Consider the following 115,343-nt stretch of genomic DNA (forward strand, 5'->3'; position numbering starts at 1 on the left):
GAGATGGATCTGACCCTAAGCCCTGAAATCAACGCCCTGTATCGGCGCAAAAAACCGGACGAATTTGCGCTCTACGACAGCATCATCTGATCGCAGGACCGGGCCGGTTCTGCGGCCCGCTTGTCCTGGTCTCACTGGAATTGCGCATGCACCGTTTCGGTCAACTGGTTCAGCGAGAAGGGTTTTGGCAGGAATACCGAATTGGGGACTGCCTCGTCGGATTCGCCAAAGGCACCCTCGGCATAGCCCGAGACAAAGACAACACGGGTGTCGGGCCGGGTTTTGCGCGCCTCGCGGACCCAAGTCGGCCCATCCATCCCCGGCATCACAACATCGGTAACAAAGACATCCACCTCAAGGCTGGGGTCTTCCAGGGTGCGCAGCGCATCTTCTGCCGATTCCGCCTCTAGCACGGTATAACCACGCATCCGCAGCGCCCGCGAGGCAAAGGCCCGTACGGGGGCTTCGTCTTCCACCAGCAAGACCACGCCTTCACCGTGCTGCGGTGCCGCAACCGCCTTGGGCACCTCGACGGCGACCTCCTCTGCCTCGGCCCCGCCGTCAATCTCCTGCCCTTCCTGATAGACTGGAAAGAACAGGGTGAACTGCGTGCCCTTATCAAGAACGGAGTCCACAAAGATATAGCCGCCGGTCTGTTTGACGATGCCGTAGGCCGTAGACAGGCCCAGACCTGTGCCTTCGCCGGTGCGTTTGGTGGTGTAAAAAGGCTCAAAGACTTTTTGCAGCTTATCCGATGAAATACCGACACCTTCATCGCTGACCTTGACCGTGACCCAATTGCCTTCGGGCACAGTAACACGGTTTCTGGTCAGCGGCTTATCCAGGGTCACCGCCTCTGTGCGGACGCGAATTTCACCACCATTGGGCATTGCGTCACGGGCATTCACCACCAGGTTCATCAAGACCTGTTCCAATTGCCGCTTATCCGCCCGGATAGAGCGCATCACCGGATCATGGCTAAGCGTCAGCGTGACCTTTTCCCCCACCAGACGGTTCAACAAATGGGTCAGATCCGCCAGGGTATCGCGCACATCCAGAATCTCTGGCAGCAGCGTTTGCTTGCGCGAAAAGGCCAGTAGCTGGCTTACCAGTGACGCGGCGCGGTTGGCGTTTTCGTGGATCTGGATCAAATCGCCGTAGTCCTGATCACCCTGATCATGACGCAGCAGAAGTAGATCACAATGCCCTGAAATCGCAGTCAAAAGGTTGTTGAAATCATGCGCAACACCGCCAGCAAGCTGGCCAATCGCCTGCATTTTCTGGCTCTGTACAAACTGGGCTTCCAGGGTTTTCAGCTCTGTCGCGTCATTCAGCACAGCAATCAGAATGGTTTTGCCGTCTTCTACCGCCCGGGTCAGCGTCACCTGAACAAAGACCTCTTTGTCAGGCCGCGACAGGCGCAGGAATTCCGACTTGTTAGAGGCCAGACCCGCCGCCGTATCATGCAGCCAGTCGGTCATCGGCCGCCCCAGCCCTTCCATCAACTGGGCCAATTTCAGCGTCTCACGCCCATCGACGCCCAACATGGACATCGCCATCTTGTTCAGCGACAGCACATCGCCATTCGGCGCCACTTTGATAAAGGGCACTGGCATATGTTCAAAGCTGGACTGCTGGCTCTTCAGTTCAGCGCTGTCGACCTCCATCAGAAACAGCTCGCTGCGGCCCTGGGTGCGGTTCAACTCGGTGACCAGCACCTCTACGGGGCCACCTTTTGTCGTGATAGTGTTGATCTCACCACTGCTGACCGGCAGCGACAAGAACAGCCGGTCAGTGGATTTCACCCGCTCACCCACCAATTTGCGCGCTGCCTCGTTCATGAACAGGACAGCCCCGGTGCGCCCAACGGTAATCATTGGGATCGGAACCACCTCTGATCCGCGTCCGCTGGGGCGTTCAGCGACATCTTCGACACGCCACAAGAAGTTGCCGCCCTGCATCTGATGGACCGCAAGCCGCACATGGCCCCGGCGCGTTACGATGTCCTCGCGCGCCGCCCCTTCAAACCGCGCCCGGCTTTGCAGCCGGAACAAGACCGCCGACGGATTGGCCAGCACAGAGCGCAGCGCCCCGGCAAGGGTGTCGCCATGATTGTCCTTAAAACGGTTCTGGGCCGCGTGATTGCAGGCATGAATACTGCCGTCATCATCGGTGACAAAACTGGGGGTTGCATCTTTTTCGATAAACCCGGTCAGCAGTTCCACCGCCATGGCGCGGGCATTCATCCGCAACCGCGCCTGAACAAGCATCAGCAAAGCAACCGCCAGCAGCGTCAGGCCAACAGCAGTCAAGCCGCGCATGATCCAATCGGGCCAAGTAAAAAACATCGGCGCCACCAGCAGAACAGAGGACAGCGCCAGGGTCGCACCAAGGCGCAGATGTTCCGGATGAAATATTCTGAGGGCGGGCACGGATGAGTTTTGGCGACCGGGCATCTCGGCTCCATCTTCTGGACTGTTCAACGCAATAACGCCGCTAAAGCCTTAAGACCACGTTAAGAGTGATGTAGCTTTCGTGCCGATTTACCTAACAACCTGCAGGAAGCCGCGTCAACACAGAGACAAAAAACCCATCAGTGCCATCCTGCACCTGCCAGGCGGCTTGCACCTGCAGTGACCAGCCTTCGACCTCGGCCAGAAATGCTTGAACTTGTTCAGAATTTTCCTCGTCCAACATCGAGCAGGTCGCATAGGCAAGCGTGCCTTCCGCGCTGACAAGCCTGGCCGCGTCGCGCAAAATTTGACGCTGCGCATACCGAATTTCATCAAGCTGCGCACGGGTAAGGCGCCATTTACCTTCTGGGGCCCGCCGCCAGGATCCTGAACCAGAACAGGGCACATCACAAAGCACCAGATCAAAGGGGGCCTGCTTTGGCAGCTCTTCATCGGACAGGCAGGTCACATCCACCCCCCCCCGCTGCGCCCGCAACGGCAGGTCAGTCATCCGGCTGGGATTGGCATCATGGGCATAGAGGTCCAGCTTGGCCCGCGCCGCCATGGCCAGGCTCTTGCCGCCGCCACCTGCACAGTAGTCGAGCACCCGCATGCCATCCTTCAGCGGCAGTTGATCGACAACCGCCTGGCTGGCGGCATCCTGCAGTTCGACCAGACCATCGGCAAAACAGGTGCTGTTGCGGATTTTACGCGCCCCAGTGGTCACATCCAGCGCGGTTTCACTGGCGGGATGTGGCGCGCAGATGATCCCCTCTTCCGCCAGCGCTTCGATTGCATTGGCACGATTGCCGCGCAGCAGATTGACCCGCAGATGCACTGGGGCTCGCGTTTGCAACGCTGTTGCGGCAGCCTCGGCCTGATCCCCCAAGCTGCTGCTGAAGGATGGCCAGACCCAGTCCGGTATATCCAGCCGCTCTGCCGCAGAAGCAAAGTCACGCGGCGCAGTCAGTTCTGCATCTTCCAACGGGCTGGGGCCGTAGCCCTGTCCACTGAACACGGCTTCCGGCGCGCTGCCCTCGGCGCGCAGCGCCCCCAGAGTGAGGCCGCGGCCGGTTTCCGCACCGCCAAGCACCGCAAAGGAGCGGCGGCAACGCAGGGCTGAAAACACGTAATCCCGCACCGCCGCGCGGTCCTTGGACCCTGCATAGCGATTGCGCCGCCCCCAGGTCGTCAGCGCCTTTTCTGCCGCTTCACCTTCCAGGATCAGATCAAGGATTTCGATGGCCGCCTGATGACGGGCTGCCGGGGTCATGCCACGGCTCCAAAGCTACAAGAGGTCATCGTCATCCTTTCAACTGATTTACCCGATACGGTAATTCGGGCTTTCGCGCGTAATCTGAACGTCATGCACGTGGCTTTCTTTCAGGCCGGCACCGGTGATCCGCACAAAGGAGCAATCCTTGCGCATGGCTTCGACCGTGGCGCTGCCAGTATAGCCCATGGCGGCCCGCAGCCCGCCAACCAATTGGTGAACCACCGCATTGGCGCTGCCTTTATAGGGCACCTGCCCTTCGATACCTTCCGGCACCAATTTGTCGCTGGCGGCATCCTTTTGGAAATAGCGATCCGCAGAGCCCCGCGCCATTGCCCCCAAAGATCCCATGCCACGGTAGGATTTGAACGACCGCCCCTGATAGAGGATGACCTCACCGGGGGATTCATCCGTACCCGCAATCATCGACCCCACCATGGCGCAAGACGCACCAGCAGCAATCGCTTTGGCAAAATCGCCAGAGAACTTGATACCACCATCGGCAATTACCGGCGTATCTCCGGCGGCGGCAGCGCAGTCCATGACGGCGGTCAGCTGCGGTACGCCAACACCGGCGACCATGCGGGTGGTACAGATAGAGCCAGGCCCGATCCCGACCTTGATGGCATCGGCACCCGCGCCAATCAGGGCTTTGGTTGCCTCCCCAGTGGCGACATTGCCAGCAATGACCTGCACATTGGGGTATTGCGCCTTGATACGTTTCACCGCGTCAAGCACCCCGGCGGAATGGCCATGGGCGGTATCGACGACAACAATATCAACACCAGCATCAATCAGCGCTTCGGAGCGGGCAAAACCGCTATCCCCAACCGAGCTGGCAGCCGCAACCCGCAGGCGACCCAGTTCATCCTTGCAGGCGGTCGGGTTCAACACAGCCTGTTCGGTGTCTTTCAGCGTCAACAACCCGGTAAGCTTTCCCTCGCCATCGGTGACCAGCAGCTTTTCGATACGGCGCGCCCGCATCATCGACTTGGCTTCGTCCAGATCGGCCGGTTCCTGCAGCATCGCCAGATTGTCGGATGTCATCATCACCGACACCGGCGTCGCATCATCATTGGCAAAGCGCATATCGCGGTTGGTCACGATGCCGACCACTCGACCGTTCTCATCCACCACGGGGAAACCGGTCACCCGGTAGCGTTCTTGCAGCGCCTTGGCATCTGCCAGCGTCTGATTGGCCAAAAGGGTGATGGGGTTGTAAACGATTCCGCTCTCGAAACGCTTGACCCGGCGCACCTGCATCGCCTGTTCCTCGGTATCGAGGTTCTTATGAATAACCCCCATGCCGCCCGCCTGCGCCATGGCAATGGCCATGCGAGCTTCAGTCACCGTGTCCATCGCCGAGCTCATCAGCGGAATATTTAGATCAATTGTCCGCGTTACGCGCGTCCGCGTATCAGCAGTGCTGGGCAGGACGTCGGACGCGCCTGGAACCAGTAGAACATCATCAAAGGTGAGTGCCTCACGAATCTGCATTTGCAACCCCTATGCAAAACCCCGTTTGACGGTGACCCTATTGCACAGTCCCCCCGGATAGAAAAGACCCCACCGAAAATTCCTGCGCTGCAGCAATGAAATGCTCGCCTGCCACCGCCCCGGCTGACTGCGGCGCAGTGAGCAAAGCCATGGCATCCACCAAGGCACCGGGCTAGGGGCCGCGCCCGGCGAGGTTCTGGCGGCGGGCAGAGCAGAAAAAGACGCGGCTGAACCAAATTGTGGCGTTCCGCGACTTTTGATTGCAACAGCTTGCGCCTATGGTCTGATCAGAAATTTCGAATTCACAGGGTGCCCTACATGAGCAGCGATCCTCTCGTCATCTTTACCCCATCTGGCAAGCGCGGACATTTTCCTGTTGGCACACCGGTTCTAACCGCTGCCCGTCAGCTTGGCGTTGATCTGGATTCGGTCTGCGGCGGCCGGGGCATTTGCTCCAAATGCCAGATCACCCCGTCTTATGGTGAATTCTCCAAACACGGCGTGAGTGTTGCCGATGATGCCCTGACCGAATGGAACAAGGTTGAACAACGCTATAAGGACAAACGCGGACTGATCGACGGTCGGCGCCTTGGTTGCCAGGCGCAGGTGCAGGGCGATGTGGTGATCGACGTCCCCCCCGAAAGCCAGGTGCATCGTCAGGTGGTACGCAAACGGGCCGAAGCCCGCGACATCATCATGAGCCCCTCGACCCGGCTGTTTTATGTCGAGGTGGAAGAACCCGACATGCACAATCCCTCGGGCGATATGGAACGGCTGATCGCAGCGCTTGCCGAACAGTGGCAACTGCAAAACGTGCAAAGCGACCTGCATATTCTGCAGTGCCTGCAACCAACCCTGCGCAAGGGCAACTGGAAGGTCACCGTTGCAGTCCATCTGGGCGACGAGACCCAGCCGCCAAAGATCATGCATATCTGGCCCGGCTACTATGAGGGCACGCTCTATGGTCTTGCGGTTGATCTTGGCTCCACCACCATCGCGGCGCATCTGTGCGATCTGAAATCGGGCGAGGTCATTGCCTCGTCCGGCATCATGAACCCGCAGATCCGCTTTGGCGAAGATCTGATGAGCCGGGTGTCCTATGGGATGATGAACAAAGGCGGCGATCAGGAAATGACCCGCGCGGTGCGCGAAGGCATGAATGCCCTGTTCACCCAGATCGCCAGCGAAGCCGAGATCGACCAGAGCCTTATCGTTGATGCGGTCTTTGTCTGTAATCCCGTGATGCACCACCTGTTTCTGGGGATCGACCCGTTTGAACTGGGACAGGCGCCCTTTGCGCTTGCCAGCTCTGATGCGCTCTCGCTGCGCGCGGTAGATCTGGACCTCAACATTCACCCCGCCGCCCGCGTCTATCTGCTGCCCTGTATCGCGGGCCATGTTGGCGCCGATGCCGCAGCCGTGGCGCTGTCCGAGGCACCCGACAAATCAGAAGACCTGGTGCTGGTGGTTGATGTAGGCACAAATGCTGAAATCCTGCTGGGCGACAAGACCAGGGTGCTGGCCTGTTCTTCCCCCACCGGCCCCGCCTTTGAGGGCGCGCAGATTTCCAGCGGCCAACGGGCTGCCCCCGGTGCCATTGAACGGCTTGAAATAAACCCGGAAACAAAAGAGCCCCGCTTTCGGGTCATCGGCTCTGACATCTGGTCCGACGAAGACGGGTTCGAGGCAGCCATCGCCACTACCGGCATCACCGGCATCTGTGGCTCGGGCATTATCGAGGCCATCGCCGAGATGCGTCTGGCCGGGGTGCTGGATGCCTCCGGCCTGATCGGATCGGCCGAGCAAACCGGAACGCAGCGGTGCATCGTCGATGGGCGTACCAATGCCTATCTGGTCTGGGACGGATCCGCCGACGGTGGCCCCAAGATCACCATCACCAACCCCGATATTCGCGCCATCCAGATGGCCAAGGCGGCGCTCTATTCGGGGGCGCGCCTGTTGATGGATAAACTTGGTGTCGAAACTGTCGATCGCGTGGTGCTGGCCGGTGCCTTCGGCGCGCATATCTCGGCCAAGCACGCCATGGTCCTGGGCATGATCCCCGACTGCCCGCTAGACAAGGTCACCAGCGCGGGCAATGCTGCGGGCACTGGCGCGCGCATTGCCCTGCTCAACACCGATGCGCGGCGTGAAATCGAAGAAACCGTGCGCCGCATCGAAAAAATCGAAACCGCCGTCGAGCCGCGCTTCCAGGAGCATTTTGTCAATGCCTCGGCGATTCCCAATTCCGCCGAGCCTTTTCCGATTCTGTCGACGGTGGTCACCCTGCCGGAGGTGAATTTCAACACTGGCGGTGGCGATGGGGCAACTGGCGGCCGTCGACGTCGCCGCCGCGGTTAACCCGGAACAACCGCACACAAGACGGTGATGACATGCGGGGCCGAACCAATTCACGGCTTACAAACAAAGGCTTGCCAAGAGACTTCCCTTGGCAAGCCTTTTCGCACTTTCAGCGTATTGACCTCATCCCCGCCATTAGATACCAACGCCCCAGCGGCGGGTATGGTGAAAAGGTATCACGGCAGCTTCCCAAGCTTTAGTTACGAGTTCGATTCTCGTTACCCGCTCCAAACATCCCACAGCACCGCATGGCCGGTGAAAATCGGCCCATATCAGGCTGAATATTCTGCACAATAACCTGCCGTATTACGACCTCTGCCAGCTTGGGGTGAGCCGGGATTGTTCCGCTCCGTTACGGGGCTGTTCTCCCCCTTGCCTTTTGCGCCACCGCGCGGCAAACCGGCGGCATGGAATTACGCTATCTCACCCCGCTGACGGCGGAAGAACAACTGGCGCAGGGGCTGGACCAGCCAAAGCCCATGGCATTGGCGGATCGGGTTCGGTTCTCAGAGCTGGACATCCTGCGTCATGTCAACAACAAGGCCTATCTGGGCTGGTTTGAAACCGCGCGGGTGTCTTACTTTGACCAGCTTTGCGCCCGGCATTTTGCTGGTATGCCACTACCGCGCTCGGTGCTTCGCAATGCCAATGTGCATTATATTCGCGAAATGGTGCTGGATGAGCCCTATATCACCACAGCGCGGGTGATCTCTTTTCGCAACACCTCTTATGTGATGGAACAGCAGATCTGGTCTGGCGGGCTGCGAGCGACGCTAGAGGCGGTGATGGTGCTGCGCAGCCCCGATGGCAGCGCAGGTTATCCCCTGCCCGAGGCGCTGAAGCAGCAGTTCATCAGTAAAGACGGGGCACAGCCGACGCAGGGCTAATGCACCCTGCCCAGACCGGCGCAGCCTTATACTGGATGCGCCAAGCCCAGGTGAACCAGTTTGCCACTGCAAGTCCACTTACCAGTTCCAGCCGATGGTTCGCTACCGCGGCGACGACCCGCCCAAAGCCCTCGACGCGTCAATATGAAGCCTGGTCTGCAGTAGCAGCCAGTACGCTATGGAGCCCAGTGCACTGTCATTTCTGACAAGACCGCCTGAATTGGGGCCTCTTCTGGCGGCAAGGAAAGCGCCCGCTTCAAGGCGTCTTTCTTGGCCTCGCCAAAGATCACCAGATGTTTTGACAGCGCCCCATTCAACACCGGAGCCGACAGGCTGATGCGTGGCTCGGGCTGGCTGTCAGGGCGCAATATGGCCAAGGCCGGGGCCTGCGCTGAAAGCGCCTCTTTTACGCCAGCAACGCCAGGAAACAATGAGGCGGTATGCATGTCCTCGCCCATGCCCAGCAAGACCACCGAGAGTGGCAGATCCGGTTGAATCCGGGACATGATGGCCTCCAGCGCCTCTTCCGGGGCATGGTCCGTCATATGAAAGGGCAGGAATTGGGCTGCAGCGGCGCGATCGGTCAACAGCCGTTCTTGGATCAGTCGCGCATTGGAACGCGCATGCTGCACTGGCACCCAGCGTTCATCCGTTGCCATGACATGCACCCGGTCCCAATCGATGTTGGCGGCGCAGAGGTCGTCAAATATTGGCGCTGGCGTGGTGCCGCCTGCCACCGCGATTGAGGCCCATTCATTATGCGACAGATGCATCCTCAGATTGCCGGCAATCTCGCTTGCAACTTCTATCGTCAGGATTTCCCTGTCGGGGTATTCATTCATATTCATGGGTTTATACCTCTCCATTCTCGCTGATCCCTGCGCAGCAGCAGATCGGCATCACCGGGGCCAGTACTACCGCTTTCATAGGGTTTAGGCACATCGCCACGCGCCTGCCAGTCCGCGATGATCGGGTCGATCCAGCCCCAGGCGGCCTCTACCTCATCACCGCGCATGAACAGGGTCTGGTTGCCCCGCACCACATCCATGATCAGCCTCTCATAGGCATCAGCGGGATTGCCCCCCTTCGCCCCCAAGGCGTCAGCAAAGCTCATATCCAGAGGGACATCCATCAAGCGCATTCCGCCGGGGCCAGGTTCCTTGATGGTCACGCTAAGCGTGATACCCTCGTTGGGTTGCAGACGAATTTTCAGGTGGTTGGCATGGCGCCCGGCCTCTTCGCCAAAGATTGAATGCGGCGCGTCCTTGAACAACACATTGATGACCGACGAACGCGCCGCCAGCCGTTTGCCCGTACGCAGATAAAACGGCGTCCCCGCCCATCGCCAATTGCTGATATGCGCCTTGAGCGCGACATAGCTTTCTGTGCTCGTGCGCTGGTCTCCAACGGTTTGGCGATAGTCATCGTCGTCGCCCGCCGCAGGGTGCGTCGGGGCGTATTGACCGCGGACGATATGATAGGGTTCTACCGGGTCCAGTGCGCGGATCACCTTGAGCTTTTCATCGCGCACCGCATCCGGGTCAAACTTGGCCGGTGGTTCCATTGCGATCAGGCACAATAGCTGCATCAGGTGGTTCTGCATCATATCACGCATCGCGCCGGACCGCTCGTAATATGCCTCGCGGCCCCGCACCCCGACGGTTTCGGCCACGGTGATTTGAATGTGATCGACATACTGGCTGTTCCACAGTGGCTCAAACAGCATATTGCCAAAGCGCACCGCCATCAGGTTTTGCACCGTCTCCTTGCCGAGGTAGTGATCAATCCGGTAGATCTGCCCCTCGTCAAAATGGCTAGCGAGGGTGCGGTTCAACGCCCGCGCCGAGGCCAGATCGTGGCCAAAGGGTTTTTCAACCACGATGCGGGTGGCGGCATTGGTCAGCCCATAGCTGTGCAGCCGTTCTGCCAGCGGGCCAAACAACGCCGGACCAACCGAGAAATAATATACCTGCACCCGACCAGATTCTGCCACCGACAACTGGTCGTGCAGATCAGACCAGCCACTTTCGCTGCTGCCATCTAGCGGCACATAAGAGACAAGCTGCAAGAACTGCGCCAGGGCGTCGGGGTCCGCATTATTGAGCGATATATCCCGATCCAGCCTTTGTGCCAACTGACTGCGGTATGCTGCGGTGCTGAACCCCGAGCGGGCCGCCCCGATAATCCGGGTGCCATGCGGAATTTGCCCGGCGCAAAATCGACGAAACAGCGCAGGTAAGATCTTGCGCTGCGCCAGATCTCCGGTTGCGCCAAAGACCACCAGATCAAAAGGCTCCACTGGAATGACTTTTGATACCATATTGTTCACCCAACCTTTTGCGCGGCAAAGACCCAGTCTTGGCCCGTGCTATCACATCCCTGTCACATCTGCCTGTAGCGGCTTTTCATTTTCTACCTTTATACGCTAGCCTCCGGCGAAAGAAACTATCCGAGAGTGCTAAGCGTGAAAGATCTATCCGTTCCAAAGGCCAATATCGGAAAATTCAACGACAGCCATGTGACGGCAGATGGCGCAATGAGGGCCTCTGTTGCGCTGAGCCATCCCGAAACGCTTTGGTTCAACACGGGCACCCTGTGCAATATCGAATGTGAGAATTGCTATATTCTCAGCTCTCCAACCAATGATGCGCTTGTCTATATCACCGCGGCAGAGGTCTGCGCCTTTCTGGACCAAATCGAGGCGCGGCAGTGGCCGATCCACGAGATAGGCTTTACCGGCGGCGAGCCCTTTATGAACCCCGAAATGATCGCCCTGACAGAATCCGCCCTGGCGCGTGGCTTTGAGGTGTTGATCCTGACCAATGCCATGCGGCCGATGATGCGCACATCCATGCGCACCGGCCTGCAGCGGCTAGAGGCCGCCTACCCCGGCAAGATGACGCTGCGAGTATCGCTTGATCATTATACCCCAGCACAGCATGACCGCGAGCGCGGTATCGGCAGTTTTGACAAGACCCTTGAAGGCATGCGCTGGCTGCGTGATACGGGGCTGCGGATGGCGGTAGCAGGGCGAACGCTCTGGAACGAAACAGAGGCCGAGGCGCGCGCCGGGTTTGCCACGCTGTTTCAGAACAACGGTTTTGCGATTGACGCGCAGCATCCCGGCGAAACCGTGCTCTTTCCAGAGATGGATGAAACCGTCGAGGTGCCTGAAATCACGACCGAATGCTGGGGGATTTTGGATAAATCTCCGAAGGATGTAATGTGCGCATCCTCCCGGATGGTGGTCAAACGCCGAGGCGCGCAAACGCCTGCAGTACTGGCCTGCACTCTGCTGCCCTACGAAGAAGAGTTCGAGCTGGGCAAAACGCTGGCCGAAGCCGAGGCTCCGGTCCAGTTGAACCACCCTCACTGCGCCAAATTCTGCGTCTTGGGCGGCGCCAGCTGTTCGGGCTGACGGCCTGGCATCTGCTGCCTGAATCCGATGAATCTGCGATCAGTGCAGGGTAAAGATCCCTTTGACATTGCGCCACTGTCCCGGGCTGATCATCTTGCGGTGGGTAAAGCGCACTGAATGCAGCGGCCCGTCCAGCTCGCGCTGCCAGAATTCGATGAATTCAAACAGCTTGGCGTGATCCGGCGCCAAATCGTAGTCCTGCCAGACATATGTATTTAAAACATGGGTGTAGTCGGGCATGTGATAGGTGAACTCGGCAGTGGTCAGCCCGTAGCCCTTTAGCATGAGTTCCGTACTACTCTTCTCCATCTTGGCCTCCTTGGGAAAGCCCCCCTAGGCAAAAGCCTAGCCAGAAATGGTTAATGGCATCCAAACCGCATAAAATGACAGGAAAACCCGGCAAAACCGGCAGCTTACTTGCGCCCTATATATGCACTCTGATAGGGTGGCCCAACAACATATAGACCCATAGAAAAGAACGGGCAGTAAACGTGACAGATACGCCGGAAACTCCTGATAACGCAGAAGAAAACCTTCCTCAGCGTTCCGCTTATGATGGCCCTACCATCTCTATCGAAGCGGAAATGAAGACCTCCTATCTGGACTATGCAATGTCCGTCATCGTCAGCCGGGCCATTCCCGACCTGCGCGATGGGCTGAAACCGGTGCATCGCCGTATTCTTTATGCGATGCATGAGACCGGCAATACCCATGACAAAAGCTACCGCAAGTCTGCCCGTCCCGTGGGCGATGTCATGGGTAAATACCACCCGCACGGTGACAGCGCGATCTATGACGCCCTGGTGCGGATGGCGCAGGACTTTTCGATGTCGCTACCGTTGCTTGACGGTCAGGGCAACTTTGGGTCGATGGACGGCGATAACGCGGCGGCAATGCGTTATACCGAAGTGCGGATGGACAAACCTGCCGCCTTCATGCTGAACGATATCGAAAAAGAGACCGTCGACTTTCAGGACAACTACGATGGCAAGGACCGTGAACCAACAGTTCTGCCAGCACGTTTCCCCAATATGCTGGTCAATGGCGCCGGCGGTATTGCCGTTGGCATGGCCACCAATATCCCGCCACATAACCTGGGCGAAGTGATCGACGCCACCCTGGCGCTGATTGATGATCCCGATCTCACCAGCGAACAGCTGATTGACTATGTGCCCGGCCCCGACTTCCCAACTGGTGCCATCATGCTGGGCCGCTCGGGCGCGCGCAAAGCCTACCTTGAGGGGCGCGGCAGCGTCATCATCCGCTCCAAGACCCGCGTCGAGGAAATCCGCAAGGACCGCTATGCCATTGTGGTTGATGAGGTGCCTTATCAGGTCAACAAGGCGGCAATGATCGAAAAGATTGCCGAACAGGTGCGCGAGAAGAAGATCGAGGGCGTCGCCCACGTTCAGGATGAATCCGACCGTAACGGCGTGCGGGTGGTGATTGAACTGAAACGCGATGCCACCCCCGAGGTGGTACTGAATCAGTTGTTCCGCTTCACCCCGATGCAGACCTATTTTGGCTGCAACATGCTGGCGCTGAACGGCGGCCGCCCCGAGCAGCTGACCCTGCGCCGCTTCCTCACGTCTTTCATTGATTTCCGCGAAGATGTGGTGGCGCGCCGCACCGCCTATCTGCTGCGCAAGGCCCGCGAGCGCAGCCATGTGCTGTGTGGTCTGGCCGTGGCCGTTACCAATATCGACGAAATCGTTGCCACCATTCGCCAATCCGCCGATGCCGCCGAGGCCCGCGAAAAACTGATGACCCGGCGCTGGCCTGCGCAGCCCATTCTGCAGTATATCGCGCTGATTGATGATCCGACCCATACTGCCAATGAAGATGGCACCTATAACCTGTCGGAAACCCAGGCCCGCGCCATCCTGGAACTGCGCCTGCAGCGCCTGACACAGATCGGCGTCAAAGAAGTCACCGACGAGTTGGAAGAGCTGGCAAGCAAGATCAAGGAATATCTTGAAATCCTGTCCTCGCGCGAACGCATCATGGGCATCATCGGCGATGAGCTGCGCGAAGTCCGCGACCAGTTTGCCGTGCCGCGCCGCACCGAGATCGTCGACTGGTCCGGTGACATGGACGACGAAGACCTGATCGAGCGCGAAGACATGGTGGTGACTGTGACGTCGGGTGGCTATATCAAACGCACACCCTTGGGTGATTTTCGGGCGCAAAAACGCGGCGGCAAGGGCCTGTCAGGGATGCAGACCAAGGAAGAGGATGTTGTCACCAACCTCTTTGTCGCCAATACCCATACGCAGCTGTTGTTCTTCACCACCGATGGCATGGTCTACAAGCTCAAGACCTGGCGTCTGCCGCAGGGCGGGCGCACCTCCAAGGGTAAGGCCATCATCAATATCCTGCCAATCCCGACAGGTGTCTCTATTGCCGCCATCATGCCAGTGGATCGCCCCGATAATGAATGGGCCGACCTGCAGATCGTCTTTGCGACCTCTGCCGGTACCGTACGGCGTAACCGCCTGTCAGATTTCACAAATGTGAAATCCAACGGCAAGATCGCGATGAAGTTCGAAGACGAACATGCCGAGACCAAGCTCATCAATGCCCGCATCTGTTCCGAAGAGGACGATGTGATGCTGGTGACCAATACCGGTCGTGCCATCCGCTTCCCCACCACCGAGGTCCGCGTCTTTAACAGTCGCAACTCTGTCGGGGTACGTGGCATCAGGCTGGGTGACGGGGATGAAGTTGTCTCCATGTCGGTAATCCGTCATTTCGATGCGACCTCGGAAGAGCGTACCGCCTACCTGAAACGGCGCCGCGCGGTTGCCGGACTGGCCGATGATGGCGAGACCTCAGAGGAAGACGACGCGGTGGAAAACGCCAATATCACCCAGGAACGCTATGCCGAAATGTCGGCTGCGGAAAATCTGATCCTTACGATTACCTCCGGCGGTGCGGGCAAGCTCAGCTCTAGCCATGATTACCCGGTGCGGGGACGTGGCGGTATGGGCGTTGCGGCCATGGACAAGGCCATGCGCGGCGGTGCCCTGCTGGCCTCCTTCCCGGTCACACTGGAAGATCAGATCATGCTGGCGACTTCCAAGGGGCAATCCATCCGGGTGCCCGTCGAAGGCATTTCCTTCCGCTCGCGTTCTGCTGGCGGGGTGCGGGTCTTTAACACCGGCAAGGGCGAAGAGGTGGTTTCGGTCGCCTGGATCGCCGAAAACGGTGAAGAGGACGCGGCAGCCGAAGAATAATCTTGCTTTAGCAACAAGCACTTAAGATCGGACCTATGGCCAGCTTCAGCCGATAGCTGGCCATAGGTCTTTTGCTTTCAGGCTGGATCAGTCACTGTCGGGTGAACCGCCATCCTTACCCATAGGGATCAAGGAAGAGGTGCGTCGGGTTTTCCCCGCTATAGACCACGGCAATGGTCAGGCAGGAAATTTTAACGTAACCGAAGGTTTTTGCCGCTATCAAAGGGTCTCAAAACCCACAATTTTGGCAGGGCCTTTTCATGAATCTCTATCACTGCTCAATTGATCTTCATAATGAAGCCAAAGCGCTGGCCTTTGCCGGAGCCGTGGACCAATGGATGGCCTATCTGAAAGAGCGCGGTGTTGTGAGCGGGCATCGACTGCTGCGGCGCAAGCTGAACCTTGCAAGCGACAATTGCCGGGATTTCCTGTTGGAGATTGAGTTTGCGAACCTCAGCCAGCTGGATGATGCCTTTCGGGTTCTAGGCGAAAGTGACGAAGAGGTTGAGCGGCTGTATCGCAACGTGAACAACTTGATTGCCCATGCAGAATTCGGCCTCTTCCGCCCCTTCCCCGATCCTGAACGCGCCGAGCGCATGGCGCTGATCTGAACGCAGCCCGACAAGCCCCCGTCGACAATGAAAAAAGGCCAGGCATTTGCCCGGCCTTTCTTTTACGGTCTGCACGGCCCTATCAGAGCGCATAGAGCGTGGTGAATTTATCCGTCAGATACTGCATCAGCGGTTCTGGGCTTGGCGCCATGCCAGCGGCATGGACAATGGTGTCACGCGGGCTGCGCAGACCGCCGTATTGTTGCAGGTTTTCACGCAGCCAACCGGTGGCAGAGGCGGTATTGCCCGCCGCAAGCTCGGCGTCGAGATCCGGCAGGTCAGCGCGCAGTTTCTGGTTCAGACAGCCCGCATAGACATTGCCCAGTGCATAGGTCGGGAAATAACCAAACAGGCCAACCGACCAATGCACATCCTGCAGGCAGCCGTTCGACGGCTTATCCACGGAATAGCCGAAATCGGCAGCAAAACGATCATTCCAGGCAGCCTCCAGATCGGTGACCTCCAGATCCCCAGCCATCAAGGCGCGCTCTAGGTCAAAGCGCAGCATCACATGCAGGTTGTATTGCAACTCATCCGCCTCGGTACGGATAAAGCCGGGATGAACCCGGTTCACCGCGCGATAAAAAGCCTGTGCATCCGGGATGCCAAAGTCACCAAACTCTGCCCGCATTTCACCATAAAGCCAGCTGGTAAAGGCCGCGCCACGCCCGATCTGGTTTTCATATATCCGGCTTTGGCTTTCATGCACGCCCATAGAGACACCGCTTCCCAGTGGCGTCAGCAGGAAATCCTGGCTGATACCCTGTTCATAGGCCGCATGGCCGACCTCATGGATGGTCGAGTAGAAACAATTGAACGGGTCATCTTCGCTGGTGCGGGTGGTGATCCGCACATCCAGGCCGCTGCCGGAACTGAAAGGATGAACCGCCTTGTCGACACGCCCATGGCGCATGTCATAACCAAAGGTCTTGGCCAGTTTGCGCGTCAGCTGCATCTGCGCCTGCTCGGAAAAGCGCCCTTCAACTGCCTTGGGCGCGGGGCGTTCCAACACCTGGGCGCGCAGATCAACCAGGCCGGGGCGCATGGCGTCAAAGATCGCCGCGATTTCAGCGGCGGTTGTGCCCTGTTCATAGTCTGCGACCATGGCGTCATAGACATCGCCCCCTGCGGCCAGGGCCTGGCCTTCCTCGCGCTTCAGGGCGACAACCTCTTGCAGCACCGGCAAAAAGGCTGCCACGTCTTCTGCCGCGCGGGCTGCGGCCCATTTTCCCTGTGCTTCGGATGTCACGCGGGCAAGCCGTTTTGCCAGATCGCTTGGCACCTTGACGGCACGCTCATAGCTACGCTTGATCTCGCGCAGCTGCGCGCGGCCAGCCTCATCCGGTGCCACAGCCGTTTCCAGCCAGTCGCCCACTACAGCAGAGCACCGGCGGCCATGGATCACCGCCTCAATGGCGGCCATTTCTTCGCCGCGCTGTGGCGCAGCGCCACGCGGCATCACGGTTTCCTGATCCCAGCCAAGCCGCCCGGCAATCTGCGCCAGCGCCTGGGTGTCCCGTTCATAGGCCATCAGGCTGTCGAATGTATTTGTCATAGCTCAGTGGTCCTTGATCGAAGTTGCAACAGGATAGGCGGCCAGGAACCGCCCGCGCAGGATCGCCACCCAGAGGCCAACCGCCACAAGCTGGTGCAGAATGGCTGCATGCCAGGGGGCTGCGTAGAGGACGGTGATCACGCCCAGTAGGATTTGCAGCGACAAAACTGCAAAGATCAGATTAAAGGCGTTGCGGGTTGCCGGATGGGCAGAGCCACGCCCCCGCAGCCACACAACGACCGCGAAAGCAAACAGAAGATAGCCGCTCACCCGATGGATAAACTGCACCAATCCAGGGTTTTCAAAGAAGTTCTTCCATAGCGGCTCGATCATCAGCGGGTTTGGGGGCAGCAGCTGCCCGCCCATCAACGGCCAATCCGTATAAGAGCGGCCGGCATCAATGCCCGCAACCAGCGCGCCCAGCAGGATTTGCAAAAAGGCAAAATGCAAAAGCCCGGTGGACAAGCCGAAAATCTTCGCCTCTTTGGCGCGGCGCGCCTGCATCAGGTCACGTTCGGAGCGCCCCAACAAAAAGACATACCAGGCAATGACCCCCAGGATGACAAAGGCCAACCCTAGATGCGTTGCCAGCCGATAAGAGGCAACTGCGGTCATACCTTCTCCCTGTGTGACCCCCGAAGAGACCATCCACCAGCCAATGGCACCCTGTAGGCCACCAAGCAGCCCCGGCAGCGCCAGACGTCCCGCCCAGCCTGTTGGGATGCTGCGGGTCACGAAAAAGCCGATAAACCCGATGGCCCAGACCAGGCCCATGACCCGGCCCAGCTGGCGATGGCCCCATTCCCACCAATAAATGGATTTGAAATCCGCAAGCTGCATCCACTTGTTTTCAATCTGCCACTGATCAATCTGTTTGTACTTGGCAAATTCCGCCTGCCAGTCGGCCTCGCTTAGCGGTGGGATCGCGCCGGTGACCGGACGCCATTCGGTGATCGACAAGCCAGAATCGGTCAGCCGGGTCAGCCCGCCCACCACAATCATCGCCACCACCAGCGCAAAGAGCGCCATCAACCAACCCCGGATCGCCCCGCGGGCGCCGCGGCGTCCGCGATCGATCATCCCCGGTGCAGCCTGTGGTGCGGCGTCGGACTTGCTGCCCTCAACCTCTTCAAAAATATTGCGCTTGCTCATGCTTGCCTCTTTCAGATCCGCCGCCACGCTAGGCAGGCTTTTCAGGAAGGTCCAGTACCAGACGGCCTGGAAATCAGGGACGTGTTACAGACGCCATTTTTTGGTCGGCCCGCTGTCACCCTGCCCCTTGGTTTCACCATTCTCGGTCTCGCTCTGCTTCCAGCGCACCATCTGGCGCATGATGCCATGCAGCATCTGCACATCGGCCCGTGTCAGCCGCATACGGCTGAACATATTCCGGAATACCACTTTCATGCCCTCGGATTTTGTGGGCGGAAAGAAATAACCCGCCTCATCCAGACGATCCTCATAGTGGCTGACCAGGGCTTCGACGTCGCGCCCGGTCGCCCAGTCTGTTTTCCCCAGCTCGGTGACCTCATCAGCAACCTCTTGCGATTGGCGCTGCCATTCATAGGCGGTCAACAAAACACATTGCCCCAGGTTCAATGAGGCAAAGTCAGGATTCACCGGCACCGAAATAATGGCATTGGCGCGGGCGATATCGTCGTTTTCCAGCCCAGCGCGTTCGGGACCAAACAGCACCGCAACCTTTTCCCCTGCCCGAATTTTCTGCTGCGCCAGCTTCATAGCCGCCTCGGGGCTGTAGACAGGTTTGACCAATTCACGCGGGCGGGCGGTGGTGGCAAACACGAAAGAGCAATCCTGCAGCGCGGCGGGCAGATCCTCTGCCAGGCAGGCCTCGTCCAATAGCCGCCCAGCGCCAGAGGCCATGGCAACCGCCTTGGGGTTTGGCCAACCATCGCGCGGCGCGACAATGCGCATCCGGTCAAGTCCAAAGTTCCACATGGCACGGGCGGCGGCCCCGATGTTTTCGCCCATCTGCGGGCGGACCAGGACAAAGGCAGGTTGTGGCGTGTCGCTTGGCATCATTCTCTCCGCAAAATACCGCTCTGCTGTAGTATCCAGATCGCCGATGAGCAAGCCATTAGCCAGCCCAGTGGTGCGGCAATCAGCGCCAGAGCCCCCTGCCTGCTGCAACTTTACGGCCAGATGGCCGATTTGCCCAACCAAGACCAGCCAAGACCTTGCAGAAGCTTGCGTTCACCCATAGATCCGCTACAACCCATTGTTCAAAGCGAACAGGAGTAACCTGCATGGAAGACGCCGCACAAGCCCCCGAAGCCCCGCAGATTTACCTGATCTCCCCCCCCAGTTTTGAGCTTGGCCGCTTTCCCGATGTGCTGGCCCGCGTACTGGACAGCACCGAGATCGCCTGCCTGCGCCTGAATATGGCCAGCCGCGACGAAGACACCTTGAGCCGGGCCGGTGACGCCCTGCGCGAGGTCTGTCATGCCCGCGAGGTCGCCATTGTGATCAGCGATCACCAGATCCTGGCAGAGCGTCTGGGTCTGGACGGGGTGCATTTGAACGATGCCTCCAAATCGGTACGCACCGCGCGCAAGGCGCTGGGCCCCGACGCAGTGGTTGGCAGCTTTTGCGGCGCCTCGCGTCACGATGGCATCAGCGCCGCCGAAGCCGGCGCCGATTACGTCAGCTTTGGCCCCGTTGGCACCTCTGGCCTGGGGGATGGCGCCGTGGCCGAGCAGGATCTGTTTGACTGGTGGTCGCAGATGATAGAGGTGCCAGTCGTGGCCGAAGGCGGCCTGACCGAAGATCTGATCCGCAGCACCTCTCCGTTTACTGATTTCTTTGGCCTGGGCGAAGAAATCTGGAATACCGAAGATCCGGCTGCCACCTTGAACCGCTTTATGGTGGCGATGCGCTAAAGCGGACAGCCCGCGCATCCCCCAAACACCAAGAGGCGCCTGCAACATTTCAGGCGCCTTTTGCATATGCCGGTGCCCCAATCAGAGGGGCCTATAGAAAAACCCGCTCTGCAAACCAATAGCCGCCAATCAGGGCAATGGTCAGCGAGGCTGGAATGGCCACCCTGCCGCGGTATTTGGGATACCCGGCAAACCAGTAGCCCAGACAGCCGTAGGCCAGGGCGATCACCGTCAACTGGCCCAGTTCAACTCCCACATTGAACCCCAAGAGCGCCGGCACCATCTGATCCGGCGGCAGGCCAAAATCCCCCAGCACAGAGGCAAAGCCAAGCCCGTGCAACAGGCCAAAGCCGAATATCACCAGACTGCGCCAACTGTGCACCCGGCGGACAAAGATATTTTCCACCGCGACAAAGACAATCGAGGCGGCAATCAGCGGCTCTAGGATGGTGGGGTTGACATGACCCCCCCCCAAGGCGCCCAGCACCAGGGTGATACTATGGGCCAGGGTAAACAGGCTCACCTGCCAGAGCAGCGGTTTCAGGCGCAGCGTCAGAAAAAACAACCCCAGCACAAACAGGATATGATCCAGCCCATTTTGCGAGATATGGTCAAAACCAACCGGCAGATAGCTTTGGAACACCTGCCAGCCATTTTGCACCGCGCCCCCCTTCAGCGCGATCAAGGCAGAGCGGTCCCCCCCCGCGATATAGCCGGTATAGGGATCAGGCACACCGTTCTGCCGCAAGACAACCGCGCCGGATCGGTCAGGCCAGGCAAGGCTCAGGTAGGGGGCGGCGCCAGAAACCTCTCCTTTCAGAACCAGTTCAGAGCTGCGCGGCAGGCTGGTATCGCCTACCTTTGGAATATGCAGACTGTGCAGTTGCAGGGGCACGGGAACGCCAGCTGTGATCTCCAGTTCCGGCAGCCAATCTTCCAGGAACAGCCGCAGCATTGGGTCCAGCTCTGCCTCGGGCATAGAGCGCAGCAAGTCATAATCGCCCGACTTGTCACTGCTATTCGTATCGGCGCGCCCGTCCAGATCAATACCGGCCACAAAGGCCTCTATGTTCATGCGTAGCGTCAGCGTCAGCTGCCCCTCGCTGACCTCAAAATCCGCAATGGTGGGTGAAACTTCATGGGCACGCCCGGCGCTTGGGGGATACATCAGCAGGCTTGACAGGATCACGATGATTGCCACCCTGAGGCAACCCAATTGCAAAGTCTTGAAAATGTTCAAACCTGTGTTCCGCTCTGTTCCTAAATCAATCACTCAAAGCTATGGCCCGCCCCGCATCAACCTGCCCGCCCTTGGTCTCGCGCCGCTGGGCTGGTTGGCCGGAACAATGGCACCGGCACTCTCACATGAGTTTTGGATTGAGCCGGAGAAATATCAAGTGAATTCCGGTGCCACCCTGAACGCGGGGCTGCGCAATGGGCAAATGTTCAAGGGCGCCCGCCTGCCCTATTTTGACCATCGCATCCATCGGTTCGAGACGGTGCATCAGGGCCAGGTCATCCCCTATCGCGGCCGCATGGGGGGATATGCCCGCTCTGGTGCGAGAGGATCTGCCCGCCGGTTTGTTGATTGCGCTCCATGAGACCACTCCCGATCTGGTGACCTATGATAGCAGGCAGGACTTTGCAGAGTTCGCCGCCCATCAGGGTCTTGGCGACCCGGGCCCAAAGCAGCGCGAGCGTGGTCTGCCGCAGCCTGGCGCAGACAGATGGCGCGGGCGCGGTTAACCTACACCTGCACCTGCGCCGACAGCACAGCTATCTTGCCAATGCCGTGGTTATGCGCCCGTTTGAAGACGACCCAAAGGCGGTCTGGCAAACGCTTTGGGCCTCTATCACCTTTGCGCTGCCCGAATAAATCAGCCCCCCGGCCGCGCAGGCCCTGATTTTGCGTGCAAGCGACCGGGGCCGCTCGCTTGTCGCTTGCGAGGGGCGAAAAAAGACGCAATAGAGAGCACATGACACAGGACATGACGCCCCCCGCCCCCCTACAAGAGACTGCCGCGCCGGTGCTTTGCATCGGTTCTGTCCTTTGGGACGTGATCGGGCGCTGCCCGTCTGAAATGCGCCACGGCTCTGACATGCCCGGGCGGATCACCCGTCTGCCCGGTGGTGTGGCGATGAATATCGCCATGACGCTGGCCCATTTTGGCTTGGTGCCTACCCTGCTGAGCACTGTTGGCCGTGACGCCGAAGGTGATGAGTTGATAGCCGCCTGTCGCCAGTTGGGCTGCCGGACAGAGCATCTCTATCGCTCTGACGATCTGCCAACTGATCGATACATGGCGGTGGAAGGCGGCAATGGGCTGATCGCCGCCATTGCTGATGCCCATTCGCTAGAGGCGGCGGGAGATAAAATTCTGCGTCCGCTGATCGATGGCACGCTGGGCTCGCCTGCCCAGCCCTATACCGGGGCAATTGCGCTGGATGGCAATCTGACGCTCTCGCTGCTGGGGGATATTGCCATCCACCCGGCCTTTGCCCGTGCAGATTTGCGGGTGGCGCCGGCCTCTCCGGGCAAGGCCGAAAGGCTTCGCCCCTTTCTGGCTGCCACCCGTGGCACGCTCTATGTGAACCTGGAAGAGGCCGGGATCCTGTGTCAGGACAGGTTCAGCAATAGCGAAGCCGCCGCCCTGGCGCTGATTGACCGGGGCGCTGCCCGGGTGCTGGTCACAGATGGGGGATCCTCTGCCAGCGAGGCCTGCGCGCCCAGCCACCGGGGCGCCGGGGAAAGCCCGGTGATCACCCAAACACCGCCGCCTGTCACCGTTGCCCGTGTAACAGGGGCCGGCGACACATTCATGGCCGCCCATATCGCCGCCGAAGCGCGCGGCGACACGCGACATTTCGCACTGGCCGCCGCTCTAGAGGCTGCCGCCAACTACGTTTCAGGAGACCCACCGCTGTGATCGACATCCAGTATTCATCCGAAGTCCGCGCCGCCAAAGCCGCCGGAACCGCAATTGTGGCGCTGGAAAGCACCATCATTACCCATGGCATGCCTTTTCCACAAAATGTGGAAGTCGCCGCCCAGGTGGAGCAAGATATACGCGACGCAGGTGCCACGCCTGCCACCATTGCCGTGATCAAGGGCGTCCTGCATGTCGGCCTGGAAGCCGATGAACTGCAGGCCCTGGGCCAGGCGAAAAACGTTGCCAAGGTCTCGCGCGCGGATATGCCCGTCTGTATCGCCATGGGCCAAACCGGTGCGACCACGGTTGCCGCCACGATGATTGCCGCAAATCTGGCAGGGATTTCGGTTTTTGCCACCGGCGGCATCGGCGGGGTGCACAAGGGGGCGGAAACCAGCTTTGATATCTCGGCTGATCTGCTGGAACTGGCCCAGACCCCCGTCACCGTTGTAGCAGCCGGTGCAAAGGCGATATTGGACATCCCCAAAACCCTGGAAATTCTGGAAACACAAGGGGTTCCGGTGATTTCCTACGGTCAGGACAGCTTCCCCGCCTTTTGGTCGGCCCAATCCGATCTGATGGCACCGCTGCGTCTGAACAGCGCTGCGGAAATCGCGCGCGCCCAAGACACGCGCCGCGCCATGGGCCTGCCCGGCGGGCAGCTCATCGCCAATCCAATCCCGCTGGATGCAGAAATCCCAGCAGCCGATCTGGCGCCAGTGATTACCCAGGCCCAAAGCGAAGCGGATGCCCAAGGCGTCAGCGGCAAGGCTGTGACGCCGTTTTTGCTGCAACGGATCTTTGAACTGACCGAGGGGCGTTCTCTCACTGCCAATATCGCCTTGGTGCGCAATAATGCACGGCTCGCGGCAGAAATCGCCAAAGAACTGGTCGCTCTCAATAGCTAAATGACTTTCCTTTGACTATAGCATTGCCCATGGGCGGATCAGTACCTAGGTTCGCCCTACACAATACGAGATTTTCCTGATGTTTGATCACCAGATATGACTTCTCCCTTCGACGAAGAGCCAATCCGCCACCGCCCCGGTCTGTTTGCCCGGCTGCGGTCGTCGTTTTTCACTGGCATCGTGGTTATTGCCCCGGTCGGTCTGACCGTCTGGCTATTGTGGACAGTGGTTGGCTGGGTGGATTCTGTGGTGTTGCCGCTGGTGCCGCACACCATTTCGCCGGAACAATACATCGGCATCAATCTGCGCGGTATTGGGCTGATTTTCTTCTTGATCTTTACCATTGTCATTGGCTGGATCGCCAAGGGCATCATCGGCCGTTCTCTGATTGGTTTTGCGGAAAACCTGGTTAATCGCATGCCAGTTGTGCGCACGATCTATTCCGGCATCAAGCAAATCTCCGAAACCGTTTTTGCCCAGTCTGAACGCAGCTTTGAAAAGGCCTGCCTGATCCAATACCCCCGTCGCGGCATCTGGGCGATTGGCTTTATCTCGACCACAGCCAAGGGCGAGGTCTCTGACAGCACCAAGACGGGCGATGCCCTGATGAGCATCTTCCTGCCCACCACCCCCAACCCGACCTCTGGTTTTTTGCTCTTTGTCCCCAAGGATGACGTGATTGAGCTGGAAATGAGCGTTGAGGATGCCGCAAAATTGGTGATCTCTGCCGGGTTGGTCTATCCCAACCCAAAGGATCCGGTCACACCGCCACCAGGCAACCCAGCGCAATAGCGCCGCAGGGCCACTGAAACAGGGGCCGCGGTATCGGTGGACACCTTGCCTGCAAAATGCGTCGAAGCCACTTCAATATAGAAAAAGAGCGGCCCAAGAGCCGCTCCTGATCTTTGCATCATTCATCGGATGCAGTTCTAGTCGTTTGATTTCGCACGTCTTAGATGCGCAAGAGCAATAGCCACTTTTGCGCAACATGCCCGAACAGGCCACTGGCACAACACTTAAAGCGCGGTCCAGCCGCCATCTACGCTTAGGGTGGTGCCGGTGATCTGCGCCGCTGCATCGGAACAGAAAAACACGGCTGTACCGCCGAGTTGTTCCACCGTTGCAAACTCCTTTGAGGGCTGACGTTCCAGCATGACCTGCTTGATCACCTCTTCGCGCGACATGTTGTATTTTGCCATAGTATCCGGGATCTGGGCCTCAACCAGCGGCGTCAGCACATAGCCTGGGCAAATGGCATTGCAGGTGATCGGCTCTTCTGCGGTTTCCAGCGCCACCGTTTTGGTCAGCCCCACAACCCCATGTTTTGCCGCGACATAAGCCGATTTGAACGGCGAGGCCGTTAGCCCATGCGCCGAAGCGATATTGATAACCCGACCCCAGCCAGCGGCGCGCATCTTGGGCAGCGCAACGGCGGTGGTATGAAAGGCAGAGCTGAGATTGATTGCCAGAATGGCATCCCAGGTTTCTGTCGGGAAGTCATCCACCGGTGCCACATGCTGGATACCGGCGTTGTTGACCAGGATATCGCAGGCGCCCGCTTCCTCGATCAGCCCGCGACAGGCCTCCCCCTTGGACATATCCGCCTGAATATAGCGAGCCTTACCACCGAACTCTGCTGCGATCTGGGCCGCAATCTCGTGATCCTCAGGCCGGTCGGTGAAAGAGTTCAACACCACATCCGCCCCCGCGCGCGCCAGTTCCCGCGCAATCCCTAGGCCAATGCCCGAATTTGATCCGGTAATCACCGCGGTTTTTCCTGTGAGAGTCATCTGCTGTCCCTTTCCTGGTCTCTGTCATAAGGCGTTTTATCTTCTTGCCATGCTGCAGACGCAAATGAAACGCGTAGGACTACGTAGCAGCCGCTGCATCTGACGCAGACCAACCTGGGCGCAAAGGCCGTTCAGAGAATAATGGGGGCAGACGGCTCGAAAATCCTTAACAAAAAAAACGCCCGCGCGAAGCGGGCGTAAAGTTATTGAGGCAGGTTTCATACAGGCAAGAAACCTATCGAGCAGTGACTTCTTTATATGCAATTTCTGCCTTCCATCCAAGCTAAAAGTTTGAAATGACAAGAAAGCGCAGATGCGGTGTAGACCCAAGAAAATATGGGCCCGATGGGATTGTTGCCAAAATGACCTCAGTTTTTTTCCAAAAACTTAAACTCGCAACCACAGGAATCCTGCTGCTTGGCGGTGCTGCACCCCTGTTCGCAGAATCATCTCATGGCATAGCTATGTACGGTGACCCTAGCCTACCACAGGATTTTGTGTCCTTACCATATGCTAACCCTTCGGCGCCCAAAGGGGGCAAAGTCGTCTTTGGCAACACCGGCGGTTTTGATACGCTTAATCCCTTTGCCCAGAAAGGCACGCCCCCCTGGCAACTTCGGTTCTGGGGATATGAAAGCCTGATGGGCCGCTCCTGGGACGAAGCCTTCTCTCTTTACGGTCTGTTGGCCGAATCGGTCGACGTTCCAGAGGACAGATCCTGGGTCGAATTCACTCTCAGACCGGAAGCAAAATTCTCCGATGGTAGCCCGGTCACGGTAGAGGATGTGATCTGGTCCTACGAAACACTCGGCACCCAAGGACACCTGCGCTATCGCGGGTTCTGGGGCAAAGTGGCTGATATCCGCCAAACCGGGCCGCTGAGCCTGCGCATCACCTTCAACACCCAAGACCGAGAACTTGCCCTGATTGCCGGCATGCGACCTATCTTGAAACGGTCACAGTGGGCGGGCAAAGATTTTGCGTCATCGGGGCTGACCGAGGCCCCAATTGGCACTGGCGCCTACGTGGTCGACAGCTTCGAGGCGGGACGTCAAGTCACCCTGCGGCGCAATCCCGACTACTGGGGCAAGGATCTGCCCTTCCGGGTTGGCACCCAGAACTTTGATCAACTGCGAATTGATTTTTTCGGTGATCAGACGGTCTTGTTCGAATCTTTCAAAGCAGGCGAGCTGACCGCCTACCGTGAATTCAATGCGGATAAATGGCAGCGTGCCTATGATTTTGAAGCCGTCACAAGCGGGCGCATCGTCAAAAGTGAGATCCCGCATCAGCGCCCCAGCGGAATGACCGGGCTTGCCTTTAACACCCGCCGCGCGCCACTGGATGATTGGCGGGTGCGCGAGGCGCTGATCCTGGCCTTCAACTTTGAATACATCAATGAAACCATTACCGGCGGGACACAGCAGCGCATCAGCTCTTATTTTTCCAATTCCCACCTCGGGATGCAGCCCGGCGCAGCCAGCGGTCGAGTGGCGCAGTATCTGGCACCCTTTGCCGAAGATCTGCCCCCCGGCACTCTCTCCGGGTATCGCCTGCCACAAAGCGACGGCACCAAGCGCAACCGCAAGAACCTGCGTCGCGCCATGGCGCTGCTGCAAGAGGCGGGCCTTCGCGTTCAGGATGGGGCGCTCCGCGATGCAAATGGCACCGAGCTGCGCCTGAATGTGTTGCTACGCCAAGGCGATAGCGAGATGAAGACGGTGATCGAAATCTATGCCCGCGCGCTGGAACGTCTGGGCATCACCCTGATACCGGAAGTGGTTGACAACGCGCAATATGTCGGCCGCCAGAGCAGCTTTGACTTTGATCTTACCCGGTTGCGCCGTGAGCTGTCATTAAGTCCGGGCAACGAACAGCGCCTCTATTGGGGCAGCGCCGGGGCGGATCAGCCCGGCAGCCGCAATCTGATGGGAATTGCCTCGCCTGCGGCAGATGCAATGATCGATCACATGCTCACAGTAGACGCCCCAGAAGATTTTACCGCCGCCACCCGCGCGTTGGACCGGGTGCTAACCGCCGGGCGCTATGTCATTCCCATCTGGTCCTTTGACAAGGGACGTATCGCCCATGTGAAAGAGCTGCATTTTCCGGATGTCTTGCCGATTTACGGCGACCGAACCGGGTTCATGCCAGAGGTCTGGTGGTATCAAGCCACAGAGTGACGCTGGCTATCTCGTTAAAAGGCAACAAAACTCCCGTGTTCCTTTGTTTCATCGATTTTGGTATAGTCGGTGCAATGCAAGGCTATTGTTTCGATGGGGGTACCAATCATGACGACCCTTCCTTCACCGTGGCGTTGGGAAAGTATGTATCCTCGCGCCAAACAACGTTTCCCGCATCTCTGCGCCGAAACGGTCCCCAGCCTTGCAAAGGACCGAGACGGCTTTGTCGCCTATCTGGCTGATACCCATCACCTGACCCTGCGCGAAGCCGAGGAAGAGGTTGACGACTTCCTCTTCACCGAGAGCCTGCATGCAGAGCTGAAAACAGATCGGGCCTGATCAGGGAAGGCCGCGACGGGTCCGCGAAAGCAACTTCGCGAAACACGCCAGCAGTTTCGCGCACTTGCAAGGTCGCATGAACGCGGCAAGCCTAATCCCTTGGCTTCAGGAAGGTTTCACCGCCGGAATAGCCAGCCCCAGGTCGTTAGCAGATCGCTAGCTGAGGGAGGTGACCCAAAGTATGGTGGCATCATCCTGACTGACCGAGACCACATTGTGACCCATCGCCGCGTCATAATAGGCACTGTCGCCGCGCCGCATCTCTACCGGTTCGTAAAACTCGGTATAGAGCTTCACCACCCCGGTCAGAACATACATGAATTCTTCGCCGTCGTGCCGCACCCAGCCGTCAAATTCATCCATGGACCGCGCCCGCACCCGCGCGCGGTAAGGCAACATCTGTTTGCGCCGCAGCCCCTCTGCGAGCAGTTCGTGCTCGTAGGTGGCAGTGGCCTGGGCCGATCCTTCGTTATATTTGGTCACCGTCATGCGCCCGTTGACCTGATCACGCTGCGGCGGGGTAAACAGCTGCGGAACCGAAATTTCCAATCCGACCGCCAGCTTCTTCAGGGCCTCGTAGGTCGGCGACATCTGGCCGTTCTCGATCTTTGACAGGGTTGATCGCGCCAGCCCGGCCTGATTGGCCGCATGTTCCAGCGTCCAGTCCCGCGCCTTGCGGAGCTCGCGCACACGCGCGCCCAGGTCCAACGGTTCTGCGTCACGCTCCTCGCCATTGGCGCGGGCGATGGTGATCAAAGATTTGGGGTCTCGTCCTATCATGCGGTCTCTATAAGATGCCCGCTGCATGCTTGCAACGCGCCACTTGTCAGGCTAGCCAAAGGATATGGTATCTCTCTTTGATCAAGGCGCCTTTGCGCCCTGCCCCGCGCCCTTTAATCTGGCCGCCCATGTGCTGCGCCAGGCCCGAATCCTGCCCGACAAACCGGCGCTAGAGGTCATTGGCAGCAAGGGGGCGCAGATCTGGACCTTTGCCCAGCTAGAGGCCGCAGTACGCGGCACCGGCACCGGATTGTTGCAGGCGGGGCTGAAACCGGGGCAAATCCTGTTGATGCGCCTTGGCAATACCGTGGATTTCCCCATTGCCTATCTGGGGGCGATTGCTGCGGGTCTTGTACCCGTTCCGACCTCTTCGCAGTTGACCGAGGACGAAACCGCCAAGATGATCGCCGATCTGGATGCAGCCGCGATTTTACGAGATCCGTCAGTTGCCTGCGCGGCGCACCCGATGCAGATTGAGCTGCCCGCCCTGCAGGCAATGCGCGCCTTGCCGCCCTGCGACTATGCCATGGGGCCAGCTGATCGGATGGCCTATGCGGTCTATACCTCTGGCACCAGTGGCATGGCCCGCGCCGTTGCCCATGCCCATCGTGCCATCTGGGCACGCCAGATGATGGTGCAGGGGTGGTATGATCTGAAACCCGATGATCGCTTGCTGCATGCGGGCGCTTTCAACTGGACCTTTACGCTGGGCACGGGCTTGATGGATCCTTGGACCATCGGTGCCACCGCGCTGATCCCTGAACCGGACACCGACCCCGCGCAGCTGCCCGCCCTGCTGCGCCAGCACAAGGCAAGCCTTTTTGCTGCAGCACCGGGGGTTTATCGAAAGATCCTAAAATCTGACGCGCCACTTGATCTGCCATATCTACGCCACGGGCTTTGTGCCGGGGAAAAGCTGTCCGAGCATCTGCATCAAGCCTGGCGTCACGCCTCGGGCACCGATCTGTTCGAGGCCTATGGCATGTCGGAATGTTCCACCTTTATTTCCTCCAGCCCGGCGCATCCGGCGCGCGGCCAGGCCCTGGGCCAGCCACAGCCGGGGCGTCGCGTGGCGATACTTGGCCCCGATGGGCCCGTGCCCAATGGCGAGGTCGGCACCATCGCCATTGCCGCCAGCGATCCGGGGCTGATGCTGGGCTATCTGAATGCCCCACAAGAAACCGCCGCACGGATGCAGGGAGAGTGGTTCCTGACTGGCGACCAGGGCACCATGGCACCGGATGGTCAGATCAGCTATCTTGGGCGCGATGATGATATGATGAATGCCGGCGGCTTTCGGGTCTCGCCGATCGAGGTGGAAACCCAGCTACAAGCGCATCCCGGCATAACCCAGGTTGGCGTCGCCTCGGTCGAGGTCAAAACCGATAGCCATATCATCGTCGCCTTTTACACTGGCCCCGCGCCACTGGACCCGGCGGAGTTACAGCGCTTTGCCACCGCGCATCTGGCCCGCTATAAACAGCCCCGTGCCTATGTCCATCTCGACGCTCTGCCCAGTGGCGCCAATGGCAAACTGCTGCGCCGCGCCCTGCCCGCCTATTTCAAAGGATAGCCCATGACCGCTGACCTGCCGACTGTGAAGCTCGATATTATTTCCGATCCGATCTGCCCTTGGTGCTATATCGGCAAGACCCATCTGGACAAGGCGCTGGCAGAAATTCCGGATCATCCCTTTGTGATTGAATGGCACCCTTTCCAGCTGAATCCCGACATGCCCGCCGAGGGCATGGATCGGCGCGCCTATCTGGAGGCCAAGTTCGGCGGCAAAGAAGGCGCGGTGCGGGCCTATGCCCCCGTGGTGGAAAATGCCGAAAAGGCCGGGTTGAAGATCGATTTTGAAGGTATGCAGCGCACGCCAAACACCATCAACGCGCACCGGCTGATCCACTGGGCCGGGATAGAAGCCAAGCAGGGCGCAATGGTGGATGCCTTGTTTGACGCCTATTTTTCCCAGGCGCGTGACATCGGCGACACCGAGGTCCTGGTAGAAATTGCCGCCAATGTCGGGCTAGAGGCCGATGTGGTGCGCAAGCTGCTGTCTGGCGACAGTGACCGGGAAGATATCCGCAACCGCGATGCACATTCGCGCAAAATGGGGGTGACATCGGTTCCGACCTTTATCATCGCCAACCAGCATGCGGTCCCCGGTGCCCAGCAGCCCGACATGTGGAAGCAGATCATTTCTGATATTATGGAACAACTTCAAAATCCTACGGAAAGCTCATGACCCAACTGCGGCGTTTAACCATCTTTGTTGCCCTGCTTGTGGTGCTGGCTTCGGGCACCGTGTTTTTTCACTTTGCCGAAGGCTGGAGCTGGTTGGATTCCTATTTCTTTACCGTGATCACCGTATCGACGGTTGGCTATGGCAATCTGGTCCCGGTGACTGCGGCAGGCAAGTTGGCGACCACCGCTCTGATTTTTGGTGGACTTGGGGTCTTTGCTCTGGCGATGAATGAATTTGCCCAGATGCAGCTGGCAAAACGGCAAAAGCATAATGAATGGCTGTTTGCCCGGCTGGGAGATGACACGAAGGATGACGAAGCGCCTGTCGCCAATGAGGATGATCCCCCCGCCACTGCGCGCACAAGCCCCCCACAGGAATAACCCGTCACGGCTGCGCCGTACTCCGTGGCTGTCTCGCTGCTGCAGGGCGTGGTTTCGCGGGGACGGCACAGGGGACCACAGCAGGCACAGAAACTACACAAAACAACAATGCACATAGCATTGTGCACTCTCAGGCATGGTGCTCGTTTCACTGCCGTGATAGCGCAAAGCCAAAAGGCCCGGTCAGGATCCAATTTCAGGACCACCGAAGTCTTGCGAAGGATTTCAATGACTCCGACACCCCCAAATGCCATGTCAAAGGCAGAATTCATTTCACTGGTTGCGATGATGATGGCAACCATCGCCTTTTCCATTGATGCCATGCTGCCGGCCCTGCCGGAAATTGGTGCGCAACTCAGCCCCGGAGATATCAACCGGGCGCAGTTGATCCTCACCTCCTTTGTCCTGGGGATGGGGTTTGGTACCTTTTTCACCGGACCGCTGTCGGATGCCTTTGGCCGCAAACCCGTTATCGTTGCGGGGGCTGTGATCTATATCGTCTCGGCTGCGGTGGCCTGGGCCTCGTCTTCGCTTGAACTGGTGCTGATTGCGCGGGTGACCATGGGGCTTGGCGCCGCTGGGCCACGGGTTGTGGCGCTGGCCATTGTGCGCGATCTCTATTCGGGCCGTGAGATGGCACGGATGATGTCAATTGCCATGATGATCTTTACTCTGGTGCCGGCCTTTGCACCAATGCTGGGCCAGGGGATCATCATCTTTGCCGGCTGGCGCGGAATTTTTGCCGCCTTTGCGCTATTTGCTCTGGTCATCTCTCTTTGGACCATGATCCGTCTGCCCGAACCCCTGGCGGTAGAAAACAGGCGTCCCTTCCGCTTGCCACTGATGCTGGCGGCGGTGCGCGAGATGATCCAGCACCCGACGGTGCGACTGTCCATTCTGGTTCAGACCTTCTGTCTCGCCACCCTGTTCACAATGCTGACCATGGTACAGCAGATCTATGACGTGATTTTTGCCCGCGCCGACAGCTTTCCGTTCTGGTTTGGTTTTGTCGCGCTGATGGCAGGCAGCGCCAGCGTGTTAAACGCAGCGATTGTTGTGCGCGTTGGCATGCGCCGCATGGTAACCTGGTCCTTGGCAGCGCAGATCTTCTGCTCGGGGCTGATACTGCTCCTTCAAGGGACGGGGCTGCCTGACACTCTTGCTTTTGGCCTGTTCGTAGCCTGGCAGACCAGCGTGTTTTTCATGGCTGGGACCACCCTCGGCAATCTCAATGCCATGGCGATGGAACCGATGGGGCATATTGCCGGCATGGCGGCCTCGGTAATCGGCGCAATTTCCACCGTTTGCGCCGCAGCGATTGCCGCGCCGATTGGTCTGCTGTTTGATGGCTCTTTGCTGCCTGTTGCCCTGCCAATCCTGTGCATGTCGCTTATAAGCTTCTGCACAATGCTGCATATGGCGCGTGTTGAAAAGCGGCTGATCTATCCATAGTACGCTTGCTGCTTTCCTGAAAAACTTCTAACCTCTCCAGATATTTGGAGGGGGTTTCATGGATTATCCATATGATCTTGGCAGCTATTCCTGCCCCATCACCACCACATCGCCACAGGCGCAGCTGTGGTTCGATCGCGGCTTGAACTGGATCTATGGCTTCAACCACCAAGAAGCGATCGCCTGTTTCAAACAGGCCCTGTCCTATGATCCGCGCTGTGCCATGGCCCATTGGGGGCTGTCCTATGCGGCCGGGCCAAACTACAATATGCCTTGGGAATTGCACGACGAAACCGGGCGGGCCGATGCCCTTGGCCTGGCCCATGATGCCAGCCGCGCGGCGCTGGCCCATGTGGACGGGTGCACCGAGGCCGAAACCTTGCTTATCTCCGCCCTGCAAGCCCGCTACCCACAGCGCGAGCTGAGCGATAACATGCAGACCTGGGACCAGGCCTTTGCCGATACTATGCGGGCGGCCTTTGCCCGCTGTCCAAATCATCTGGATCTGCGCACCGTTTTTGCCGAAAGCCTGCTGAACCTTACGCCCTGGAACATGTGGGACCTAAAGACAGGCACACCGGCCCCCGGGGCCGCCACCACAGAAGCGCAGCAGATCCTGGAACAGGCGATGCAAGGCCAGCCCGGTGCCATGCAGCACCCAGGCCTGCTGCATCTCTATGTCCATCTGATGGAAATGTCCCCAACCCCAGAGAAAGCGCTGAAAGCCGGTGATGTGCTGCGCCGTCTGGTACCAGATGCAGGCCATCTGGTGCATATGCCAACGCATATTGACGTGCTCTGTGGCAACTATCTCGATGTGGTGTTGTGGAACGAGGAAGCAATCAAGGCCGACCTGAAATATTACAACCGCGAAGGTGCCTATAATATCTACACGGGGTACCGGCAGCACAACTATCACTTTGTCATCTATGGCGCGCTGTTTCTGGGGCAAATGGAACCAGCCCTGCGCGCAAATCAGGGGCTGTGGGACACCACCCCCGAAGAGATGCTGCGCATTGAGAGCCCGCCAATGGCGGATTATTTTGAATCCTACATGGCGATGCACCCGCATATCCTGATCCGCTTTGGTCGATGGGAAGACTGCATTGCGCTGGACCTGCCGCAGGATCAAACCCTCTACTGCACCCTGACTGCGACGGTGCACTATGCCCGCGCAATCGGCTATGCTGCCACGGGGCGTGTGGCAGAGGCCGAAGCAGAGGAGCAGCGCTTTCTTGCCGCCCGCGCGCGCGTGCCTGACAGCCGCCTGATGCACAACAATCGTGTTGTAGACCTACTTGAAATTGCGCGCGAAATGCTGCGCGGCGAGATTGAATACCGCAAGGGGCACTACGCCGAAGCCTATGCGCATCTTCGCCGATCAGTCGCGCTGGATGACAACCTCCCCTATGATGAACCCTGGGGCTGGATGCAGCCCACCCGGCACGCGCTGGGGGCGCTGCTGCTGGAACAGGGCCATACCGCCGAGGCCGAAGCAGTCTACCGCGCCGATCTTGGCCTGGACGACACCCTGTCGCGGGCCTCGGTTCATCCCGATAATGTCTGGAGCCTAAAAGGGTTGCACGACTGTCTTCAGGCACGAGGTGAGTTGGTTGAGATCCGCCACATCAAACAAAAACTGGATCAGGCACAGGCGCGTTCAGATGGTGTATTTGCCTCCTGCGGCTGTGCGCAGGTGGCTATGCAGCCGCAGGGGTGCTGCACCGCATGAGCCCCCCATTCATTGGGACGACCAGCAACCAGGGCCTTATTGGGCCTTGGCTTTTTTCCGCTCGGCGATCAGCCGTTCGGCCAGATCGCGGGCAATGGCAAAGGCCCCTTTGATCTTGTCGCTGTCCTTTTTCCAATCGCGGCGCACAACGATCTTGTTGTCCTTGACCTTGGCCAGACCATTCTGCCCCTGGATGAAATCAACCAGCCCCTGCGGCGAGGCAAATTTATCATTGTGAAACTGCAGCGTCGCGCCCTTGGGGCCAGCATCCAGTTTGGAAATGCCCGCCCGTTTGCACATAGCCTTGATGCGAACAACGAGCATCAAAGTATTGACTTCTTTAGGCAATTTCCCAAATCGGTCAATCAATTCAGCGGCAAAACCTTCCAGTTCCACCTTGGTTGTCAGCCCCGACAGGCGCCGGTACAGGCCAAGGCGCACGTCAAGGTCCGGCACATAGGCCTCTGGGATCAGCACCGGCACGCCGAGATTGATCTGCGGTGCCCATTGCTCATCGGTGTCGCTCAGGCCCTCCAGCTCTCCTGATCGGATCTTGGCAATCGCCTCTTCCAGCATCGACTGGTACAGTTCATACCCCACGTCGCGCATCTGGCCGGATTGTTCTTCGCCCAGCAGATTGCCGGCGCCGCGAATATCCAGATCCTGGCTGGCCAGGGTAAAACCGGCGCCCAACGTATCCAATGACCCCAGCACCCGCAGGCGCTTTTCTGCGGCAGGCGTCAGGCGCTGGCGCGGCTTGGTGGTCAGATAGGCATAGGCACGCGTCTTGGAACGCCCCACCCGGCCCCGGATCTGATAGAGCTGCGACAGGCCAAACATATCTGCCCGGTGCACTACCATGGTGTTTGCCGTGGGAATATCGAGACCGGATTCCACAATGGTCGTGGCCAGCAGGATGTCATACTTGCCGTCATAGAAGGCATTCATCCGGTCATCCAGCTCTCCTGCGGCCATCTGCCCATGCGCCACGATATAGCTCAGCTCTGGCAGTTGTTCTTTCAGGAAATCCTCGACCTCGGGCAGATCTGAAATACGCGGCACCACATAGAAGCTCTGCCCGCCGCGATAATGTTCACGCAGCAGGGCTTCGCGCAGGGTGACCGCATCAAATTCGCTGACATAGGTGCGGATCGCAAGGCGATCCACTGGCGGCGTGCCGATAATCGACAGATCGCGTACCCCGGTGAGGCTGAGCTGCAGGGTACGCGGGATGGGGGTTGCGGTCAGCGTCAGCACATGAATGTCAGAGCGCAGCTGTTTGAGCCGTTCCTTGTGCCCTACGCCAAAGTGCTGTTCTTCATCAATGATCAACAGGCCAAGATTGTTAAAGCGGATATTCTTGGCAAGCAAAGCATGGGTGCCAATGACGATATCAACCGTTCCCTTGGCCATACCTTCACGGGTTTTCGCAGCCTCCTTGGCGCTAACAAAGCGCGACAACTGCCTGACTTCTAAAGGGAAGCCCCGGAAACGTTCTGCAAAGGACGCCGCATGCTGACGGGCCAGCAAGGTGGTTGGCGCAATCACCGCTACCTGCACGCCAGACATCGCGGCCACAAAGGCTGCCCGCATCGCAACCTCGGTTTTGCCAAAACCGACATCGCCGCAGATCAGCCGGTCCATCGGCTGACCAGAGGTAAGATCCGCCATCACATCCTCAATGGCGCGCAGCTGATCATCGGTTTCCTGATAGGGGAAGCGGGCGGAAAACTCCTCCCAGGCGTGCGGTGGCGGATCCATCGCCGGGGCGCGGCGCAGGGCGCGTTCAGCGGCAATGCGGATCAGTTTGTCCGCCATTTCACGAATGCGCTCTTTCAGCTTGGCCTTTTTCGCCTGCCAGGCCCCACCGCCAAGACGATCCAGAAAGGCCTCGTCGTGACCGTATTTTGACAAGAGCTCGATGTTTTCGACTGGCAGATAGAGCTTGGACTCTTCGGCATATTCCAGCAGCAGGCATTCATGCGCAGCCCCGGCGGCACGCACCACCTCCATTCCCTGATAGCGGCCAATGCCGTGATCCACATGCACCACCAGATCGCCCGGGCTCAGCGATTGGGTTTCGGTCAGGAAATTTTCGGCCTTGCGGCGTTTCTTGGGTGCCCGGATCAGGCGATCGCCCAGAACATCCTGCTCTGAGATCACCGTCATTTTGTCGGATTGGAACCCATGTTCCAGTGCCCATACCGCCAGATGCAGACCGGATTTACCGATACGCGTACCATCCATCACCGGGATGACTTCCGCCAGCCCTTCATCTTCGATCAAGCCGGTCAGACGTTCGCGCGCCCCCTCTGAATAAGAGGCAACAATCACCGGCCCCTCGTGCAGGCGCGCCTTAATATGATCAGCCAAAGCCCCAAAAAGACTGACATTTTCCTGCTGCCGCTCGGGCGAAAAGTTGCGTCCGATGCGCCCACCCGCATCCAACACCCCAGGCCCAGAGGCCTGCGCCAATGGGTGCAGCTGGATCCGGCGATGGTCCGATACGGCCGCTTCCCAGGCCGCATCATCCAGATAGAGCAGACCAGGGGGCGCGGGTTTGTAGACCGTATCCAGCCGCCCCTTTTGCGCCATGGCGATCTTGCGGGTTTCATATTGATCTTCAATGCTTTCCCAGCGCGCCAGCCGCGCCGGAGTCACCTGATCATCAAGCGTCAGCGTCGCCCCTGGCAGATAGTCAAACAGGGTTTCCAGATGGTCGTGGAAAAACGGCAGCCAATGCTCGATCCCCTGGTGCTTACGCCCGGCACTGACCGCTTCATACAGCGGATCATCCGTTCCGGCAGCGCCAAATTCGATGCGATAGTTCTGGCGGAACCTGGTGATCGCCGCCTCATCCAGGATTACCTCTGACACCGGGGCCAGTTCAATCAGATCCAGGGTTTCGGTGGTGCGCTGGCTGGCGGGATCAAAGCGGCGTACCCCGTCCAGCACATCGCCAAAGAAATCCAGCCGCACCGGGCCGCTATCGCCGGGGGGATAAATATCGATAATGCCACCGCGAATGGCATAGTCGCCCGGTTCCATCACTGTTGGGCTTTGGACAAACCCCATACGCACCAGGAAATTACGCAGGGCTTTTTCATCTACCCGCTGGTCAACCCTGGCGGAAAAGGCTGCCGCGCGTAGCACCTCACGCGCCGGCACCCGCTGACTGGCAGCATTGAGCGTGGTCAGCAGGATAAACTGCTTTGGCATCTGGTGCACCAACGCCGCCAGACAGGCCATACGCGAGGCCGCAACATCCGGGTTGGGCGAGACTCGATCATAGGGTAGACAATCCCAGCCGGGAAAGATGATCACCGGCATATCCGGCGCAAAGAAGGCAAGGGCCGCGCGCATTGCCTCCATGCGTTTGTCATCACGGGCGATATGCAGAACGGGTTGGCCGGATTTGACCAATTCATCCAGGATCAGCCGGGCATCAAACCCTTCGGGCGCGCCGCCCATGGTGATTGCTCGTTGCGCCATTGTGCGCCTCTCCTCTTAACTGCTGACCACTTGCCCAGCCTGAGTATTTCCCTGACGCGGGAAAAGCTGTGATGCCAGATAGATGCGCCAGGGACCGAATGCCAGCCCGGGCGCGGCCTTTCTTAGCCCCCCAGAGGGCCGATATGCAGGTTTTGATACATGCCCCACAAGGCGGTAACAAAAATGCAAAGCATGCCAAGAAACTGCACACAGACGCGACAGATCGAAAGCGCTCGATACAATGCCTCTTCGCGGTAGTCGTTCTGCATAATTTTCTGGGCGGTTGCCAGGTTGATCAGCACAACCAGCGACATGGGAAACACCAGCAGGAAAACCGCCTGGGCCGTCTCTACCTTCAGCAGGAACCCAAGGGTCGCCAGCCCGGACAACACAAAACAGGCCAGACCCAGCAGCCAGACACCGGTAGAGCGCACCACGAAAAACAAACGGTTCACATTGATGCGCACCATATCGTCCAGATCCTGCGCCGATTGCCCGCCATATTTGCGCGCCCGCTGCACCATATCAAAGGGCACCCCCAGCACCCGATGGCTCAGCGTGGACCACATGATTGCAAGGGCGATCCAGTACCAAAGATTGGAAAAGGACCGCAAATCAATCATCTCGGACAGGGTTTCAAACAGACTCAACGCTCAGATGCCTCTCTTGATGCCGGGGCAGCGGGCCAATTGCCCGCAAGGTATCGTGAAACGCAACACTCAGCCCTTCACGCTTGCGCCTATATCCCCTGATGTCCGGGACGAAACAAGCCCCACTGCGGCAGGGCCCCCAAGCATCCCGACAAAGCGCGGCGATTGTGCCACTTGCCAGCGCCCTGGGTTCCATGCGACCCACAACAGGCATAGAAGAAAAACAAAGAGTTCCCGATGAAGCCGACAGTCGCCCCCTTCCCCGCTGCCCGTTTGCGCCGCACCCGGGTCAGCCCCGCACTCCGTGGCCTGGTCCGCGAAAACACCCTGACAACAGAAGATCTGATCTGGCCAGTATTTGTGCGGTCAGGCCAAGGCATCGAAGAGCCGGTGGCCTCTATGCCCGGTGTGATGCGCCGCTCTGTCGACAAGGTGGCCGAAGCTGCCCGCGAGGCGCAGGCGTTGGGTATTCCGGCGATCTGCCTGTTTCCCTATACCGATCCCGATCTGAAAACCGCCGACTGCGCCGAGGCTTGGAACCCCGACAATCTGTGCAACCAGGCCATTCGCGCCATCAAGGCGGCAGCGCCCGAAATCGCGGTAATGACCGATGTTGCGCTAGACCCTTACAATATCAATGGCCATGACGGCTATGTTGTCGATGGTGAAATCCTCAATGACGAAACGGTCGAGGCCCTGGTAAAGATGACAATGGCCCAGGCCGAGGCCGGCGCGGATATCATTGGCCCATCCGATATGATGGATGGCCGGATCGGTGCGATGCGCCACGCACTAGAGACCGCTGGTCATCGCAACATCTCGATCCTGTCTTACTCCGCCAAATACGCCTCTGGCTATTACGGGCCTTTCCGCGATGCCGTTGGGGCCTCTGGTGCGCTACAGGGGGATAAGAAGACCTATCAAATGGATCCCGGCAATTCGGATGAGGCGCTGCGCCTGGTCGAACGCGACCTGCAAGAGGGGGCTGATATGGTCATGGTCAAACCTGGCATCGCCTATCTGGATATCTGCCACCGGGTCAAATCCACCTTTGGCACCCCGACATTTGCCTATCAGGTCTCAGGCGAATACGCGATGATACAGGCGGCAGCGCAGAATGGCTGGATTGATGGTGAAAAGGTCATGCTGGAAAGCCTGATGGCCTTTAAACGCGCAGGCTGTGACGGGGTGCTGAGCTATTTTGCACCACAAGCAGCCCGAATCCTGAACGGCTAATCGCCACAAGCAGGGAAATGTCCACCGCAAGGGCAAGAAAACGCCCGCATCATCAGGCGCTGACGTCAAAGTGATGACAGATTGGCGAAATGGGCGTATAACCCTCGCAGAGCCGGAAAACCGGCCTTTTATTGAACCCCGCTTGGGGTGCCATGCGTGATGGGCACTCACATGATAATGAGCCCAGCTGCATGACCGCCCCTAGCGCCCCAGGACAGGCAACTGGAATTATGAGCAGCAGATCTTTTGACCGCATGTCGCGTCGCGGTTTCACCCTGAGTCTTTTGGCCGGAGCAGGCGTAACCGCAGCCTGTGGCAATGGCGTTGGTACCAATAACAGCGCCACCATCGACGCCCGTGTCGATGCAACACTCAGCCAAATGTATAGTCTTTACCCCAACACCGTGACCCTGGCCGAAAAATCCACCGGTATGCTGGTGATGCCACTGGTGACAGAGGCCGGATTTTTGGTCGGCGGCGCTTATGGGCGCGGTGCCCTCCGCATCAATGGGGCGACGGTTGATTACTATTCGACCATCAAGGGCAATGCCGGTTTGCAAATCGGCGCGCAACAATATGCCCATGTGCTGTTCTTCATGACCCAGGATGCCCTCAGCGGCTTCCGCCGGTCCTCTGGCTGGGCGGCAGGTGCTGATCTTGAATATGTGGTGCGCGATGATGGCAATTCGATTTCTACCGATACCAACACGCTGACATCGCCGATCCTTGCCGCAGTGTTTGGCCAAGCAGGTCTGCGCATTGGTGCCACACTGGAAGGCACAAAATACACCCGCATCATCCCCTAGGCGACGCCAGGTGGGGGCTGCGCGACGCAACGGCGCCCACTTTTTTTACACTCCATCATAAAACAGGGCGGCGCAGATAGATCCTGCACCGCCCTGTTTTCATGCCGGTTTGTGCATTTATGCGCGCAACCGGCGGTTAGCCCATCGCCCGCAAGCGCTTGATCAACGACGATGTATCCCAGCGGCCGCCGCCCAGTTTCTGAACATCCTTGTAGAATTGATCCACCAGCGCCGTAACCGGCAGGCTTGCGCCAGTTTCATTGGCGGCATCCAGGCAGATGCCAAGATCCTTGCGCATCCAGTCCACCGCAAAGCCATGCTCGAAATGATCGTCCAGCATGGTTTCAGAGCGGTTTGCCATCTGCCAGCTGCCGGCGGCGCCCTGGCTAATCACCTCGACCACGGCACGGCCATCAAGGCCAGCTTTTTCAGCAAAATGAAGCGCCTCGCTAAGGCCCTGCACCAGGCCTGCGATGGCAATCTGGTTGCACATCTTGGTCATCTGGCCCGCGCCGCTGTCGCCTATGCGGCGACAGATACGCGCATAGGCGCCAATCACCGGCTCTGCGCGCGCATATGGGGCTTCATCGCCGCCACACATGACCGACAGCACACCGTTTTCCGCCCCGGCCTGACCACCGGAAATCGGGGCATCCACAAAGGCAATCCCAGCCTCGGCAGCCGCCGCGTAGAGTTCCCGCGTGACCTGGGCCGACACAGTAGTGTGATCCACAAAAACACTGCCCGACGCCATGCCGGCAAAGGCCCCGTCCGGCCCCAGGCAAACCGCCCGCAGATCATCATCATTGCCGACGCAGGACATAACAAATTCGGCCCCCTCGGCAGCGGCACGCGGGGTGGCGGCAAAGCTACCGCCATGTTCCTTGGCCCAGGCCTCGGCCTTGGCCGTGGTGCGGTTGTAAACGCTGACCTCGTGACCCGCGGCCTGCAGGTGCCCGGCCATCGGATGCCCCATAACCCCCAATCCCAAGAATGCGATTTTTGTCATGTGCTTTTCCCTTGTTCTGAACTGGCTTATGTTGGGGACACCCTAACATCGGTCCGGCGGGGTGCAATTGCATCCACGACGCCAAAGCCACAATAAACAGGAAAAAAAGCCCCAAATGGCACGTCTTTTTCGCTGGCTCTTTCGGCTTGCCGCCGCACTGATTCTACTGGCGCTTTTGGCCAGCGGCCTGGCCTATTACCTGGCGGCGCAATCCCTGCCGGACTATGATAAGGAAATTGCCCTGCCCGGCCTGTCTGCGCCGGTCGAAATTGTCCGCGACAACGCCAATGTGCCGCATATTTTCGGCAGCTACGGCGCCAGTGACGAAGACGTCTATTATGGCCTTGGCTATGCCCATGCGCAGGATCGCCTTTGGCAGATGGCGGTGATGCGACGAACCGCCCAGGGGCGCTTGTCAGAGATTTTTGGCACCCGCACGGTTGAGACCGATATCTTTTTGCGGCGCCTGGATCTCTATGGCCTGGCGCAGCAGTCGGTGTCGGCGCAGTCGCCCGAAACCCGTCAGGCGCTAAAGGCCTATTCTGCCGGGGTGAACGCACGTCTTCTGGAAATAAACGAAGAGGCGCTCGGGCGTGGCGCGCCCGAGATGTTCTTGTTTAATATGCCAATGTCGCCCTGGCAGCCCGCCGACAGCATCGCACTGATGAAACTGATGGCACTGAAATCTTCCAACCATCTACAGGAAGAGGTGCTGCGGGCCCGCACCTCTCTTGCCCTGACAGATCCCGACCGGCTGCGCGATATCCTGCCGGATGCGCCGGGCAAGGGCACCACCGCCCTGCCAGAATATGCCGCGATCTTTCCCGATGTGGCGCGCTATGCCAATTTGACAGCCTCGGCCAGTGCCGCATCGCCCGACAGCCAAGCCCCATTTGGCAACAGCCTGTTTCCGGTGCCGCCGCGCGGCCATGCAGGCGCATCCAATGCCTGGGCCGCCGCGCCAAGCCGCTCTGCCTCTGGCGGGACTTTGCTGGCCAATGATCCACATTTGACGCTCAGCGCGCCGGGCAGCTGGTATCTGGCCCGCATGGAGCTGGCCACTGGCGGCATCATCGGCGGCACCATTCCCGGCATCCCGGCCATCCTGTCCGGCCGCTCGGAAGATCTGGGATGGGGCATTACCGCATCATACCTGGATGATCAGGACCTGTTCATCGAAAAGCTCAACCCGGAAACCCCAGAGGAATATCTGAGCCCGCAGGGCTATCGCAAGTTCACCAGCCGCCCCTCAATCATCAAAATCAAGGATCGTGCCCCCGTCACCCTGACCCTGCGATGGAGCGAAAACGGCCCCGTTCTTCCCGGCTCCTTGTTTGATCTGTCGACCATCACCCCGCCGGGGCATGTGGTCAGCCTCGCCTGGACCGCGCTGGACCCGCAGGATACCTCTATGACGGCCGCAATCGGCTTGATGCGCGCGTCCAGCGTGACAGAGGCAATTTCCGCAGCAGACGGTTTCATCGCCCCCTCGCAGAACCTCGTACTGGCGGATCAGCAGACCATCGCCCAAAAAACCATCGGCGCCTTTCCGGCCCGCGACGCCCGCCATCAAAGCAGGGGTCGCCTGCCCAGCCAGGGCTGGCTGCAGGAAAACCGCTGGCTGGGGCGTGCCCCCTATGCCGCCAACCCCGAATTCATCAGTCCCCGTGGTGGTATTTTGGGCAATACCAACAACAAGATCCTGGAACGCCCCTTTCCCAATCATGTCTCTTACATTTGGGGCGATACCCAACGGATCAATCGTTGGCGCCGCCTGATGCAAAACCGTGAGGTTCATACCCGCGACAGTTTCATGGAGGCCCAGCTTGACACGGTTTCCTATACTGCGCGTTCTTTGCTGCCGGTGATCGGGGCGGATCTGTGGTTTACCGGCGAAACCGCCGAAGAGGGCAGCCGCACGCGGCAACGCCAGATCGCCCTGTCGCTCTTGTCGGAATGGAATGGCGAGATGAACGAACACTTGCCCGAACCGCTGCTTTACGCGGCCTGGCTGCGGGCCCTGCAGAAGCGGCTGATTACCGATGATCTGGGACCACTGGCCAGCGCCTACAGCCAGGTGGACCCCTTGTTTATCGAACGTGTCTACCGCGACATTGAGGGCGCCGGCATCTGGTGTGATGTGCGCCAAAGCGCGCCGCGTGAAACCTGCACCGACATGGCCCGACTAGCCTTGGATGATGCGCTGATCTGGATCGAAGCACGCTATGGCACCGCGCTGGAATCCCTGCGCTGGGGCGATGCGCATCAGGCGACCCATGACCATGAAACCCTGGGAGCAGTGCCGATACTGCGGTTTTTTGTCAATATTCGCCAGTCCACCAGTGGCGGCGACAATACTCTGCAGCGTGGCCTGACCTCGGGCCAGGATCCCACGCCGTTTCAGAACATTCACGCGGCCGGCTATCGCGGTGTCTATGACTTTGCTGACCCTGACAGTTCCTTGTTCATTCTGGCGACGGGGCAATCTGGGCATTTCCTGTCGCGCAACTATGATGACATGGCGCAGCTATGGCGTCGCGGCGAATATGTGCCGATGTCGCTGGACGAGGACCTGGCCCGCGCGGCCGCCGTCGGGGTGACCCTAATTCAGCCGCGAAACTGATCCATCAATTGCGGTCGTCAGGCAGAACCGGCTGAACAGCCCCACAGAAAGCAAAAAGAGCGCAGGTTTACCCCTGCGCTCTTTCTTTTCAAGATGTCTTACCACGCCTAGCGCTTGCCGCGTTCATGTGGTTTTACATGCTTGGGAAGCATTAGATGGCGTTGAACTGCGCCTTTTGCTTGTCGGTCCAGCGCACCGTCAGGACAAAGCCTTCGTCTGTTTGTTCTTCGCTGGTGACCACATCCTGACGGAACAGCCAGGCGCGCTGCTTGCCCTCGGAAAAGGGCAGCGTAAAGGTTTCGACATGACGCACCCCTTCCAGTTTCACGGCGACATCCGCAAGCAGGGCGTCGATCCCTTCACCGGTCAAGGCCGAGATCGCATGGATCCCATCTTCGCGCGCGGCACGCTGGCGGCGGGCTTCGGCCACATCTTCTGGCAGCTGATCCAGCTTGTTCCAGACTTCGATCTGGGCGCGGTTTTCATCCACCCCCAGGGTCGCCAGGATCGCAGCCACATCATTGGCCTGGTTCTGGCTGTCCTCATGGCTGATGTCGCGCACGTGCAAGATCACATCCGCGGCGAGCACCTCTTCCAATGTGGCGCGAAAGGCCGCAACCAGTTCGGTCGGCAGATCCGAGATAAAGCCAACGGTATCCGACAGGATCACCTCTGGCCCGTCGGGCATTTCCACCCGGCGCATGGTTGGGTCGAGGGTGGCAAACAACATGTCCTTTGCCATGACATCGGCACCGGTCAGCCGGTTGAACAGCGTTGATTTGCCGGCATTGGTATAGCCCACCAAAGCGACAATCGGGAACGGGATCTTCGCCCGTGCGGCCCGGTGCAGACTGCGGGTTTTCACCACCTTGGCCAGCTGCCTGCGCAGGTTGACCAACTGATCATCAATCGCCCGCCTGTCCGCTTCGATCTGGGTCTCGCCGGGGCCACCGACAAAGCCAAGCCCACCACGCTGGCGTTCCAGGTGGGTCCAGGCCCGCACCAGACGGGTGCGCTGATAGTTGAGCGCCGCCATTTCCACCTGCAACACACCCTCGCGGGTGCGGGCACGATCCGAAAAGATTTCCAGAATCAGACCGGTCCGATCAAGGATTTTGACGTTCCAGGCCTTTTCAAGGTTGCGCTGCTGAACCGGCGACACCGGCCCATCAATCAGCACCAGGTCCACCTCGTTGCTTTTCAGCAGCCCCTTCAACTCTTCGATTTTACCAGAGCCAAACAACATACCTGCATGTGCCTTGGGCAACCGCACAACACCGGACCCGACAACATCAAGATCAGGCAGCGCCTCAGCCAAGGCAACGCCTTCTGCCAGGGCAGGTTCAGCGGGGCGACGCCCCTGATCCGATTTGATATCCGGATGAAGCACCCAAGCGCGGGTACGAATCCTGTCATGCTCCATCAAGAGGCGTCTTCGCCTTCATATAGGCTGATGGGCTGGGCTGGCATGATGGTGGAAATCGCGTGTTTATAAACCAACTGAGATTGGCCATCCCGACGCAGCAGCACGCAGAAATTATCAAACCAGGTGATAACCCCCTGCAACTTTACGCCATTGATCAGGAAAATTGTCACCGGAACCTTGGTTTTGCGAACGTGATTGAGGAAGGCATCCTGTAAATTTTGTCTGTCCGAAGCCATAGTATTTTCTCTCGCCTTTGTTCTTGCACCAAACCGCGGACCAGCCTGGCTAATTACAAACAACTATGACTGCAGATTTTGCCAGTTTCCAGCCGAAAAACACCGTTTTTTGCCCAAGAATTAAGATGATGCCCTAGCTGCGCCAGAAATTCGGCGACAAAAGTGCAATAATAGCCAGTGTTTCAAGACGCCCCAGGATCATCGCAAAACACAAGATCAGCTTGGCCATGGGCGACAGAATGGTCAGAATAATGGGTTCATTGCCAGCAATTTCCACCAATGGCCCCGTGGTGGACAGGGATGCAATCGCCAAGATCAGCGAATGCTCAAAATCGCTGCCCACCGCCGAGAGCGTAATGCTGATCAACGCCAGAGACAGCGCAAACAGCATAAAGAACACCCAGGCCACAAAGGCTCCATTGCGCTGAATGCGCTTGTTGCCACTGCCTGCACCGCTGACGGAAGAGGGATGCACCAGACGTTCCATCTCGCGCATGCCATTGAGGTAGAGCGCATAGACTCGCAGCAGCTTGACCCCGCCGGCTGTGGTGGCAACCCCGCCCCCGATCACCGACAACCCCAGCAGGATCATGCCCGGTGTCTGCAGCCCCGACCATTGCCGAGAGGTCTGCCAATCAGCGCTTTCAAAGCCGGTTGTGGACAAAAACGACATGACGGTAAACACCCCACCCCAGAGTGAGCGTAGCGCCTGTAGCGGTTCGGTCTGCCCGCCAACCTCAAAGGTGGATAGCAGGTGCCAGAGAAACAACACCAGCGGCATGGCCAGTACAATCAAGACCCCGGTTCTGAATTCCGGGTCCTTGTCCAGTCGGCCAGAGCCAACAGTGACCGTATCATTGGAAAAGGTCAGCCGGGACAGGGCAAAGAACATGAACAGGAACATCACCATCTCGCCGGCAATGCCAGACCCGGCGTTTTCAGTGCCGCCCACCGCCGAAATCCCCGAGGTCGACAGCACCGACATCGCATGGGTCAGGCCAACCAAGGGGGCCTCTCCGGTGATGATCAGCAAGATCCACAGCGCCAGCGTCAGGCCGGCATAGACGGGGGCCAGGGTGATGGAGATCAGGATCAACCGCTGCCTGGGGTCACTGTTCTGGGCCTGCGGAGGGGCATCGCTGCCACCGCCCGGCTCTCCTCTTGCGGTGACCTCAAAGCCACCCAGCGACAATGGTGCCAACACCGCCGAGGCAGAGATCCACATCAGCAAGCCACCAAGCCAGGCCACCATAGCGCGCCACAGATGCACACTATCCGGCAGCCGCCCCGGATCGGCGAAAATATCGGCGCCGGTGGTGGTAACCGCACTCACCATATCAAAATAGGCGTTCAGGAAACTGGTGTTGCGCAGGGATTCCTGCACCGGAACCGCCAGGAACAGGGGCAAGACCACAAAGGTCGCCAAGAGCGACAGCAACTGCCCAGGCATGCCATAGCGCGGCACCCGATTGCCCAGCGACAGGCCCGCCAGCGCAACCATAAACAGCCCCAGAACACCCGTATAAAAGAACGCCCGAGAGGTCAGATGATCGTTCAGCGCCAGGGCATGTACTGCCGGCACCCACATGGCCAGCGACGCCACGCAGCAGATCAACAGGAACAGCGGCAAGCGCAAGATCCGGTATGGGGTTTTGTTGCGCTGTCTCATGCTAGAAATAGTCGATGGAAACCTGCATCAAACGCTCCACCTCGGGGACGTCATCCGCCATAGCAAAGAGAGCAATGACATCCCCCTCTTCGATCTTGAATCCACCTGACGGGCGCAGCACTTCCCCGTTCCTTAGGACCGCGCCAACCAGAACGCCTTCGGGGAAATCAATTTCGCGGATGACCCGCCCCGCCATCGGAGAGGTGCCCATGACCTCTGCCTCGATCACCTCTGCCTCGGCATCGCCAATGCTATAGACCTGCCGCACCCGGCCATAGCGGATATGGCGCAGGATCGAACTGACGGTGGTGGCGCGCGGGTTGATGAAAGCATCAATCCCCAAAGGCCCCAGCAGCGGCAACAGCGTGGGGTCATTGATCAATGCAATGACAAAGGGGCACCCCTCGGCCTTGGCGCGCACTGCGGCCAGCATATTGGTTTTGTCATCATCGGTCACGGCCAGCATCGCATCGGCGCGATCAATGCCGGCCTCAATCATCAGCCCGCGATCCAGACCATCGCCATTCAGTACGATGGTGCGCTCCAGGGCCTCGGCGGCGACTTCGGCGCATTTTCGGCTTTTTTCGATCATCTTGGCGCGAATGCGGCTGGTGCCACTTTCCAGCGCCTTGGCGACCTCCAGCCCGACGTTCCCGCCGCCAACGATCACCACACGATCCTGACGTTTCTCAACCTTGCCAAAGACTTCGATGGTGCGATTCACATCCTCTGCATGGGCAAAGACATAGCAGCTATCGCCGACGAACAGCTGGTCCCCTGGTTCTGGCGCAAACAGGGTTCCGTCACGCCGCACCCCAACAACAATAGCGCGCAGAGTAGAAAACAAATCCGTCAACTGGCGCAGCGGCGTATTCACCACCGGGCAGTTTTCGTCGATGTGAATCCCCAAGAGCTGCGCCTTGCCCCCCATAAAGATCTCGGTATCAAAGGCGGCTGGTGCCGACAGGCGTTGCATCGCCGCAGCGGCCACCTCGCGTTCAGGGCTGATCACCACATCAATGGGCAGATGTTCGCGCCGATACAGATCGGAATAGATTGCATCCAGATAGCTACGGGCCCGCAGGCGGGCAATCTTGCGCTGGATCGAAAAGACCGAATGGGCCACCTGACAGGTGACCATATTCACTTCATCCGAATGGGTTGCTGCGATGATCATATCAGCATCCCGCGCCCCGGCCCGATCCAGCACATCCGGATAAGAAGCAAAGCCCGCGACCCCCTGCACGTCCAGCGTATCGGTCGCCCGACGCACCAATTCAGGGTTACTATCCACAACCGTCACGTCGTTTTGTTCAGCAGAGAGGTGGCGCGCAATCTGCCAGCCGACCTGGCCTGCGCCACAAATAATCACTTTCATGCCACTGTCCCTTGGGCGCCATTTTGCCAGTTTTGCATGACAGAAGCCACCGGAGGGGTCAAATCAATTGTAACTTTGGCGAAGATGGCGCAAAGTTCTGGCATGACACAAGGAACTCGCGTCACCGCCTTTGCTCTGCTGCTTGGTCTTGCAGCCTGTGGTCCCCTTACCGTCTATTACAATGCCGGGCAAAATCAGGCACAGACTCAGGATGCGACGCTCTCCTGCCAGGTCCAATCCCTGAAACAGGCTCCCGTCGCCAATCAGCTTCGTCAGCGCCCGCCGGTTTATTATCCCGGAACCCAGCACTGTGCCAATGGCAACTGCTGGGTACGACCTGGGTATTGGGTGGATGGCGGCAGCTATACGGTGGATGTGAACCAAGGCCTGCGCCAACAGCTTGAACAGCGCTGCATGGCGGCAAAGGGCTATCAGCAGATAGAACTGCCACGCTGTAGCCAGCAGCAAATTGCCAGCCTTCAGGCACAGCCGAATGGGACAAGACCGGGTCACGGCTTGACGCCTGAATCATGTGCCCTACGCCAAAAGGATGGCCGCACCGTGATTTTCCCCGCCCTCTGACACTGCCCCATTCACCCTGTCGATTTGAAGCAGAAAAAGCGGCCGCTGATGGCAAAATGACCCCGAGACCGGGGCCATTATTCTTTACCTCTTCAGGTCGGCCTTCAGGCAAGGTCGGTAGGCCATTTTGCTGCCTATGTGCCTTCTGGTGCCCCAAATAGCGCCCGCCACATCCAATCCGCCCTGGGAGCATATCGCATGTTTTTGATCCGCAAAAAACGAGATCTACTGTTGCGCGGTATGCGCTAGACGAGGTCTTCTTCCTGTTCGACATGGGCCACACGGGCCCCCGTCTTGTTGGAGGTTACCACCCCAAGCGACTTCAATTTGCGGTGCAGCGCCGAGCGCTCCATCCCGACAAAAGACGCGGTCCGGCTGATATTGCCGCCAAAGCGGTTGATCTGCGTCAGCAGGTATTCGCGTTCAAAGGCTTCGCGCGCTTCACGCAGCGGCAATGTCGCCAGCGCCCCCGAGAGCACCACCCGGCCGTCATCAGTTGCTTTTTCTTCTTCACGCGGCAGATCCTTGGCCTCAATCGGGCCAGTGCCTTCGCCCAGGATCAGCACCCGTTCCACCATATTCTTTAGCTGGCGTACATTGCCTGGCCAGGTCATGGTCTGCATCAGGGCAACGGCTTCATCCGCCAGCGCCCGCAGCGGCAGGCCCTGGATTTCATTGAACTGAGCGATGAAATACTCTGCCAGCTGTGGAATATCTTCGCGCCGATCCGCCAGCGATGGCACCTCGATCGGCACAACATTCAGCCGGTGATACAGTTCCTGGCGAAAACGGTCAGCGTTAATTTCGGCCTCAAGATCCTTGTTGGTGGCCGAGATCACCCGCAGATCAACGCGCAGCTTATCGCTGCCCCCGACCCGTTGAAATTGCTGATCCACCAGCACCCGAAGGATCTTGGACTGGGTGCCTAGCGGCATATCCGCCACTTCGTCAAAGAAGATCACCCCACCATTGGCCTGTTCCAGCAGACCCGGCTCTATGCCCCGCTCGCTGGATTCGCGGCCAAACAGCACCTCTTCCATGCGCTCTGGCTCGATCGCGGCGCAGCTGGCGGTGATAAAGGGCGCGGCGGCACGGGCCGAATGTGTGTGAATGTAGCGTGCAGCGATTTCCTTGCCACTGCCGGCAGGACCGCTAAGCATGACGCGACCATTGGATTTGGTCACCTTGTCCAGCTGTGAAATCAACCCGCGGAAGGCAGCGGAAGAGCCCACCATTTCAGAGCTGCCAGTCTCTTTGCGGCGCAGATCGGTATTTTCACGCCGCAGCTGCGAAGCCTCCATTGCGCGCCGGATAACCACCATCAACTGATCAATATTAAAAGGCTTTTCAATGAAGTCATAAGCCCCCTGTTTGATCGCTGCGACAGCGATTTCGATATTCCCATGGCCAGAGATGATCACCACCGGCACCTCGGGGGTGTCGCGTTTCACCGTTTTCAGGATATCGATCCCATCCATCTCGCTGTCTTTGAGCCAGATATCCAGGATCAGCAGCGATGGCAGCTCTTGGCTGAGCTGCTCCATACACTCCTCCGAGGTACCCGCCTTTCGCGTCGCATAGCCTTCATCCTCCAGGATATCGGAAATCAACTCGCGAATGTCACGTTCATCATCAACAATCAGAATGTCACTCATGTCAGACCTGCTTTCACTGTATTCCGGTTCACCTGGCCCGTGCTGGCAGCTGCGGGCAGGCGAATAACTGCCATGGCACCAGCATGCTGGTGCCCTTCAAAAAGCGGCGCGTCTTCAAGAGAAAGCGTGCCGCCATGTTCTTCGATGATCTTTTTCACGATAGGAAGCCCCAAGCCAGTGCCTTCGTTGCGCGTGGTCACATAGGGTTCAAATAGCCGGGCGCGATCCTCTGGCAGACCAATGCCATTATCCGCAATCGTCACCTCATACCCGCCGGTCTCCTGCTGCTGCAGAGCAATGCGAATTTCAGGCGCGACCGCGATATCGGGTTTCTTTTGCCGCAGGGTTACAATGGCTTCGCCTGCGTTCTTGATCAGATTTGTCAGGGCCTGGCCAATCATGGTTGCATCCAGATCCGCACAAAGCGGCGTATCCGGCAGATCTGCGGTGATCCTGACGTCGGGCTGGCCGGTCTGTTGCAATGTCACCGCATCCCGTACCAGCGTCACCAGATCTTCCTCGCGTCGCTCTGGTTCTGGCATACGGGCGAATTTTGAAAACTCGTTGACGATACGCCGCAGATCATTGGTCTGACGCACGATGACATCGGTCATGGATTGAAGCTGATCGCTATTGTCTTCGCCCAGCATTGGCGCAAACTTGCGTTTGATCCGCTCGGCGCTCAGCTGGATGGGGGTCAGCGGGTTCTTGATTTCATGCGCGATACGGCGTGCCACATCGCCCCAGGCCGCCATGCGCTGGGCACTGACCAGATCGGTCACATCGTCAAAGGCCACAACATAGCCTTCCAGACTGCCATCATCCGCGCGCCGCCGCGACATGCGCACCAGCAGGTTTTCCAGCTGCCCCTGGCGGCTGACCTTGATCTCCCCCTGTTCTGCCTCGCCGCCGCTGGCCAGCAGGGCCGCAAACAGCGGGCCGAATTCGGGAATCGCAACCGACAGATCCAGCGATTGCTGGTCTTCGTGCCAGTCAAGCAGCCGCTCGGCCGACCGGTTCACAAAGGTGATCCTGCCCGCATCATCCAGTCCCACCACACCCGAGGTCACCGAGGAGAGTACCGAGTCAAACAACCGCCGCCGTCGCTCGATCTGGTTGGTATTTTCCAGCAGAGTTGCGCGCTGCACCCGCAATTCCCGCGTCATCTGGTTGAAGTAATGGCCCAATTGCGAAATTTCATCGCCACCGTTTTCCTCGGGGACCTGAACATTCAGATCACCACCGCCGACCCGCTGGGCTGCAACGGTCAAGCGCCCCACAGGCCGGGACAGGCGTTCAGCAAACCAGATCGCCAGCCACATGGCCGCCAAGATCAATATCAGCGCAAAGCCGATATAAAGCAGACCAAATTCAAACAGAACACGACCGCGCTCTTTCTCTAGCTGCTGATACAAGAGGGCCGTTTCCTGGGTTTCATCGAGCAAATTCAAAAGGGTGCCATCAACATCGCGGCTGATATAGAGGAACCGATCAACAAAGGCGCTCAGCCGTACCAGGGCGCGGAACTCGTTATTATCCCAGTCCTGAATGATGGCGACGCCTTCGGGATTGCTGCTGGCGCGGGCAAGATCTTCGGCACTGGGGCGTTCAAAATCAAATTCATAGGATCGTTCACCGCGGGCACGAATACGACCAGTCCCATCAATGACATAGGCCTCGCGCAGCCCGCGTTGGATCTGCAACTGCCCCTGGGTCAAGACTTGACGCAACTCGGCATCATTGATGTAAAAGCTCCGGCTGCGGCTTTGATCCAGAAACCGAGCCAAGGCCTGGGCATCGGTGGAGATATCGCGGCGCTGCTCTTCCTGATAGGCCTCGGCGGCGGACAGCGAGCTGCCAATCACCTGACGCACTCGCTGTGAAAACCAGCCCTCCAGCCCGACATTCACCGTCAGAACCGCAAAAACCGCAACAATCACAGTTGGCCCGAGCGCCAGAAAGCCAAAGGCACCAATCAACCGCAAGTGTAGGCGCGATCCCGCCGATTTAGAGCGCCGGGCCGCAAACAGCCGGACAATCTGCGTCAGCACCAGCACCGCAATGGCCATGATATAGACCATATCCGCCAACAGGATCAGCCGCAGCGGCCGCGACGAGGCCCCATGACCCAGCGGGCCAAAAATGAGAAAGGTCAGCAGTGCCAGCAATGGCCCCAGCAGGACCATTCCAAGGGTGCCAATATTGCGAGCCTGGCGCGTCTTACGCCACCGGTCCAAGGCCCAAAAAGGCCTATAGCCGCTCCATAGATGTGACCTTTGCGCCACGCGCCACCCTCATTCTGATGTGTGACCGCCGTGGTCAACCGCCATATGTCGTGGTTGGAAACAGGACGAATACCCGCGAACCACAGCTCTGTGGCGATATTACATCAGTTTGCGGCGCCGTGTCACCTCTATATCCAGATCTGTAATCTTCTTTCTCAAAGTATTGCGATTGATGCCCAGCAACTCGGCGCATTTCGCCTGATTTCCACCAGTTGCAGACAGCGCAATCTCGATCAAGGGTGCTTCAACCTCGCGCAGGATCCGGGCATAAAGTCCGGGTGGCGGCAGGATATCGCCGTGCAGATCAAAATAGCGCTGCAAATGACGCGCGATAGAATCGGTCAGTTTTTCATTCACCGCCCCGCCGATGACTGGCCCCGCATCGGTTTTGGGCCCCAGGGCCGCAGCAACCTCGGCGCGAGAAATTTCTTCACTTCGCGCAGTGAGCGCAAGGCGGCGAACTATATTTTCCAATTGCCGCACATTTCCGGGCCAGGCGCAGTGGCGCATCATCTCGCTTGCGTCGTCGCTGAAGTAACGATGCGGCGCGCCGTCATTTTCGGCCTTCACCAGGAAATGCGCCGCCAGCAGAGCAATGTCTTCGACCCTTTCACGCAGGCTGGGAACCCCCAGCTCGGTGCCGGACATGCGATAGTAAAGATCTTGGCGCAGTGTGCCGTTTTCCATCGCAACCGCGGGGTCCTTTTGGCTGGTGGCCATAATGCGTGGCGCATGGGTGCCGGGGGAATCCATCATCCGCACCAAGCGCGCCTGCGCCTCATCCGGCAAATCAACCAGTTCATCAATCAACAGGGTCCCCCCCTTGACCTCTGCCAGCAGCCGCGCCGGCCCTTCCAGCGCCATCAGATCGCTTTCGGAAGCGGAGACAAACGGCAGGGTCCGGCGATCAGAAAAATCATGCACAGCACGGGCAATCAGCGATTTTCCTGTGCCGCTCTCGCCGGTGATCATCAGCGGCATATCGGTGTTCATCACCCGCGCAATCAGACGGTAAAGCGCCTGCATGACCTCGGTGCGGCCAATCAGCGGCAGATCCTCCGGGCGCTCGGGATCTTCCACGGTGGAGCCGCTGGGAGATTTGCGCGATTCCGTCATGGCCTTGGCGGTGCGCTTCATCAGCTCCGGCAGGTCAAAGGGTTTTGGCAGATAGTCATAGGCCTCTGCTTCGGCGGCCTTGATCGCGGTCATGATTGTGTTTTGCGCTGAAATGACAATCACCGGCAGCCCCGGACGATCTTTGGCGATCTTGGGCAGCATTTCCAGGCCATTGCCATCGGGCATGACGACATCTGAAATCACCACATCGCCCTTTCCTTCGGCAACCCAGCGCATCAATGTGGTTAGCGACGAGGTCGCGTGCACCCGGCAGCCTGCACGGGTCAGGGCCTGCGTCAGCACGGTGCGGATAGTGCGATCATCATCAGCGACAAGAACGGTGCCGTCCATTGGGTATTTCTCCTAGGGTTCTGCGTCTTTTGGGGTGCGCGACAACGAGAGCCGGAACGCGGTGCGTCCCGGAACGGAGTCGACCGAAATCCAGCCGTTGTGATCGGCGATAATCTTGCTCACCAGCGCCAGGCCAAGCCCGGTGCCGTTTTCACGCCCGGAAACAAAGGGGTCAAAAACATCGTCTCTAATTGTGTCAGGCAGACCGGGACCGTCGTCGATCACTTCGATCTGCAGCGGCAAGAGCTTGCCGGTGCCATCGCTGCGCCGCATGCGAAATGAATGCTCATAATAGCTGTGGATGCGAATGTTGCCGCCTTCGGGGGCCGCAGCCTCTGAGGCGTTTTTCAACAGGTTCAGCACCACCTGCAACAGCTGGTCCGCATCGCCCCAGGCCAGCGGCAATGAGGGATCATAGTCTTCGGTGATGGTCATATGCGAGCCAAAGCCCAGCAAAGCAGAACGGCGCGCCCGGTCCAGCACATCATGCAGGTTGACCGGTTTGAAATCAGGTTCGCTCAGATTTCCGAACTGTTCTACCTGGTCCAGCAGTTTGACGATCCGGCGGCTCTCGCTCACGATAAGATCCGTTAATTCAATATCTTCACCCGACAGGTTCATGCTTAGAAGCTGCGCGGCACCGGTGATGCCGGCCAGTGGGTTCTTGATTTCATGCGCCAGCATTTCAGCCATGCCGATGGCCGATTGCGCGGCGGATTTAGCTGAATGGTTCTGCGTCATCCGCGCTGCCAGCTCGCGCGGGGACAGCATCAACAGCATCTGTCCCTGGCTGCCCTGCACGGGCGCGATCTGCACTCCGCATTGCAAGGGCGCGCGACTGCGTGACCCAACGTCGATATCATTCACAAACAGCGGTGTGCCCTGTTCCCGCGACCGCGCGAACGCGGCCTCGATCGGGGATTCAATAGCGATCTGTTGCCAGACCGGCCGCCCCAGCAAGGCCCGCCGTGACGTGTTCAAAAACCCTTCAGCGGCAGAGTTTGCATCCAGAATGCAATCATCGGCCCCGATCAAAAAGGCAGGAACAGGCAGCGAAGCCCAAAGCGCGGCGTCCGAAATCATAGAAGCGCATCCTCATGGTAAAAGGCCAGGGCCCGGGGCAGTAACCGCAGCACCTCGCCCGTCGACTTCTCGGTCAAAACATCGCGACGCAGCGCGGCTGGGGTCTTGGCCACATCCATGTACCAGCCCAGATGCTTGCGCGCGACGCGCAGCCCAAGGTCGGCCCCATAGAAGGAGAGGATCGCCTCGTAATGTGCTGATACCATATCAATAAATTCATCAACCCCAGGCACTTTTGGCGCCGCACTGCCCCAAAGATCGCAGGCCACCTGCGCCAGCAGCCAGGGCTTGCCCTGCACCCCACGCCCAATCATCACCCCATCCGCGCCGGAATGATCCAGCGCCGCACGCGCCGTTCCGCTGCCCAGGATATCGCCATTGGCCAGCACCGGCACTGATACCGCGTCTTTGATTTCGCGGATCGCAGCCCAGTTGGCGCGCCCCTTGTAAAACTGACAGCGGGTGCGACCATGGATCGTGACCATCTGCACCCCTGCCCCTTCAGCGCGCCGCGCCACCGCAGCGGCATTTAGGCAATCGTCATCCCAGCCCAACCGGGTTTTCAGGGTGACGGGAATATCAACCGCCGCGACCACCGCTTCTATCAGCGACAACGCATGGTCCGGTGTCTTCAACAAGGCGGAACCGGAATAGCCGTTTGTGACCTTCTTCGCCGGGCAGCCCATATTGATGTCTATCATCCGCGCGCCGCGATCTGCCACCTGACGCGCGGCCTCGGCCATCCATGTGGCTTCACGGCCGGCCAGCTGCACGGCGGTGTTTTCCACATCGGCGCTCAGCTCGGCCCGTTCGCGCACCCCCGGTTTTGCCTGCACCATCTCTTGGCTGGCAACCATTTCGCTGACCATCAGGCCAACGCCATAAGAGCGCACCAGATCACGAAAGGGGCGATCAGTGATGCCGGCCATCGGCGCCAGGGCAATGGGCGGGGTCATAGAGGTGGTTCCGAGGGTGAAGGACAACTGCCTAATCCTTGTGCGAGTGAGTGTTTTGTAACCGAAGCCCCGGCTTTTGAACAATGAAAGCGCCCCTCGCAAGCCTACAACTCGACGTCACTGCCTAAATTTTAATCACAACGACGCGGGTGATTGCCACCGGATGCGGCAGAACATAAACATTCCCCCAGCATAAAACTCTGAGTCACAGCCGCGATCCACCGGCGTACAGCCCCTGACTGGTGCGCCCAGCGAACACAGGTCGCAGCGGGCAGGCCCCGATCGGATCACAGGTGCCGCTGTCCAGATTATAGAAGAGAGCCCTATGACAACAGCAGCCCTGATCGTTGCAGCAGGTCGCGGCAGCCGCGCCGGAGGTGGCCTGCCAAAACAGTGGCGCGACCTCAAAAACCGGCGCGTCATCGACTGGACACTAAAAGCCTTTCGCGATGCCCATGTCGAAACCATTGCCCTGGTCCTGTCGCCTTTGGATCAGCCTGCCTGGGACAGCTTTGCAGATGCGCAGGACATCATCCTGGCAAAGGGCGGCGCCGAGCGGGCACAATCGGTACAAAATGGCCTGCGCGCCCTTCAGGGCCGGGGGATCACCAAGGTGCTGATCCATGATGCCGCCCGCCCCTGCACAAGCCCGGTCCTGATCAACACAGTGATAGAGACACTGGACAACGCGGCCGCCGCAGCGCCAGCCCTTGCCATCACCGATGCGCTATGGACCGGGGCCAAAGGCCGTGTAAGCGGCACCCAGGATCGCACAGGTCTGTTTGGCGCGCAGACGCCACAGGGGTTTCACTATGATGCGATCCTTGCCGCCCATGCGGCCCATCCCGGTGGCGCTGCCGATGATGTCGAGGTCGCCCGCGCGGCCGGGCTTGACGTTGTGATCGTGGCGGGGGATCCAGACAATATCAAGATCACCCGGCCCGAGGATTTTGCCCGCGCCGCCCGAATTTTGGAAACGGAAAATACCATGACGACCAGTGCCACCTCTCTCCCCGACATCCGACTGGGCAATGGCTATGACGTGCATCGCTTTGGCCCCGGCGACAGCGTGACCCTTTGCGGCGTGACCCTCCCGCATGAGCGCGGCTTGCAGGGCCATTCCGATGCCGACGTTGGCATGCACGCGGTGACAGATGCAATATATGGCGCGCTGGCGCAGGGCGACATTGGCCAGCATTTTCCACCGTCAGATCCGCAATGGAAAGGTGCACCCAGCGACATATTCCTGCGCCATGCAGCGAACCTGGCCAAAACCATGGGGTTTCATATCACCAATGTGGATTGCACCCTCGTTTGCGAATTCCCCAAGATTGGCCCCCATGCTGCAGAGATGCGCGCGGTGATGGCTGAAATCCTTGGGCTTGATCCAACACGGGTGTCGGTCAAGGCCACCACCTCTGAGCGGCTGGGCTTTACCGGTCGCGGCGAGGGTATTGCCTCACTCGCAACTGCTGCGCTGGTGAAGCCATGATGTTGGCCAGAATGATCGCCACGGTCGGTGGCACCGGGTATCTGCGCCCAGCCCCCGGCACCTGGGGCTCTTTGGTTGCCCTCCCCCTGGCCTATGGGCTGCATCAGCTGGGGGGCTTTCCCCTGCTTGCGCTGGCAACGATCTTGGCAACTGGGCTTGGCATTTGGGCCACGGGGGTCATGACCCGCGGCCAGGCCAATCACGACCCGTCTGAAATTGTCATCGACGAAGTCGCCGGGCAATGGCTGGCGCTCTGGACGCTGTCCTATCCGGCCTGGGCACATGGTATTGCAATCTCGGCGCTTTGGCCCGGCTGGATTGCCGCCTTTGCCCTGTTTCGCCTGTTCGACATCTGGAAACCCGGCCCGGTGGGCTGGGCCGACCGTCAAGCCGGGCCGGTGGGTGTCATGCTGGACGATGTGATTGCCGGCATGCTTGCTGGTCTTGGCGTCATGGCTCTTGCAGGGTTTAGCCACGGGGTACTGGGGCTATGACGCAGCCCGTCTCTTCCGGTACGGATCAGCCGCAGCGCCCGGACATGGCCCAGCTGATCGCCCAGGCCCGCAGGCTGGGGATCACCATGGCCACCGCCGAGAGCTGCACCGGCGGAATGGTCGCTGCGGCACTAACGGATCAGCCGGGGTCTTCTGCGGTATTTGACCGGGGCTTTGTCACCTACTCCAACAGTGCCAAACAGGCGATGCTGGGGGTCAGCCCCGAGACCCTGCGCCGCGACGGCGCCGTGAGCGAAGCCGTGGCGCGGGAAATGAGCCTGGGCGCCCTGCAGGCCGCGCAGGTCAGCCTTGCCGTTGCCATCACCGGTATCGCCGGCCCCGGTGGATCAGAACACAAACCCGAGGGGCGCGTTTGTTTCGGCCTAGCCCAGACCGGAGAGCCCCCCCTGGTAGAAACCATCGAATTTGGCCCGCTGGGGCGTGACAGAGTTCGCGCCGCCAGCTGTGCCCATGCGCTTTGGTTGCTGCAGCGCGCCATTTCCCAAACAGAGCGCAATTTAGGCAATAGGCCCGAAGACTAGCCCATTATTTAATCAGTTTTGCAAAAGCCCATGTTTTTAGCGCTTTTGCGCAGTGTGACGCTTTTTTCCTCATCTGCATTCATGTCTTTGAACCCCCAACCATGCAAGCGGGATGGAAGGACACCCCATGAATGGAGCTGATACAGCTTGGATCATTGTAGCAACGGCCCTTGTGCTGTTTATGACACTGCCAGGGCTTGCCCTGTTTTACGGCGGTCTGGTGCGGGCGCGAAATGTGCTCAGCGTCTTCATGCAGTGCTACGCCATTGCCTGTTTGATGAGCATCCTGTGGCTGGCCTTTGGCTATACAATCGCCTTTGGCCCCGGTGAAAGTGGCCTCTGGGGCGGGTTGGACAAGATGTTCCTGGCCGGCGTCACCGCCGAGAGCCTGAGCGGCACCCTGCCCGAGGTGCTGTTCTTTGCCTTTCAGATGACCTTTGCCATCATCACCCCGGCGCTGATTGTGGGCGCCTATGTGGAACGGGTTGGCTTTGCCTTTGTGCTGACTTTCTCGGGGCTGTGGATGCTGTTGTGCTATGCGCCTGTCGTGCATTGGATCTGGGGCGGCGGCATGATGTCGGATGGTGGCATCTTTGGCGAGATCGGAGTCAAGGATTTCGCTGGTGGCATCGTCGTGCATGAAACGGCAGGTCTGGCGGCACTTATTCTGGCGATCTTCCTTGGACCCCGCAAAAACCGCACCACCCCACCGCATAACCCCGGCTATGTGGTCATTGGTGCCGCGATGCTCTGGGTTGGCTGGTTTGGCTTTAACGGCGGCTCGCAGCTAGCGGCAGATGGTGGCGCGGCCATGGCGCTGACCGTGACACATATCTCTGCGGCGGCGGCCTCGCTCAGCTGGGCCTTCTGGGAAAAGATCAAATACGGCAAGGCCTCAGTTGTGGGGCTGGTCACCGGCACCATTGCAGGGCTTGCCTCCATCACCCCGGCCAGTGGCTTTGTTGGCCCCATTGAGGCGCTGATCATCGGTACTATCGCCGGGATCTTGTGCCAGGAGCTGGTGAACCTGGTCCGCAACAAGCTGAAGATCGACGACACGCTGGATGTCTTTGCGGTACATGGCGTTGGCGGCATCTTTGGTACCGTGATGATTGCGGTCTTCGGCCAGGGGGCCTGGATGGCGCAATTGGGCGCGCTGGCGCTGGTGGGTGTTTTCACCACCCTGGTGACCATCCTTCTGATCAAGATCGTCGGCGCCTTCACATCTTTGCGCGTGGATCTTGAAACCGAGACAAACGGCCTAGATATTACCGTCCATGGCGAACGTGCCTATGACATGACCAGTTAACGCTGTGCCCAGTCGCCGCCGGGCACAGAACCAGATGCCACCACTCTCAGGGCAGAGATGCGGACCATTGCATCGGGGGGCGGGCTTTCCAAATTACTGGAAAGCCCGTTTTCATATCGGCAGCTGGCACCTGGCCACTGCCATCTGGCCCTACGGCCCGGCTTTCAGAACTGATCGGTAATCTCTGCCAGCGGTACACCCGTCTGCAGCCCCTGCCAAAGCGTCGCTTGGCGGTCCGTGCCGATCAGCGCCGCAACCTTGCCCAAAAGGCGGGCCTCGCGCTGATCGGGGCTGATCGGCAGCTGCAAATCATGGCGGGCCTCAAAGCGCTTGCCATCGCGGCGCAGGGCCAGCACATGGGCCTCAGTTTCTGCCAAAGCCTCGTCTGGCTCAATCTCGATACGGTCGCGCAGCGCGATAAGCTCCGGCAGTGCGCAGGTGGCGGCGCTATAGCTATCAAGCGCCGCAGTATCGAGGCCAAGCGCCTGCATCGCCAGAACCGTGCGATAGGAAAATTTCGCCCCAAGCCCGCTAGTCGGGGCCAGTTGGTTGCAGACAGTCATCCAGCGCGGATGGGTGCGCACCACCAGCTGGGCAATCTCTGGCGCGGCCAGATCCAGCGTCGCGGTGGCCTCTAGCGCCGCATGCAGCCCATGGCAACAGGCGTGAAACTTGTGGCTTATGCCCTCAAACAGCCAGGTCTGCCCCAGACCCTGCAGCGCCAGATCCAGATTGGCCTCGCCGTGATGGGTTGCGCCGAACCCCAGCGCCGCATCAAGCGCCTGTGCATTTGCGGTAAGACCCATGGCAACCAGGCTGCTGACCTCAACCCCGGCGCTGGCCGCCAGACCAGCGTTATAGGGCTTGCCCATGGTGCCAAACTGCGCCTTCAACCCCGCCGCACGGGTGGCGCAGAGACCCAGCGCCATCGCCATCTGATGCGGGGTCAACTGCAGCAATCGCCCCGCCGCCGCCGTGGCACCAAAGGCCCCCGCCGTCGCAGTCTGGTGAAAGCCCTGTTGATAATGGCTGCGCCCCAGCCACAGCCCCACCCGGATCGACAGCTCCATCCCGACAAGCGCGGCCTCCAACAGCTGCGGCAGTGATGCGCCCAACTGCTGCCCCAGGGCAAAGGCCGCAGGGAATACTGCCACAGCCGGGTGGCCGATATGGGCAAAATGGGTATCATCATAATCCAGCGCATGCGAGGTGGCCCCATTGACCAGCGCCGCCATGCGCGCCGGAACCTGCCCACCGCCAAAGATTGTAGCCTGCGCCGCGCCGCCCTCGGATATCGCCTGGGCCCGCAAGACGCCAGAGACCGGTTCATCAACGCCAGCAATCCCGCAGGCGATCCAATCCAGGGTCGAAAGCCGCACCATCCTTTGCGCCAAGGGGCTGGCCGTGACCTCACCAGTCGCAAAGTCAACCAAAGCGGCGGTCAAATCCAGTGTGTCAGAGGTTGGGCTGGTCATTGCGGTTTGGCCTTCCTGGTTAAGGCAGCCTAGCCATATAGCTCGGCTGCGCGGCGTTCGAATGCCTTGACTATACGCTGCATCGCCTCATTGAAGACAACCCCGATGATCCCCTGCAGCACCGCATTTTTGAATTCGAAATCAACAAAAAAGGCGACATCGCAGCTGCCATCATCGCGGGCGGCAAAGGACCAGTTGGATTTCATGTAGCGAAACGGCCCATCCAGATATTCGGTGTCTATCTTCATATCATCCCGATAGAGCGTGACCCGACTGCCAAAACGTTCGCGAAACACCTTGAAAGAGATCACCAGATCCGCCTCCATCACCTCTGCCGGGCCCTGCTGGCTGCGGCTGCGAATGCGTGCGGCAGCACACCAGGGCAGAAATTTAGGATAGGAGGCCACATCTGCCACCAGCCCGTACATCTGCGCGGCGGTATAGGGCATTTGGCGGGTTTCAGAGTGAACAGGCATAGGTGTCTTCAATTTTCTTGCTATGATCGTGCCGCGTCATGTCCTATGAACGCGCGGAAAATTCAAGGGGTAGCCATGACACAGCGTCCATATGTCATCGATGTGATGATTTCAGCCAAGACCATCGCCGCACGGATCGAAGAGCTTTGCGACGAGATCACGCAAGAGTTCGGCGACACCGACAAGCTGGTTGTGGTGGGGCTGCTGCGCGGCAGCTTTGTCTTTATTGCCGACCTCGTGCGCGAATTGGATCTGCCGATCGAGGTCGATTTCCTGGAGGCATCTTCCTATGGTGATGGCATGGAAAGCAGCCGGGAAGTTCGCATTCTCAAAGACCTGCGTGGCGCAATTGAAGGACGCGACGTGCTGGTAGTCGAAGATATCGTCGATACTGGCCACACCCTGAACCATGTCACGCATCTGTTGGAAAGCCGCAAACCCGCCCGGCTGAAATCCATTGCCCTGCTCGATAAACCTTCACGGCGCGAGGTGGATTTCCGCTCTGACTGGATCGGCTTTGAAATCCCGGATGAATTTGTTGTCGGCTACGGTATCGATTATGCGCAGCGCAATCGCAACCTGCCCCATATCGGCAAAGTGCGCTTTACCGACAAAGACTGACCCTGCACGCATCACCACAAGAAAAAGCCCCGCAAGACCAAAATCTGCGGGGCTTTTCATGATGTGTCGGACCAGTCAGAAAGGCCCCTAACCGCTGGCGACTATTGCACGCCCAGCTTGGCGTTGCGGGCCGCGCGCAGGCGGGCAAAATCATCGCCCGCGTGGTAGGAAGACCGCGTCAGGGGCGTGGCAGAAACCATGTGGAAGCCTTTGCCATAGGCGGCTTGTTCATAGGCTTTGAATTCTTCCGGCGTGACAAAGCGATCGACGGCATGGTGTTTGGGTGTGGGTTGCAGATATTGGCCGATGGTCAGGAAATCGATATCCGCTGCGCGCATGTCATCCATCACCTGACGCACCGATTGTTCATCTTCGCCCAGGCCCACCATGATCCCCGATTTGGTGAACATCGACGGGTCCAGTTCTTTCACCCGCTGCAGCAGACGCAGCGAATGGAAATAGCGCGCTCCGGGGCGCACCTCTGGATAGAGCCCAGGCACGGTTTCCAGATTGTGATTGAACACATCCGGGCGGGCCTCGACCACGGTTTCCAACACCGACGGATCACATTTGATGAAATCCGGCGTCAGGATTTCAATGGTGGTCTTGGGGCTGCGATGGCGCACGGCACGGATGGTCTGGGCAAAGTGATCCGCCCCGCCATCGGTGATATCGTCGCGATCAACCGAGGTGATCACCACATGGTTCAACCCCAGTTTCTGCACCGCATGGGCAACGCGGCCCGGCTCGAATGCATCCAGATCCTCGGGGGGTTTACCGGTGGCGATGTTGCAGAAAGTACAAGCCCGGGTGCAGACCTCGCCCATGATCATCATGGTGGCGTGGCCCTGGCTCCAGCATTCACCGACATTGGGGCAGCCCGCCTCTTCGCAGACCGTGACCAGACCATTGTCACGCATGATCTTATGCGTTTCCGCATACCCCTTGCCGCCGGGGGCCTTCACCCGAATCCAGCTGGGTTTCTTTGGCTGGGCATTGTCCGGGCGATTTGCCTTTTCGGGGTGCCGTTGCTCGGGAATCTTGAGATCACGCATGGTGGGTCCGCTTCTGGCCTGTCTGTATTTAGGATGACTTAGCACGTTCATTCCTTGGCGTCACCGCGACATTGCGATATCGGCAATGCAATGAACGCATAGCAAGATCATACCGCGATAATCCGGTTCGCTGACACAGGCTTTCTGGCGCAAAAGCCGCGCAACACATCCCGCTGGATCAGCGCCCCGGCGCCCCCTGCAGACAGCCATGGGAAAATATGCACAAGTTATGAAAGTTCACTGCAATATCAGGCAATTCACCGCCTATTGCTGACCTGCGGCAATTGCGTCACCCGAAGCTGTTGCGCTCTATTTAGAACTCTTATAAATGGCTGTGAAATGGTTCCTTATTCATGGAGTTGAAGAAGATGAAAGCTGGCCTGAAACTGCCCAATGTGACCTTTAAGACCCGCGTGCGCGACGAAGCTGTCGGCGGTTCCAACCCGTTCCGCTGGGAAGACAAGACAACTGCGGACTATTTTGCAGGCAAGCGCGTTGTGCTGTTCTCGCTGCCTGGTGCCTTTACGCCGACCTGCTCAACCTATCAGCTGCCAGGTTTTGAAAAAGGCTTTGCCGATTTTCAGGCCGAAGGCATCGATGCGATCTACTGCATGTCGGTCAATGACAGCTTTGTGATGAACAAATGGGCCGAATCGCAAAACCTGGAAAACGTCGGCGTTATTCCTGATGGCTCTGGCGAATTCACCCGCAAGATGGGCATGCTGGTAGCCAAGGATAACCTGGGCTTTGGCGTCCGGTCCTGGCGCTATGCAGCCATCGTCAACGACGGCGTTGTCGAAGCCTGGTTCGAAGAGCCTGGCCTGTCGGACAACCACGGCGATGACCCCTATGGTGTCTCTTCCCCGGAAAACGTGATGAAACACCTGAAGGGTGAAGCGGCCGCTGCAGCCTAACCCGTTATTTCATCACGACTATTACAAGATCTCGGGCGCGCCAATGGCGGGCCCGAAGTCTTTTTGGGCCTTTCCCAGGATATCCAGGCCGGTTTGCCGCGCCACCGCTGCAAGATCCTGAAACCAGCCATCCCCAGCGGTGCTCGCGCGGCGCAACAGGCCAATTCTGCGATGCGGTTGTTCACCGATAAAGCGTTGAACACACAGGTCTTTCGTCGCGCTACATTCGGCCCCCACCGCCAGTTCCGGCATCAGGGTCAGGCCAAAGCCCGCCGCCACCAGCCGCGAGAGGGTCGGCAGAGATCCAGCCCCCATATTGATCCCCGAGGCCGATCTGGCAACGCCACAGACAGCCAGCGCCTGATCGGTCAGGCAGTGGCCATCCTCCAGCAACATCAACTGCTCTGCCTTGAGATCGGTTGGCCCCACAGCAGCCTGGCCTGCATTGAGCTGCTGCAGGCGCTTGGATGACCCCGCGAGCAAGAAATGATCCGCAAACAGCTCTTCCTCGATCACTCCCGAAACACCGCTGGGCAGGGCCATGATCGCCACATCCAGCGCGCCGGTCTGCAGCGCCTCCAGCAGCCGTTCGGTCCGGGCCTCGCGCACTTGAATTCGCAGATGCAGATCATGGGCGCGCAGCCCCGCCAATAGCCCTGGCAACAGATAGGGCGCGACAGTTGGAATCACCCCCAACGAAAGGCTGCGTTGGTTACTACCCTGATCCTGTGCCAGACGATCCAGCTCCGCAGCCGCCTGCAGGATCTGATCGCTCTGGGCCAGAACCGTGCGGCCAAGCGGCGTCAGGATCACATCCCGCGCCCGCCGCTCTACCAGAATGCCGCCCATCAGATCTTCGAGCGCTTTGATCTGCACGGATAACGCAGGCTGCGAAACATGGCAGGCCTGGGCAGCCCGACCAAAATTTCGGTGTTCACAGAGGGATTTGAAGTAGCTCAACTGGCGCAGGGTAAATTTCATAACCGCAGGTTATCACACCGGTGCCAAGCTACAATATCCAGCGCAGCAGTCCCCGGTATTGCCGCCTGCCCTAGCCAATCATCTGGTTGTTATGTTTTCCATCGTGGCTCTCGTCCATGGTCTCGTAAAAAACCTTCAACTGGGCCAGCGCAATGCGCAGGACGATCTTTCCCGACCGGGCCGACCAGCCAAGCTGGCGCTCTGCAGCCTCCAATCCTTCCAGATGGCAGCAACACCGCAGGGCAATGTCATTCAGCCCCGACCCCAGTGCTGTCAGCGCCGCACGGGCCCGTTTTTTGGCAGCGCTAGAGGCTGGGCAGGCAATGCCGCCACGGGGCTGGCCGCAGGCGTCGGCAGCGCCAAAATAGGCCTGGCTTTGGGCCAGATGATCGCCCACTTGGGCCAGTTCAAAGTCTTCGCGCAGGCGTTTGCCCGCATTCACCAAATCGCTATCGAGAAAGGGCTTGCCGCTTTTGTCCAGCAGGCGTGCCAGCATATCCAGCGGTGTCTCGCCCAGGCCATAGCGCGATCGGCGCTCCTTGGGCTTTGATCTTGATGCCGGACTAAACCGGCTCTGCGCTTCGCCAAAGCCGCGCTCCAGCCTGGCCCGTGCCTGATTTTCCCGGCTGGCCATCAGCCGGCTGTAGACCGCCCGCCCCGCAGGCGTGATGTGATAGCGCCGCAACCGGCCAGAACGGGTGCAACTGATCCAGCCCAATAGCGACAGGATCCCCGCCAGCCCCTGCTCAACCGAAAGCTTGCTCATGCTGGTTTCGCCTTCGCGTACCACCACGGCCTTTTCCATCCCTGCGCCCACCGCCAGAACCGCACCGCTTTGACAGAGGCGGGCCAACACCTCCAATGCGGCATTTTCCAGCATCTCTGTATCGCCCAGGGATCGGGTTCGCGGCGAGGATTGGCACCCGTATTGCCCTGCCGCCAAAGCACCAATAGCGCAATCGACAAGCGGATCATCGCGGCGGTTTTCCACCCGGCGCACCTGTCGCAAAACCGTAGAGGGATGACATTTCAATTCTCGGGCCAAGTGGCGGATCGAGCAGCCACCCTCGGTATGATCCAGATAGTGCTGCACCTCCTGTGGGACCCATTCGGGAAGATTTTGTGCGGGCTGTCTTTGCATCGTCGCTAACCTCCGGTGGTCAGACAGGCAAATCCGTCACGTACCGCCCCTGCGGTTACCCACAGGCACAGGGAGTTTACCCAACTGATTTTGAACAGAACTTTGATCTATTCATCATTGTTTCCACAGAGTGATCAATCAACCGAGAATAGACCGCACGGCAAACAAGCCCCTGCGGCAACACCCGCAAAAGTTGTGTTAGTGGCTGATCCACACGCCAGAAAATGGGGATCGATCAATGCAGGATGTACTAAGCCGACTAAAAGCCCTTCACCGTCCCAGGTTGTTAATCCGAACGGCCCGCATTGGTGCCGCGAACTACAGTCGCGACCGCGATCTGCGTCGCATACTGGGCGGAGATCGCAGCCCAAGACCCACCGCAGCAATCCTGCGCATAATGGAGCTTGAACAGGAAATGAACCAGCACCGCCTGCGCGGCGAGGCGGCCTATGCGATCACCCGTCATATTGACCTGCTGACCGCCCTGATAGCAGAAGCCGCCTGCCTCTCGGGCTTTGGCCCAACCGCAAACCGCCCCCGAGCCACAGATCGCTGAGCAGAAAAACCGCACGCAAAAAGGCGGCGGTAACACTATGTGTCACCGCCGCCAGACCCCCGCCTTAAACGAGTGCGTCAAATCTTTAGATCAACCCTAACTCACTACATGAACGAATCAGGGGCTGCGGCTTTCTTCTCTGCCACATAGGCCTCCAGGGCCTCTTTGATGGCAGGGTCCAACGCTGGGGGCTGATAGTTGGCAAGCAAGTAATCCACCCGGCTGCTGGCCAGGGCATAGGTGTCACGCGCGCCTTCTTCTTCCCAGGTTTCAAAAGGCTTGTAATCCAGCAGTTCAGATTTCCAGAAGGCGGTTTTGAAATTCTTCTGGGTATGGGCACAGCCAAGATAGTGACCGCCCGGCCCCACTTCACGGATGGCATCCATCGCCTGATCGTCTTCGGTAACTGGTACGCCTTTGGCCAGGCCATGCAAGGTGCCCAGCTGATCGGCGTCCATGACGAATTTTTCAAAATCCGCCACCAGACCACCTTCAAGCCAACCACAGGAATGCAGCATGAAGTTCACCCCGGACAACAGCCCCATGTTGAGCGAGTTTGCCGTCTCATAGGCGGCCTGCGCATCCGGCAGTTTGGACCCACAGAAGGACCCGGCAGAGCGGAACGGCAAGTTCAGGCGGCGCGCCAGCTGACCGGCGCCATAGGTAATAAGAGAAGCCTCTGGTGTGCCAAAGGTCGGCGCGCCGGAATTCATGTCGATCGAGGAAACAAAGGCACCAAAGATGGCAGGCGCGCCGGGGCGCACCAGCTGGCTATAGGCAACGCCGGCCATGACCTCGGCCAGCACCTGTGTCAGCGTCCCCGCAACCGAGACAGGGGCCATGGCACCGCCAACGATAAAGGGCGAAATGATGCAGGCCTGGTTGTTCGCGGCGTAGACCTCCAGCGAACCCATCATAACATCGTCAAATGTCATGGGAGAGTTGATATTCGTCAGCGACGTCATCACGGTATTGTTCTGGACGAACTCTTTACCAAACAGAATTTCGCACATTTCCACCGAATCCTGCGCCCGGCTGGGCTCGGTGACTGATCCCATGAACGGCTTGTCCGACAAGGTCATGTGGGCCAGCAACATATCCAGGTGACGCTTGTTCACCGGGATATCGGTGGGTTCGCAGACCGTGCCGCCAGAATGGTGCAGCCATTTGGACATATAGGCCAATTTCACGAACTTGTTGAAATCTTCCATGGTGGCATAGCGGCGTCCGCCCTTGGCATCACGCACAAAGGGCGGGCCATAGACCGGGGCCAACACCATGTTGTTGCCGCCAATAACCACCGATTTTTCAGGATTGCGGGCATGCTGGGTGAATTCCGCAGGCGCGGTGGCGCAGAGTTTACGCGCCAAGCCACGCGGAATGCGCACCCGCTCGCCCTGCACATCTGCCCCCGCATCGCGCCAGCGCTGCAACGCGGCCGGGTTATCAACAAAATTGACGCCAACCTCTTCGAGGATGATATCAGCATTGGTTTCGATAATTTCCAGCGCGTCTTGGGTCAGCACCTCAAAATTCGGGATATTGCGCTGAATATACTTTGCAGTTTCAATATTGATGCTGCTGCGTTCTGCGCGACGGGCGGCGCCACCGCCACCTCGGCTCCGACGACGTGGTGCTTCTTCAGCCATGATCTGCCCTCTTGAAGGAATTACGTTGCAAGATGTTTACCCTGCGCATTGCCCCCTGCGCCGAAGGATAACGGCCTATCCGGTTGGAAAGCGACATGAGCGCGCAATTTTTTGCCGCAGTTTTTGCCGAACTGGGCTGCCGGATGCATCTGTCCTCTTGCCAGAACCGAATGCAAGGCCTATGAGCCAAACATGAGCCAGACATCCCATGACCGCCTTCTTATCATAGACTTTGGCAGCCAGGTTACGCAGCTGATTGCGCGCCGCCTGCGTGAGCTGAATGTCTATTGTGAAATTCACCCCTACCAGAACGTCACAATGGATTTTGTGCGCCAGTTGGCGCCAAAGGCCGTGATCTTTTCTGGTGGCCCAGATAGCGTGACACGCGAGGGCAGCCCCCGTGTGCCGCAGGAAATCTTTGACTACGGTGTGCCGATCCTGGGCATTTGCTATGGTCAACAGGTGATGATGCAGCAACTTGGCGGCCAAGTCGAAAGCGGCCATGGCACCGCCGAATTTGGTCGTGCCTATGTCAAACCCACCGTGGCCACCCTGCCGCTGCTTGACGGCTGGTTTCTTGGCGATGAAGACCGCGAACAGGTCTGGATGTCCCACGGCGACCACGTAAGCAAAATCGCCCCCGGCTTTGAAATCTATGGCACCTCGCCCAATGCCCCCTGCGCCGTCATCGCCGATGTGGCGCGCAATTTCTATGCCGTGCAGTTTCATCCCGAAGTACACCACACACCCAATGGCGCCAAGCTTTATGAAAACTTTGTGCGCCTGGCCGGGTTTACTGGCGACTGGACCATGGGGCTGTACCGCGAGCAAGCCATTGCCGAGATCCGCGCGCAGGTCGGCGACAAAAAGGTCATCTGCGGGTTGTCCGGCGGTGTCGACAGTTCGGTCACGGCTGTGCTGCTGCACGAGGCCATTGGCGATCAGCTGACTTGTGTTTTCGTTGACCACGGCCTGCTGCGCAAAGGTGAGGCCGAGGAGGTCGTCACCATGTTCCGTGACAACTACAACATGCAATTCATCCACGCCGATGAACAAGAACTGTTCCTCGGAGAGCTGGAAGGACAGTCCGACCCCGAGACCAAGCGCAAGATCATCGGCAAGTTGTTCATCGATGTGTTCCAGAAGCATGCCAACTCCATCGAGGGGGCGGAATTCCTGGCCCAGGGCACGCTTTACCCTGATGTCATCGAATCGGTGAGCTTCTCTGGTGGACCTTCGGTAACGATCAAGAGCCACCACAATGTCGGCGGTCTGCCCGAAAAGATGGGGCTGAAACTGGTTGAACCCCTGCGCGAGTTGTTCAAGGACGAAGTCCGTGAACTGGGCCGCGAACTGGGCCTGCCTGCCAGCTTTATCGGTCGTCACCCCTTTCCTGGGCCAGGCTTGGCCATTCGCTGCCCCGGTGAAATCACCCGTGAAAAGCTGGAAATCCTGCGCGAAGCCGATGCGGTCTATATCGACCAGATCCGCAAGCATGGTCTGTATGATGACATCTGGCAGGCCTTTGTTGCCATCCTTCCGGTTCGTACCGTCGGGGTGATGGGCGATGGCCGCACATATGATTTTGCCTGTGCCCTGCGCGCGGTAACCTCGGTGGATGGCATGACGGCTGATTATTACCCCTTCAGCCATGATTTCCTTGGCGAAACCTCGACCCGTATCATCAATGAGGTCAAGGGCATCAACCGCTGCACCTATGACATCACCTCCAAGCCTCCGGGCACCATCGAGTGGGAATAGGCTGACCGCTGCTTGGTGACGATGAAAGCTGCTGTAACGAACTCGAAACCCCGGCCCGCAGGCTGGGGTTTGGTTTTTCCCGCCAAAGACCAGGCTTGGGTCATTCGCTCTGGCAAATGAACCGGGCCATTGACGCGAGAGAAGAAAAGCGCTTCCTGTGATAGGCAGGTGCCGCCCAAAGGATCCTCCGATGACCAGTGAAACAAGAATACTGCCAGCAGCGCTTTGGATGCTGGGCGCGATTGGCTCTTTTTCTGCCATGGCCATCGCCGGGCGTGAGGCGGGGCAGACGCTCGACACCTTTGAAATCATGACCTATCGCAGCCTTGTCGGGCTATTGATAGTCCTCCTGGTGATCACCTTCACAGGCAAATGGCATCAGGTAAAAACAGACCGGCTAAGCAGCCATCTGGTGCGAAACCTGGCGCATTTCACCGGCCAGAACCTGTGGTTTTTTGCGGTAACCCTGATCCCGCTCGCACAGGTTTTTGCGCTTGAATTCACGTCACCGCTCTGGGTGGTGGTGCTGTCCCCGCTTCTGCTGGGCGAAAGGCTGACACGGATTCGCGGGTTTTCCGCCGTGCTGGGCTTTGCTGGCATCTTGATTGTTGCGCGCCCCTCGCCCGAAACCCTGAACGCTGGCGTTATCACCGCCGCAAGCTGCGCCATCTTCTTTGCGCTGACGGTGATCTTTACCAAGCGGCTGACCCGGCATGAAGGCATCGCCTCGATCCTGTTCTGGCTGACCGGCATGCAGCTGGTGATGGGGCTGGTCATGGCGGGCTGGGATGGCGATGTGACATTGCCAAGCCTGGCACTGCTGCCCTGGATCTTACTGATCGGTTGCGCCGGGTTGGCGGCACATTTCTGCTTTACCAATGCCCTTTCGATTGCGCCGGCCACGGTGGTCGTGCCCTTTGATTTTGCCCGCCTGCCCGTGATCGCGATCTTGGCAATGCTGATCTACGGAGAAGCCGTGGTGATCTGGACCTTTGTCGGCGCCGGGCTGATCTTTTTCGCCAACTACCTCAATATCCTGGAGGCTGCCGGACGTATCGGGGCAGCCAGAACCGACCCGGCCTGACGGTGTGATTGAGGCCAAGAATTGACCCGATCGCGCTGGCGCAGTAGCAAGGCCAAAGCACAACAAGAAAGACCGGGCAATGCTCTATCAAACTGCACAAGACTGGCGGGATGCGCCGCAAAAACGCGTATTGTTCTTTGGCATGTCCGGGCTTGGAAAAACCTATGTCAGCAATATCTTGCGCGGTTCCGGCAGCTGGTTTCATTACTCAATCGATTACCGCATTGGCACCCGATATATGGGCGAATACATCGCCGATAACGCCAAATTTGAAGCGATGAAAAACCCCTTCCTGCGCGAGCTCCTGCTGTCGGACTCGATCTATATCGGTTCCAATATCACCTTTGAAAACCTGACGCCTGTCTCGTCCTATCTGGGCAAGCCTGGCGATCCGGCCAAAGGCGGGCTACGGATGCAGGAATACCGGCATCGGCAAGAACAGTTTCGCCGCGCCGAGATCAATGCGCTGCACGACACCGAATATTTCGCCGAGCGCGCCACCCGTCTTTATGGCTATCCCAATTTCATCTGCGATTCAGGTGGTTCTATCTGTGAATGGGTGGATGCTGACAACCCGCAAGACCCCGTCCTGACCGAGCTGTCCAAAACATGCCTGATGGTCTGGATCAAGGGCGACGAGGCCCATACCGAGGAATTGATTCGCCGCTTTGACCGCGCGCCCAAGCCGATGTCCTACCAGCCCGAATTCCTGCAACAGGCCTGGGAGGACTATCTCAATCAAATGTCGCTATCAGAGGCAGATGTCGATCCTGATGCCTTTATCCGCTGGACCTATGCCCAGGCGCTGGCCCACCGCCAGCCCCGCTATGCCGCCATGGCCCGCAATTGGGGCGTCACGGTCACCGCCGATCAAATCTCTGCCATCACAAGCGAGGATGATTTCAACACCTTGATCGCCCAAGCGCTTGAGACCTAGGCCAGAACTGCCTATCTCTGTGACTTCCTGAACCTTTTATCCCATCGAGGACCTGACATGCCTATCAAGATCCCTTCTGACCTGCCCGCCTATGACGTTCTGACGAACGAAGGCGTCATGGTCATGTCGCCGGATCAGGCGGCACGCCAGGATATTCGCCCGCTGCGCATCGGCTTGCTGAATCTGATGCCCAAGAAGATCCAGACAGAAAACCAGTTTGCCCGGCTGATTGGTGCCACGCCATTGCAGATTGAACTGTCGCTGATCCGCATGACTGAACATCAGACCCGCAACACTGCCGCGGAACATATGGAAGAATTCTACCGGTCCTTTCAAGATGTTAAGCACGAGAAATTTGATGGGCTGGTGATCACCGGTGCGCCGATCGAACACCTGCCCTTTGAAGATGTCACCTACTGGCAAGAGCTGTGCGAGGTGTTTGAATGGACCCAGACCAACGTCCAGTCGACCTTCGGTGTCTGCTGGGGCGGGATGGCCATGATCAACTACTTCAACGACGTCAAGAAACACCTGCTAGAGCACAAGCTCTTTGGCTGTTTCCGCCATCAGAACCTTGCGGACTCTTCCCCCTATTTGCGGGGGTTTTCCGATGACTGCGTCATCCCGGTGTCGCGCTGGACGGAAATCCGCCAGGATGAGATCGACGCCCGCCCAGGACTGACCACTCTCTTGGGTAGCCCCGAGGCAGGCCCCTGTCTGGTGGAAGACCCAGATCACCGCGCGCTCTATATCTTCAATCATTTTGAATATGACAGCGACACCCTGAAACAGGAATATGATCGCGATATCGCCAGTGGCACCGAAATCAATGTGCCGCAAAACTACTATCCCGGTGATGATCCAACCCAGGTTCCGCAAAACCGGTGGCGCAGCCACGCGCATCTGCTTTATGGTAACTGGATCAACGAGATATACCAATCCACGCCCTTTGATATGAATGACATCGGCGCGTAGACAGACTGCAGATATCAATGGGGACCGCAGGCCGGATCGATAAAGATCAGGGCCTGCGGAATGGCAAGCTGGCCTGTGACACCCCGGCGACGGATCGGTAAAAGCGAGTCACATCTCATGGCGCTTTGGCCTATAACAGTTTGAGCAGAGTGGAGGTTTACGCATGACATTGCCCTATGATGGCGCCATCAGTCGCTATTTCGAAACCGAAGCCCCTGAACACGTGGCCGAGCGCATCAAAGACAGCGACGAAGACGCTATCCTGAACCCGGATCATCCCTACAAGACGCGCATGTCCCGCAAGACCTATAAGCGCGAAGTCGAACACCTACAGATTGAACTGGTGAAAATGCAGTCCTGGGTCAAGCAGAGCGGCGCGCGCATTGCCATCCTGTTTGAAGGCCGGGATGCGGCTGGCAAGGGGGGAACGATCAAGCGGTTTCGTGAAAACCTGAATCCACGCGGCGCCCGTGTTGTTGCCCTGAATAAACCCAGCAAACCAGAGCAAAGCCAATGGTATTTCCAGCGCTATATCAACCACCTGCCCTCTGGTGGCGAGATCACCTTCTTTGATCGCAGCTGGTATAATCGTGGTGTGGTGGAAGATGTTTTTGGCTTCTGCACAGAAGAACAGCGCGAGCGGTTTTTTCACCAGGTCAGCCCCTTTGAAGAAGCCCTGGTTGATGATGGGATCCTCTTGTTCAAATTCTGGCTGGATGTCAGCAGAGCCGAACAATTGCGCCGGTTTCTGTCGCGGGAAAACGATCCGCTGAAACAATGGAAGCTGAGCCCTATTGACGTGCAGGGCCTGGCCCGTTGGGATGATTACTCCAAAGCCATCGCAGAAACCCTGCACAAGACCCACCGCCCGCATGCCCCCTGGCATGTGATCCACTCGGACGACAAGCGGCGGGCCCGTCTGGCCACCATCCGTACCGTTCTGCATGCGATTGATTACACAAACAAAGACAAAAAATCCATCGGTCCGGTCAATAGCAAGATCTGCACCGCGCCGGATAAACGTGATGTCTAAACGTGGCTATCATCATGGCAATCTGCGCCAGGCCTTGGTCGAGGCCGCATTGCGCCTGATTGAGGTCAAGGGCCCCACCGGATTCACCCTGTCAGAGGCGGCCAAGCAGGCGGGTGTCACCCCAGCAGCCGTTTACCGCCATTTTGAAGGGCGCGAAGATCTGATCGCGGAAGCCGCGCGTCAGGGTTTTTTGATGTTCGCCGACCTGATGCAGCACGCCTATGATAAATACCAGCCCTCGGCGCTGGCCGCATTCGAGGCAACGGGGCGGGCCTATCTGGCCTTTGCGCGCAAACACCCAGGCCACTACATCGCCATGTTTGAAAGCGGCATTTCCAGCAATCGCACGCCAGAATTGGCCAATGCAGCCCGTCGCGCCCACCAGATTCTGGAACGCGCCGCAGATGATCTGAGCCAGCATATCCCGGCAGAAAGACGGCCGCCTGCCTCAATGTTTTCCGCCCATATCCTGGCGATGAGCCACGGCGTTGTTGAGCTTTATGCCCGCAACACCCCGGGCACCAATTCCCCCTTTCCACCAGAAGACCTGCTGGAAACCGGGATTGGCATCTATCTGCGCGGCCTGGGCCTGATTGATCCTGACTAGCGACGCCCCCTTGCGTCTTCCGCCAAATCATCAACAACATTCGTTCACGGCCTGATCGCCGAAAGCGCGCGCCGCATATTATACCAGTGTCCATTCCGCAAGCACCGGCAACTGGCTACGGCGGGGCACCACACGGCACAAACAAAAAAGGGCCCGCCAATGGCGAGCCCCGTGATCCAAATTGAATCTGTATGATTTAGCGCTTGGAGAACTGGAAGGAACGACGCGCTTTGCGGCGGCCAAACTTCTTACGTTCAACAACACGACTGTCACGTGTCAGGAAGCCAGCAGCTTTCAATGCACCGCGCAGCGAGGGGTCATAAAGCTGAAGCGCCTTGGAAACACCGTGCTTTACCGCACCGGCCTGACCGGAAAGACCGCCACCTTTGACTGTCGCATAGACGTCAAACTGGTCTTCCACACCTGCAACCGTGAACGGCTGACGCAGGATCATCTGCAGCACCGGACGGGCAAAATAGGCTTTCATTTCTTTACCATTCACCACGACCTTACCGGAACCTGGCTTGATCCAGACACGGGCGACCGCATCTTTCCGCTTACCAGTGGCGTAAGAGCGACCCAGTTCGTCACGAACTGGCTCACGCGCGATGATGTCTTCGGCGACTGCTTCAACGCCTGCAACGGCGCTCAGCTCTTCGAGAGTGTTGATCTGATCAGTCATCGATATCAGCTCCGCGTGTTTTTCTTGTTCATGGACTTCACGTCCAGAACTTCGGGCGCCTGGGCTTCATGCCCGTGCTCGGTGCCAGCATAGATGCGCAGGTTGGTCATCTGCTGACGCGACAGACGGTTGCCTGGCAGCATGCGCTTGACGGCCTGATAGACAACACGCTCGGGGTGCTTGCCTTCCAGGATTTCCTGCTTGGTGCGGGACTTGATGCCACCTGGGTGGCCGGTGTGCCAGTAGAAGTGCTCGTCGCGCTTCTTGCCGGTCATCTGGATCTTTTCAGCATTGATCACGATGACGTTGTCACCCATGTCCATATGCGGAGTGAATGTGGCTTTGTGCTTACCACGCAGGCGCATGGCAATAATCGATGCGAGACGGCCCAGCACGACGCCTTCGGCGTCAATGATGATCCATTTCTTGTCGATATCTGCCGGTGTAGCAGAGAAGGTTTTCATGGCAGGTCAATCCTGTTTGTCGTGACGACGCAGAACAAAGGTCCAGCGCCCGATTTGATGGACAGGGTTTACGGAGTTCCCCGCCCCGCGTCAATGCTGTCAAACATGTTTAAATTGTTCAATTTCAACACCTTGCAAAATGGGTATAATGATACCCCACAAATAAGGCCCACCCTGCAGCCTTATCAATCGCACCCGTGACATTTTCACACCATCTCAGCCCCTTCCCCCCAAGTAGAGTTCTTCCGCTCTCAAAAAGTGATTACCCAAGAGAAAAACAACCCGAAGGTCACTGATGAAACTTTCTACACTCCTTATTTTCCCACTCGCCCTTGCTGTCACAGGTTGCATGCAGAACGCTCCGATCAAACAGCCCCCTGTCACGGTCTCGTTCAAAGACAACACTGCCGCCAATCGTGTTGTTGGCTACACCGAACCGGAAATCCGGACATTTGTTCCCGCGGAAATCACGGAAGAGCTTAAACAGCAGTATGACGCTCACCCGAACACCAGGCCAGCGGGCATCCAACGTAAAGAAATATCGGGCGCGACCTGCTCTATTGATACAGCGGAGTTTTCGGCACAATTCCAGACCCCGGCAATTGTTCGTCTGCCAAAATTTCACGGCAAACCTTCCAAGCTGCGCATGACCTGTAAAACGCCTGAGCTTTCGACGCAGTTCACACATAACCCAGCCCTTGACGGGGTGATTGTTGGCGGTGCCTCCGTTGCCGGACTTGTCGCTGCCGCAGTTACCGCCGGAGTTGCCGCTAGCAAAGACAATTGGTCCTACAGCGGCAACGACATTATCGTTTGGGTTAACCTCGCAGAGGAATGATACACATCAAGATTGCGCGCCTTCAGGCCAGCTGGTCATAGAGGGGCGCAACGCCCGCCAGATCAAACGCTAATCTGCTCTGGCGGGTTGTCCAGCAATGTACGCAGCCGCTGCATCGCCTCTTCGAACCGTTTCAAACTGACATGACCATTCACGCCAATGCGCACCGCATTGGGGGCGCGCCCGTCGCGCAGGGCAAATTCATCTGCAGACCGGATCTGCACCCCCTCGGCCTCGGCCGCGCGGGTAAAGGCGGCAGAACGCCAGCCGGCCGGCAGCTTCAACCAGAGAAACGGCACCTGATCATTCCAGACCAGTTCAAACCCGCCCAGGGCATTCACCGCGACCCGCACGTATTTGGCCATTTCCTCCCGCACCGCCTGGGTCAGCTCTTTGGTGCGCGGATCGCTAAGCAGGAGCCGGGTAATTTCCGCCAACGGCTGGGCCAGGCCGAAATAGCTATATTCCGCCGCCCGGCGCAGATCCTGTGAGCGCCCCGTGGGGGCCAGGGCAAAGCCCACCCGCAGCGCAGGCGTCAGGTTTTTCGAAATCGAGAACACATGCCAGGTGATATCCGGGGCCAGCGCCCGATAGCTTGGGGCCTGTGCGTCGCCCATACGGTAGCAATCATCCTCTAGGATCTGCACCCCGTGACGCCGCGCCACCGCAACGATTTCCTGGCGGCGCTGCAGCGGGGTAAACAGCCCGGTTGGATTGTGTACCTCGGGACTGGTACAAAGCACCTGCGCCCCGGTCTTACGAATGGCCAATTCCAGTGAATCGGGTACAATCCCATGTTCATCCATGGCCACACCAACCACCCTGGCCCGCAACAATTCTGCCGCGCGGCGAAAGCCTGCATAGGACAGATCCTCGACCAGGATCACTGGCTGCGGCTCTTGCAGCACGGTCTGCAGCACGGTGAGAATACCGTTCTGGCCCCCATGGGTCAAAACCACCTCTGCCTCGCCAAGCGGGCCCAGCGGCTGCCCGTCGAGCCAGTCAACAACCGCCTGCCGCACCGGCAGATAGGCGTCGCGCGTTGGGTAGTTGAGGAACAACATCGCATCGCTATTGGCGACTTTCTCCATCACCTGACGCAGCGCCGCCACCTGCCCTACATCCACCATACGTGGGCTAAACAGGCTGACATGATGCGGATCTTTGGCCTCTTGCAGGTGCAACTGGCGTGACCAGACATCATCCATCACCTGGCTTGGCCGGTCCGCCACAAAGGTGCCGCGGCCAACCTCGGCCTGCAGCAATCCTTCATCCGTCAGGATCGTATAGGCCCGCGCCACAGTGCCGGGGGTGATCTTGAGCTGATAGGCCAGCTCTCGCACTGGCGGCAGTTTTGCGCCGCATTGCAAGATCCCGTCATCCACAGCGGTTCGAATGGTATCGGCCACCCGCTGATATTTTGGACCTGATTTACCGGCAAGATCCGGCGCCCAAATTGTACCCATTACAATCCATCCTTAGACAAGGGTATTCGACCATTGTATCAATTATACATAGCAGACAATTAGGATTGTATCAACACAATAAAGGACCCTCCCCATGACGACGCCTGCAACACAAAGCCACACACATATGTCCTACCTGACGAACCGCGCCGCGCTGCCGGTTCTGGCCCAGGCGGCAGTTGCCTTTGCAGTCCTGGTCACCAAATGGTCCAACCGCCATCGCTCGCGCAAAGCTTTGCAAACGCTGAGCGTAGAACAGCTACGCGATATCGGGATCTCCCGCGCAGAGGCCCATTATCAAGGAACTCTTCCGTTCTGGCGCCCTTGATCCCCTGGGCACAGAGCAACCTTATGGCCGGGGCTTGCCCCGGTCTTTTTTTGCCTGATTGACAGGCATATCCCCCACATTTTGAAAACTAAGGGCCGGGCCAACCCGCCAGCGCCAAACAAGAATGGCACGGCGCAGTCGGCCAGGATTTCCCTTGATCAGCCGCATCAGCCTGCTTAGATGCGCTCAGGGCTGCCCCGGCCAGGCCGTCGCCCAGGACCGCCCACACCGCTGAAGGATACCCATATGCGCGACGCCCGTTCTGCCCCGCAAGGGATCGCCCCCCGCAAGGCAGCACAATCACAGCGCAGCGACCGTTTGACCCAGCGCGACGGCCGTGTCTTTGCCGGCACCCACCTTATTATCGAAGTTACGCAGGGACGCGGGCTGGACAGCGAGGCCAATATTCAGCAGGCATTTTGCGATGTGATTGCCGCCTGCGGTGCCACGCTGCTGCATATGCACACGCATCGCTTTTCCCCTCAGGGGATCTCGGGCGTGGCGGTGCTGGCCGAGAGCCACATATCCGTGCACACCTGGCCCGAAGTTGGCTATGGTGCCTTTGATGTCTTTATGTGTGGCGATGCCGATCCCTGGCGGGCAGTCGAGGTGTTGAAGCGCGCGTTTGACACCACCTGCGTCACCGTACGCGAAATCCTGCGCGGGCCGAATATGCCCGGCACGCCGCCCCCCACAGCCTAACATCCCACTGCCCCTGCCGCCAAAGCTCGCGCCCCGTCCCGACAAGGCGAGCGCCAGGCACAATCCGCTTGAGCCAAGGCCACTGGCTCTGCTAGGCGATGAGAACACAGCGGATGCGAGGCAGATCAGATGCAAAATACCCCCATTCAGGTGGTCAATCGTGAAACCGGCCTGGTGTTTGACGAGGTCATCCTGGGCGAAAAATGGATCCGTTGGGCCTATCAGGACAGCAGCACCAAGCTGCTGGAACGGCTGCTGTTTCGCGCCCCCCTGATCAGCCGGTTGTTTGGCCGCTGGTTTGACAGCCGCTGGTCGCGCGGCAAGATAAAGTCGGTGATCGAAGAGCTGTCGATCGACATGACAGAGGCGGTACGCCCGGCGCAGGACTATACCTCCTTCAATGACTTTTTTGCCCGCCACCTGAAACCCGAAGCACGCCCCTACAACCCGGCCCCGGATGAAATCATCGCACCCGCCGACGGCCGGGTCCTGGTCTTTCCCGCGCTAAAGAATGATATTTTTGTGCCGGTCAAAGGCCATCCGATGTCGATCAACACCATGCTGCAGGATATGGCCGAACCCTTTCTGGGCGGTGCCCTGGCCATCGTGCGGCTATGCCCGGCGGATTATCACCGCTATCACTTTCCGATGGCCGGCGTGATCGAGCGCTGCCAGAACATTGACGGCGCGCTGCATTCGGTCAACCCCATCGCCCTGGGGGCGGGGCCCGATGTCTTTGGCGAAAACAAGCGCTGCAATACCCTGATAAAAAATGACAGGATCGGTCACTATTGCTTTAGCGAAGTGGGGGCATTTGGGGTTGGCTCCATCCTCAACACCAAGACCACAGGCGCGGTGCAGAAGATGGATGAAAAGGGCTATTTCAAATTTGGCGGGTCAACCGTCGTGGTGGTGTTCCAGCCCGACACAGTGACCTTTAGCCCCGATTTGGTTGCCAATAGCGCCGCTGGACGCGAAACCCTGGTAAAGGTCGGCCAACCCCTTGCACAGGTTACAGCGCGCGCACCGGCGGAATAGAATAAGTCATAGTGGACCGCGCCACCATCTTGTCAGATCCCTGTGAAAACATATGCACATCCCCCACAGCCAGGCTGCGCCCCAGCTTCAGCAGCTGACCCTTGGCGATAATGTCACACCCCGCCTCTGGTTTGCGCATGAAATCCAGCGATGAATTGGTGGTCACCGCCAAGGCTTTGGCCCCCAGTCGCGACAGGACCAGCGCGTATACCGTGACATCCGCAAGGGCAAACATTGACGGCCCTGAAACGGTGCCACCGGGGCGCAGGTGACGCTCTGCCACCTTCAACCGCATGGTGATGCCGTCCACCGATAGCGCATCGATGGCAAAATCCTCTGCCACCTGCGGGAAGATCTCTGCCATATAGGCTTCCAGTTCTCTTACGTCGAATGCCAATCCCATGCTTTTCCTCTCTCTCGTTGCGCCCTAGTGTTCACCCGGAACCCAAGAGGAGAGCAAGATGGCAATTCTGGAACGTGACGACAAAAACGCAATTGCGCATTTGCAAATGAACGCGCCGGATCGGCTGAACGCGCTGTCGGACGAAATGCTGGCGGCCCTGCAACAGCAGATTGACGCGCTGAAAGAAGATCGCAGCATCAAGGCGGTCATCCTCTCTGGCGCGGGCAAGGCCTTTTGCGCGGGCCATGATATTCGCCAAATGACCGCCGGGCGCGCTGCCGATGATGGCGGCCGGGCCTATTTTGACAGTCTCTTTGCGCGCTGCACCAGTGTAATGCTGGGCCTGCAACGCCTGCCACAGCCGGTCATCGCCCAGGTGCATGGGATTGCCACTGCCGCGGGCTGCCAGTTGGTTGCCTCTTGCGATCTGGCCATCGCCACCGAGGACTGCCGCTTTGGCGTCAATGGCGTCAATATAGGCCTGTTCTGTTCGACACCGATGGTGGCCCTGTCGCGCAATATCGGCCAAAAGCAAGCCTTTGAGCTGCTCACCACCGGGGATTTTGTTAAGGGGCCGCGCGCCGCCGAATTGGGCCTGATCAACCGCGCCGTCCCGACAGACCAGCTAGAGGCAGAGACCCGCGCCATGGCCGAAAAGATTGCCGCCAAGCTTGGCGCGGCGGTCAAGATTGGCAAAGAAGCCTATTATCAACAGCTCAACCTGCCAATTGATGCAGCCTACGCCTATACCAGCCAGGTCATCGTCGAAAACCTGATGCAGCCCGATACCGCCGAAGGCATGGCGGCCTTTCTGGAAAAACGCAGCCCTGATTGGGAAAAATCCTGAATTTTGGGAAAATTTTAGTCTTTGTTTACCATTTCGGATTTATTGTTTCTCTATCGGGCCTTTCAATAGAGGCAAGATAATGGCAAAGATTGGGCACGGGTTACGACCCGGACACAATTTGGGCCGCTGCAGCGGAAGGTCCCTCCAACCGGGAATCTCTCTCCCCGGTGACATTCCCGCGCAGCGGCCCCAAATGCCCCTCTCTCATCCCTAAAAATCAGCCCGAAACCGGGCCATCTGCACTGAAATCTGCAATCTTGATGCCGTATGGAAACATTGCACGCCCCGTCTGCGCATTGTCTCCCCTCGGGGCTTGCTCTTGCAGTGCAACATGCCCAACCCAACTTTCCGGACAACCACGATGGCCCAGATCGCAGGCCAAGTCGCAGCCCCCGTATTTCGGCACTTTTTGGCCACATTTGACCTGCGTCGGCGCCATATTCGACCACGGGTAATATTGCTTAACCCCGCGCTCTGCCCTATCTGCCCCCTATGACAAAGACATTGCATATCGTGGGCGGCGGCATGGCCGGGTCCGAGGCAGCCTGGCAGGCTGCGAACATGGGCGTCAAAGTGGTGATCCACGAGATGCGACCCAAAGTGGAAACCTTTGCCCATCAGACGGGCAATCTGGGCGAGATGGTGTGCTCCAACTCCTTTCGCTCTGATGATGATGAGCAAAACGCCGTGGGGCTGCTGCATTGGGAAATGCGCGCCGCCAACGGGGTAATCATGGCCAGCGCCGAAGAGCATCGCCTGCCCGCAGGTGGCGCCCTGGCGGTCGACCGCGAGCCCTTTGCCGAAACGGTGACCGCCAAGTTGAAGGCCCATCCCAATATTGAGGTGTCTTACGAGGAAATCACCGCGCTGCCCGAGGACGGCCATTGGATCTTTGCCACCGGGCCCTTGACCTCTGGCTCCCTGGGTCAGGCGATCCAGGCTGAAACAGGCGCCGAGGCGCTCGCCTTTTTTGATGCCATCGCCCCGATTATCTATGCCGAGAGCATTGATATGTCGCAGGCCTGGATGCAGTCGCGTTATGACAAGGGCGAAACCCAGGAAGAGCGCACCGCCTATCTGAACTGCCCCATGTCCAAAGACCAGTATGAGGCCTTCATAGATGCCCTGCTGGCCGCGGATAAAACCGAATTCCACGAGGGCGAAACGGCCGGGTATTTCGACGGCTGTCTGCCGATCGAGGTCATGGCCGAACGCGGTCGCGAGACCCTGCGCTTTGGTCCGATGAAGCCGGTCGGCCTGACCAATCCGCATCAGCCGGATGTAAAGGCCTACGCCGTGGTGCAGCTGCGCCGTGACAATGCGCTTGGCACCCTTTTCAACATTGTCGGCTTCCAGACCAAGATGAAATACGGCGCCCAAGCCGAGGTGCTCAAGATGATTCCGGGGCTGGAGAATGCCCGCTTTGCCCGGCTTGGCGGCATTCATCGCAATACCTTTCTCAACTCTCCCACACTGCTGGACGCCCAGATGCGGCTGAAATCAAAACCACATCTGCGCTTTGCCGGCCAGATTACCGGGGTTGAGGGCTATGTGGAAAGCGCCGCAATGGGTCTGCTGGCCGGGCGCATGGCCGCCGCCGAGATCCTTGGGCTAGAGCTGCCCGAGGTGCCGCAGGACAGCGCCATGGGCGCGCTGATCCATCACATCACCGGCGGAGCCGAGGCCAAGACCTTCCAGCCGATGAATGTGAACTTTGGCCTGTTCCAGCCCGTTGATGGGCTGAAAGGCGGGCGGCGTGGCCGCAAGGACCGCTACAAGGCCTATACCGACCGTGCCAAAACCGCCTGGACCGCCTGGCTGGACAATTTCTCCTGATCTGACAAAGGGGGCAATACCCGTGACCTTCATCACCCGTTTTGCCCCCTCGCCCACCGGCCCACTGCATCTGGGGCACGCCTATTCAGCGCTGCTCGCCCATGACATGGCGCGCGCTGCTGGCGGCAGCTTGCTGCTGCGCATCGAAGACATCGACCAATCCCGCGCCCGCCAATCCTGGGAGGCGCAGATCTATGAGGATCTGCATTGGCTGGGCCTATGCTGGCCAGAGCCCGTGATGCGCCAATCCAACCGAATTGCGCGCTACCAACAGGCGCTGGCGCAGCTCACGGCGCTTGGTCTGACCTATCCCTGCAACTGCAACCGGGCCGATATAGAGGCGGCAGCCGGGGCACCGCAGGAAGGCGTGGCGCAGTTTGGCCCGGATGGGCGCATCTACCCCGGAAGCTGTCGCCACCGCGCCGAAGAAACACCCAAAGCAGAGGATGTCATACGTCTCGATATCGCCAAGGCACTGACGCTGGCCATGCAACAGACCGGGCTGCGTACGTTTGAGGAAACCGGTGCCAAATTTCGCGGTTCACACAGGCTGGACCCAACACAGCTGATTGAACGTGTGGGTGACATCATTCTGGTGCGAAAGGGAATGGGCAGCTCATACCATCTGTCGGTTGTGGTGGATGATGCCGATCAGGGCATCACACATGTCGTTCGCGGCGCCGATCTGTTTGACGCCACCCAGATCCATGTCTTGCTACAGGTTCTGCTGCGCCTGCTAACTCCCATCTACCATCACCATGATCTGATCCGCGACGAGGCGGGCAAACGCCTCGCGAAACGCGATGACGCCCGCGCCATCGCCAAATACCGGGCCGAAGGTGCCAGCCCAAGCGACATTCGCCGCATGGTCGGGCTCGCGCGCCCCTCTGCCTAGGTTCGGTCTGGTCTAGAGGCTGTCGTCCATCGGGGCCATCAGCTCTTGCTCTGCCCCGTCGCGAATGGCGGAATAAAAACAGCTGCGGCGATTGGTGTGACAGGCCGGCCCCACCTGGTCGACCAGGGCCAGCAGACAATCGCGATCGCAATCAAGCCGCAGCTCCACCAATGTCTGCAGGTGCCCCGAACTCTCTCCCTTCACCCAAAAGGCCTGACGCGAGCGCGACCAATAGGTCACCTTGCCGGTCTCTAGCGTCTTGGCAACGCTTGCGGAATTCATCCAGGCCATCATCAGCACCTCGCCGCTGCTGTGATCCTGGGCGATACAGGGGATCAAGCCGACCGCGTCGTATTTCAGGCTATCGGGAGAGAAAGTCATAGGAAAACCCTTTTGCATCTGCCATCTGCGTCCTATGTATGGGGAAGACACCCCAAGGGAAAGCCCGAGGCCGCCTTATGTCCAGCGAAACGTCCAGCGAGACCGATCTGATCAAGCTTTATTCTGCGCGTATTCTGGCGCTGGCGGCGGATATTCCGCTGCTTGATCGGCTGGACAACCCGGATGCCACCGCAAAGAAACGCGCGCCGCTGTGTGGGTCAACCGTCACCGTTGATCTGTCTCTGCACGACGGGCGGATTGTCGACTTTGGCCAGGACGTCAAGGCCTGCGCCCTAGGGCAGGCTTCGGCCTCGATTGTGGCCAGCAAGATCATTGGCCGCAGCCTGAGCGAAGTCGAAACCGCCCGCGCAGAGTTGAAGGCCATGCTGACCGCCAACCAACCGCCACCAGCGCCGCCCTTTTCAGAGTTGGAAGTGCTGATACCGGCACGCGATTTCAAAAACCGTCATGCCTCTATCCTGCTATGCCTCGACGCCACGCTCGAAGCATTTCATGAGGCGTCGCAGAAAGACTGCGCTTAACCTTAGCTCTATGTTACGCAAACAGGCCGCCCTCGATTCACCTTATCGGCGGCAGGTCATGCCCGCCCCCGGTCTTGCAGGGCTGCGACAAAAAAACCGCCACACATCCGGGCAGATGGTGGCGGCAGTATATGCGTCTTCATGCGGGGTCTGGGAACGCAGTCCGGTTGATAGGCGCAACCGGGTGAAACAAGGGCAAGCAAGGTTTCCATCGCAGGTCGGGATAAGACATGCACGTTCCCGTCAAGAAGACAGCAGGCGGTCGTCAGTAATCAAATTTGCTCAGAGAATACTCCTCTAGTCTTTGCGGTTGCAGGCGGGGATAAGGAAACTTCAGGCCCGGCGGTTACAAAAAACCAGGCAGATGCAGCGCAACCACAAGCATGACCACCAAGGATGCAGCGCCAAGCGCATCCTGCAACAGGGTCGACTGTGTGTTGTTCAGGGTTGTTTTCAATTGGGTCATCATTGGTCTGCGCTCCACTCTTGTCTGTCGGGTTGGCAACCGCTCTCTGGCGATCTTGTTGCCTATTTGTTCTCATTTTACGGCGCGCCTGTAAAGAACTTTATGAGAACATTCGCGAACATTTTGGAACACACAACAGTAAGGCAGGATTAACCCACTGAAATTAAACGGATAGCTTGATCCTGTTTCATCAGCCAAAGCAGAACACGCGCCGCGCGCCCACGCGCGGAAGAAAGCTGGGGATCGGTGGTCAACAGGGCGCGGGCGTCGCTTTGTGCCACCGCCATCAGGTCGGCCTGGCGTTCCAGATCGGCAATGCGGAATCGGGGCAACCCGGATTGGGCGGTGCCGATCACATCGCCAGCGCCGCGCATCTGCAGGTCGGTTTCGGAAATCACAAAACCGTCTTCGCTTTCGCGCAGCACTTCCAACCGGCGCCGCCCACCCTCGGACAATGGAGGCTGATACATCAACAGGCAGGTCGATTGCGCACTACCGCGTCCCACCCGCCCACGCAGCTGATGCAGCTGGGCGAGGCCAAAGATCTCGGCCCGCTCGATCACCATGATTGAAGCGTTGGGCACATTCACCCCCACCTCGATCACCGTAGTGGCCACCAGCACCTTGCACGCGCCGCTTTGAAACGCCTGCATGGCCGCGTCTTTTTCTGCCGGGGGCATCTGGCCATGCACCAGCCCAACGACACCCTCGCCCAGCGTTGCGCGCAGCTGTTTAAAGCGCTCTTCCGCAGCGATCAGGTCCATCACTTCGGATTCGCCCACCAATGGACAGACCCAATAGCACTGTCGCCCCTCGTCAATTGCCTGGCGCAGATGGTCCACCACCTCTGCCATCCGTTCGGTGCTGAGCACGGCGGTTTTCACCGGCTTACGCCCTGGCGGCTTTTCATCCAGAACCGAAACATCCATATCGCCATATTGCGCCAGGGCAAGCGAACGCGGGATCGGTGTTGCCGTCATCACCAACACATCAGCGCCTTTGCCCTTTTCCGCCAGTTCCATCCGCTGACGCACCCCAAAGCGGTGCTGTTCATCCACCACCGCAAGGCGCAGGGCCCGGAATGCCACATCCTGCTGGAACACCGCATGGGTGCCCACCAGAATATGGATATCACCCGCCGCCAACGCTGCCAGCTTGGCGCGCCGCTCGGCCCCCTTGTCGCGTCCCGTCAAAAGTTCCAGCACCACGCCGGCCTGCTCGGCCAGGGGGCGCAGCCCTTCATAGTGCTGCTGGGCCAGGATCCCGGTTGGCGCCATCATCACGCCCTGGCCACCCGCCTCGACGGCGACCAGAAGCGCCATGAAGGCAACCAGGGTTTTCCCTGACCCTACATCACCTTGCAGCAATCTGTTCATCCGCCGATCGGCGGCCATATCCTTGGTGATTTCATCAATCGCGCGCGCCTGCGCTCCGGTAGGCTTATAGGGCAGCGCCGCCAGAACTGGCGCCTGCAACCGCCCTGTTGCAATGCTAACGATACCGCAGCTTTTGCGTTCAACCTGGCGCGCCAGGGCCAGGGTAAGCTGATGGGCAAACAGCTCATCATAGGCGAGTCGCGTGCGGGCTGGTGCTGCGGGCGCCAGATCGTCCAGCCCTTCGGGGTGGTGCACTGCTGTCACCGCAGCATTCCAGCCCGGCCAGTCTTCACGTTTGGCCAGCCCCGGATCAATCCATTCGCCAAGCTCTGGAAGCCGCTGCAGCGCGCTCTGCACTGCCTTTCGCATGGTTTTCTGCGTCACCCCATGGGTCAGCGGATAGACTGGTTCAAACAGCGGGATATCTTCCGCCTCGACCAGTGGCAGGATGTGATCGGGATGCACCATCTGTGCCACCCCATCAAACAGCTCTACCTTGCCCGATACCAGGCGCCGGCTGCCTTCGGGGCATTGCGCCTCTAGGTAGCGGCTGCGGCCATGAAAGAATAGAAGTTGAAATTCAACCTCTTGATCACTGACGTTAATGCGATATGCCCCACCGCGATTGCGGGCTGGAACATGGCTGCCAATCTCCACTTCCACGGTGGCAATCGCGGGCAGTTCCAGCCCCTTGATGCTGGCGCGGCGACGACGGTCCAGCACCGAATGCGGCAGCGAAAAGACCAGATCGCGCGGTGTCTCCAATCCGATCTGGGCCAGATTCTGCGCCGTCTTCGGCCCCACCCCCTTGAGCGTTTCTGCCCCCGCAAACAGCGGAAACAGGATTTCCGGCCGCCCGGTCATGCGCCTGCAATCTCGGCGCGCCAGCCATCTTCATCCAGGATGCGGACGCCTAGCTCCTGCGCTTTTTTCTCCTTGGAGCCTGCTCCCGGTCCGGCAACCAGGATATCTGTCTTCTTTGAAACCGATCCTGAAACCTTGGCGCCAAGCTTTTCAGCCTGCGCCTTGGCTTCATCCCGGCTCATCTGGAGTTTACCGGTAAAGACCACGGTCAACCCGGCCACCGGGCTGTTTTGTGCAGGGGCTTCGGGGGCAGTGATTGTCAGGCACTCTACCAATTCGTCAATGGCCGCACGTTCCTCATCATTGGCAAGCGCATCAGACAGGGACAGACCCACGGTGGCACCGATCCCATCGATGCCGATCAGATCTTCCCAGGCCTCCGCCGCCTCGGTCGGGACCGTAGCGCGGGCGATCTCTGCATCGCGGGCCTCTTTGATCTTGGCGCGCCGCCCCTCGGCGGCCGCCGTCTGACGCTCGGCCTCTTCGGCCAGATCAGCGGCGCGATGCGCCAGCGCGGCAGGGCGCGCCCGGTCCAGCGCCTCTGCCAGTTCTGTCCATCCACCAAAATGCAGCGCCAGATCTTTGGCCGCCACCTCGCCCACGTGGCGAATGCCCAAGGCAAAGATCATCCGGCCAAGGCTGATCTGACGCTTTTCCGCGATCGCTGCAAAGAGTTTGGCCGCGCTTTGCGGCCCCCAACCATGGCGATTTTTCAGCTTGCCAAAATTCGCGGTGTCACGCTCTTCCAGCCGGTAGATATCCACCGGGGTGCGGATCGGCAGATCCTCGTCCTCATAAAAGGCTTCCAGCTGTTTGGCACCAAGCCCTTCGATATCAAAGGCCTTGCGAGAGACAAAATGTTTCAGCTTTTCAATAGCCTGCGCAGGGCAAATAATGCCACCGGTGCAGCGGCGCACCGCATCGCCTTCCTCGCGCACCGCCTCTGATTTGCATTGCGGACAGAAATGCGGGAAAGCGTAGGGTTCACTGCCTTCGGGCCGCTTGGACAGGTCTACATCGGCCACCTTGGGGATCACATCGCCAGCGCGGTAGATCTGCACCCAATCACCGATGCGAATATCCTTGCCATCGCGGATCACCGCGCCTTTGGAATCGCGACCGCGGATGTAGTCTTCATTGTGCAGGGTTGCGTTGGACACCACAACGCCGCCAACAGTCACTGGCTGCAGCCGAGCCACAGGGCTGAGCGCACCCGTGCGCCCGACCTGAATGTCGATGGCTTCCAGGCGGGTCCAAGCCAGCTCTGCCGGGAACTTATGCGCAATGGCCCAACGCGGTGTAGTGGCCCGAAAGCCAAGCCGCGCTTGCAAGTCCAGCGCGTTCACCTTGTAGACCACACCGTCAATATCATAGCCGAGCGTGGCGCGTTGCTCTTCGATCTTTCGGTACTGCGCAATCATGTCGTCGACACTGTTGCAGAGCTGGGTCAAAGGATTGATTTGAAACCCCAGGTCCTGCAGACGCGCAATGGCACTGCTTTGGGTATCCCCCAAGGGTTCAGCGATATCGCCCCAGCTATAGGCAAAGAACCGCAACGGACGGGCACGGGTGATTTCAGCATCCAACTGCCGCAAGGATCCTGCCGCTGCATTGCGCGGATTGGCAAAGATCTTGCCCCCGTGCGCTTCGTGGCGGGCATTCAAATCGGCAAAATCGGCATGGCTCATATAGACCTCACCGCGGACCTCCAGCACATCTGGCGCGCCAGTAATCTGCTGGGGAATATCCGCGATGGTCCGGGCATTGGCGGTGACGTTTTCGCCTGTTGTACCATCGCCGCGCGTCGCAGCCTGGATCAACTGGCCGTTTTCATAGCGCAATGACAGCGACAACCCGTCAATCTTGGGCTCTGCCGTGAAGGCAAGCGGCGCATCATCCGCCAATCCAAGATAATTGCGGATGCTACGGGTAAAATCAGTGACGTCCTGATCCTCAAAGGCATTACCCAGTGACAGCATTGGCACAACGTGCTGGATCTTGCCAAATCCCGAACTGACAGGTGCGCCAACCGTATCCAGCTGGGTTGCAAGCGCTTTCAGGGCCGGAAAGTGTTCGGCCAATGCGTGGTAACGGCGCTTGGCATCATCATAGGCGGCATCGCTCAGATCTGGCGCATCCGCTTGATGATAGGCACGATCAGCGGCGGCAAGCAGATCTTGCAGCTGCAAAAACTCTACCTCTGCCTGCGCTGGCGAGAGTGTGCTGGGATCTGATTTCTGAGAATTGTCCACGCCCGAGTCCCCGTCTCTATTTGCCTCTCGGTGATAAGACGCGCGCCGCCTCAGGTCCAGTGACAGGGCGGTAAGAAAATGCAGCAAACAAAACGGTCAAACATCCTTGGCGAACACCTTTGGCAAACAAAAAAAGACCCCGCCACGGCGGAGTCTTTCTGGCAGGCCACGACAGCCCGCGTTCACCAAAACTTCACAAAGCCGACATCGCCTGGTTCACCAGCGCGCTTTGTTCAGATCAAAACCGCTAAGATCTTGTAAGAGGTTCAGGATCAGATGCCGTCGCTTGGGGCCATCAGGCCCCAACAGCCATGCGGTGGCCGCCCGACATTTGATCATCCTGCGGGTCCCGCAGAACATAGCCCCGGCCCCAAACAGTTTCGATATAGTTGTCACCACCTGTTGCAGTGCTCAATTTCTTACGCAACTTACAGATGAATACGTCAATGATTTTCAGTTCGGGTTCATCCATACCACCATACAGATGGTTCAAGAACATCTCTTTGGTCAGGGTGGTGCCCTTGCGCAGGCTCAGCAGCTCCAGCATCTGGTATTCTTTCCCGGTAAGATGCACAGTCTTGCTGTCCACTTCCACGGTTTTGGCATCCAGATTGACCGCAATTTTGCCGGTCTTGATGATGGACTGCGAATGCCCCTTGGAGCGGCGGATAATTGCATGGATCCGGGCCACCAGCTCTTCGCGGTGGAATGGCTTGGTCAGATAGTCATCCGCACCAAACCCGAAACCTTTTATTTTGTTTTCAGTATCATCGGCACCGGACAAGATCAGGATTGGTGTCTCGATACGGGCCATGCGCAGCTGGCGCAGCACCTCATGACCGTTCATATCAGGAAGACCAAGATCAAGCAGGATCAGATCGTAATCATAAAGCTTGGCCAGATCGATCCCTTCCTCCCCCAGGTCCGTCGAATAGACGTTGAGGTTGGCATGGGTCAGCATCAGTTCAATACTTTTTGCCGTGGTAGGATCATCTTCAACGAGAAGAATACGCATGTTTAAAGTCTCCGCCTGTAACTGTTTCCCTTAGGTTGCGTTAACCCTGGTGGAAAAAGGTTAATGGCCCGTTACCATAATGGTTAATTTTCAACTTTGACTCAAGTGCTGCGCGTAATTATTATTCACTCTTAACGGTACTCTTTCAGCCTTGTCGCCTTCAAGGCCTCTTCGCCGTGGTCGGCAACTGCCGCAATCCAGCTTCGGAATTCCTCTTCGCTCAGCCCGTAACGGCGCAGCGCCTCGGTCTGGGGCAGCAAGCCATAAAGCACCCCACGCACCACGGCGGCCTTGCGAGAGGCAACCCAGCGGCTGGTGGCTGCAGGTGGCAAATCTGCCCGTGTCATCGTGGTACCATCCGGCAACGTCACGGCACGTGGCCCTTCGACTTTCTTAAGGAACATCCCTTGACCTCTAGTGGAACTATATTTCTGTTTCTCCGACAGCATTTACTCAGTCTAATTAAAGAGCCGTGAACCTGCCCCCTTGAGAGTCTGTAGGATTTTCATATATTCTGCAGCGCTTGCCCCCTTGATCTAAGGATTTGCCGTATGGCGCTGGATACCGACACCCCGCTCAACTCCCTTGGCTTTGCCAAACCTCCCTCAGACACCCGCGTGGTGGTCGCTATGTCTGGCGGCGTCGACAGCTCTGTTGTGGCCGCCTATCTGGCCGACCAGGGCTACGATGTGGTGGGGGTGACGCTGCAGCTCTATGATCATGGTGCGGCGCTGGCGAAAAAGGGGGCCTGCTGTGCCGGTGTCGACATCCACGATGCGCGCCGCGTGGCCGAAGAACGCGGCTTTCCACACTATGTTCTTGATTATGAGAACATTTTCAAAGACGCGGTGATCGATGAATTTGCCGACAGCTATCTTGCCGGGGCCACACCTGTGCCCTGCATTCGCTGTAACGAGCGGGTGAAATTCAAGGATCTTCTGGAAACCGCCCGCGACCTAGAGGCCGACTGCATGGCCACTGGCCATTATATCCAGCGCAAGATGGGCGAAAATGGCGCCGAGCTGCACAGCGCCGAAGATGCGAATCGCGACCAGAGCTACTTTTTGTTCTCCACCACGGCAGAGCAGCTCGACTATCTGCGATTCCCCCTGGGCCACCTGCCCTCCAAGGATGCAACCCGCGAGATGGCGGCGCAATATGGGCTGGCCGTTGCCGATAAACCGGACAGTCAGGACATTTGTTTTGTCCCAGATGGAAACTATACCTCGGTAATCGAGAAATTGCGTCCAGGTGCGGCGGAACCCGGAGAGATTGTTCATGCCGATGGGCGGGTGCTGGGCAGCCACACCGGGGTGATTCACTACACCATTGGTCAGCGGCGCGGCCTGGGGATCGGCGGTTTGACCGAACCGTTGTATGTGGTGCGGCTGGATGTTGACAAGAAGCAGGTGATCGTTGGCCCCAAAGAGCTGCTGGCGACCCGCACAATCCCCGTGCGTGAAATCAACTGGCTCGGCGACACCCCCTTTGACAGCCGCAAGGAATGGACTGTCATGGTTAAGGTGCGCTCAACCCGGCCACCGCGCGAGGCAATCATTCGCCCCCTGTCGCCTACCACCGCCGAGGTCGAGCTGCTGACCCCCGAAGAAGGCGTCTCGCCGGGGCAGGCCTGCGTGTTTTATGATACTGACAGCAGCCGCATCTTTGGTGGTGGCTGGATCTGGCGCGGCTATTAAACCCCGACGGGCGGGTAATTCAGGCCAGTTTTATCGGGCCAGTTTTAACAGATCTGATGTACAGGACTGCACGGGGCCGCCAGACGGCACCTGAAAAACACGCTGTGGCTACAGCCGGTCTAAAACCGCACGGGCCGCCCGCAGCCCGGGGGCCTCGCCGCCCTGCCCTAAACGCTGCATGGTCACGGCCATGGCCGCCTTTTGCAATTCAGGTGCCTCGGCCAGCTCGCGCAGACAGCGGGCAATGGTGCCGGGGCGACAGTCTGGCCCCAGGCACTCTGGCACCACGCGGGTGTCGCTGACCAGATTAACCAAGGTGACCGTATCAATCAGTGCCATCCGCTTCATGATCTGCCAGGTAAGCCACTGAAAACGGTAGGCAATAACCATCGGCGTCGCCGCGGCCGCCAGTTCAAGAGAGACCGTACCAGAGGCGGCAAGCGCCAGGTCAGAGGCCGCAAAGGCGGCGCGTTTCAGACCGGCAAACTCTGCCGGATCATGCGCGTTAGGGTCCAGAAACAAGGTGTCCGCAGGCCAATCCGCAGCTGCCTCCTGCACCAGGGCAGCAACGGGCGCAGCACAGGGCACCACCACCCGGTAGTTGGGGTAAAGATGCTGGAAGGCCTGCAGAGATTCGCCAAAAATCGGCGCTAGCCGCGTCACCTCGGATCGCCGGGATCCCGGTAAGGCCAGTACCAGTGGCGAATCACCTAGATTGAAACGACTGCGAAGCGCCGCGATTTCAGCCTGGCTTGCCTGTGGCTCTGCCACAACCGGATGGCCGACAAAATCACAATCCATGCCTGCCGCCTGCATCAGCGGCGGTTCAAAAGGCAGCAAGGCGAGAACCTGATCGATGCTCTTGGCCATCTTGACCGCCCGCTTGGGTCGCCAAGCCCAGACCGAGGGCGCTACATAGTGCACCGTACGGATATCACTGGCCGCCTTGACCAGGCTGGCGACGCGCAGGGAAAAATCAGGGCTGTCGATGGTGATCAGCACATCAGGGCGCCAGGCAAGGATAGCCTCGGCGGTCTCGCGAATGCGGCGTTTCAGGTGGCGGTACTTAGGTAGAACCTCGGCCAGGCCCATGACCGACAGTTCCTCCATTGCAAAGCGCGACTGCAGCCCCTGCGCCGCCATCTGGGTCCCACCAATGCCGTCGAACTGAACCTTCGGCTGCAGGGTTTTCAGCCCCTGCATCAAGGCCCCCCCCAGACGATCGCCCGAGGGTTCCCCAGCCAGGACAAAGACCTTGAGGCTCACGCGGGGCGCAGCCAGAGGAAGAGACCAAGCCGGTCGCAGGCGTCAATCACCGCGTCCTGCTCCAGCACGATCACCCCGCCAGCCTCTAGCACAATGCCCGACAACCCGGCCTGCGCCGCCAGTTCCACCGTCTGTGGCCCGATCGCCGGCAGATCAGCGCGGCGATCCTGGCCGGGTTTGGGCGCCTTAAACAGGATGCCTCCCTGGCCGTCGGGGCGGTTGCGCAGGCTTTGCAGCATCCAGTTGGTGCCAAAAACATTTTCCACCGCAACAGCCTGACCCGCACGAATGGCGCAGCACTGGCCAATGTCGGCCGCACTCATCGCTGCAACCACTTCGGCACCGCGCAGCGCATCTGCCGTATCCAGCGCGCCCGGTTGCACCTGGGTGACGACGCCTTCCGGCATCAACAGATCAGGGGCCACCTCATGCGCGGCGCGCAGGGTAAAACCGGCCTGTTCAATCAATCCCATAACGGCGCGCAAAGCACCGTCATCGCCCGCCCCAAGGGCGGACTGGATGACCGGGACCATTGGCAGAGTCGCCGCATCAATCGCGGCAGGATCAACAGAGGGTCGGCTGACAGCCCCAGCCAGGCAGACCTCCTGCACGCCAGCTGATTTCAACCGCGCCAGAAAGCTGCCCAGATGTTCGATGCGAAAGGATATTTCTGCATCCAGGCAGTCCGGCTCAGAGCCTTCCATGGCACATATCAGCGGTCGCTTGGTCAGACGTGAGGCCACTTCACGTGGCAGAAGCCCGGTTCCGGCAATCAGTGCAAGCATCGGTTCAGCCCCCTGGGGTCAGGAAAGACCGGTCGGTCTCTCCGGTGATAAAGGCAACGATTTCTTCCACATAGGCGCTCTCGGTTTCGTCGCCCAGACGGCGGGCGCGTTCCTGAAAGGTGCCTTCGCCCTGGGCCAGCATCTGAAAAGCCGCCCGCAGCGCCGTGATGTCAGACCGCTTCACCCCGCGTCGTTTCAACCCCACAAGATTGAGCCCATCCAGACCACCGCGAGGCGCCTGAACCAGCCCATAGGGAATGACATCATTTGTCACCATGGTCACGGCACCAATGATCGCACCACGGCCGATCCGCACCCATTGGTGAATACCGGACAGCCCGCCGATGATCACATCATCTTCCAGCACGCAATGGCCTGCAATCGCGGCAGAGTTCACCACGATCACCCGGTCACCAACAATGGCGTCATGGGCGATATGGCAGCCCGCCATGAACAGACCGTCATCGCCGATACGGGTAATACCGCCACCGCCTTCAGTCCCCGCATTCACCGTAACATGTTCGCGGATACGGTTGCGTTTGCCAATCACCGTGCGGCTTTTCTCGCCCTGAAATTTCAGATCTTGCGGGATTTCACCAATCACCGCAAAAGAAAAGACCACCGTATCATCACCAATCTCGCAGTCGCCAGTCACGACAACATGCGATTTCAGGGTGACACGATCGCCCAGAACCACCTCGGCGCCGATGTGGCAGAACGGGCCGATCTGGCAGCCTTCGCCAAGCTTGGCCCCTTCTTCGATCACCGCGCTGGGATGAATCTGGTTCATCTGGCTCAATCCTTTTGCACGTCAACCATGGCGGTGAACTCGGCTTCGGCGGCGACCTCGCCTTCAACCGTGGCCACGCCTTTGAATTTGAAGACCTTGCCGCCCGCCTTGCCGCGCAGAATTTCCACATTCATTTCCAGCACATCACCGGGAATGACCTTGCGGCGGAATTTGCATTTGTCGATGTTCATGAAATAGATCAGCAGGTCGCGGTCCACCATATCCAGCGCCACCCCAAGCATAACACCGGAGGTTTGCGCCATGGCCTCGACGATGGTAACGCCTGGCATGATTGGCGTACCAGGGAAATGACCCTGGAAATGCGGCTCATTCATGGTCACATTCTTGATCCCACGCGCCGATTTGATTCCGTCGATATCCACCACCTTGTCGACCAACAAGAACGGATAACGATGCGGCAGGATCCGCTGGATCAGGTGAATATCGGCGCTCTGCAATTCAGCGGTCATGGCATTTTCCTGTCATTATTGATTTGATAAGTCCCTATCAACTGGGCGCTTTTGGAGCAAGCTTTCGCCGCTCTATTGCCCGTCGGGGGAGTGGTCCTGATCCTGGCCATCCCCCAGAACCTTGTCGATCCGGCTGATCGCCAGATCTGTGATATCGACGGCATCCGCGCTTAAGAACACGGTAGAATGATCCAGAATCGCCCCTGCCCCCGTTTCACGCATGATCTGTTCCAGTATCGGCAAAGAGGCTGCAAAGAATTCACGCTGCGCAGTTTCGTTGAGCTGGCTGATTTCGCGCAGCTTGCGATCCTGCGTCGCGCGGGTTTCCTGCACCTTGCGATCGAACGCATCGGCCAACCGGCGAAAGGCCTCTGGCTCCATCGCGCTGCGGCGCTGCGTCAGGTCCTGTTCTTCGGCCCGCAATGCGGCCTCTATATTCCGGTTTTCTGCGGTCAGAACAGCACCTTCTGCCTCGATCTCCCGGGCAGTTCTCTCGCCAAAGAGACTCTCTGAAAACAGCCGGTCAGGCTGGATCGTCAGCAGCCCGCTTTGCGGAGTTCCGAGCTGAACCTGGCGGCCCAGTTCAAACCCGGCAGGCGGCAGCGTCTGCTGGGCCAAAACTGGTAACGCCCCGCCGAAAGGAACAAAAAGCGCCAGCCCAAGGGCCAGCGCTTGTTTGATTTGAAACGGCAATTTTAACGCCACTGAACCGATCACCCGTTTAGAACCGCGCCTGCAAGGTCAGGTCAAAGCTCTGCTCCTGATCGTAGTCTTCTTTGCTCAGCGCCTTGGTAAAATTGAACCGCAGCGGGCCAAGACCCGTTGTCCAGAGCAGGGAAACCCCAACCACATGCCGGAAGGACCCATTCCGGCCCACGATGCTGTTGCTGCCTGAGGTATCAACATCGTTCAACCCCCAGAGGTTGCCGACGTCATAGAACACGCCGCCGCGCAGCCCGTATTCTTCGGGCAGGCCAAGGGGGAATTCAGCATCGAACCGGGCCACCGCAAACAGGTTGCCACCAAGGAAGTCATCATAATTCCCACCGTCAGCGCGCGCCGAGCGATCCCGCGGACCAATCCCGCCAGGTTCAAACCCGCGCATGATGGAGGGAGACAGAACATAGCGGTCGATCGAGCGACTGCTGTCATCGCCAAGCCAGTGGAGAGCACCGGTTTCCACTGTCGCCCGCAGGGTGACCTCTTCATTGAAAATCAGCTTCTGCGCGACCAGCTTGGTTGAGGTTTTGAAATACTCGCTATCACCGCCAAGGCCGGCATAGTCAGCACCGATCTGGATCAAGAAACCTGCGTTCGGATCAAGCCCAATCAGCCGGGTATCATAGGAATAGGTCAAACCAACAACGCTGCTGCTGCGTTCGCCCTGGGCAATTTCATTCTGTACGGTAGGCGCCGCAAGCGGATAGCTGCCGCCAGGGTAGGTTCCGTCGCCCCGCGCGATCATCTCAGAGTTATTCCAGCTATAGCGCAGCTGCAGGGTAGAACTTTCGCCGGTCTTGAAGGTCAGGGCAGGATTCAGGAAAACCCGCTTGGTATCATATTCCGAGAAACTGGAATCGGATTCTGACAGGCCCAGATCAAGGCTGAAACGCAGGTCACGCCCCAGCAGGCGCGGTTCGACAAAGCCCAGCACATACTCATCAGACTCTGTCGCGGTTGCGATGGCAAAGGACAGACGTTGACCACGGCCCAAGAAGTTATTCTCGGTCAGGCCAACCGAAATGCCAAAGCCGTCATTGACCGAATAAGACCCGCCAAGGTTCAACGACCCTGTTGGCTGTTCTTCGACATCAACATCAACCACCACCGAGCTGGCAGAGCTGCCTTCGCGCACGTCCACATCCGAATTGGAGAAGAAACCAAGCGCGCGGATGCGTTCAGCGGTGCGGCGAATTTCGCGCGGATTAAACGGATCGCCCTCGACAGTGCGGAACTGCTGGCGAATAACCCGGTCCAGCGTGGTGGTATTGCCTTCGATGTCGATACGTTCCACGAAAACCCGTGGCCCACGGGTCAGCACATAGTCGATATCCAGGGTCAGGTTCCGGTCATTGCGGGTGACGCGCGGCTCGACACGCAGGAAATCAATGCCCTGCTTCAGCGCCAATGTTTCCAGCCGCTCGATCTCCCGCTCAACCACCATGGGCGAATAAACCACCCCTGGGCGCGACTTGAGAGCGGAGCGGAACACATCGGCATCTGCCTCGGTCACCTCGCTTGAGACCGAGATATTGCCAAAGTTAAATTGCTGCCCTTCACTGACATCAACAACCAGGAAGACAGCATCGCGTTCGCGGGTGACTTCGGCATTGGCGCTATTGACCTTGAAGTCGACATAGCCACGCGACAGGTAGAAATCGCGCAGGACTTGTTTGTCAAACTCGATACGGTCTTCGATCAAGGTGTCTTTGGTGATAAAGGCGCGCAGAAAACCCGCCTGCTTTGTTTCCAACACCCGGCGTAGCCTACGATCCGAATAGACCTGGTTGCCCAGGAAGGAAACGCGCTCTACCTCGGTTGTGTCGCCTTCGGAGATTTCAAAAACCAGATCAACCCGGTTGTCGCTCCGGCGAATAATGCGTGGCGTCACCTGAGAGGCCAAACGCCCCTGCGCCCCATAAGCCGCTGCAATCGCTGCGGCATCAGCTTCAACCTGTGCTGGATTGAACACGCGCCGCCCGGATGATTCGACGATTTCCGCCAGATTTTCATCTTTGATCCGGCGATTGCCTTCAAAGTTGATTTTGTTGATGGTCGGGTATTCTGTCACCTTGATGACCAGAGTATTGCCCTGCGGCACCAGCTCGACGCTTTCAAAGACGCCGCTATCGATGATGTTTTGATAAGCGTCATTCAGTCGCCCGGCAGAGACAGATTTGCCCCGCTCAATGCCTGTGTATGCGACAATAGTAGAGCTTTGAATGCGTTGGTTGCCTTCAACCTGCACCGCGTTGAACCGGTAATTTTGCGCTTCGGCAAACTTGGGCGCAAGCCCAAGTCCGAAGGTCACAGTCAGGGCGATAACAGATACGCCCCGATACAAAATATTGGTACGCGTTGCTCGCCCACCGCAGGATATGCCCACGTTCTTGCCCCAAACCATCTGTATGCACCTAAATTTTAATAGCCTCTTGCAGAACTGCGTACCGGGTTTGAGAGCGCTTGTCAAAACCAACAAAAAGGCACGAAGCCCTAAGCCACGTGCCTTTTGGAGAAAAACCAAAGCCTGTGTTTCCATTAATGAGACACAAGCCAGCTCCCAAGACACAGTGAAAGAAAAATAAAGCTGGACGAAAGCACCCGATCAGAGCCCAGTCGCAACAATAGTGCCAGCCCGTTTTCACTCTCTGCCTGTTTCAGCATGTAGCGATCCATAACTTGTCCCCAGTAGATATGCGGCGTTCAACTGGCATGCAGCGCCCAGCGAAGACCCGCGTTAGTACAGACTAACAAAACCTTACTGAAAGAATGTGGCATGAGTTGGGCGCGGCGCTGAAAAGGCGACGATTACTGGCCTCGCCTTGGTGCACACAGAGCGAGGCACAGAGAAAATGACCGTTGGGGGCGACGTGCCGGGGGCCGGGGGCCGGGCTGCAACACAGACGGCAGCCCGGCCCCTGGGCCACTATCGAATACTAGCAGAAAATATCGTTGCCTAGGGCAAAGACCATCAGGGACAAGATCATCGCGATGCCGATGCTCATCAAGATCTGTACCGCCCGATCATTGGGCGGACGCCCCACCACGGCCTCATAGGCGTAAAACACCAGATGCCCGCCATCCAGCGCTGGAATCGGAAACAGGTTCAGCAGGCCCACAGCCGTGGACAGCACAGCGATAAAGCGGATGAAGCTGACCGCCCCCTGACTGGCGGTATCGCCAGAAGCCTTGGCAATGCCAATCGGCCCCGACAAGTTACAGGTGCTGATCGCCCCGGTGATCATATGGCTAAGCCCCGAAACGGAGGAGCTCACCACTGCCCAGACCTGGCCAGTGCCGACCACAAGGGCCGCGCCAAATCCGGTGCGTTCGGTGGCATAGTCGATAAGGCTGCCGCCCGTGATGCCGATCAGCCAGCGGCTGGTGAAACCGCCATCAGCCTGCGGCATGTCCACATGGCGCGGAGACAGCGTCACCTCAACCGGCTGACCAGCGCGCATCAGCACCAGATCCAGCGGCTGGCCCTCGGTTTCGGCCACCATATCGACCAATTGGCGAAAGGCAAAAACCGGCTTTTCGTTCAAGGCGGTAATGAAATCGCCACTTTGGATACCCGCATCGGCAGCGGCGCTGCCGGGCATCACGCTGGAAACATAGGCTGGCGAAAAATAGGTGTCGGTGACCACCTGCTCGGCCCCATCACGCCGCACCAGATAGTCAAGCTCGGGACGCACTGGCAATTGGTCGGTAAACGCCTTCCACCCCGCCGAGTCGTCGCGATCCGGAATCGGCACACCGGCGACCGCCAGCAGTTCGTCACCGGGGCGCAGGGTGTTTTCAACGCCCGGAACCGGCACCAGGGATTCGACAGTCAGCGGATCACGCACGGTTCCAACAGCCAGCGCCAGCGCAGTGAAAATGATAATCGACATGACAAAGTTGAAAACCGGCCCGGCAACAACAGTGGCCGCACGAGCCCAAAGCGGCGCGCCATGCATTGTACGTCGCAATGCAACCGGATCGGCCGCCACTGCATCAATCGCGTCGCTATCCTTGCCAGAGGCCGCATCGGCATCGCCGAGAAACTTCACATAGCCGCCAAAAGGCAAGGCTGCGATCTGCCATTTGGTGCCGCGCTTGTCGCGGCCGCTCCATAACACAGGGCCAAAGCCCAAGGAAAACACCTCGGCGTGGATGCCTGACCAGCGTCCGACGATGTAGTGGCCATATTCATGCACCGCGACAATCACCGAAAGCGCAATAACAAAGGTGATGATCGTATAGAAAAAACCGCCAAGCTGCGGGATAAGTGAGAGGAGGTCCAAAACTTTAGCCTATGCTGTGAGCGGCAGCCGCATCTGCGGCCCTACGCGCCATGTGGTCAATCTGGGTGACGTTATCAAGGGTCATTGCGGAATCAATAAGGCCGCTTTGCGTCTCAATCTGATCCAGAACCCGGGCGGTGATCTCGGCCATGTCGGTGAACCGAATGCGGCCTGCGATGAAGTGATCGAGCGCGCGCTCCTTGGCCCCGTTGAAGACTGCGCCCATCAACCCGCGGCGCTGCATCACCTGCTGTGCCTGCTGCAACGCGGGATAGCGCTGCATATCGGGGGCCCGAAAGGTGAGCTGGCCGATAGCCGCAAGATCCAGCCGCGCCACCGGCAGATCGCGTCGCTCGGGCCAGTGTAGCGCATAGCCGATGGCATGGCGCATATCAGGCGCGCCAAGATGCGCCATCAGCGCCCCGTCCTTAAAGCCGACCAAGGCATGCACCAAGGATTCCGGGTGTACCAGCACTTCGATCTGCTCCGGCGCGACATCAAAATATTCACGTGTTTCAATAACTTCCAGTGCCTTGTTGAACATAGAGGCACTGTCAATGGTGATCCGCTGCCCCATGTCCCAGTTGGGATGCGATGAGGCCTGCGCCAGGCTTGCCCCCGGCAGGTCAGCAATTGGCCAGTCGCGAAATGCCCCCCCCGAAGCCGTGATGACAATGCGTTCGACCGCTGAGATATCTTCCCCGACAAGGCCCTGAAACACTGCGGAATGTTCACTATCCACCGGCAAGAGGCACCCGCCATGCTGTCGGGCCGTCTGCATCAGCAATTGCCCGGCACAGACCAGAGATTCCTTATTGGCCAGCGCCAGTGTCGCACCCTGCTCCAGTGCTTTCAGCCCCGGTGCCAGCCCGGCGACACCGACAATGGCCGACATCACCCAGTCAGCCGGGCGGGCGGCGGCCTCGATCAACGCATCCGGGCCTGCGGCGGCCTGCACCGCACTGCCCGCAAGGGCCTGACGCAGCGCCGGCAATTGATCCTCAAAGGCGGTAACCGCCACATCGGCCCGCAGCGCAATCGCATCGGCCGCCAGCTGGGCAATGTTGCGCCCGCCGCTAAGCGCAACAACGTCATAGGCATCGGGGGCACGCGCAATCAGATCTATCGTGCTTTGCCCGATAGATCCCGTTGCCCCAAAAATAGAGATTTTCCGCATGGTCTTTCCCCTTTCAGGTTATCCCAGAAAGATAAAGAGAAACAGGAACATTGCCGCGGCGCCAAGCATACCGTCAAAGCGATCCAGCAACCCGCCATGGCCCGGAATAAGGCCGCTTGAATCCTTAACCCCGGTCTGCCGCTTCAGCGCGCTTTCCGCAATATCCCCGGCCTGGCTTGCCATGGAAACCGCCACAGCCGCGATCACCAGACCAAAGCCCAAGCCAAAGAACGGCGCAGCACCAGCCCCAACCAGGGCGGCAGCCCCCCATCCCGCGCTGGTTCCAGACCAGGTCTTCTTCGGGCTGATACGTGGCCAGAATTTGGGACCGCCAAAGGTTTTGCCCGCGAAATACCCGGCCACATCGGTTGCGACAACAACCACCGCCAGCCAGATCAACCAGCCTGCCCCCAGCCCGGTGCGTAGCCAGATAAAGCTATAGCCCGCCAGCACGATCCAGATCGCAAACAGCGCAAAGCGCAGCTTGGCGTCAGGCAGCATCATGGCCCAACCCAGGGCCACGGGCAGCACCAGCACGGCAAGCCCTAAAACCATAGGCAAAAGCCCGGCAAAGAAAACCGTTACTGCGGTCACCGCGCCCAGCAGCACAGCGGTTCCAAAGCGCCGGGGGGCCAACATCTGGCTCAACTCCCAGACCATGCCGCCACAGCACAGCGCAATCACAAGGCTAAAGACCAGACCGCCGACCCAAATGGCCACAAGCGCAACAGCCACCATGATCAGTGCGGAAATCAGCCGTGGGAGCAAATCCCCCCAGCGCCCCGGTTGCGCCGGGTTCATGTTTTGACCGCCCCAAAGCGTCGATCCCTATTGCCAAATCTCTGACACAGGCAGGCCAGCTCTTCCGACGTGAAATCCGGCCAAAGCGTATCAATGAATTCATACTCGGAATAGGCCGACTGCCAGAGCAGAAAATTCGAAATCCGCGCTTCGCCACTGGTGCGGATTACCAGATCGGGATCTGGCAGCACATGGGTGTCGAGATAACGGGGCAGTGTTTCTTCGTCTACGTCTTTCGGCAACAGCCGCCCAGAGGCGACATCTGCGGCCAGTCGCTTGGTGGCGCGGGCCACCTCGTCGCGACCACCGTAATTGAGAGCGATGGTCAAATGAGTGCCCTCATTCTGAGCGGTTTCATGCTCCAGCTCATCCATAAGCTGCACCAGCTTGGCATCCAGCCGCACCCGATCGCCGATAAAGCGTACCCGCACATTGCGCGCAGCAAGCGCCTTCATCTCTTTCGAGATATAGCGGCGAAACAGGCTCATCAATCCAGAGATTTCGACCTGGGTGCGTTTCCAGTTCTCAGTCGAAAAGGCAAAGATCGTCAGGTATTTGATCCCCAGCGCAGGACAGCATTCCACCACCTCGCCAACGCGTCGGGCACCGGCATGGTGGCCAAAGAGGCGCGGTCGCCCCCGCGCCTGAGCCCAACGGCCATTGCCATCCATGATGATGGCAACATGCCGGGGGCCGACCGGGGGGGGGCCGGCAGATGTGCCCTGTTCGGCCCCAGCACTGGCCACACGGTTTTTTTTATCTCTGGCCATAAAGCGGATCAGACCTGCATGATTTCGGCCTGCTTGTGCTCAAGCGCCTCATCTACGGCCTTGATCATCGCATCGGTCAACTCTTGCACCTCTGTTTCCCAGAACTTCTGGTCATCTTCGGACATACCGTCGGCCTTGGCCTTTTTGATCTGATCCATGCCATCGCGCCGCACATTGCGGATAGAGACCCGCGCATGTTCGGCATATTGGCCGGCGACTTTGCCCAGCTCGCGGCGGCGCTCCTCGTTCAGCTCTGGGATCGGCAGCATGATGATGGTGCCGTTGAGCTGTGGGTTAATGCCAAGGCCGGAATTGCGGATCGCTTTTTCCACTGGCCCAACCAGACCTTTATCCCAGACATTGATGGTCACCATGCGTGGTTCGGGCACATTCACTGTACCAACCTGGTTGATCGGTGTCATAGATCCATAGGCCTCGACCATGACTGGCTCCAGCATAGAGCCAGAAGCACGTCCGGTGCGCAAAGAGGCAAATTCTGTTCGCAGATTTGCCATTGCGCCATCCATGCGGCGTTTCAGATCGTCGGTATCCAGTTCGAAATCGTCAGACATTCTATTGTCTCCCCTGACTTGAGGCAGTCTTTGTTCTGCACATAAGCCATTGGTCCACCGATGTATAGAGCGACCATGCCAGGGTTTTGCACTGCGCCAACCCCGCAAAGCTTCCATTCGCGGCGCCGCGCAAGACCAGCAACCCCAAACGAAATTGCGCGTGACAGCCAGGCCGTCACGCGCAGAAATTCACCGGGTCAGCACAGACCTTGGGTCTGCATCAGGATAGATCAATTCTCCCAGCCCATGCCCCCACGCTTGGTGCCAATGCAAGGGGGCCACCTGCACCATAGACGCAAAGCGTAACAGCCAGATGAAAGCGCCAGAGAATATTTGGTTAGCCTTCGACCTTGGTGTAGGTGCCTTCGCCGGCCAGAATACCCCGGAAACCACCGGGTTCATCCAGCGAGAACACGATGATGGGCAGGTTATTGTCGCGCGCCAGCGCGATGGCAGACGCATCCATAACGCCGAGCCGTTTTGCCAGAACGTCATCAAAGCTCACGCTGTCATAGCGGACTGCATCGGCGTATTTCTCAGGATCCTTGTCGTAGACACCATCGACCTTGGTGCCCTTGAATATGGCTTCGCAGCCCATTTCATTGGCCCGCAACGTGGCAGCAGTATCGGTGGTGAAATAGGGGTTGCCGGTGCCCGCCGCAAAGATGCAGACCCGCTTTTTTTCCAGGTGGCGCACGGCGCGACGGCGAATGTAGGGCTCGCAGACCTGATCCATCGGAATGGCCGAAATCACCCGGCAGAAAACGCCCAGATCCTCTAGCGCGCTTTGCATGGCGAGGGCGTTCATCACGGTTGCCAGCATGCCCATGTAATCGGCAGTTGTGCGTTCCATCCCCTGGGCGGCACCGGACAGGCCGCGAAAGATATTGCCGCCGCCAATCACCATGGAAATTTCTACGCCCATGTCATGCACGGTCTTCACTTCGCGGGCGATGCGCTGAACGGTGGGCGGATGCAGGCCAAAGCCCTGATCCCCCATCAAGGCCTCCCCCGAAATTTTCAGCATGACACGTTTATAGGTAGCGTCTGGAACAGTTTCCAGCGTTTCAAGATCAAGGGGCATGTTGCGCTCCGGCAGATGAGGGGGTTAGTTTGCGCGGCAAAATGAAGCAAAATGGCGCGGGTTTCAATGCAGTGCAGAGGCTTTCGCACCTGTTTCTGCAACGCTTGCTCTGCCGCCCTTGGCGCAACACCACCAACCCTGGAACGGACCGCTGATGTTACTGCCCGATATCGACCCGGACAAACCTGTGCTTTTGGCGGGACCAACCGCCTCGGGGAAATCTGCCCTGGCGATGGAAATCGCGGAAAAACAAGGCGGTGTAATCGTCAATGCCGATGCCAGTCAGATCTTTGATTGCTGGCGCGTGGTCACCGCCCGCCCTTCACAGGCAGAGGAAGACCGCCTGCCGCATCATCTGTATGGCCATGTCGGTTTTGATCAGCAATATTCCGCAGGTCATTGGTTGCGCGAGGTGGAAACCCTGCTGGCCGGCCCCGAAAGGCTGATCATCGTTGGCGGCACGGGACTGTATTTTTCAACCCTGACAGAGGGTCTGGCCGAAATTCCACCAACCCCGGCAGAGATTCGCGCAGATGGCGATTCCCTCTCGCTGGCAGAACTGCTGGGCCAGCTGGATGACCAGACGGCGAGGCGGATTGATATCTTGAACCGGGCCCGGGTGCAGCGCGCCTGGGAAGTGCTGCAGGCCACCGGGCGTTCGCTGGCCAATTGGCAAGACGATACCCCGGCCCCGCGCCTGCCTCTTGCGCGGTGCAACGCGCTGGTGATGCATAGCCCCAAGGACTGGCTGGAGCCGCGCATTCGCCGCCGCTTCGATCAGATGCTGCAACAGGGGGCCCTCGAAGAGGTTGAGGCGATGCAGGCGCGGTATGATCCAGCCCTGCCCGCCTGCAAGGCAATCGGTGTGCCAGAGTTGATGGGCTATATCACTGGCGATCTATCGCTGGATGAAGCGCGTGAACAGGCAGCGATTGCCACCCGGCGCTATGCAAAACGACAGCGCAGCTGGTTTCGTTCAAAAATGAAACACTGGACCCCGATCCAGTCAGGCGCGCTCTAAAAGCCAGGGCCGCGGGCGTGCTGCGCCCTGGCGCTGCAGGGCCGTGGCTTTTCCCGCTTGCTCTGTTAATCACTGGTGCCACAGTATTGAAACACTGGCATTTTTACTCTGACCCCATATTTTCATACGATCATTTAAATTTTGAAACATAATCTGGCAAAACTTGCCCCGAATCACTTTTTCGTGCCCTGTTTCGACAACAGATTAACTATTATAGAAGTTCTGACTACTGAATGCCTTTTGATCCAAATCCCATTGAAGAAATCCAGGTTACCCCCCTGTCCAGATTGGCCGCGGATGGGGCGTGGCAGACAGAGCTGGCACATGACCGCAACGAACATCTGTTGATCTGGATCACGCGCGGTCAGGGCCGTTTTCTGATGGAGGGATATCAACGTGGCTTTAGCCCTCATAGCGCGCTGTTTTTTCCGGCAAGGTCACTTTGGTCTGTTGAATTTGGTCGCCAATGTCTGGGGCAGGCGCTCAGAATTCCGGTCTCTGCCCCGGTGGCCACCCCGGACATGCCACTGCACCTGAAAATCTCTGATCCCCGCGAACAGGCCCGCCTGAACGCGCTTTTGGACTCCATCCTGCAGGAACAGACCGGCCATCCCGCGCTGTGGCGCCGGGCGTTGCAATGCTATAGCGAGCTGATCAGCATTCAACTGCGCCGCCTGCCGCCCTCTGGGCCGTTGCCGCCCGCGCGCCCATCAGCGGCGCGACGCCTTTCGCAATCCTATTGTCAGCGAGTCTGCGAATATTACGATGCCCGCACCACCATGGCAGATCACGCTGCGGCGCTGAATGTGACGCCCACCCATCTGACCCGGGTGTGCAAGGCAGAAACCGGCAAGACCGCGGCGGCCTTGCTCACCCAACGCCAGCTTTATGCCGCCCGCAGTCTTCTGGTGTTTTCAGAGCTGAGCATGCGCGACATTGCCGAGCGGATCGGATTTGGGAGCCCAGCCTATTTCACCCGCTTCATCACTCTGCACACCGGTCAGACCCCTAGCACCCTGCGAAAATCGGCGCGCATGCGACGCCCGTGACCCCGCCGAACCAAGCGGTCGGGTTTGCGCTGGTCGCTAGGTCGGCGCCCGCCAATGCAGTTGCGCCGCAACAGGCGCGGCACCTCGGGCCTGCGCTGCCCCCTCCCCCCGCAACCTGTTCATTATTTTAGGGAATACCCAGCGTATCTGTCGACGCAGGCCATCGCGCCCAAGACTGGGCAGATATGCCCAGTTCAGAGGCAGTCAACCGCCAATTTGCTAAACGCGACACAAAAAATGTCGCTTTTTAACCCGAGACAGCCGATTCTGTGCATTGACCTGTCTACAGAACTAGGGCCGAATGAGTGTACCAAAAGGCAGCAAGCCAAAACCGTACCGCTTCAGGCGCAAGACCAGGAAAATGGCAATGTCCAACTGGGGTCCGTTCCCCATGGAGCACCAAAGGGAGATCCGAATGACCAACGTTTCCACCACAGACCAACAGCCCCATTGGGCAGCAAGAATGCATGCCCAGGAAGTTCTAGACGGGAAGCTGGACCGACGCGAGTTTCTGGCCCGCGCCACTGGCCTCGGGGTAAGTGCTGCTGCGGCCTATGGGCTGCTTGGCCTGACCGCACCGGCGGCCCAGGCGGCCACCGAAATGAAAGAAGGCGGCACCCTGCGGGTACAAATGGAAGTCCGCCCGCTGAAAGACCCGCGCACCTACGACTGGTCGCAGATGGGCAACCAGACCCGCGGCACCCTCGAATACCTGGTTGAATATAACAACGATGGCTCTATCCGTGGCATGTTGCTGGACAGCTGGGAAGTCAATGACAACGCAACCGTCTATACCTTGAATGTCCGCCAAGGCGTCACCTGGAGCAATGGCGACGCTTTCACCGCAGAAGATGTGGCACGCAATATCGCCGGATGGTGTGACAAGGGGCTTGAAGGCAACTCAATGGCCGGGCGTTTCGCCACGCTGATCGATGCTGAAACCGGGGCGGCGATTGAGGGGAGCATTGAGGTTGTTGATAGCCACACCCTCCGGCTGAACCTTCCGACATCGGATATCTCGATGATTGCAGGCATGGCCGACTACCCTGCTGCCATTGTGCATTCCAGTTTTCAAACCGATGATTTCACAAAGAACATTGGGACTGGCCCCTATCTGTTGACCAATCTTGAAGTCGGCGTCAAAGCCACGCTAGAGCGCAATACCGAACACACGTGGTGGGGCGAAGCGGTCTTTGGCAGGCCCGCGCTGGACCGCATCGAATATACTGATTTTGGCACCGACCCCTCCTCTTGGCTGGCGGCGCTGGAATCTGATGAAGTTGATATGCTCTATGAATCAGTTGGCGAATTCATCGATGTGATGGATGCGCTTGGCTACGTTAAATCCGAAGTGGTGACGACCTCCACAATCGTTGTGCGCCCCAACCAGCTGGCCGAAGTCGACGGCAAACGCCCCTACGCGGACAAACGTGTACGTCAGGCCATTCATTTGGCAACCGATAACGCTGTCTGCCTGGAACTGGGCTATGGCAATCGCGGCGAGGTGGCGGAAAACCACCATGTTGGCCCGATCCATCCCGAATATGCCGAACTGCCGCCGCAGAAACACGACCCCGAAGCAGCCCGCGCGCTGATGCTCGAAGCGGGCATGATGGACTATGAGCATGAAATTGTCTCGATCGACGACGATTGGCGCAAGAACACCACCGATGCTGTGGCAGCACAGCTGCGCGATGCCGGGTTCAAGGTGAAACGGACAGTGCTGCCCGGCTCTACTTTCTGGAACGACTGGACCAAATATCCCTTTAGCTCCACCAACTGGAACGCACGACCGCTGGGTGTGCAGATCCACGCGCTGGCCTATCGCTCTGGCGAGGCGTGGAATGAATTTGGCTGGTCCAACGCAGAGTTCGACGCGCTGCTGACCGAGGCCCTGGCCATCGCCGACGCCGACAAACGCCGCAAAGTGATGAAGAAGATGGAGATGATCATCCAAGAGGAAGGGGTCACCATTCAGCCCTACTGGCGCTCTCTCTATCGTCACATGAAGGAAGGCGTCGCCAATGCCGATATGCATGTGTCCTTTGAACACCACCACTATAAATGGGGCTGGTCGGCCTAACCGCGCCACCAGTACCCGCCCCTGCGCCACGACCTAGCGCGCGGGGGCGCTCTCTCCCTCAGCCATCAACACTGCGCCGCCCCGACGGTGCCGGTTTTGACGCCAGACAGACAGGGACCCCAATGGGATTGTTTATTTTACGCCGATCAGGTGTGATGATCCTGACGGCACTATGCCTGACGTTCATCGTTTTCATATTGACCAACCTCGAACCAAACCTGGAAAAACTGGCCAAGACCCAGGGCAATTTCCGGATGAGCGACGAAGCGGTAAACAGCTGGCTCAACAACAACGGTTACGGGCAGCCGACTGTGGTGAAATACGGCCAATGGCTGGGCGCTTTGCCGGGCTGGACCCGCACCACTGAAGAGGGTGTCACAGGGCGATGCATCACCGGTACGCAGCCAGAGGCCGAGGCAGGTCAGGCTGCGCGCTTCTGCGGCATCCTGCAGGGCGAATGGGGCTATTCCACCCGGTTCAAAGACGATGTGGCGTCAATTATATCCGTCCGCCTGGGCAATACCGGATATCTGATGCTGTGGGTTCTGGTCATCATGGTCCCGTCAGCGCTGATCATCGGGGTGTTGGCGGGCATGCGTGAAGGGTCGGTGACCGACCGCAGCCTCTCCACTGTGTCGATCCTGACCACCGCAACGCCAGAATATGTTTCTGGCGTTATTTTGATTGCGATCTTCACCTCTTCGACCGTCGGGCTGAAGTGGTTCAAGGGCACGGCGACATCCGCAATGGAGAACCCGACCTTTGAGAATTTCTTTCTGCCGGTCCTGACCATTGCGCTTTATGGTATGGGCTATATCGCGCGGATGACGCGGGCCTCGATGACCGAGGTGATGACGGCGCAATATATCCGCACCGCCCGACTAAAGGGCGTGAGTTTCCACAATATCGTTTTGAAACATGCGCTGCGCAATGCTCTGATCGCCCCCTTTACCGTCATCATGCTGCAGTTCCCCTGGTTGCTGAACGGCGTGGTAATCGTGGAAACTCTTTTCAATTACAAAGGCTTTGGCTGGATCCTGGTTGAAGCCGCCGGCAACAACGACATCGAATTGCTCCTGGCGATTTCCGTCGTCTCTGTTGTTGTTGTGCTGGTGACGCAGCTGATTTCAGACATCGGCTATGTCTACCTCAACCCTCGTATTCGTATTTCATAAAGGAAGGAGAGAGAGATGGACCCTCTTAGCTGGACCGGCCAAATTGCCTTCCTGAACCCCGTTTTGGCGCTGGGCCTTGGGCTGTTGGGCCTGTCGGTGCTGGCCTGGATTGGGCTTAGCAGTCTGCTGCCGGAAAACCGCGCGATCACCCCCTCTGGCGCGGGCCTCAGCCTGCCGACCGGCCCGCGAGAGCTGAGCGGCCTTGTGGTGCGCCTGGCCTTTCTGCTTACGGCGGCCGTCATTGCGGCCTATCTGGTTCTGGGGCTGGCACTGGGCACTGGCGCGGGCATCATTGGTGCCATTGCCCAGCGGCTTTTGCCGGTCTGGATCGCCTTGGTGCTCCTCTTTGCCCTGTCCATCAGGTTCAAGCAGCGCCTGGGCCTGTATGGCAAGCTGTTTGACAGCCCCATCGGCATGATCGGCTTTGGCCTGGTGATGTTCTGGGTTTTTACCGGCATATTCGGGGCCTTTGACCTGATAATCACCCATGATCCATTGGCGCAGCTTTCCGGTCTGAAGAACAAAGTGCCCGGCACCCCACTGCCACGTCCCGAAGACGGCGATTTCCAATGGTATCTCCTAGGGGGCGACAACCTGGCCCGCGATGTTTTTAGCCGTATGGTCAAGGGCGCCTGGGAGGTGGTGAAAATTGCACCGCTGGCAACCCTGTTTGCCTTTATGGCCGGTATCACGCTGGGCCTGCCAGCCGGGTATTTTGGCGGCCGGATTGATACGATCCTATCCTTTCTTGCCAACCTGATCCTCGCCTTCCCGGTTATCTTGCTCTTCTATCTCTTGGTGACACCTGAGATCGTTCAAACCGGTCTGCCACAATATATGGCCGCGGTGCTTTTTGCCTTTCCACTGATCTTTTTCACGGTGTTGATCAATGCGCGGTTTCGCACCCAGCCGCAGCAGAACCGGCTATGGTTGTCTGTGGTGCTAATCCCGCTGGTCTGGGGGTATTTTTCACTGATCAATCAGACTGGATCAAAAATCAACTTCTTACCCCAAAGCCTTGATCTCTTTAATATTCCGGGCGGCATACTGGTGGTTTTTGTTTCTGTGGTCTTTGTCAACTCGCCCACCGTGTTTCGCATCGTGCGCGGCCTGACAATGGATATCAAAACCCGCGACTATGTTGCCGCCGCCCAGACCCGGGGTGAGCGCCCTTGGTATATCATGCTGTGGGAGGTTCTGCCCAATGCCCGCGGGCCGCTGATCGTCGATTTCTGCCTGCGCATTGGCTATACAACCATCCTGCTGGGGACGCTTGGCTTCTTTGGGCTTGGCCTGCCGCCCGAAAGCCCGGATTGGGGATCTACCATCAATGAGGGGCGCAAGCTGTTGGCGATCTACCTGCACCCCGCCCTGCCCCCGGCCTTTGCGCTGTTGAGCCTGGTCTTGGGCTTGAACCTACTGGCAGACGGACTGCGAGAAGAGAGCATGAAGGATTGATCCGCGTTGGTTTTTCCGGAGTCGGCATTGCCGGGGGCCAGCCCCCGGGCCCCCGGGATATTTGCAGCCAAATGAAGGGGCACTGTCCCCTCTTGCCCCGATAGGGAGATACAAGATGAGCAAAATGGCAGAATATGATGGGCCGATCCTTGAAATCGACAAGCTGTCGATTTCGTTTTTCACCCGGCGGCATGAAATCCCGGCGGTGATGGATTTTTCCGTCTCGGTACAACCTGGGGAAGCCGTTGGTCTGGTTGGTGAATCCGGCTGTGGAAAGTCAACCGTGGCGCTAGGGGTGATGCAGGACCTGGGCAAGAATGGCCGCATCGTTGGCGGCAATATCCGCTTTAAGGGCCGCGATCTGGCCGAGATGAGCGCCGATGAGCTGCGCGACATTCGCGGCAATGAAATTGCGATGATCTATCAAGAGCCCATGGCCAGCCTGAACCCGGCGATGAAGATCGGGCGTCAGTTGATGGAAGTGCCAATGATCCACGAGGGGCTTGGCGAGAAAGAGGCCTATGACCGTGCGTTGGAGGTGGTTACCGATGTGCGCTTGCCGGATCCTGAGCGGATGCTGCAGGCCTATCCGCATCAGTTGTCAGGTGGGCAACAGCAGCGGATCGTCATCGCCATGGCCCTGATGTCAAAGCCGGCGCTGCTGATCCTGGATGAGCCGACAACCGCGCTGGATGTCACGGTTGAGGCGGCGGTGGTTGAACTGGTGCGGGATCTGGGCAAGAAATACGGCACGTCGATGCTGTTTATCAGCCATAACCTGGGTTTGATCCTGGAAACCTGCGATCGTCTCTGTGTAATGTATTCCGGAGAAGCGGTGGAGCGAGGGTCGATTTCCGAGGTGTTTGATGATATGCAGCACCCTTATACTCAGGCGCTGTTTCGTTCCATTCCCCTGCCTGGGGCTGACAAGAATGCCCATCCCCTGGTGGCGATTCCGGGAAATTTTCCCCTGCCGCATGAACGGCCACAGGGCTGCAATTTTGGTCCTCGCTGTGATTACTTTGAGCCTGGGCGCTGCGATCAGGGCGAAATCGAAATGTCGCCCGTGGCGGGCAATGATCGCCATGCGACCCGCTGTCTGAAGCACCTTGAAATTGACTGGGCAGCGCCGATCACGCTGGCCGAGCAGAAGGAA

At 58.8% G+C, this 115,343-nt stretch carries 102 protein-coding genes, 1 tRNA gene and 1 pseudogene (2 of these 104 only partly in view); 52 read left to right on the forward strand and 52 right to left on the reverse strand.

Annotated elements, in window-relative coordinates:
- Positions 1-90: the 3' end of a gamma-glutamyl kinase gene (locus tag P2081_RS04580; RefSeq protein ID WP_278921700.1), read on the forward strand. The gene continues 504 nt to the left of window position 1, outside the view; the window shows 90 of its 594 coding nt (coding positions 505-594); its start codon lies beyond the left edge, outside the window; the stop codon is at positions 88-90.
- A 41-nt stretch (positions 91-131) separates the two neighbouring features.
- On the opposite strand, the gene P2081_RS04585 is transcribed toward P2081_RS04580, so the two are convergent.
- The 3 genes from P2081_RS04585 to guaB form a co-directional block, all read right to left on the reverse strand.
- A complete protein-coding gene (locus tag P2081_RS04585) occupies positions 132-2,456 on the reverse strand; it encodes a hybrid sensor histidine kinase/response regulator (RefSeq protein ID WP_278921701.1) in 2,325 nt (774 codons plus the stop codon).
- A 91-nt stretch (positions 2,457-2,547) separates the two neighbouring features.
- Positions 2,548-3,726: an RsmB/NOP family class I SAM-dependent RNA methyltransferase gene (locus tag P2081_RS04590; RefSeq protein WP_278921702.1), complete on the reverse strand. Its 1,179-nt coding sequence runs from the start codon at positions 3,724-3,726 to the stop codon at positions 2,548-2,550.
- A gap of 48 nt (positions 3,727-3,774) precedes the next feature.
- On the reverse strand, positions 3,775-5,223 hold the full coding sequence (gene guaB, locus P2081_RS04595) for an IMP dehydrogenase (RefSeq protein WP_278921703.1): 1,449 nt from the start codon (positions 5,221-5,223) through the stop codon (positions 3,775-3,777).
- Between the two features lie 318 nt (positions 5,224-5,541).
- On the opposite strand from guaB, the gene P2081_RS04600 reads away from it, so the two are divergent.
- The 3 genes from P2081_RS04600 (at position 5,542) to P2081_RS04610 (ending at position 8,471) form a co-directional block, all read left to right on the forward strand.
- The gene (locus P2081_RS04600) at positions 5,542-7,584 is read left to right on the forward strand and encodes an ASKHA domain-containing protein (protein WP_278921704.1); all 2,043 of its coding nucleotides are present in this window, start codon (positions 5,542-5,544) and stop codon (positions 7,582-7,584) included.
- 156 nt (positions 7,585-7,740) lie between these two features.
- Positions 7,741-7,814: transfer RNA gene (locus P2081_RS04605), tRNA-Gly, on the forward strand.
- Between the two features lie 177 nt (positions 7,815-7,991).
- Positions 7,992-8,471 (forward strand): acyl-CoA thioesterase, encoded by a 480-nt coding sequence (locus P2081_RS04610; protein ID WP_278921705.1) that lies wholly within the window; start codon positions 7,992-7,994, stop codon positions 8,469-8,471.
- 176 nt (positions 8,472-8,647) lie between these two features.
- Here the strand turns inward: P2081_RS04610 and pgl are convergent, their stop codons facing one another.
- Together pgl and zwf are read right to left on the reverse strand one after the other, a co-directional pair.
- Positions 8,648-9,319, reverse strand: a complete 672-nt coding sequence (gene pgl / locus P2081_RS04615) for a 6-phosphogluconolactonase (protein ID WP_278921706.1) — start codon at positions 9,317-9,319, stop codon at positions 8,648-8,650.
- Positions 9,316-10,791, reverse strand: a complete 1,476-nt coding sequence (gene zwf, locus P2081_RS04620; protein WP_278921707.1) for a glucose-6-phosphate dehydrogenase — start codon at positions 10,789-10,791, stop codon at positions 9,316-9,318. The genes pgl and zwf overlap by 4 nt, the downstream gene beginning before the upstream one ends.
- Positions 10,792-10,935: 144 nt before the next feature.
- On the opposite strand from zwf, the gene P2081_RS04625 reads away from it, so the two are divergent.
- A complete protein-coding gene (locus tag P2081_RS04625; RefSeq protein WP_278921708.1) occupies positions 10,936-11,889 on the forward strand; it encodes a radical SAM protein in 954 nt (317 codons plus the stop codon).
- A 39-nt stretch (positions 11,890-11,928) separates the two neighbouring features.
- On the opposite strand, the gene P2081_RS04630 is transcribed toward P2081_RS04625, so the two are convergent.
- Entirely contained in the window at positions 11,929-12,198 is a 270-nt protein-coding gene (locus P2081_RS04630; RefSeq protein WP_278921709.1) for an usg protein, read from the reverse strand.
- A gap of 182 nt (positions 12,199-12,380) precedes the next feature.
- Between P2081_RS04630 and gyrA the strand changes: the two genes are divergently transcribed.
- Together gyrA and P2081_RS04640 are read left to right on the forward strand one after the other, a co-directional pair.
- Positions 12,381-15,125, forward strand: a complete 2,745-nt coding sequence (gene gyrA, locus P2081_RS04635) for a DNA gyrase subunit A (protein WP_278921710.1) — start codon at positions 12,381-12,383, stop codon at positions 15,123-15,125.
- Between the two features lie 260 nt (positions 15,126-15,385).
- Positions 15,386-15,736: a DUF6614 family protein gene (locus P2081_RS04640; RefSeq protein WP_278921711.1), complete on the forward strand. Its 351-nt coding sequence runs from the start codon at positions 15,386-15,388 to the stop codon at positions 15,734-15,736.
- Between the two features lie 82 nt (positions 15,737-15,818).
- Here P2081_RS04640 and P2081_RS04645 read toward each other — a convergent pair whose 3' ends face one another.
- From P2081_RS04645 to P2081_RS04655, 3 genes are all read right to left on the reverse strand, one after another.
- Positions 15,819-17,291, reverse strand: coding sequence for a carboxypeptidase M32 (locus tag P2081_RS04645; protein ID WP_278921712.1), 1,473 nt, complete (start codon positions 17,289-17,291; stop codon positions 15,819-15,821).
- A gap of 3 nt (positions 17,292-17,294) precedes the next feature.
- Positions 17,295-18,443, reverse strand: coding sequence for a heme A synthase (gene ctaA, locus P2081_RS04650; protein WP_278921713.1), 1,149 nt, complete (start codon positions 18,441-18,443; stop codon positions 17,295-17,297).
- Between the two features lie 84 nt (positions 18,444-18,527).
- The gene (locus P2081_RS04655) at positions 18,528-19,331 is read right to left on the reverse strand and encodes an RNA methyltransferase (protein WP_278921951.1); all 804 of its coding nucleotides are present in this window, start codon (positions 19,329-19,331) and stop codon (positions 18,528-18,530) included.
- 227 nt (positions 19,332-19,558) lie between these two features.
- Between P2081_RS04655 and P2081_RS04660 the strand changes: the two genes are divergently transcribed.
- Positions 19,559-20,191 (forward strand): thiamine phosphate synthase, encoded by a 633-nt coding sequence (locus P2081_RS04660; protein ID WP_232405669.1) that lies wholly within the window; start codon positions 19,559-19,561, stop codon positions 20,189-20,191.
- 91 nt (positions 20,192-20,282) lie between these two features.
- On the opposite strand, the gene P2081_RS04665 is transcribed toward P2081_RS04660, so the two are convergent.
- Positions 20,283-21,386 (reverse strand): HupE/UreJ family protein, encoded by a 1,104-nt coding sequence (locus tag P2081_RS04665; RefSeq protein WP_278921952.1) that lies wholly within the window; start codon positions 21,384-21,386, stop codon positions 20,283-20,285.
- 37 nt (positions 21,387-21,423) lie between these two features.
- Between P2081_RS04665 and P2081_RS04670 the strand changes: the two genes are divergently transcribed.
- The 5 genes from P2081_RS04670 (at position 21,424) to P2081_RS04690 (ending at position 24,821) form a co-directional block, all read left to right on the forward strand.
- A complete protein-coding gene (locus P2081_RS04670; RefSeq protein WP_278921714.1) occupies positions 21,424-21,792 on the forward strand; it encodes a hypothetical protein in 369 nt (122 codons plus the stop codon).
- A gap of 98 nt (positions 21,793-21,890) precedes the next feature.
- Positions 21,891-22,067, forward strand: coding sequence for a hypothetical protein (locus P2081_RS04675; RefSeq protein ID WP_278921715.1), 177 nt, complete (start codon positions 21,891-21,893; stop codon positions 22,065-22,067).
- Positions 22,068-22,167: 100 nt separating this feature from the next.
- On the forward strand, positions 22,168-23,118 hold the full coding sequence (locus P2081_RS04680; RefSeq protein ID WP_278921716.1) for a PfkB family carbohydrate kinase: 951 nt from the start codon (positions 22,168-22,170) through the stop codon (positions 23,116-23,118).
- On the forward strand, positions 23,115-24,029 hold the full coding sequence (locus P2081_RS04685) for a pseudouridine-5'-phosphate glycosidase (RefSeq protein WP_278921717.1): 915 nt from the start codon (positions 23,115-23,117) through the stop codon (positions 24,027-24,029). Before P2081_RS04680 ends, P2081_RS04685 begins: the two co-directional genes overlap by 4 nt.
- Before the next feature lie 96 nt (positions 24,030-24,125).
- On the forward strand, positions 24,126-24,821 hold the full coding sequence (locus P2081_RS04690; protein ID WP_278921718.1) for a DUF502 domain-containing protein: 696 nt from the start codon (positions 24,126-24,128) through the stop codon (positions 24,819-24,821).
- A gap of 224 nt (positions 24,822-25,045) precedes the next feature.
- On the opposite strand, the gene P2081_RS04695 is transcribed toward P2081_RS04690, so the two are convergent.
- Positions 25,046-25,819, reverse strand: a complete 774-nt coding sequence (locus tag P2081_RS04695) for a 3-hydroxybutyrate dehydrogenase (protein WP_278921719.1) — start codon at positions 25,817-25,819, stop codon at positions 25,046-25,048.
- Between the two features lie 362 nt (positions 25,820-26,181).
- Between P2081_RS04695 and P2081_RS04700 the strand changes: the two genes are divergently transcribed.
- Together P2081_RS04700 and P2081_RS04705 are read left to right on the forward strand one after the other, a co-directional pair.
- Positions 26,182-28,002, forward strand: coding sequence for an extracellular solute-binding protein (locus P2081_RS04700; protein ID WP_278921720.1), 1,821 nt, complete (start codon positions 26,182-26,184; stop codon positions 28,000-28,002).
- A gap of 144 nt (positions 28,003-28,146) precedes the next feature.
- Positions 28,147-28,341: a hypothetical protein gene (locus P2081_RS04705; protein ID WP_278921721.1), complete on the forward strand. Its 195-nt coding sequence runs from the start codon at positions 28,147-28,149 to the stop codon at positions 28,339-28,341.
- A 156-nt stretch (positions 28,342-28,497) separates the two neighbouring features.
- Here P2081_RS04705 and P2081_RS04710 read toward each other — a convergent pair whose 3' ends face one another.
- Positions 28,498-29,121, reverse strand: a complete 624-nt coding sequence (locus tag P2081_RS04710; protein ID WP_278921722.1) for a helix-turn-helix domain-containing protein — start codon at positions 29,119-29,121, stop codon at positions 28,498-28,500.
- Positions 29,122-29,185: 64 nt separating this feature from the next.
- Here P2081_RS04710 and P2081_RS04715 point away from each other — a divergent pair, with 64 nt between their 5' ends.
- The 5 genes from P2081_RS04715 (at position 29,186) to P2081_RS04735 (ending at position 34,933) form a co-directional block, all read left to right on the forward strand.
- On the forward strand, positions 29,186-30,694 hold the full coding sequence (locus tag P2081_RS04715; RefSeq protein ID WP_278921723.1) for a class I adenylate-forming enzyme family protein: 1,509 nt from the start codon (positions 29,186-29,188) through the stop codon (positions 30,692-30,694).
- 3 nt (positions 30,695-30,697) lie between these two features.
- Positions 30,698-31,369, forward strand: coding sequence for a DsbA family oxidoreductase (locus P2081_RS04720; protein WP_278921724.1), 672 nt, complete (start codon positions 30,698-30,700; stop codon positions 31,367-31,369).
- A complete protein-coding gene (locus P2081_RS04725) occupies positions 31,366-31,749 on the forward strand; it encodes a potassium channel family protein (protein ID WP_278921725.1) in 384 nt (127 codons plus the stop codon). The genes P2081_RS04720 and P2081_RS04725 overlap by 4 nt, the downstream gene beginning before the upstream one ends.
- Before the next feature lie 228 nt (positions 31,750-31,977).
- Positions 31,978-33,201 carry a multidrug effflux MFS transporter gene (locus P2081_RS04730; RefSeq protein ID WP_278921726.1) on the forward strand — a complete coding sequence of 408 codons (1,224 nt, stop codon included), beginning with the start codon at positions 31,978-31,980 and terminating at the stop codon, positions 33,199-33,201.
- A gap of 58 nt (positions 33,202-33,259) precedes the next feature.
- Positions 33,260-34,933, forward strand: a complete 1,674-nt coding sequence (locus P2081_RS04735; RefSeq protein ID WP_278921727.1) for a tetratricopeptide repeat protein — start codon at positions 33,260-33,262, stop codon at positions 34,931-34,933.
- 36 nt (positions 34,934-34,969) lie between these two features.
- Here the strand turns inward: P2081_RS04735 and mfd are convergent, their stop codons facing one another.
- Both mfd and P2081_RS04745 read right to left on the reverse strand, forming a co-directional pair.
- Complete coding sequence (gene mfd, locus P2081_RS04740; RefSeq protein WP_278921728.1) at positions 34,970-38,425, reverse strand: transcription-repair coupling factor; 3,456 nt, start codon at positions 38,423-38,425, stop codon at positions 34,970-34,972.
- 122 nt (positions 38,426-38,547) lie between these two features.
- Positions 38,548-39,075, reverse strand: a complete 528-nt coding sequence (locus tag P2081_RS04745) for a component of SufBCD complex (RefSeq protein ID WP_278921729.1) — start codon at positions 39,073-39,075, stop codon at positions 38,548-38,550.
- Positions 39,076-39,312: 237 nt separating this feature from the next.
- Between P2081_RS04745 and hemB the strand changes: the two genes are divergently transcribed.
- The gene (gene hemB, locus P2081_RS04750) at positions 39,313-40,311 is read left to right on the forward strand and encodes a porphobilinogen synthase (protein WP_278921730.1); all 999 of its coding nucleotides are present in this window, start codon (positions 39,313-39,315) and stop codon (positions 40,309-40,311) included.
- A 230-nt stretch (positions 40,312-40,541) separates the two neighbouring features.
- Complete coding sequence (locus P2081_RS04755; RefSeq protein WP_278921731.1) at positions 40,542-41,117, forward strand: lipid-binding SYLF domain-containing protein; 576 nt, start codon at positions 40,542-40,544, stop codon at positions 41,115-41,117.
- A gap of 136 nt (positions 41,118-41,253) precedes the next feature.
- Here P2081_RS04755 and P2081_RS04760 read toward each other — a convergent pair whose 3' ends face one another.
- Positions 41,254-42,126 carry an NAD(P)-dependent oxidoreductase gene (locus P2081_RS04760; protein ID WP_278921732.1) on the reverse strand — a complete coding sequence of 291 codons (873 nt, stop codon included), beginning with the start codon at positions 42,124-42,126 and terminating at the stop codon, positions 41,254-41,256.
- A 115-nt stretch (positions 42,127-42,241) separates the two neighbouring features.
- Between P2081_RS04760 and P2081_RS04765 the strand changes: the two genes are divergently transcribed.
- Entirely contained in the window at positions 42,242-44,749 is a 2,508-nt protein-coding gene (locus P2081_RS04765; protein WP_278921733.1) for a penicillin acylase family protein, read from the forward strand.
- Positions 44,750-44,900: 151 nt separating this feature from the next.
- Here the strand turns inward: P2081_RS04765 and hflX are convergent, their stop codons facing one another.
- The 4 genes from hflX to trkA form a co-directional block, all read right to left on the reverse strand.
- Complete coding sequence (gene hflX, locus P2081_RS04770; protein WP_278921734.1) at positions 44,901-46,172, reverse strand: GTPase HflX; 1,272 nt, start codon at positions 46,170-46,172, stop codon at positions 44,901-44,903.
- Positions 46,172-46,411 (reverse strand): RNA chaperone Hfq, encoded by a 240-nt coding sequence (gene hfq / locus P2081_RS04775; RefSeq protein ID WP_008204623.1) that lies wholly within the window; start codon positions 46,409-46,411, stop codon positions 46,172-46,174. Before hfq ends, hflX begins: the two co-directional genes overlap by 1 nt.
- A gap of 133 nt (positions 46,412-46,544) precedes the next feature.
- Positions 46,545-48,080 carry a TrkH family potassium uptake protein gene (locus P2081_RS04780; RefSeq protein ID WP_278921735.1) on the reverse strand — a complete coding sequence of 512 codons (1,536 nt, stop codon included), beginning with the start codon at positions 48,078-48,080 and terminating at the stop codon, positions 46,545-46,547.
- 1 nt (position 48,081) lies between these two features.
- Entirely contained in the window at positions 48,082-49,458 is a 1,377-nt protein-coding gene (gene trkA / locus P2081_RS04785) for a Trk system potassium transporter TrkA (RefSeq protein ID WP_278921736.1), read from the reverse strand.
- Positions 49,459-49,560: 102 nt separating this feature from the next.
- Here trkA and P2081_RS04790 point away from each other — a divergent pair, with 102 nt between their 5' ends.
- Positions 49,561-50,040, forward strand: coding sequence for a hypothetical protein (locus tag P2081_RS04790; RefSeq protein ID WP_278921737.1), 480 nt, complete (start codon positions 49,561-49,563; stop codon positions 50,038-50,040).
- Positions 50,041-50,285: 245 nt separating this feature from the next.
- On the opposite strand, the gene ntrX is transcribed toward P2081_RS04790, so the two are convergent.
- The 5 genes from ntrX to dusB all read right to left on the reverse strand — a co-directional run bounded on the left by ntrX (position 50,286) and on the right by dusB (position 57,513).
- On the reverse strand, positions 50,286-51,695 hold the full coding sequence (gene ntrX / locus P2081_RS04795; RefSeq protein WP_278921738.1) for a nitrogen assimilation response regulator NtrX: 1,410 nt from the start codon (positions 51,693-51,695) through the stop codon (positions 50,286-50,288).
- Positions 51,692-53,980, reverse strand: a complete 2,289-nt coding sequence (locus P2081_RS04800) for a sensor histidine kinase NtrY-like (RefSeq protein WP_278921739.1) — start codon at positions 53,978-53,980, stop codon at positions 51,692-51,694. The genes ntrX and P2081_RS04800 overlap by 4 nt, the downstream gene beginning before the upstream one ends.
- Positions 53,981-54,079: 99 nt before the next feature.
- Complete coding sequence (locus P2081_RS04805; RefSeq protein ID WP_278921740.1) at positions 54,080-55,447, reverse strand: response regulator; 1,368 nt, start codon at positions 55,445-55,447, stop codon at positions 54,080-54,082.
- Between the two features lie 12 nt (positions 55,448-55,459).
- The gene (locus tag P2081_RS04810) at positions 55,460-56,530 is read right to left on the reverse strand and encodes a two-component system sensor histidine kinase NtrB (protein WP_278921741.1); all 1,071 of its coding nucleotides are present in this window, start codon (positions 56,528-56,530) and stop codon (positions 55,460-55,462) included.
- Complete coding sequence (dusB, locus tag P2081_RS04815; RefSeq protein ID WP_278921742.1) at positions 56,527-57,513, reverse strand: tRNA dihydrouridine synthase DusB; 987 nt, start codon at positions 57,511-57,513, stop codon at positions 56,527-56,529. Before dusB ends, P2081_RS04810 begins: the two co-directional genes overlap by 4 nt.
- Before the next feature lie 298 nt (positions 57,514-57,811).
- On the opposite strand from dusB, the gene P2081_RS04820 reads away from it, so the two are divergent.
- The 4 genes from P2081_RS04820 to P2081_RS04835 all read left to right on the forward strand — a co-directional run bounded on the left by P2081_RS04820 (position 57,812) and on the right by P2081_RS04835 (position 61,323).
- A complete protein-coding gene (locus P2081_RS04820; RefSeq protein WP_278921743.1) occupies positions 57,812-58,978 on the forward strand; it encodes a bifunctional 2-C-methyl-D-erythritol 4-phosphate cytidylyltransferase/2-C-methyl-D-erythritol 2,4-cyclodiphosphate synthase in 1,167 nt (388 codons plus the stop codon).
- Positions 58,975-59,472 carry a phosphatidylglycerophosphatase A family protein gene (locus P2081_RS04825; protein WP_278921744.1) on the forward strand — a complete coding sequence of 166 codons (498 nt, stop codon included), beginning with the start codon at positions 58,975-58,977 and terminating at the stop codon, positions 59,470-59,472. The genes P2081_RS04820 and P2081_RS04825 overlap by 4 nt, the downstream gene beginning before the upstream one ends.
- A complete protein-coding gene (locus P2081_RS04830) occupies positions 59,469-60,014 on the forward strand; it encodes a CinA family protein (protein ID WP_438826526.1) in 546 nt (181 codons plus the stop codon). Before P2081_RS04825 ends, P2081_RS04830 begins: the two co-directional genes overlap by 4 nt.
- A 127-nt stretch (positions 60,015-60,141) precedes the next feature.
- On the forward strand, positions 60,142-61,323 hold the full coding sequence (locus P2081_RS04835) for an ammonium transporter (protein ID WP_278921745.1): 1,182 nt from the start codon (positions 60,142-60,144) through the stop codon (positions 61,321-61,323).
- 164 nt (positions 61,324-61,487) lie between these two features.
- On the opposite strand, the gene P2081_RS04840 is transcribed toward P2081_RS04835, so the two are convergent.
- The gene (locus P2081_RS04840; RefSeq protein ID WP_278921746.1) at positions 61,488-62,798 is read right to left on the reverse strand and encodes an MmgE/PrpD family protein; all 1,311 of its coding nucleotides are present in this window, start codon (positions 62,796-62,798) and stop codon (positions 61,488-61,490) included.
- A gap of 29 nt (positions 62,799-62,827) precedes the next feature.
- Positions 62,828-63,274, reverse strand: a complete 447-nt coding sequence (locus P2081_RS04845) for a type II toxin-antitoxin system RatA family toxin (RefSeq protein WP_278921747.1) — start codon at positions 63,272-63,274, stop codon at positions 62,828-62,830.
- A 75-nt stretch (positions 63,275-63,349) separates the two neighbouring features.
- On the opposite strand from P2081_RS04845, the gene hpt reads away from it, so the two are divergent.
- Positions 63,350-63,895 (forward strand): hypoxanthine phosphoribosyltransferase, encoded by a 546-nt coding sequence (hpt, locus tag P2081_RS04850; RefSeq protein WP_278921748.1) that lies wholly within the window; start codon positions 63,350-63,352, stop codon positions 63,893-63,895.
- Positions 63,896-63,996: 101 nt separating this feature from the next.
- On the opposite strand, the gene lipA is transcribed toward hpt, so the two are convergent.
- Complete coding sequence (lipA, locus tag P2081_RS04855; RefSeq protein ID WP_278921749.1) at positions 63,997-64,950, reverse strand: lipoyl synthase; 954 nt, start codon at positions 64,948-64,950, stop codon at positions 63,997-63,999.
- A 368-nt stretch (positions 64,951-65,318) separates the two neighbouring features.
- Between lipA and P2081_RS04860 the strand changes: the two genes are divergently transcribed.
- Entirely contained in the window at positions 65,319-65,864 is a 546-nt protein-coding gene (locus P2081_RS04860) for a peroxiredoxin (protein WP_278921954.1), read from the forward strand.
- 21 nt (positions 65,865-65,885) lie between these two features.
- Here the strand turns inward: P2081_RS04860 and P2081_RS04865 are convergent, their stop codons facing one another.
- Both P2081_RS04865 and P2081_RS04870 read right to left on the reverse strand, forming a co-directional pair.
- Positions 65,886-66,845: a LysR substrate-binding domain-containing protein gene (locus P2081_RS04865; protein ID WP_278921750.1), complete on the reverse strand. Its 960-nt coding sequence runs from the start codon at positions 66,843-66,845 to the stop codon at positions 65,886-65,888.
- Between the two features lie 70 nt (positions 66,846-66,915).
- On the reverse strand, positions 66,916-67,986 hold the full coding sequence (locus P2081_RS04870) for a DUF6456 domain-containing protein (protein ID WP_278921751.1): 1,071 nt from the start codon (positions 67,984-67,986) through the stop codon (positions 66,916-66,918).
- Between the two features lie 238 nt (positions 67,987-68,224).
- Here P2081_RS04870 and P2081_RS04875 point away from each other — a divergent pair, with 238 nt between their 5' ends.
- A complete protein-coding gene (locus P2081_RS04875; RefSeq protein WP_278921752.1) occupies positions 68,225-68,542 on the forward strand; it encodes a DUF6477 family protein in 318 nt (105 codons plus the stop codon).
- A gap of 104 nt (positions 68,543-68,646) precedes the next feature.
- On the opposite strand, the gene P2081_RS04880 is transcribed toward P2081_RS04875, so the two are convergent.
- Positions 68,647-70,191: a trimethylamine methyltransferase family protein gene (locus P2081_RS04880; RefSeq protein WP_278921753.1), complete on the reverse strand. Its 1,545-nt coding sequence runs from the start codon at positions 70,189-70,191 to the stop codon at positions 68,647-68,649.
- Between the two features lie 192 nt (positions 70,192-70,383).
- Here P2081_RS04880 and guaA point away from each other — a divergent pair, with 192 nt between their 5' ends.
- The 6 genes from guaA (at position 70,384) to P2081_RS04910 (ending at position 76,588) form a co-directional block, all read left to right on the forward strand.
- On the forward strand, positions 70,384-71,952 hold the full coding sequence (guaA, locus tag P2081_RS04885; protein ID WP_278921754.1) for a glutamine-hydrolyzing GMP synthase: 1,569 nt from the start codon (positions 70,384-70,386) through the stop codon (positions 71,950-71,952).
- Positions 71,953-72,142: 190 nt separating this feature from the next.
- Positions 72,143-73,036, forward strand: a complete 894-nt coding sequence (locus tag P2081_RS04890; RefSeq protein ID WP_278921755.1) for a DMT family transporter — start codon at positions 72,143-72,145, stop codon at positions 73,034-73,036.
- A gap of 79 nt (positions 73,037-73,115) precedes the next feature.
- Positions 73,116-73,973 carry an ATPase gene (locus tag P2081_RS04895; protein ID WP_278921756.1) on the forward strand — a complete coding sequence of 286 codons (858 nt, stop codon included), beginning with the start codon at positions 73,116-73,118 and terminating at the stop codon, positions 73,971-73,973.
- 57 nt (positions 73,974-74,030) lie between these two features.
- Positions 74,031-74,948 (forward strand): homoserine O-acetyltransferase MetA, encoded by a 918-nt coding sequence (gene metA, locus P2081_RS04900; protein ID WP_278921757.1) that lies wholly within the window; start codon positions 74,031-74,033, stop codon positions 74,946-74,948.
- A 163-nt stretch (positions 74,949-75,111) separates the two neighbouring features.
- Complete coding sequence (gene ppk2 / locus P2081_RS04905; protein WP_278921758.1) at positions 75,112-75,981, forward strand: polyphosphate kinase 2; 870 nt, start codon at positions 75,112-75,114, stop codon at positions 75,979-75,981.
- Positions 75,974-76,588 carry a TetR/AcrR family transcriptional regulator gene (locus P2081_RS04910; protein ID WP_232401044.1) on the forward strand — a complete coding sequence of 205 codons (615 nt, stop codon included), beginning with the start codon at positions 75,974-75,976 and terminating at the stop codon, positions 76,586-76,588. Before ppk2 ends, P2081_RS04910 begins: the two co-directional genes overlap by 8 nt.
- Positions 76,589-76,784: 196 nt before the next feature.
- Here the strand turns inward: P2081_RS04910 and rpsI are convergent, their stop codons facing one another.
- Both rpsI and rplM read right to left on the reverse strand, forming a co-directional pair.
- Entirely contained in the window at positions 76,785-77,270 is a 486-nt protein-coding gene (gene rpsI, locus P2081_RS04915; protein WP_232401041.1) for a 30S ribosomal protein S9, read from the reverse strand.
- Between the two features lie 5 nt (positions 77,271-77,275).
- Positions 77,276-77,734 (reverse strand): 50S ribosomal protein L13, encoded by a 459-nt coding sequence (gene rplM / locus P2081_RS04920; RefSeq protein ID WP_122073589.1) that lies wholly within the window; start codon positions 77,732-77,734, stop codon positions 77,276-77,278.
- Positions 77,735-78,029: 295 nt separating this feature from the next.
- Between rplM and P2081_RS04925 the strand changes: the two genes are divergently transcribed.
- Positions 78,030-78,572, forward strand: coding sequence for a hypothetical protein (locus tag P2081_RS04925; RefSeq protein WP_278921759.1), 543 nt, complete (start codon positions 78,030-78,032; stop codon positions 78,570-78,572).
- A gap of 62 nt (positions 78,573-78,634) precedes the next feature.
- Here the strand turns inward: P2081_RS04925 and P2081_RS04930 are convergent, their stop codons facing one another.
- Positions 78,635-80,038, reverse strand: coding sequence for an aminotransferase-like domain-containing protein (locus tag P2081_RS04930; RefSeq protein WP_278921760.1), 1,404 nt, complete (start codon positions 80,036-80,038; stop codon positions 78,635-78,637).
- A gap of 94 nt (positions 80,039-80,132) precedes the next feature.
- On the opposite strand from P2081_RS04930, the gene P2081_RS04935 reads away from it, so the two are divergent.
- From P2081_RS04935 to asd, 3 genes are all read left to right on the forward strand, one after another.
- On the forward strand, positions 80,133-80,366 hold the full coding sequence (locus P2081_RS04935; RefSeq protein ID WP_278921761.1) for a DUF1127 domain-containing protein: 234 nt from the start codon (positions 80,133-80,135) through the stop codon (positions 80,364-80,366).
- Between the two features lie 246 nt (positions 80,367-80,612).
- Entirely contained in the window at positions 80,613-81,068 is a 456-nt protein-coding gene (gene speD, locus P2081_RS04940) for an adenosylmethionine decarboxylase (protein ID WP_278921762.1), read from the forward strand.
- Positions 81,069-81,197: 129 nt separating this feature from the next.
- Positions 81,198-82,106, forward strand: a complete 909-nt coding sequence (gene asd, locus P2081_RS04945; protein ID WP_278921763.1) for an archaetidylserine decarboxylase — start codon at positions 81,198-81,200, stop codon at positions 82,104-82,106.
- Here the strand turns inward: asd and P2081_RS04950 are convergent.
- Positions 82,081-82,509 (reverse strand): PaaI family thioesterase, encoded by a 429-nt coding sequence (locus P2081_RS04950; protein WP_278921764.1) that lies wholly within the window; start codon positions 82,507-82,509, stop codon positions 82,081-82,083. The two genes, asd and P2081_RS04950, sit on opposite strands and share 26 nt — an antisense overlap.
- 55 nt (positions 82,510-82,564) lie before the next feature.
- Between P2081_RS04950 and P2081_RS04955 the strand changes: the two are divergent.
- The 3 genes and pseudogenes from P2081_RS04955 to gluQRS form a co-directional block, all read left to right on the forward strand.
- Positions 82,565-83,356, forward strand: a pseudogene (locus P2081_RS04955) (enoyl-CoA hydratase); the annotation flags it as partial.
- Positions 83,357-83,848: 492 nt separating this feature from the next.
- Positions 83,849-85,192, forward strand: a complete 1,344-nt coding sequence (gene trmFO, locus P2081_RS04960) for a methylenetetrahydrofolate--tRNA-(uracil(54)-C(5))-methyltransferase (FADH(2)-oxidizing) TrmFO (RefSeq protein ID WP_278921765.1) — start codon at positions 83,849-83,851, stop codon at positions 85,190-85,192.
- Between the two features lie 22 nt (positions 85,193-85,214).
- Entirely contained in the window at positions 85,215-86,087 is an 873-nt protein-coding gene (gene gluQRS / locus P2081_RS04965; protein ID WP_278921766.1) for a tRNA glutamyl-Q(34) synthetase GluQRS, read from the forward strand.
- 12 nt (positions 86,088-86,099) lie between these two features.
- Here gluQRS and hisI read toward each other — a convergent pair whose 3' ends face one another.
- Entirely contained in the window at positions 86,100-86,486 is a 387-nt protein-coding gene (gene hisI, locus P2081_RS04970) for a phosphoribosyl-AMP cyclohydrolase (protein WP_278921767.1), read from the reverse strand.
- A gap of 59 nt (positions 86,487-86,545) precedes the next feature.
- Between hisI and P2081_RS04975 the strand changes: the two genes are divergently transcribed.
- Entirely contained in the window at positions 86,546-87,010 is a 465-nt protein-coding gene (locus P2081_RS04975) for an iron-sulfur cluster assembly scaffold protein (protein WP_278921768.1), read from the forward strand.
- Between the two features lie 346 nt (positions 87,011-87,356).
- Here the strand turns inward: P2081_RS04975 and P2081_RS04980 are convergent, their stop codons facing one another.
- The 5 genes from P2081_RS04980 to sciP all read right to left on the reverse strand — a co-directional run bounded on the left by P2081_RS04980 (position 87,357) and on the right by sciP (position 93,387).
- A complete protein-coding gene (locus P2081_RS04980) occupies positions 87,357-87,479 on the reverse strand; it encodes a hypothetical protein (RefSeq protein ID WP_269751604.1) in 123 nt (40 codons plus the stop codon).
- Between the two features lie 146 nt (positions 87,480-87,625).
- Complete coding sequence (recG, locus tag P2081_RS04985; RefSeq protein ID WP_278921769.1) at positions 87,626-89,716, reverse strand: ATP-dependent DNA helicase RecG; 2,091 nt, start codon at positions 89,714-89,716, stop codon at positions 87,626-87,628.
- A complete protein-coding gene (gene ligA / locus P2081_RS04990; RefSeq protein ID WP_278921770.1) occupies positions 89,713-91,968 on the reverse strand; it encodes an NAD-dependent DNA ligase LigA in 2,256 nt (751 codons plus the stop codon). The genes recG and ligA overlap by 4 nt, the downstream gene beginning before the upstream one ends.
- A gap of 295 nt (positions 91,969-92,263) precedes the next feature.
- Positions 92,264-92,983 carry a response regulator transcription factor CtrA gene (gene ctrA / locus P2081_RS04995; protein WP_232401021.1) on the reverse strand — a complete coding sequence of 240 codons (720 nt, stop codon included), beginning with the start codon at positions 92,981-92,983 and terminating at the stop codon, positions 92,264-92,266.
- Positions 92,984-93,114: 131 nt separating this feature from the next.
- Positions 93,115-93,387, reverse strand: coding sequence for a CtrA inhibitor SciP (gene sciP, locus P2081_RS05000; protein WP_278921771.1), 273 nt, complete (start codon positions 93,385-93,387; stop codon positions 93,115-93,117).
- A 147-nt stretch (positions 93,388-93,534) separates the two neighbouring features.
- Between sciP and mnmA the strand changes: the two genes are divergently transcribed.
- Positions 93,535-94,680: a tRNA 2-thiouridine(34) synthase MnmA gene (gene mnmA, locus P2081_RS05005; RefSeq protein ID WP_232401019.1), complete on the forward strand. Its 1,146-nt coding sequence runs from the start codon at positions 93,535-93,537 to the stop codon at positions 94,678-94,680.
- A 108-nt stretch (positions 94,681-94,788) separates the two neighbouring features.
- On the opposite strand, the gene lpxB is transcribed toward mnmA, so the two are convergent.
- From lpxB to pyrH, 12 genes are all read right to left on the reverse strand, one after another.
- Entirely contained in the window at positions 94,789-95,946 is a 1,158-nt protein-coding gene (gene lpxB, locus P2081_RS05010; protein ID WP_278921772.1) for a lipid-A-disaccharide synthase, read from the reverse strand.
- On the reverse strand, positions 95,943-96,731 hold the full coding sequence (locus tag P2081_RS05015) for an LpxI family protein (RefSeq protein WP_278921773.1): 789 nt from the start codon (positions 96,729-96,731) through the stop codon (positions 95,943-95,945). The genes lpxB and P2081_RS05015 overlap by 4 nt, the downstream gene beginning before the upstream one ends.
- A gap of 4 nt (positions 96,732-96,735) precedes the next feature.
- A complete protein-coding gene (lpxA, locus tag P2081_RS05020) occupies positions 96,736-97,521 on the reverse strand; it encodes an acyl-ACP--UDP-N-acetylglucosamine O-acyltransferase (RefSeq protein WP_278921774.1) in 786 nt (261 codons plus the stop codon).
- 5 nt (positions 97,522-97,526) lie between these two features.
- Positions 97,527-97,991 (reverse strand): 3-hydroxyacyl-ACP dehydratase FabZ, encoded by a 465-nt coding sequence (gene fabZ / locus P2081_RS05025; protein ID WP_232401015.1) that lies wholly within the window; start codon positions 97,989-97,991, stop codon positions 97,527-97,529.
- A gap of 72 nt (positions 97,992-98,063) precedes the next feature.
- Positions 98,064-98,684 (reverse strand): OmpH/Skp family outer membrane protein, encoded by a 621-nt coding sequence (locus tag P2081_RS05030; protein WP_278921775.1) that lies wholly within the window; start codon positions 98,682-98,684, stop codon positions 98,064-98,066.
- Positions 98,685-98,712: 28 nt separating this feature from the next.
- Positions 98,713-101,115 (reverse strand): outer membrane protein assembly factor BamA, encoded by a 2,403-nt coding sequence (gene bamA / locus P2081_RS05035; protein WP_278921776.1) that lies wholly within the window; start codon positions 101,113-101,115, stop codon positions 98,713-98,715.
- 532 nt (positions 101,116-101,647) lie between these two features.
- Positions 101,648-102,997: an RIP metalloprotease RseP gene (gene rseP / locus P2081_RS05040; protein ID WP_278921777.1), complete on the reverse strand. Its 1,350-nt coding sequence runs from the start codon at positions 102,995-102,997 to the stop codon at positions 101,648-101,650.
- A 4-nt stretch (positions 102,998-103,001) separates the two neighbouring features.
- Complete coding sequence (dxr, locus tag P2081_RS05045; RefSeq protein ID WP_278921778.1) at positions 103,002-104,174, reverse strand: 1-deoxy-D-xylulose-5-phosphate reductoisomerase; 1,173 nt, start codon at positions 104,172-104,174, stop codon at positions 103,002-103,004.
- Between the two features lie 18 nt (positions 104,175-104,192).
- Positions 104,193-104,975, reverse strand: a complete 783-nt coding sequence (locus P2081_RS05050) for a phosphatidate cytidylyltransferase (RefSeq protein WP_278921779.1) — start codon at positions 104,973-104,975, stop codon at positions 104,193-104,195.
- Positions 104,972-105,646, reverse strand: coding sequence for a polyprenyl diphosphate synthase (gene uppS / locus P2081_RS05055; RefSeq protein WP_417699980.1), 675 nt, complete (start codon positions 105,644-105,646; stop codon positions 104,972-104,974). Before uppS ends, P2081_RS05050 begins: the two co-directional genes overlap by 4 nt.
- Before the next feature lie 107 nt (positions 105,647-105,753).
- Entirely contained in the window at positions 105,754-106,317 is a 564-nt protein-coding gene (gene frr, locus P2081_RS05060) for a ribosome recycling factor (protein WP_278921781.1), read from the reverse strand.
- 337 nt (positions 106,318-106,654) lie between these two features.
- Positions 106,655-107,401 (reverse strand): UMP kinase, encoded by a 747-nt coding sequence (gene pyrH / locus P2081_RS05065; RefSeq protein ID WP_278921782.1) that lies wholly within the window; start codon positions 107,399-107,401, stop codon positions 106,655-106,657.
- A gap of 154 nt (positions 107,402-107,555) precedes the next feature.
- Between pyrH and miaA the strand changes: the two genes are divergently transcribed.
- The 6 genes from miaA to P2081_RS05095 all read left to right on the forward strand — a co-directional run.
- Positions 107,556-108,422: a tRNA (adenosine(37)-N6)-dimethylallyltransferase MiaA gene (gene miaA / locus P2081_RS05070; RefSeq protein WP_278921783.1), complete on the forward strand. Its 867-nt coding sequence runs from the start codon at positions 107,556-107,558 to the stop codon at positions 108,420-108,422.
- Positions 108,423-108,655: 233 nt separating this feature from the next.
- Positions 108,656-109,471, forward strand: a complete 816-nt coding sequence (locus P2081_RS05075) for a helix-turn-helix transcriptional regulator (RefSeq protein WP_278921784.1) — start codon at positions 108,656-108,658, stop codon at positions 109,469-109,471.
- Positions 109,472-109,886: 415 nt separating this feature from the next.
- Positions 109,887-111,554, forward strand: coding sequence for an ABC transporter substrate-binding protein (locus P2081_RS05080; RefSeq protein ID WP_278921785.1), 1,668 nt, complete (start codon positions 109,887-109,889; stop codon positions 111,552-111,554).
- Between the two features lie 122 nt (positions 111,555-111,676).
- A complete protein-coding gene (locus P2081_RS05085) occupies positions 111,677-112,729 on the forward strand; it encodes an ABC transporter permease (protein WP_278921786.1) in 1,053 nt (350 codons plus the stop codon).
- A gap of 15 nt (positions 112,730-112,744) precedes the next feature.
- On the forward strand, positions 112,745-114,187 hold the full coding sequence (locus tag P2081_RS05090) for an ABC transporter permease (protein WP_278921787.1): 1,443 nt from the start codon (positions 112,745-112,747) through the stop codon (positions 114,185-114,187).
- A gap of 115 nt (positions 114,188-114,302) precedes the next feature.
- Positions 114,303-115,343, forward strand: the 5' end (the start) of a protein-coding gene (locus tag P2081_RS05095) for a dipeptide ABC transporter ATP-binding protein (protein WP_278921788.1). The gene runs 1,047 nt beyond the window's last position; 1,041 of the gene's 2,088 nt are visible here — the first part of the coding sequence; it begins with the start codon at positions 114,303-114,305; its stop codon lies off the right edge, out of view.

The sequence above is a fragment of the Pseudophaeobacter profundi genome (genome assembly GCF_029697505.1).
Lineage (GTDB): Bacteria > Pseudomonadota > Alphaproteobacteria > Rhodobacterales > Rhodobacteraceae > Pseudophaeobacter > Pseudophaeobacter profundi.

Bases quoted from the DNA above. Each gene is read 5' to 3' on its own strand.
- P2081_RS04585 (WP_278921701.1), bottom strand. From the start codon at position 2,456: ATGCCCGGTCGCCAAAACTCATCCGTGCCCGCCCTCAGAATATTTCAT.
- P2081_RS04590 (WP_278921702.1), bottom strand. From the start codon at position 3,726: ATGACCCCGGCAGCCCGTCATCAGGCGGCCATCGAAATCCTTGATCTG.
- guaB (WP_278921703.1), bottom strand. From the start codon at position 5,223: ATGCAGATTCGTGAGGCACTCACCTTTGATGATGTTCTACTGGTTCCA.
- P2081_RS04600 (WP_278921704.1), top strand. From the start codon at position 5,542: ATGAGCAGCGATCCTCTCGTCATCTTTACCCCATCTGGCAAGCGCGGA.
- P2081_RS04610 (WP_278921705.1), top strand. From the start codon at position 7,992: ATGGAATTACGCTATCTCACCCCGCTGACGGCGGAAGAACAACTGGCG.
- pgl (WP_278921706.1), bottom strand. From the start codon at position 9,319: ATGAATATGAATGAATACCCCGACAGGGAAATCCTGACGATAGAAGTT.
- zwf (WP_278921707.1), bottom strand. From the start codon at position 10,791: ATGGTATCAAAAGTCATTCCAGTGGAGCCTTTTGATCTGGTGGTCTTT.
- P2081_RS04630 (WP_278921709.1), bottom strand. From the start codon at position 12,198: ATGGAGAAGAGTAGTACGGAACTCATGCTAAAGGGCTACGGGCTGACC.
- P2081_RS04640 (WP_278921711.1), top strand. From the start codon at position 15,386: ATGAATCTCTATCACTGCTCAATTGATCTTCATAATGAAGCCAAAGCG.
- P2081_RS04645 (WP_278921712.1), bottom strand. From the start codon at position 17,291: ATGACAAATACATTCGACAGCCTGATGGCCTATGAACGGGACACCCAG.
- ctaA (WP_278921713.1), bottom strand. From the start codon at position 18,443: ATGAGCAAGCGCAATATTTTTGAAGAGGTTGAGGGCAGCAAGTCCGAC.
- P2081_RS04655 (WP_278921951.1), bottom strand. From the start codon at position 19,331: ATGCCAAGCGACACGCCACAACCTGCCTTTGTCCTGGTCCGCCCGCAG.
- P2081_RS04660 (WP_232405669.1), top strand. From the start codon at position 19,559: ATGGAAGACGCCGCACAAGCCCCCGAAGCCCCGCAGATTTACCTGATC.
- P2081_RS04670 (WP_278921714.1), top strand. From the start codon at position 21,424: ATGTTCAAACCTGTGTTCCGCTCTGTTCCTAAATCAATCACTCAAAGC.
- P2081_RS04680 (WP_278921716.1), top strand. From the start codon at position 22,168: ATGACACAGGACATGACGCCCCCCGCCCCCCTACAAGAGACTGCCGCG.
- P2081_RS04690 (WP_278921718.1), top strand. From the start codon at position 24,126: ATGACTTCTCCCTTCGACGAAGAGCCAATCCGCCACCGCCCCGGTCTG.
- P2081_RS04695 (WP_278921719.1), bottom strand. From the start codon at position 25,819: ATGACTCTCACAGGAAAAACCGCGGTGATTACCGGATCAAATTCGGGC.
- P2081_RS04700 (WP_278921720.1), top strand. From the start codon at position 26,182: ATGACCTCAGTTTTTTTCCAAAAACTTAAACTCGCAACCACAGGAATC.
- P2081_RS04705 (WP_278921721.1), top strand. From the start codon at position 28,147: ATGTATCCTCGCGCCAAACAACGTTTCCCGCATCTCTGCGCCGAAACG.
- P2081_RS04710 (WP_278921722.1), bottom strand. From the start codon at position 29,121: ATGATAGGACGAGACCCCAAATCTTTGATCACCATCGCCCGCGCCAAT.
- P2081_RS04715 (WP_278921723.1), top strand. From the start codon at position 29,186: ATGGTATCTCTCTTTGATCAAGGCGCCTTTGCGCCCTGCCCCGCGCCC.
- P2081_RS04720 (WP_278921724.1), top strand. From the start codon at position 30,698: ATGACCGCTGACCTGCCGACTGTGAAGCTCGATATTATTTCCGATCCG.
- P2081_RS04725 (WP_278921725.1), top strand. From the start codon at position 31,366: ATGACCCAACTGCGGCGTTTAACCATCTTTGTTGCCCTGCTTGTGGTG.
- P2081_RS04730 (WP_278921726.1), top strand. From the start codon at position 31,978: ATGACTCCGACACCCCCAAATGCCATGTCAAAGGCAGAATTCATTTCA.
- P2081_RS04735 (WP_278921727.1), top strand. From the start codon at position 33,260: ATGGATTATCCATATGATCTTGGCAGCTATTCCTGCCCCATCACCACC.
- mfd (WP_278921728.1), bottom strand. From the start codon at position 38,425: ATGGCGCAACGAGCAATCACCATGGGCGGCGCGCCCGAAGGGTTTGAT.
- hemB (WP_278921730.1), top strand. From the start codon at position 39,313: ATGAAGCCGACAGTCGCCCCCTTCCCCGCTGCCCGTTTGCGCCGCACC.
- P2081_RS04755 (WP_278921731.1), top strand. From the start codon at position 40,542: ATGAGCAGCAGATCTTTTGACCGCATGTCGCGTCGCGGTTTCACCCTG.
- P2081_RS04760 (WP_278921732.1), bottom strand. From the start codon at position 42,126: ATGACAAAAATCGCATTCTTGGGATTGGGGGTTATGGGGCATCCGATG.
- P2081_RS04765 (WP_278921733.1), top strand. From the start codon at position 42,242: ATGGCACGTCTTTTTCGCTGGCTCTTTCGGCTTGCCGCCGCACTGATT.
- hflX (WP_278921734.1), bottom strand. From the start codon at position 46,172: ATGGAGCATGACAGGATTCGTACCCGCGCTTGGGTGCTTCATCCGGAT.
- hfq (WP_008204623.1), bottom strand. From the start codon at position 46,411: ATGGCTTCGGACAGACAAAATTTACAGGATGCCTTCCTCAATCACGTT.
- P2081_RS04780 (WP_278921735.1), bottom strand. From the start codon at position 48,080: ATGAGACAGCGCAACAAAACCCCATACCGGATCTTGCGCTTGCCGCTG.
- trkA (WP_278921736.1), bottom strand. From the start codon at position 49,458: ATGAAAGTGATTATTTGTGGCGCAGGCCAGGTCGGCTGGCAGATTGCG.
- P2081_RS04790 (WP_278921737.1), top strand. From the start codon at position 49,561: ATGACACAAGGAACTCGCGTCACCGCCTTTGCTCTGCTGCTTGGTCTT.
- ntrX (WP_278921738.1), bottom strand. From the start codon at position 51,695: ATGAGTGACATTCTGATTGTTGATGATGAACGTGACATTCGCGAGTTG.
- P2081_RS04805 (WP_278921740.1), bottom strand. From the start codon at position 55,447: ATGGACGGCACCGTTCTTGTCGCTGATGATGATCGCACTATCCGCACC.
- P2081_RS04810 (WP_278921741.1), bottom strand. From the start codon at position 56,530: ATGATTTCGGACGCCGCGCTTTGGGCTTCGCTGCCTGTTCCTGCCTTT.
- P2081_RS04820 (WP_278921743.1), top strand. From the start codon at position 57,812: ATGACAACAGCAGCCCTGATCGTTGCAGCAGGTCGCGGCAGCCGCGCC.
- P2081_RS04825 (WP_278921744.1), top strand. From the start codon at position 58,975: ATGATGTTGGCCAGAATGATCGCCACGGTCGGTGGCACCGGGTATCTG.
- P2081_RS04830 (WP_438826526.1), top strand. From the start codon at position 59,469: ATGACGCAGCCCGTCTCTTCCGGTACGGATCAGCCGCAGCGCCCGGAC.
- P2081_RS04835 (WP_278921745.1), top strand. From the start codon at position 60,142: ATGAATGGAGCTGATACAGCTTGGATCATTGTAGCAACGGCCCTTGTG.
- P2081_RS04840 (WP_278921746.1), bottom strand. From the start codon at position 62,798: ATGACCAGCCCAACCTCTGACACACTGGATTTGACCGCCGCTTTGGTT.
- P2081_RS04845 (WP_278921747.1), bottom strand. From the start codon at position 63,274: ATGCCTGTTCACTCTGAAACCCGCCAAATGCCCTATACCGCCGCGCAG.
- hpt (WP_278921748.1), top strand. From the start codon at position 63,350: ATGACACAGCGTCCATATGTCATCGATGTGATGATTTCAGCCAAGACC.
- lipA (WP_278921749.1), bottom strand. From the start codon at position 64,950: ATGCGTGATCTCAAGATTCCCGAGCAACGGCACCCCGAAAAGGCAAAT.
- P2081_RS04860 (WP_278921954.1), top strand. From the start codon at position 65,319: ATGAAAGCTGGCCTGAAACTGCCCAATGTGACCTTTAAGACCCGCGTG.
- P2081_RS04865 (WP_278921750.1), bottom strand. From the start codon at position 66,845: ATGAAATTTACCCTGCGCCAGTTGAGCTACTTCAAATCCCTCTGTGAA.
- P2081_RS04870 (WP_278921751.1), bottom strand. From the start codon at position 67,986: ATGCAAAGACAGCCCGCACAAAATCTTCCCGAATGGGTCCCACAGGAG.
- P2081_RS04875 (WP_278921752.1), top strand. From the start codon at position 68,225: ATGCAGGATGTACTAAGCCGACTAAAAGCCCTTCACCGTCCCAGGTTG.
- P2081_RS04880 (WP_278921753.1), bottom strand. From the start codon at position 70,191: ATGGCTGAAGAAGCACCACGTCGTCGGAGCCGAGGTGGCGGTGGCGCC.
- guaA (WP_278921754.1), top strand. From the start codon at position 70,384: ATGAGCCAGACATCCCATGACCGCCTTCTTATCATAGACTTTGGCAGC.
- P2081_RS04890 (WP_278921755.1), top strand. From the start codon at position 72,143: ATGACCAGTGAAACAAGAATACTGCCAGCAGCGCTTTGGATGCTGGGC.
- P2081_RS04895 (WP_278921756.1), top strand. From the start codon at position 73,116: ATGCTCTATCAAACTGCACAAGACTGGCGGGATGCGCCGCAAAAACGC.
- metA (WP_278921757.1), top strand. From the start codon at position 74,031: ATGCCTATCAAGATCCCTTCTGACCTGCCCGCCTATGACGTTCTGACG.
- ppk2 (WP_278921758.1), top strand. From the start codon at position 75,112: ATGACATTGCCCTATGATGGCGCCATCAGTCGCTATTTCGAAACCGAA.
- P2081_RS04910 (WP_232401044.1), top strand. From the start codon at position 75,974: ATGTCTAAACGTGGCTATCATCATGGCAATCTGCGCCAGGCCTTGGTC.
- rpsI (WP_232401041.1), bottom strand. From the start codon at position 77,270: ATGACTGATCAGATCAACACTCTCGAAGAGCTGAGCGCCGTTGCAGGC.
- rplM (WP_122073589.1), bottom strand. From the start codon at position 77,734: ATGAAAACCTTCTCTGCTACACCGGCAGATATCGACAAGAAATGGATC.
- P2081_RS04925 (WP_278921759.1), top strand. From the start codon at position 78,030: ATGAAACTTTCTACACTCCTTATTTTCCCACTCGCCCTTGCTGTCACA.
- P2081_RS04930 (WP_278921760.1), bottom strand. From the start codon at position 80,038: ATGGGTACAATTTGGGCGCCGGATCTTGCCGGTAAATCAGGTCCAAAA.
- P2081_RS04935 (WP_278921761.1), top strand. From the start codon at position 80,133: ATGACGACGCCTGCAACACAAAGCCACACACATATGTCCTACCTGACG.
- speD (WP_278921762.1), top strand. From the start codon at position 80,613: ATGCGCGACGCCCGTTCTGCCCCGCAAGGGATCGCCCCCCGCAAGGCA.
- asd (WP_278921763.1), top strand. From the start codon at position 81,198: ATGCAAAATACCCCCATTCAGGTGGTCAATCGTGAAACCGGCCTGGTG.
- P2081_RS04950 (WP_278921764.1), bottom strand. From the start codon at position 82,509: ATGGGATTGGCATTCGACGTAAGAGAACTGGAAGCCTATATGGCAGAG.
- trmFO (WP_278921765.1), top strand. From the start codon at position 83,849: ATGACAAAGACATTGCATATCGTGGGCGGCGGCATGGCCGGGTCCGAG.
- hisI (WP_278921767.1), bottom strand. From the start codon at position 86,486: ATGCAAAAGGGTTTTCCTATGACTTTCTCTCCCGATAGCCTGAAATAC.
- P2081_RS04975 (WP_278921768.1), top strand. From the start codon at position 86,546: ATGTCCAGCGAAACGTCCAGCGAGACCGATCTGATCAAGCTTTATTCT.
- P2081_RS04980 (WP_269751604.1), bottom strand. From the start codon at position 87,479: ATGATGACCCAATTGAAAACAACCCTGAACAACACACAGTCGACCCTG.
- recG (WP_278921769.1), bottom strand. From the start codon at position 89,716: ATGACCGGGCGGCCGGAAATCCTGTTTCCGCTGTTTGCGGGGGCAGAA.
- ctrA (WP_232401021.1), bottom strand. From the start codon at position 92,983: ATGCGTATTCTTCTCGTTGAAGATGATCCTACCACGGCAAAAAGTATT.
- sciP (WP_278921771.1), bottom strand. From the start codon at position 93,387: ATGTTCCTTAAGAAAGTCGAAGGGCCACGTGCCGTGACGTTGCCGGAT.
- mnmA (WP_232401019.1), top strand. From the start codon at position 93,535: ATGGCGCTGGATACCGACACCCCGCTCAACTCCCTTGGCTTTGCCAAA.
- P2081_RS05015 (WP_278921773.1), bottom strand. From the start codon at position 96,731: ATGCTTGCACTGATTGCCGGAACCGGGCTTCTGCCACGTGAAGTGGCC.
- lpxA (WP_278921774.1), bottom strand. From the start codon at position 97,521: ATGAACCAGATTCATCCCAGCGCGGTGATCGAAGAAGGGGCCAAGCTT.
- fabZ (WP_232401015.1), bottom strand. From the start codon at position 97,991: ATGACCGCTGAATTGCAGAGCGCCGATATTCACCTGATCCAGCGGATC.
- bamA (WP_278921776.1), bottom strand. From the start codon at position 101,115: ATGGTTTGGGGCAAGAACGTGGGCATATCCTGCGGTGGGCGAGCAACG.
- dxr (WP_278921778.1), bottom strand. From the start codon at position 104,174: ATGCGGAAAATCTCTATTTTTGGGGCAACGGGATCTATCGGGCAAAGC.
- P2081_RS05050 (WP_278921779.1), bottom strand. From the start codon at position 104,975: ATGAACCCGGCGCAACCGGGGCGCTGGGGGGATTTGCTCCCACGGCTG.
- uppS (WP_417699980.1), bottom strand. From the start codon at position 105,646: ATGGATGGCAATGGCCGTTGGGCTCAGGCGCGGGGGCGACCGCGCCTC.
- frr (WP_278921781.1), bottom strand. From the start codon at position 106,317: ATGTCTGACGATTTCGAACTGGATACCGACGATCTGAAACGCCGCATG.
- pyrH (WP_278921782.1), bottom strand. From the start codon at position 107,401: ATGCCCCTTGATCTTGAAACGCTGGAAACTGTTCCAGACGCTACCTAT.
- miaA (WP_278921783.1), top strand. From the start codon at position 107,556: ATGTTACTGCCCGATATCGACCCGGACAAACCTGTGCTTTTGGCGGGA.
- P2081_RS05075 (WP_278921784.1), top strand. From the start codon at position 108,656: ATGCCTTTTGATCCAAATCCCATTGAAGAAATCCAGGTTACCCCCCTG.
- P2081_RS05080 (WP_278921785.1), top strand. From the start codon at position 109,887: ATGACCAACGTTTCCACCACAGACCAACAGCCCCATTGGGCAGCAAGA.
- P2081_RS05085 (WP_278921786.1), top strand. From the start codon at position 111,677: ATGGGATTGTTTATTTTACGCCGATCAGGTGTGATGATCCTGACGGCA.
- P2081_RS05090 (WP_278921787.1), top strand. From the start codon at position 112,745: ATGGACCCTCTTAGCTGGACCGGCCAAATTGCCTTCCTGAACCCCGTT.